At 69.6% G+C, this 97,546-nt stretch carries 99 protein-coding genes and 1 pseudogene; 62 read left to right on the top strand and 38 right to left on the bottom strand.

The window, feature by feature from the left end; genetic code table 11:
* The first annotated feature begins 123 nt into the window (after positions 1 to 123).
* The 3 genes from ABEA43_RS33305 (at position 124) to ABEA43_RS33295 (ending at position 1,041) form a co-directional block, all read left to right on the top strand.
* Entirely contained in the window at positions 124 to 237 is a 114-nt protein-coding gene (locus ABEA43_RS33305; RefSeq protein ID WP_345568088.1) for a DUF4244 domain-containing protein, read from the top strand.
* 63 nt (positions 238 to 300) lie between these two features.
* Complete coding sequence (locus ABEA43_RS33300) at positions 301 to 636, top strand: TadE family type IV pilus minor pilin (RefSeq protein ID WP_345568067.1); 336 nt, start codon at positions 301 to 303, stop codon at positions 634 to 636.
* A 45-nt stretch (positions 637 to 681) separates the two neighbouring features.
* Complete coding sequence (locus ABEA43_RS33295) at positions 682 to 1,041, top strand: Rv3654c family TadE-like protein (protein ID WP_345568086.1); 360 nt, start codon at positions 682 to 684, stop codon at positions 1,039 to 1,041.
* 4 nt (positions 1,042 to 1,045) lie between these two features.
* Here ABEA43_RS33295 and ABEA43_RS33290 read toward each other — a convergent pair whose 3' ends face one another.
* Positions 1,046 to 1,786: a class I SAM-dependent methyltransferase gene (locus ABEA43_RS33290; RefSeq protein ID WP_345568065.1), complete on the bottom strand. Its 741-nt coding sequence runs from the start codon at positions 1,784 to 1,786 to the stop codon at positions 1,046 to 1,048.
* Positions 1,787 to 2,546: 760 nt separating this feature from the next.
* On the opposite strand from ABEA43_RS33290, the gene ABEA43_RS33285 reads away from it, so the two are divergent.
* Entirely contained in the window at positions 2,547 to 4,466 is a 1,920-nt protein-coding gene (locus ABEA43_RS33285) for a hypothetical protein (RefSeq protein ID WP_345568063.1), read from the top strand.
* A 679-nt stretch (positions 4,467 to 5,145) separates the two neighbouring features.
* Here ABEA43_RS33285 and ABEA43_RS33280 read toward each other — a convergent pair.
* The 3 genes from ABEA43_RS33280 to ABEA43_RS33270 all read right to left on the bottom strand — a co-directional run bounded on the left by ABEA43_RS33280 (position 5,146) and on the right by ABEA43_RS33270 (position 9,111).
* Positions 5,146 to 5,487 (bottom strand): VOC family protein, encoded by a 342-nt coding sequence (locus ABEA43_RS33280; RefSeq protein WP_345568061.1) that lies wholly within the window; start codon positions 5,485 to 5,487, stop codon positions 5,146 to 5,148.
* Between the two features lie 247 nt (positions 5,488 to 5,734).
* Entirely contained in the window at positions 5,735 to 6,307 is a 573-nt protein-coding gene (locus tag ABEA43_RS33275) for a DUF6461 domain-containing protein (protein WP_345568059.1), read from the bottom strand.
* Positions 6,308 to 6,573: 266 nt separating this feature from the next.
* Entirely contained in the window at positions 6,574 to 9,111 is a 2,538-nt protein-coding gene (locus ABEA43_RS33270; protein ID WP_425570394.1) for a DEAD/DEAH box helicase, read from the bottom strand.
* A gap of 409 nt (positions 9,112 to 9,520) precedes the next feature.
* Between ABEA43_RS33270 and ABEA43_RS33265 the strand changes: the two genes are divergently transcribed.
* The 4 genes from ABEA43_RS33265 (at position 9,521) to ABEA43_RS33250 (ending at position 14,139) form a co-directional block, all read left to right on the top strand.
* Positions 9,521 to 9,871, top strand: a complete 351-nt coding sequence (locus tag ABEA43_RS33265; RefSeq protein WP_043629845.1) for an STAS domain-containing protein — start codon at positions 9,521 to 9,523, stop codon at positions 9,869 to 9,871.
* A gap of 1 nt (position 9,872) precedes the next feature.
* Positions 9,873 to 10,292: an ATP-binding protein gene (locus ABEA43_RS33260; RefSeq protein ID WP_345568055.1), complete on the top strand. Its 420-nt coding sequence runs from the start codon at positions 9,873 to 9,875 to the stop codon at positions 10,290 to 10,292.
* A 784-nt stretch (positions 10,293 to 11,076) separates the two neighbouring features.
* Positions 11,077 to 13,395, top strand: coding sequence for a sodium-translocating pyrophosphatase (locus tag ABEA43_RS33255; protein WP_345568053.1), 2,319 nt, complete (start codon positions 11,077 to 11,079; stop codon positions 13,393 to 13,395).
* Positions 13,396 to 13,671: 276 nt separating this feature from the next.
* Positions 13,672 to 14,139: a SixA phosphatase family protein gene (locus tag ABEA43_RS33250; protein WP_345568051.1), complete on the top strand. Its 468-nt coding sequence runs from the start codon at positions 13,672 to 13,674 to the stop codon at positions 14,137 to 14,139.
* A gap of 137 nt (positions 14,140 to 14,276) precedes the next feature.
* Here the strand turns inward: ABEA43_RS33250 and serB are convergent, their stop codons facing one another.
* The 4 genes from serB to ABEA43_RS33230 all read right to left on the bottom strand — a co-directional run bounded on the left by serB (position 14,277) and on the right by ABEA43_RS33230 (position 18,113).
* Complete coding sequence (gene serB, locus ABEA43_RS33245) at positions 14,277 to 15,497, bottom strand: phosphoserine phosphatase SerB (RefSeq protein WP_345568049.1); 1,221 nt, start codon at positions 15,495 to 15,497, stop codon at positions 14,277 to 14,279.
* A 165-nt stretch (positions 15,498 to 15,662) separates the two neighbouring features.
* Positions 15,663 to 16,217 carry a hypothetical protein gene (locus ABEA43_RS33240; RefSeq protein ID WP_345568047.1) on the bottom strand — a complete coding sequence of 185 codons (555 nt, stop codon included), beginning with the start codon at positions 16,215 to 16,217 and terminating at the stop codon, positions 15,663 to 15,665.
* A gap of 100 nt (positions 16,218 to 16,317) precedes the next feature.
* Positions 16,318 to 17,328: an S-adenosylmethionine:tRNA ribosyltransferase-isomerase gene (locus ABEA43_RS33235; protein WP_345568045.1), complete on the bottom strand. Its 1,011-nt coding sequence runs from the start codon at positions 17,326 to 17,328 to the stop codon at positions 16,318 to 16,320.
* A gap of 128 nt (positions 17,329 to 17,456) precedes the next feature.
* Positions 17,457 to 18,113 (bottom strand): SDR family oxidoreductase, encoded by a 657-nt coding sequence (locus tag ABEA43_RS33230; RefSeq protein WP_345568044.1) that lies wholly within the window; start codon positions 18,111 to 18,113, stop codon positions 17,457 to 17,459.
* A 94-nt stretch (positions 18,114 to 18,207) separates the two neighbouring features.
* On the opposite strand from ABEA43_RS33230, the gene ABEA43_RS33225 reads away from it, so the two are divergent.
* Both ABEA43_RS33225 and ABEA43_RS33220 read left to right on the top strand, forming a co-directional pair.
* Entirely contained in the window at positions 18,208 to 19,347 is a 1,140-nt protein-coding gene (locus tag ABEA43_RS33225) for a GAF domain-containing sensor histidine kinase (protein WP_345568042.1), read from the top strand.
* A complete protein-coding gene (locus tag ABEA43_RS33220; RefSeq protein ID WP_345568040.1) occupies positions 19,344 to 19,952 on the top strand; it encodes a response regulator in 609 nt (202 codons plus the stop codon). The genes ABEA43_RS33225 and ABEA43_RS33220 overlap by 4 nt, the downstream gene beginning before the upstream one ends.
* A gap of 4 nt (positions 19,953 to 19,956) precedes the next feature.
* Here the strand turns inward: ABEA43_RS33220 and ABEA43_RS33215 are convergent, their stop codons facing one another.
* Positions 19,957 to 20,613, bottom strand: a complete 657-nt coding sequence (locus ABEA43_RS33215) for a hypothetical protein (protein ID WP_345568038.1) — start codon at positions 20,611 to 20,613, stop codon at positions 19,957 to 19,959.
* Between the two features lie 228 nt (positions 20,614 to 20,841).
* Here ABEA43_RS33215 and ABEA43_RS33210 point away from each other — a divergent pair, with 228 nt between their 5' ends.
* Positions 20,842 to 23,580, top strand: a complete 2,739-nt coding sequence (locus ABEA43_RS33210; RefSeq protein WP_345568035.1) for a protein kinase domain-containing protein — start codon at positions 20,842 to 20,844, stop codon at positions 23,578 to 23,580.
* A gap of 40 nt (positions 23,581 to 23,620) precedes the next feature.
* On the opposite strand, the gene ABEA43_RS33205 is transcribed toward ABEA43_RS33210, so the two are convergent.
* A complete protein-coding gene (locus ABEA43_RS33205) occupies positions 23,621 to 24,340 on the bottom strand; it encodes a hypothetical protein (protein WP_345568033.1) in 720 nt (239 codons plus the stop codon).
* Positions 24,341 to 24,408: 68 nt separating this feature from the next.
* Between ABEA43_RS33205 and ABEA43_RS33200 the strand changes: the two genes are divergently transcribed.
* The 4 genes from ABEA43_RS33200 (at position 24,409) to ABEA43_RS33185 (ending at position 27,232) form a co-directional block, all read left to right on the top strand.
* Positions 24,409 to 25,197 carry an ABC transporter ATP-binding protein gene (locus ABEA43_RS33200; protein WP_345568031.1) on the top strand — a complete coding sequence of 263 codons (789 nt, stop codon included), beginning with the start codon at positions 24,409 to 24,411 and terminating at the stop codon, positions 25,195 to 25,197.
* Between the two features lie 97 nt (positions 25,198 to 25,294).
* Positions 25,295 to 26,215 carry an SPFH domain-containing protein gene (locus ABEA43_RS33195; RefSeq protein WP_345568029.1) on the top strand — a complete coding sequence of 307 codons (921 nt, stop codon included), beginning with the start codon at positions 25,295 to 25,297 and terminating at the stop codon, positions 26,213 to 26,215.
* Between the two features lie 9 nt (positions 26,216 to 26,224).
* On the top strand, positions 26,225 to 26,980 hold the full coding sequence (locus ABEA43_RS33190) for a sulfite exporter TauE/SafE family protein (protein WP_345568027.1): 756 nt from the start codon (positions 26,225 to 26,227) through the stop codon (positions 26,978 to 26,980).
* A 30-nt stretch (positions 26,981 to 27,010) separates the two neighbouring features.
* Positions 27,011 to 27,232, top strand: coding sequence for a hypothetical protein (locus ABEA43_RS33185; protein WP_345568025.1), 222 nt, complete (start codon positions 27,011 to 27,013; stop codon positions 27,230 to 27,232).
* On the opposite strand, the gene ABEA43_RS33180 is transcribed toward ABEA43_RS33185, so the two are convergent.
* The 6 genes from ABEA43_RS33180 to ABEA43_RS33155 form a co-directional block, all read right to left on the bottom strand.
* Complete coding sequence (locus ABEA43_RS33180; protein WP_345568022.1) at positions 27,225 to 28,049, bottom strand: NAD(P)H-binding protein; 825 nt, start codon at positions 28,047 to 28,049, stop codon at positions 27,225 to 27,227. The genes ABEA43_RS33185 and ABEA43_RS33180 overlap by 8 nt on opposite strands.
* Before the next feature lie 28 nt (positions 28,050 to 28,077).
* A complete protein-coding gene (locus tag ABEA43_RS33175) occupies positions 28,078 to 28,899 on the bottom strand; it encodes a Rieske (2Fe-2S) protein (protein ID WP_345568020.1) in 822 nt (273 codons plus the stop codon).
* A 120-nt stretch (positions 28,900 to 29,019) separates the two neighbouring features.
* Positions 29,020 to 29,631 carry an HD domain-containing protein gene (locus ABEA43_RS33170; RefSeq protein ID WP_345568018.1) on the bottom strand — a complete coding sequence of 204 codons (612 nt, stop codon included), beginning with the start codon at positions 29,629 to 29,631 and terminating at the stop codon, positions 29,020 to 29,022.
* A gap of 1 nt (position 29,632) precedes the next feature.
* Positions 29,633 to 31,813, bottom strand: coding sequence for a molybdopterin-dependent oxidoreductase (locus ABEA43_RS33165; protein ID WP_345568016.1), 2,181 nt, complete (start codon positions 31,811 to 31,813; stop codon positions 29,633 to 29,635).
* Between the two features lie 131 nt (positions 31,814 to 31,944).
* The gene (locus ABEA43_RS33160; RefSeq protein WP_345568014.1) at positions 31,945 to 32,604 is read right to left on the bottom strand and encodes a hypothetical protein; all 660 of its coding nucleotides are present in this window, start codon (positions 32,602 to 32,604) and stop codon (positions 31,945 to 31,947) included.
* A gap of 1 nt (position 32,605) precedes the next feature.
* Positions 32,606 to 32,737: a hypothetical protein gene (locus tag ABEA43_RS33155; RefSeq protein ID WP_345568012.1), complete on the bottom strand. Its 132-nt coding sequence runs from the start codon at positions 32,735 to 32,737 to the stop codon at positions 32,606 to 32,608.
* Positions 32,738 to 33,515: 778 nt separating this feature from the next.
* Between ABEA43_RS33155 and ABEA43_RS33150 the strand changes: the two genes are divergently transcribed.
* The 3 genes from ABEA43_RS33150 to ABEA43_RS33140 all read left to right on the top strand — a co-directional run bounded on the left by ABEA43_RS33150 (position 33,516) and on the right by ABEA43_RS33140 (position 35,614).
* Positions 33,516 to 34,379, top strand: coding sequence for a helix-turn-helix domain-containing protein (locus ABEA43_RS33150; protein ID WP_345568010.1), 864 nt, complete (start codon positions 33,516 to 33,518; stop codon positions 34,377 to 34,379).
* Between the two features lie 54 nt (positions 34,380 to 34,433).
* Positions 34,434 to 34,658 (top strand): DUF397 domain-containing protein, encoded by a 225-nt coding sequence (locus ABEA43_RS33145; protein WP_345568008.1) that lies wholly within the window; start codon positions 34,434 to 34,436, stop codon positions 34,656 to 34,658.
* 485 nt (positions 34,659 to 35,143) lie between these two features.
* Positions 35,144 to 35,614: a hypothetical protein gene (locus ABEA43_RS33140; RefSeq protein ID WP_345568006.1), complete on the top strand. Its 471-nt coding sequence runs from the start codon at positions 35,144 to 35,146 to the stop codon at positions 35,612 to 35,614.
* 37 nt (positions 35,615 to 35,651) lie between these two features.
* On the opposite strand, the gene ABEA43_RS33135 is transcribed toward ABEA43_RS33140, so the two are convergent.
* Positions 35,652 to 37,073, bottom strand: a complete 1,422-nt coding sequence (locus tag ABEA43_RS33135) for an MFS transporter (RefSeq protein ID WP_345568004.1) — start codon at positions 37,071 to 37,073, stop codon at positions 35,652 to 35,654.
* Between the two features lie 102 nt (positions 37,074 to 37,175).
* Between ABEA43_RS33135 and ABEA43_RS33130 the strand changes: the two genes are divergently transcribed.
* The 4 genes from ABEA43_RS33130 to ABEA43_RS33115 all read left to right on the top strand — a co-directional run bounded on the left by ABEA43_RS33130 (position 37,176) and on the right by ABEA43_RS33115 (position 41,605).
* Positions 37,176 to 38,012, top strand: a complete 837-nt coding sequence (locus tag ABEA43_RS33130) for a helix-turn-helix transcriptional regulator (protein WP_345568003.1) — start codon at positions 37,176 to 37,178, stop codon at positions 38,010 to 38,012.
* A gap of 60 nt (positions 38,013 to 38,072) precedes the next feature.
* Entirely contained in the window at positions 38,073 to 39,146 is a 1,074-nt protein-coding gene (locus ABEA43_RS33125) for a CapA family protein (RefSeq protein ID WP_345568001.1), read from the top strand.
* A 45-nt stretch (positions 39,147 to 39,191) separates the two neighbouring features.
* On the top strand, positions 39,192 to 40,916 hold the full coding sequence (locus ABEA43_RS33120; protein WP_345567999.1) for an SDR family oxidoreductase: 1,725 nt from the start codon (positions 39,192 to 39,194) through the stop codon (positions 40,914 to 40,916).
* A 122-nt stretch (positions 40,917 to 41,038) separates the two neighbouring features.
* Entirely contained in the window at positions 41,039 to 41,605 is a 567-nt protein-coding gene (locus ABEA43_RS33115; protein WP_345567997.1) for a TetR/AcrR family transcriptional regulator, read from the top strand.
* On the opposite strand, the gene ABEA43_RS33110 is transcribed toward ABEA43_RS33115, so the two are convergent.
* The gene (locus ABEA43_RS33110; RefSeq protein ID WP_345567996.1) at positions 41,591 to 41,941 is read right to left on the bottom strand and encodes a hypothetical protein; all 351 of its coding nucleotides are present in this window, start codon (positions 41,939 to 41,941) and stop codon (positions 41,591 to 41,593) included. The genes ABEA43_RS33115 and ABEA43_RS33110 overlap by 15 nt on opposite strands.
* 171 nt (positions 41,942 to 42,112) lie before the next feature.
* Here ABEA43_RS33110 and ABEA43_RS33105 point away from each other — a divergent pair, with 171 nt between their 5' ends.
* Positions 42,113 to 42,643: a tetratricopeptide repeat protein gene (locus ABEA43_RS33105; RefSeq protein WP_345567995.1), complete on the top strand. Its 531-nt coding sequence runs from the start codon at positions 42,113 to 42,115 to the stop codon at positions 42,641 to 42,643.
* Positions 42,644 to 42,807: 164 nt separating this feature from the next.
* On the opposite strand, the gene ABEA43_RS33100 is transcribed toward ABEA43_RS33105, so the two are convergent.
* The 6 genes and pseudogenes from ABEA43_RS33100 to dnaK form a co-directional block, all read right to left on the bottom strand.
* Entirely contained in the window at positions 42,808 to 43,479 is a 672-nt protein-coding gene (locus ABEA43_RS33100) for a hypothetical protein (protein ID WP_345567993.1), read from the bottom strand.
* 216 nt (positions 43,480 to 43,695) lie between these two features.
* Positions 43,696 to 46,266: an ATP-dependent chaperone ClpB gene (clpB, locus tag ABEA43_RS33095; RefSeq protein ID WP_345567991.1), complete on the bottom strand. Its 2,571-nt coding sequence runs from the start codon at positions 46,264 to 46,266 to the stop codon at positions 43,696 to 43,698.
* Positions 46,267 to 46,299: 33 nt separating this feature from the next.
* Positions 46,300 to 46,623, bottom strand: a pseudogene (locus ABEA43_RS33090) (heat shock protein transcriptional repressor HspR); the annotation flags it as partial.
* A gap of 3 nt (positions 46,624 to 46,626) precedes the next feature.
* Positions 46,627 to 47,811 (bottom strand): molecular chaperone DnaJ, encoded by a 1,185-nt coding sequence (dnaJ, locus tag ABEA43_RS33085; protein WP_345567989.1) that lies wholly within the window; start codon positions 47,809 to 47,811, stop codon positions 46,627 to 46,629.
* Between the two features lie 21 nt (positions 47,812 to 47,832).
* Positions 47,833 to 48,426 (bottom strand): nucleotide exchange factor GrpE, encoded by a 594-nt coding sequence (grpE, locus tag ABEA43_RS33080; RefSeq protein WP_345567987.1) that lies wholly within the window; start codon positions 48,424 to 48,426, stop codon positions 47,833 to 47,835.
* Entirely contained in the window at positions 48,426 to 50,297 is a 1,872-nt protein-coding gene (dnaK, locus tag ABEA43_RS33075; RefSeq protein WP_345567985.1) for a molecular chaperone DnaK, read from the bottom strand. Before dnaK ends, grpE begins: the two co-directional genes overlap by 1 nt.
* Positions 50,298 to 50,462: 165 nt before the next feature.
* On the opposite strand from dnaK, the gene ABEA43_RS33070 reads away from it, so the two are divergent.
* Both ABEA43_RS33070 and ABEA43_RS33065 read left to right on the top strand, forming a co-directional pair.
* On the top strand, positions 50,463 to 51,005 hold the full coding sequence (locus ABEA43_RS33070) for an RNA polymerase sigma factor (protein WP_345567983.1): 543 nt from the start codon (positions 50,463 to 50,465) through the stop codon (positions 51,003 to 51,005).
* Complete coding sequence (locus ABEA43_RS33065) at positions 50,998 to 52,125, top strand: CU044_5270 family protein (protein ID WP_345567981.1); 1,128 nt, start codon at positions 50,998 to 51,000, stop codon at positions 52,123 to 52,125. The genes ABEA43_RS33070 and ABEA43_RS33065 overlap by 8 nt, the downstream gene beginning before the upstream one ends.
* Positions 52,126 to 52,314: 189 nt before the next feature.
* On the opposite strand, the gene ABEA43_RS33060 is transcribed toward ABEA43_RS33065, so the two are convergent.
* The gene (locus ABEA43_RS33060) at positions 52,315 to 52,773 is read right to left on the bottom strand and encodes a hypothetical protein (protein WP_345567979.1); all 459 of its coding nucleotides are present in this window, start codon (positions 52,771 to 52,773) and stop codon (positions 52,315 to 52,317) included.
* Positions 52,774 to 52,854: 81 nt separating this feature from the next.
* Between ABEA43_RS33060 and ABEA43_RS33055 the strand changes: the two genes are divergently transcribed.
* The 5 genes from ABEA43_RS33055 (at position 52,855) to ABEA43_RS33035 (ending at position 58,071) form a co-directional block, all read left to right on the top strand.
* The gene (locus tag ABEA43_RS33055) at positions 52,855 to 53,736 is read left to right on the top strand and encodes a proline dehydrogenase family protein (RefSeq protein ID WP_345567977.1); all 882 of its coding nucleotides are present in this window, start codon (positions 52,855 to 52,857) and stop codon (positions 53,734 to 53,736) included.
* 34 nt (positions 53,737 to 53,770) lie between these two features.
* Positions 53,771 to 54,565, top strand: a complete 795-nt coding sequence (gene proC / locus ABEA43_RS33050; RefSeq protein WP_345567975.1) for a pyrroline-5-carboxylate reductase — start codon at positions 53,771 to 53,773, stop codon at positions 54,563 to 54,565.
* Between the two features lie 137 nt (positions 54,566 to 54,702).
* Positions 54,703 to 56,046, top strand: a complete 1,344-nt coding sequence (locus tag ABEA43_RS33045) for an efflux RND transporter periplasmic adaptor subunit (protein ID WP_345567974.1) — start codon at positions 54,703 to 54,705, stop codon at positions 56,044 to 56,046.
* On the top strand, positions 56,043 to 56,792 hold the full coding sequence (locus tag ABEA43_RS33040; protein WP_345567972.1) for an ABC transporter ATP-binding protein: 750 nt from the start codon (positions 56,043 to 56,045) through the stop codon (positions 56,790 to 56,792). Before ABEA43_RS33045 ends, ABEA43_RS33040 begins: the two co-directional genes overlap by 4 nt.
* A 106-nt stretch (positions 56,793 to 56,898) precedes the next feature.
* Positions 56,899 to 58,071: an ABC transporter permease gene (locus tag ABEA43_RS33035; RefSeq protein ID WP_345567970.1), complete on the top strand. Its 1,173-nt coding sequence runs from the start codon at positions 56,899 to 56,901 to the stop codon at positions 58,069 to 58,071.
* Positions 58,072 to 58,132: 61 nt separating this feature from the next.
* Here the strand turns inward: ABEA43_RS33035 and ABEA43_RS33030 are convergent, their stop codons facing one another.
* The 4 genes from ABEA43_RS33030 to ABEA43_RS33015 form a co-directional block, all read right to left on the bottom strand.
* Positions 58,133 to 58,873, bottom strand: a complete 741-nt coding sequence (locus ABEA43_RS33030) for an ABC transporter permease (RefSeq protein WP_345567968.1) — start codon at positions 58,871 to 58,873, stop codon at positions 58,133 to 58,135.
* Complete coding sequence (locus tag ABEA43_RS33025; RefSeq protein WP_345567966.1) at positions 58,870 to 59,760, bottom strand: ABC transporter ATP-binding protein; 891 nt, start codon at positions 59,758 to 59,760, stop codon at positions 58,870 to 58,872. Before ABEA43_RS33025 ends, ABEA43_RS33030 begins: the two co-directional genes overlap by 4 nt.
* An 81-nt stretch (positions 59,761 to 59,841) precedes the next feature.
* Positions 59,842 to 60,510: a response regulator gene (locus tag ABEA43_RS33020; protein ID WP_345567964.1), complete on the bottom strand. Its 669-nt coding sequence runs from the start codon at positions 60,508 to 60,510 to the stop codon at positions 59,842 to 59,844.
* Positions 60,507 to 61,634: a sensor histidine kinase gene (locus tag ABEA43_RS33015; protein ID WP_345567962.1), complete on the bottom strand. Its 1,128-nt coding sequence runs from the start codon at positions 61,632 to 61,634 to the stop codon at positions 60,507 to 60,509. Before ABEA43_RS33015 ends, ABEA43_RS33020 begins: the two co-directional genes overlap by 4 nt.
* 143 nt (positions 61,635 to 61,777) lie before the next feature.
* Here ABEA43_RS33015 and ABEA43_RS33010 point away from each other — a divergent pair, with 143 nt between their 5' ends.
* From ABEA43_RS33010 to ABEA43_RS32970, 9 genes are all read left to right on the top strand, one after another.
* Positions 61,778 to 62,941, top strand: a complete 1,164-nt coding sequence (locus tag ABEA43_RS33010; RefSeq protein WP_345567961.1) for an acetoin utilization protein AcuC — start codon at positions 61,778 to 61,780, stop codon at positions 62,939 to 62,941.
* Positions 62,942 to 62,956: 15 nt separating this feature from the next.
* Positions 62,957 to 63,739: a phosphatase gene (locus tag ABEA43_RS33005; RefSeq protein ID WP_345567959.1), complete on the top strand. Its 783-nt coding sequence runs from the start codon at positions 62,957 to 62,959 to the stop codon at positions 63,737 to 63,739.
* A gap of 312 nt (positions 63,740 to 64,051) precedes the next feature.
* Positions 64,052 to 64,255, top strand: a complete 204-nt coding sequence (locus ABEA43_RS33000) for a helix-turn-helix domain-containing protein (protein WP_026214222.1) — start codon at positions 64,052 to 64,054, stop codon at positions 64,253 to 64,255.
* Positions 64,256 to 64,429: 174 nt separating this feature from the next.
* Positions 64,430 to 64,528 carry a 30S ribosomal protein bS22 gene (locus tag ABEA43_RS32995; RefSeq protein ID WP_018654693.1) on the top strand — a complete coding sequence of 33 codons (99 nt, stop codon included), beginning with the start codon at positions 64,430 to 64,432 and terminating at the stop codon, positions 64,526 to 64,528.
* A gap of 22 nt (positions 64,529 to 64,550) precedes the next feature.
* Positions 64,551 to 65,546: an NAD-dependent epimerase/dehydratase family protein gene (locus tag ABEA43_RS32990; protein WP_345567958.1), complete on the top strand. Its 996-nt coding sequence runs from the start codon at positions 64,551 to 64,553 to the stop codon at positions 65,544 to 65,546.
* Between the two features lie 71 nt (positions 65,547 to 65,617).
* Positions 65,618 to 66,442 (top strand): lysophospholipid acyltransferase family protein, encoded by an 825-nt coding sequence (locus ABEA43_RS32985; protein WP_345568084.1) that lies wholly within the window; start codon positions 65,618 to 65,620, stop codon positions 66,440 to 66,442.
* A gap of 70 nt (positions 66,443 to 66,512) precedes the next feature.
* Positions 66,513 to 67,307: an SDR family NAD(P)-dependent oxidoreductase gene (locus ABEA43_RS32980; RefSeq protein ID WP_345567956.1), complete on the top strand. Its 795-nt coding sequence runs from the start codon at positions 66,513 to 66,515 to the stop codon at positions 67,305 to 67,307.
* A gap of 69 nt (positions 67,308 to 67,376) precedes the next feature.
* Positions 67,377 to 67,955, top strand: a complete 579-nt coding sequence (locus tag ABEA43_RS32975) for an RNA polymerase sigma factor (RefSeq protein ID WP_345567954.1) — start codon at positions 67,377 to 67,379, stop codon at positions 67,953 to 67,955.
* Positions 67,956 to 67,957: 2 nt separating this feature from the next.
* The gene (locus tag ABEA43_RS32970) at positions 67,958 to 68,977 is read left to right on the top strand and encodes an LCP family protein (protein WP_345567952.1); all 1,020 of its coding nucleotides are present in this window, start codon (positions 67,958 to 67,960) and stop codon (positions 68,975 to 68,977) included.
* A gap of 110 nt (positions 68,978 to 69,087) precedes the next feature.
* Here ABEA43_RS32970 and ABEA43_RS32965 read toward each other — a convergent pair whose 3' ends face one another.
* Genes ABEA43_RS32965 through ABEA43_RS32955 form a run of 3 tightly spaced genes read right to left on the bottom strand, consistent with a single transcriptional unit; the run spans position 69,088 to position 71,333 of the window.
* Complete coding sequence (locus tag ABEA43_RS32965; protein WP_345567950.1) at positions 69,088 to 69,960, bottom strand: HAD family hydrolase; 873 nt, start codon at positions 69,958 to 69,960, stop codon at positions 69,088 to 69,090.
* 30 nt (positions 69,961 to 69,990) lie between these two features.
* Complete coding sequence (locus tag ABEA43_RS32960; protein WP_345567948.1) at positions 69,991 to 70,635, bottom strand: DUF5667 domain-containing protein; 645 nt, start codon at positions 70,633 to 70,635, stop codon at positions 69,991 to 69,993.
* 59 nt (positions 70,636 to 70,694) lie between these two features.
* Positions 70,695 to 71,333: a sigma-70 family RNA polymerase sigma factor gene (locus ABEA43_RS32955; protein ID WP_345567947.1), complete on the bottom strand. Its 639-nt coding sequence runs from the start codon at positions 71,331 to 71,333 to the stop codon at positions 70,695 to 70,697.
* Between the two features lie 328 nt (positions 71,334 to 71,661).
* Between ABEA43_RS32955 and ABEA43_RS32950 the strand changes: the two genes are divergently transcribed.
* Entirely contained in the window at positions 71,662 to 73,170 is a 1,509-nt protein-coding gene (locus ABEA43_RS32950) for a putative quinol monooxygenase (RefSeq protein WP_345567945.1), read from the top strand.
* Between the two features lie 5 nt (positions 73,171 to 73,175).
* On the opposite strand, the gene ABEA43_RS32945 is transcribed toward ABEA43_RS32950, so the two are convergent.
* Positions 73,176 to 73,412 carry a glutaredoxin family protein gene (locus ABEA43_RS32945; protein ID WP_345567943.1) on the bottom strand — a complete coding sequence of 79 codons (237 nt, stop codon included), beginning with the start codon at positions 73,410 to 73,412 and terminating at the stop codon, positions 73,176 to 73,178.
* Positions 73,413 to 73,526: 114 nt separating this feature from the next.
* On the opposite strand from ABEA43_RS32945, the gene ABEA43_RS32940 reads away from it, so the two are divergent.
* The 6 genes from ABEA43_RS32940 (at position 73,527) to ABEA43_RS32915 (ending at position 79,690) form a co-directional block, all read left to right on the top strand.
* Positions 73,527 to 74,204, top strand: coding sequence for a redox-sensing transcriptional repressor Rex (locus tag ABEA43_RS32940; RefSeq protein WP_345568082.1), 678 nt, complete (start codon positions 73,527 to 73,529; stop codon positions 74,202 to 74,204).
* Positions 74,201 to 75,457 carry a glutamyl-tRNA reductase gene (locus ABEA43_RS32935; protein ID WP_345567941.1) on the top strand — a complete coding sequence of 419 codons (1,257 nt, stop codon included), beginning with the start codon at positions 74,201 to 74,203 and terminating at the stop codon, positions 75,455 to 75,457. The genes ABEA43_RS32940 and ABEA43_RS32935 overlap by 4 nt, the downstream gene beginning before the upstream one ends.
* Entirely contained in the window at positions 75,454 to 76,368 is a 915-nt protein-coding gene (hemC, locus tag ABEA43_RS32930; RefSeq protein WP_345567939.1) for a hydroxymethylbilane synthase, read from the top strand. Before ABEA43_RS32935 ends, hemC begins: the two co-directional genes overlap by 4 nt.
* Complete coding sequence (locus tag ABEA43_RS32925; RefSeq protein ID WP_345567937.1) at positions 76,365 to 77,918, top strand: bifunctional uroporphyrinogen-III C-methyltransferase/uroporphyrinogen-III synthase; 1,554 nt, start codon at positions 76,365 to 76,367, stop codon at positions 77,916 to 77,918. The genes hemC and ABEA43_RS32925 overlap by 4 nt, the downstream gene beginning before the upstream one ends.
* Positions 77,915 to 78,898, top strand: a complete 984-nt coding sequence (gene hemB / locus ABEA43_RS32920) for a porphobilinogen synthase (RefSeq protein WP_345567935.1) — start codon at positions 77,915 to 77,917, stop codon at positions 78,896 to 78,898. The genes ABEA43_RS32925 and hemB overlap by 4 nt, the downstream gene beginning before the upstream one ends.
* A 162-nt stretch (positions 78,899 to 79,060) precedes the next feature.
* Positions 79,061 to 79,690, top strand: a complete 630-nt coding sequence (locus ABEA43_RS32915) for a bifunctional DNA primase/polymerase (protein ID WP_345567933.1) — start codon at positions 79,061 to 79,063, stop codon at positions 79,688 to 79,690.
* A gap of 36 nt (positions 79,691 to 79,726) precedes the next feature.
* Here the strand turns inward: ABEA43_RS32915 and ABEA43_RS32910 are convergent, their stop codons facing one another.
* The gene (locus tag ABEA43_RS32910; RefSeq protein WP_345567932.1) at positions 79,727 to 79,903 is read right to left on the bottom strand and encodes a hypothetical protein; all 177 of its coding nucleotides are present in this window, start codon (positions 79,901 to 79,903) and stop codon (positions 79,727 to 79,729) included.
* Between the two features lie 115 nt (positions 79,904 to 80,018).
* On the opposite strand from ABEA43_RS32910, the gene hemL reads away from it, so the two are divergent.
* A complete protein-coding gene (gene hemL / locus ABEA43_RS32905; RefSeq protein ID WP_345567930.1) occupies positions 80,019 to 81,311 on the top strand; it encodes a glutamate-1-semialdehyde 2,1-aminomutase in 1,293 nt (430 codons plus the stop codon).
* Here hemL and ABEA43_RS32900 read toward each other — a convergent pair.
* A complete protein-coding gene (locus ABEA43_RS32900; protein ID WP_345567929.1) occupies positions 81,250 to 82,158 on the bottom strand; it encodes an EamA family transporter in 909 nt (302 codons plus the stop codon). The two genes, hemL and ABEA43_RS32900, sit on opposite strands and share 62 nt — an antisense overlap.
* A gap of 184 nt (positions 82,159 to 82,342) precedes the next feature.
* Between ABEA43_RS32900 and ABEA43_RS32895 the strand changes: the two genes are divergently transcribed.
* The 6 genes from ABEA43_RS32895 to ccsB all read left to right on the top strand — a co-directional run bounded on the left by ABEA43_RS32895 (position 82,343) and on the right by ccsB (position 87,998).
* Positions 82,343 to 83,263 (top strand): LysR family transcriptional regulator, encoded by a 921-nt coding sequence (locus tag ABEA43_RS32895; RefSeq protein WP_345567927.1) that lies wholly within the window; start codon positions 82,343 to 82,345, stop codon positions 83,261 to 83,263.
* Between the two features lie 170 nt (positions 83,264 to 83,433).
* Positions 83,434 to 84,072 (top strand): histidine phosphatase family protein, encoded by a 639-nt coding sequence (locus ABEA43_RS32890; protein WP_345567925.1) that lies wholly within the window; start codon positions 83,434 to 83,436, stop codon positions 84,070 to 84,072.
* Between the two features lie 82 nt (positions 84,073 to 84,154).
* Positions 84,155 to 84,718: a TlpA family protein disulfide reductase gene (locus tag ABEA43_RS32885; RefSeq protein WP_345567923.1), complete on the top strand. Its 564-nt coding sequence runs from the start codon at positions 84,155 to 84,157 to the stop codon at positions 84,716 to 84,718.
* Positions 84,711 to 85,433 carry a cytochrome c biogenesis CcdA family protein gene (locus tag ABEA43_RS32880; RefSeq protein ID WP_345567922.1) on the top strand — a complete coding sequence of 241 codons (723 nt, stop codon included), beginning with the start codon at positions 84,711 to 84,713 and terminating at the stop codon, positions 85,431 to 85,433. The genes ABEA43_RS32885 and ABEA43_RS32880 overlap by 8 nt, the downstream gene beginning before the upstream one ends.
* Complete coding sequence (resB, locus tag ABEA43_RS32875) at positions 85,433 to 86,992, top strand: cytochrome c biogenesis protein ResB (RefSeq protein ID WP_345567920.1); 1,560 nt, start codon at positions 85,433 to 85,435, stop codon at positions 86,990 to 86,992. Before ABEA43_RS32880 ends, resB begins: the two co-directional genes overlap by 1 nt.
* Positions 86,982 to 87,998, top strand: a complete 1,017-nt coding sequence (gene ccsB / locus ABEA43_RS32870) for a c-type cytochrome biogenesis protein CcsB (RefSeq protein WP_345567919.1) — start codon at positions 86,982 to 86,984, stop codon at positions 87,996 to 87,998. Before resB ends, ccsB begins: the two co-directional genes overlap by 11 nt.
* Here the strand turns inward: ccsB and ABEA43_RS32865 are convergent.
* The gene (locus tag ABEA43_RS32865) at positions 87,995 to 88,288 is read right to left on the bottom strand and encodes a PLD nuclease N-terminal domain-containing protein (RefSeq protein WP_345567918.1); all 294 of its coding nucleotides are present in this window, start codon (positions 88,286 to 88,288) and stop codon (positions 87,995 to 87,997) included. The genes ccsB and ABEA43_RS32865 overlap by 4 nt on opposite strands.
* A 136-nt stretch (positions 88,289 to 88,424) precedes the next feature.
* Between ABEA43_RS32865 and ABEA43_RS32860 the strand changes: the two genes are divergently transcribed.
* Both ABEA43_RS32860 and ABEA43_RS32855 read left to right on the top strand, forming a co-directional pair.
* Positions 88,425 to 89,552, top strand: coding sequence for a hypothetical protein (locus ABEA43_RS32860; RefSeq protein WP_345567917.1), 1,128 nt, complete (start codon positions 88,425 to 88,427; stop codon positions 89,550 to 89,552).
* A gap of 10 nt (positions 89,553 to 89,562) precedes the next feature.
* Positions 89,563 to 89,805: a hypothetical protein gene (locus ABEA43_RS32855; protein ID WP_345567916.1), complete on the top strand. Its 243-nt coding sequence runs from the start codon at positions 89,563 to 89,565 to the stop codon at positions 89,803 to 89,805.
* Positions 89,806 to 90,072: 267 nt separating this feature from the next.
* On the opposite strand, the gene ABEA43_RS32850 is transcribed toward ABEA43_RS32855, so the two are convergent.
* A complete protein-coding gene (locus tag ABEA43_RS32850) occupies positions 90,073 to 90,294 on the bottom strand; it encodes a BldC family transcriptional regulator (RefSeq protein ID WP_026214226.1) in 222 nt (73 codons plus the stop codon).
* A gap of 256 nt (positions 90,295 to 90,550) precedes the next feature.
* Here ABEA43_RS32850 and ABEA43_RS32845 point away from each other — a divergent pair, with 256 nt between their 5' ends.
* The gene (locus ABEA43_RS32845) at positions 90,551 to 90,769 is read left to right on the top strand and encodes a DUF4229 domain-containing protein (RefSeq protein ID WP_345567915.1); all 219 of its coding nucleotides are present in this window, start codon (positions 90,551 to 90,553) and stop codon (positions 90,767 to 90,769) included.
* Here the strand turns inward: ABEA43_RS32845 and ABEA43_RS32840 are convergent.
* On the bottom strand, positions 90,766 to 91,911 hold the full coding sequence (locus ABEA43_RS32840; protein WP_345567914.1) for a hypothetical protein: 1,146 nt from the start codon (positions 91,909 to 91,911) through the stop codon (positions 90,766 to 90,768). The two genes, ABEA43_RS32845 and ABEA43_RS32840, sit on opposite strands and share 4 nt — an antisense overlap.
* Before the next feature lie 140 nt (positions 91,912 to 92,051).
* Here ABEA43_RS32840 and ABEA43_RS32835 point away from each other — a divergent pair, with 140 nt between their 5' ends.
* The 6 genes from ABEA43_RS32835 (at position 92,052) to ABEA43_RS32810 (ending at position 97,536) form a co-directional block, all read left to right on the top strand.
* On the top strand, positions 92,052 to 92,768 hold the full coding sequence (locus tag ABEA43_RS32835) for a demethylmenaquinone methyltransferase (protein WP_345567913.1): 717 nt from the start codon (positions 92,052 to 92,054) through the stop codon (positions 92,766 to 92,768).
* 492 nt (positions 92,769 to 93,260) lie between these two features.
* On the top strand, positions 93,261 to 94,499 hold the full coding sequence (locus ABEA43_RS32830; RefSeq protein ID WP_345567912.1) for a geranylgeranyl reductase family protein: 1,239 nt from the start codon (positions 93,261 to 93,263) through the stop codon (positions 94,497 to 94,499).
* Between the two features lie 64 nt (positions 94,500 to 94,563).
* Positions 94,564 to 94,959 carry an NADH-quinone oxidoreductase subunit A gene (locus ABEA43_RS32825; protein ID WP_345567911.1) on the top strand — a complete coding sequence of 132 codons (396 nt, stop codon included), beginning with the start codon at positions 94,564 to 94,566 and terminating at the stop codon, positions 94,957 to 94,959.
* 2 nt (positions 94,960 to 94,961) lie between these two features.
* Positions 94,962 to 95,513 (top strand): NuoB/complex I 20 kDa subunit family protein, encoded by a 552-nt coding sequence (locus ABEA43_RS32820; protein WP_345567910.1) that lies wholly within the window; start codon positions 94,962 to 94,964, stop codon positions 95,511 to 95,513.
* Complete coding sequence (locus ABEA43_RS32815; RefSeq protein ID WP_425570392.1) at positions 95,510 to 96,214, top strand: NADH-quinone oxidoreductase subunit C; 705 nt, start codon at positions 95,510 to 95,512, stop codon at positions 96,212 to 96,214. Before ABEA43_RS32820 ends, ABEA43_RS32815 begins: the two co-directional genes overlap by 4 nt.
* Positions 96,211 to 97,536: an NADH-quinone oxidoreductase subunit D gene (locus ABEA43_RS32810; protein WP_345567909.1), complete on the top strand. Its 1,326-nt coding sequence runs from the start codon at positions 96,211 to 96,213 to the stop codon at positions 97,534 to 97,536. The genes ABEA43_RS32815 and ABEA43_RS32810 overlap by 4 nt, the downstream gene beginning before the upstream one ends.
* The last annotated feature ends 10 nt before the right edge of the window (positions 97,537 to 97,546 follow it).

Below are 97,546 nucleotides of genomic sequence, written 5' to 3'. Positions count from 1 at the left end.
ACACGTCCTAGTTCGCTTGACACCCTAGATAACGATCGGCCCCGGCTGCGTTCGGTCAACTTGGCCTACGTGAAAGAAAAGATCATCGTCCTCTGACCTGCTGGAAGGGTCCTCCAACCCTAGATAAGCCACACGGCCTGCGCTTTCGCCGCGCTCCTGTTCAAGGTCGTGAGCAGCCCAGAGGTCCAGGAAATGCTGACCTCTCTGATCAACCGAGCCCTCAAGACAGCCGAATAACGCATGACCCGCCGCCACGCGCGGGCCTCCGGGACCGGTGAAAGGCCGGCATCGCGAGGTTCGGTGACGGCCGAGACCGCCGCGATGCTGCCCGCGCTCGTGGTCGTCCTCGCGGCCGCACTGTGGGCCATCCAGGCCGTAGGTGCTCAGCTGGAATGCGTGGACGCGGCCCGCGCAGCAGTGCGAGCCGCCGCCAGAGGTGAGCCATTGGCCCAGGTGCGCGACCTCGCCCGGTCAGCCACTCGCTCAACTGCACACGTAGAAGTGACCCGCGACCCAGAGACCACAAAAGTGCAGATCACAGTAGAAGTACGACCCGTCTGGGGCCCGTCGTTGCCCGCCGTACGCGTATCCGCCACCGCCACCGCCGACACCGAACCGGGGCAGCAGAGCCCTTGACCCGCCCGACGATCCCCGAAGCACCCGAAACCACGGAGGCGGGCGATCCAGCACACAGAACGTGGCTCGGCCACGCTATGGGGCGTAGCCCTCATGGGCCTGCTGATGGCAGTCGCCACGGCGTTCGCCGTCGTGGGCGCCGCTCGGGTGGCCCGCCACCGCGTCAGCAACGCCGCCGACCTGAGCGCCCTGGCAGCCGCCAGACTTGCGTTGATCGACCCGGATGCCGCCTGCCAGAAAGCATCGGCCATCGCCACGAGCAACGGCGTCCAACTGACCGAATGCAAGATAACCAACGAGATCGCCGACGTCCGGACCGTACTCTCCATCTCGCTGCCGGTAGTGGGCACCCGCACCCTCACAGGAAGATCACGCGCAGGCCCAGCAGCTACGACTCCACCCTGAAGCATCAGCCGCATCTGCCGGCAAGCAGCAAAAACAGCGGAACACGACGACGCCGCGCCAACTCCTCAACCTCCCCATCGAAGCGATCAACCCTGGGCGCACACTCACGCAGCGACGTCAGAACGAATCCGGAGCTCGTCAAAGCAGCCACGTAATCCTCGATAGTGCGGTGAAACCACGTGACGGTGCCACCCAGCCAACTCCGTTCCCGTGCCCCCTGAACGAAATAGTCGTCCACGATCCAGTTTCCGCGCGGTCCTCGAACGCCGGGATCGTAGGACGTCAATACGGGATGGACAACGGTGAAGACGATGCGCCCGCCAGGCGTAAGGCTCGCGCGACAGGCCGCCAGCACCGGCGCGAGGTCCTCGACATGGTGAAACGCGAGACGCGAAACAATCAGATCGAACGACGACGGCGGCGCGGAGAAGTCCTCTATATCGACCAGCTCGACCCGCCCGGACATGCCGTGTAGTGCCCTGTTGCCTGCTTCGACCATCGCCACCGAGCCGTCCAGCCCCAAGTAGCTATGGCATCCAGCGTGCAACAGAACCGGACCGATGGCCGCATCGCCGCACCCGAGATCCAGCACCCGCAGCCCCGTTACGGTCCCCAGCTCGTCCAGCAGGGCCGGCTCCTCCATCACCTGATTGGGGCTCGACGCACCACTGTGCCGATGCCCGAGATACCGCTCGAAGACCTCGGGCGAGTCATAGAAGGATCCACCGCGTCGCTTACCCGTCACGGCCCTGGAGTGTAGATCGGCAGAAGCACTCAACTGCGGCCGTGGACAGCGTCGACCAGCCAGCATCCCGAAAAGCAACCGCCGCCGCACCCAGCCACAAGACATCGCCCAGAAGAACGCAGGCAAACAGAACCGAGCACCCACAACGGCCTACACCAGCGAAACGCCGAAACCCATAAAAGGAACGCCAGCCTGCAAGGACGCACACGAGCGCTCAAAGACCGACCAACGCCAAGTCCTCCACGTGAGCAGAAAGCCTGAACCCCTCAAGGCAGCACAGGGGCAGAAAGAGCCGACACCAGATCAGCATCAGCCCTGATGGGAGCAAGATGCCGACCCAGCCGAGACGTACACGGCCGGCTACACGCCCCCACAAGAAACACGAAGGAGTAGCGGTGGATCAGCCCCTAAAATCCCTCAACCAGCAACAATGCGGCCGAAGAGAACGATGTGGTCGTTGGGGCCTGAGGGGCAATGTCGCAATCCCGTCACGACTTCTTAGACGTGGTGTCCAAGAGTTGGATATTTCCCGTAAGGTTCCGCTTACCCTCAGTTCATGCCGTCTGTGACTGGAAGTCTGGGAGAGCTGGAGCGAAGTCGCTAAGGTGCGGGCTCGGGGACGGTCGGTGACCGTATCGGCCGGGCGGGACTGCACTTCCGGTCGTCGCGTGAGCGCCCACGGCGGTCAGGCGGCGCGAGGCTCTCGACGGAGGGAAGCGTCGTGACGGTAGTCGGCAGAGTGTTGGCCGCAGGGATGATCGTGGCGGGATCCATCGCGCTCGGCAGCGGATTCGCGCAAGCCGCCGTGGTGGTACGGCAGGCCGGCTCCGCCGGGCAGATCACCTCGCCCTCCGACGGCCAGGTGATCTCGGGCTCCTCGGTCACGATCTCCGCGCGTACGGGAGTCATGCAGCTCAGCATGGGCCTGTACGTGGAAGGGCCGTCCACGCCCAGCCAGAAGGTCGCCGGAGGCGGCGCGAACCAGTCGATCTCCGGGACGTTCGACGCCGGCAGCGCTCCGAACGGCACCTTCACCGTGACCCTCAAAGGAGAGATCACTCAGACCAAGTACGCGAGCAGCACGTTCAAGCTGCGGCGGCCGGCCGAGAGCCCGGGCAACGTGAACGCGAGCCTGCAGGGCACCACCAAGGTCCTCGTGACCTGGAGCAAGGGCTCGGAGCCGGACCTGCAGTCGTACGAGGTCTCCAACAGCCAAACCGGCACCGTCGGCAGGCTCTCCGCCGACAGCGCGTGCGCGGGCTCCTCGTGCAAGGCGGCGCTCGCCGTGCCCACGAAGGCAGCGGGGCAGAAGGTGGGCTTCACGGTCCAGGCGTTCAGAAGCGACGGCGACGGCGGATCGATCGGATCAGGCAACTCGGCCGCCGCCTACATCACCTTCCCTGCCCCGCCGGCCGCCCAGCCGAAGAAGACGACCAGCGCTCAGCAGACGCCGAAGAACGACGCCAAGAGCGTCGATTCCCTGCCTACGCTCCCTGCCAAGAAGCAGACCCTGCCTACGAGCAAACCGACGACCCACAAGCCGAAGACCTCCAAACTGCCGCAGATCCCCGACACCGACGCCAAGGGCAACCTCCCGATCCCGACCGCCGACACGTCAACCGGCGATCAGGGCGAAACGGACGGCCTGACTCCAGCCGGCACCAAGGACGAAACGGGATCCACTCCCGTCCAGACCAGCGGGGTGAAGGCGCAGTCGAACGAGTCGCCCATCGGAAACATCGGCCAGTACGGCCTGTACGTCGCCGGCGGACTCCTCCTGCTGCTCCTCGGCGCCCACGCAGGCGCTTGGGCCCGCCGCCGCACGCTCGCCTCCGGCTCGGCCGGTCCCACCCCCACGCCCGTCGCGACCGCTTCCCCCGTCCCTGCCCCACCCGGTGGAACGGCGCCGGCGACCACGCCGGCGAACGAGAGCTCCCCGCAAGGAGCGCCGGCGCCTCGGCGGCCTGCGGTGATCCTCGCCGTCGCCAAGACCCGCGTCCCAAATCAGACCCGCACCCAAGAACCATCGTCCGCCCGACAACAGCCCACTCCCGGCCACCCACCGTCCCTCCAACAGCCGGGCTCCCTCAACCAACCGTCGTCCGCCCACCAGCCGCCACCCGCCACACAGTCGTCCGCCCACCAGCCGCCACCCGCCACACAGTCGGCCGCCCACCAACTGGCGTCCGCCCAGCAGCCGGTGTCCGCCCCTCAGGCGGCCGCTCAGCGATTGGCTGCTCAGCAGGCGTCCGCCCAGCGGTGGTCGTCGGGTCCGCAGCAACCAGCGGATGACCTGCGACCTCCGTCTGCTCAGCCCTCCGACGGCGTTGCTCTGGGAGGGCAGCCGTCCGTGCACGACAAGGGACGTACGGAAGTGCCCAGCGCGCGTCCGCTCTACCTCGATGCGGAGGGCGAGGCACGTGGGCCGGTTCACATATCGCTGCCCAGCTCCGCGGTGACCGACGTCCCCCCGTCGGCTGCCACGCCTGTCATCCCGCCCGCCGTACGGATCGAGGATCGCTGGGACGACTACCTCCCGCCGTCGCCCAGGTCCATGGAAGACAGCGGGTTCTGGGAACGACCGCAGCCCGGCTCCGCCGACTTCTGGGCCGCCGACAACAACGAAGATGGCGGCGAACAGGCTTATGCCGGCCACCGACGCGGAGATGGCGACAGCTAGCCCCGTTTCCGCACGTGCCATTTCGTCGCAGGTCAGCCGCTATAACGGATTCAACGCCCGCCGTAATCGGCGCAGCCCAGCGCTGGTGGCGTGCGGAAAGGGCTAGCACGACAGCCGCCGAACATCTGCCGAGCTGGAAATGCGCACCGGCCAGTCGAAGGCTCGTCGGCGGGATCGGCAGGCATGGGCTTGGTGGCGATGTTCAGCGATTGTGCAGGGGCTCGGCCGCTACGGCGTCGCCCACCGCCCACGCCCGAGCGCCGCGCGTTCCGGTCAGGTCGGTGCCACCCGCCGCCAGGGTCGCGAGGTCACGCGGAGGCTCGGTGTCGGTGTTGTGAGGACGATCAGTGCTTGGTTTCGGTGTGGTCAGATCGACAAGCGGGCGGGAAGGTTCGGCGTTGGCGAATCAGGTTGACCACAGGGCAGCATGCCGTTGCCGCAGAGCAGCGTCCCCGGGCTGCGGGCCGCACGCCGTGGGCCGCACGCCGTGGGGCGCGGGGCAGTACGCCTGGGCTGCGGGCCGCACGCCGTGGGGCAGTACGCCTGGGCTGCGGGCCGCATGCGGTGGGGCGCGGGCAACTGCGGGCTGCGGGCTGCGGGCCGCACGCCGTGGGGCAGCGTGCCGTTGCGTCGTCCCATGTCAGGCACTCATTACCGCTGTCGCGTCAGCCCGGCATCGTCACAAGGGCATGCCGCCGAACCCGATCTCGTTCCCGTCCGGATCGCGGTAGGTGATCTTGCGTACGCCGTTGGAGTAAGTCTCCCGCTGTGCCGGGTCGAGTCCCCGCTCGGCGATCTGCGTCACGATGCTGTCGAGGTCGTCGACGAAGATCGTGTGCATGGCATGGCCGGCGCGCTCGGGCAGCTGTTCGACGTATACGGACCGGTGTTCCGCCAATTCCCACACGGCCTCCGTGTCGCTCACGATGAACGTCGGCGGGGAGCCCAGCAGCCGTTCGTACCACTTCAGTGCCGCCGCGTAGTCGGTGACTGGAATTCCGGCGAACAAGTCGAGGGGCATGCCGCGATTCTATGGAATTCTGCGGAACCTGTGACCCGTTGGGGAACAGGAACCGCTCCGCCGTATACGTCCAACTCGGCTGACGAGTGATGGTCGCTCTGCTGGAAAGTGATATCGCCATGCGGAGCGCATCGGACGGGATTCATGCTCACCGCCATCTTCGGTGACTTGCTGGGAATGGCGGCCGAGCGGGGAAGCTCGGAAGCATGTGATGCCGAGTTACTTGGACTGGGCGAGCTTGCCGACGTCACGACTTGGCCGGATCTGGGACGACGCCCCACCTGAGCGTGGAACCCTTCAGCAGTTGCTCCGTCGCCCTGATCCCGGTCAGGTGCTCGACGAGCAGGAAAGCCGGGCCTCCGTAGAGCCGGGGACGCGATGGGTAGAGCCTGTCGATCTCCGCCATCGTGTCCACGAGCTCGTCAGGTATCTCCGTCAGGAAACCTTCATCGCCGCCCCAGGCAAGTCTGATCTCGCCCTCCTCGCACCAGTAGAAGTAGTCCAGGTCCTTGATGCCGAGTGCGGCTTGGGAGACGAGGCGGGTGCCCTTGGAGAGTTCAGTGATCACGTCTTCGCAGGTGCCGAGCCAGCCAGGGTCGAAAATGAACGTCCAATCGCCGATGGAGGTGACGCCGAGAGGTCCCTCATGGTCCGAGTAGTGATCCGGGTCGTCGGGGAAGGGACCCGGCGTGAAGTCCTCCCATCGACCGCCGAGGCGTGCGACCACCTGTTCAGGTGTGGCACGGAGGTAGATGAAGCTGTAGCACTCCTCGGCGTATTCGCCGCAGAGCCAAGAGATATCGAGGGGCTGCAAAGTCATGTGATCATGCTGCCAGCCGGCACCGACAAGAACAGAACTCGTCGTCAGGGGGTGGCGGGGCTGGGCGCGATGGGGCGTGGAACATCCTGGCCATGATGAATTCAGGATCACCGCGATATGGATCTCGCCGGTAAACAAAGGTTCAACGCCATACCAGATGGAACAGGAGCCTCTTCACGCGTGTGAGATGCCTTGGGTCGTCAGGCGAATATCAGACTCGCGAGTCACGCTGTGACCAGGCGCCCGCCGCCCGGGAGATGAAAGCCTCACTGGGTGCCCAGTAGCGTGTTGAGAAGGCGGATGGCGCCGCGTTTGTGCAAGGGCTCGTTGCCGTTGCCGCATTTCGGGGATTGGATGCAGGACGGGCATCCGCGTTCGCATTCACAGGAGGCGATGGTCTCGCGGGTGGCCGTGAGCCAGTCCGTGGCGCGGGCGTAGCCGCGTTCGGCGAAGCCGGCCCCTCCCTCGTGGCCGTCGTACACGAAGACGGTGAGCAGGCCGGTGTCGGCGTGCAGTTCGGTGGAGACGCCGCCGATGTCCCAGCGGTCGCAAGTGGCGAACAAGGGGAGCAGGCCGATGGCGGCGTGTTCGGCGGCGTGCGCGGCACCGCCCAGGTCGATGTTCGCCTCGGCCAGCGGGGTCACCGCTGAGGCGGGCAACGTCCACCAGACTGCGCGGGTGCGGAGGGTGCGGGGCGGCAGGTCAAGGGGTTCGTCGCCGAGCATCTCGCCCGACTGGAGGCGCCTCTTGAGGTACGAGACGACCTGCCTGGTCACCTCTACCTCGCCGAAGTGGAGCGTCCCTGGGCCGAGGGGTTGGGAGCGTTGGGTGCCGAGGATGGAGATATCCGTTATGTCGCGCGCGAACGTGGAGTAGTCCGGATTGGCGGCGGCGACCAGAGCCACCCCGGCATCCAGGTCGAGCACCTCCACCAGGAAGGTCTCACCCTGATGGAGATAGATCGCGCCTGTGTGGACCGTGGTGTGGGCGGAGGATTCGTCCACGCTGCCGAGCAGGCGGCCGGTGGACGACTCCACCACCTGGATGGGCGCACCTCCGCCGCCGCGGATGTCGGCGAGGTCGGTGGCGCGTTCGCGCCTGGTCCAGAACCACCCTGCCGGACGCTTTCTGAGCAGGCCCTGGGTGACCAGGTCGGCGAGTACGTCCGGGGTGGTGGCGCCGAAGACGGGGAGGTCGTCCTCGGTCAGCGGGATCTCGGCGGCCGCGGCGCAGAGGTGGGGGCCCAGGACGTACGGGTTGTCGGGGTCGAGGACGATCGCCTCCACCGGCTGGCCGAAGAGGGCTTGGGGGTGGTGCACGAGGTAGGTGTCCAGCGGGTCGTCTCTGGCGATCAGCACGGCGAGGGCGTCCTGGCCGTCGCGGCCGGCCCTGCCTGCCTGCTGCCAGAGGGAGGCCCGGGTTCCCGGCCAGCCCGCGATCAGCACGGCGTCGAGGCCGGAGACGTCCACGCCCAGTTCGAGGGCGTTCGTGGTGGCGAGGCCCATCAGTGTGCCTGCGCGCAGGGCCTTCTCCAGGACCCTGCGGTCCTCCGCCAGGTATCCCGCCCGGTAGGCGGCGATCTTGTTCGGAAGATCGGTCCAGTCTGGAGGGTCCGGGATGGCCCAGGTGAGGGAGCTGTCTGCGGCGGGGGTTCGCGCGGTCGCCTCGGATCGGTGGCCCGGGCCGCCCGCCGGTTCTGTGGTGTCCGGTGGCTGGGCGGGGCGATCGGCCTGGTTCGCCGGGTCTGACCTGCGCGTGTGGCTGTCGGCTGGTTCTGCCTGATCGGTTGTGCTGCTGCTCGTCGGGTCCGCGATGTCCTGTTCGCTGGATGTGTCCGTCCGCGGCTCTGTGGGGGTACCGGGGCCGCCTTCGCGGGAGGCCGCTTCGGGCGCGGGTGTGGAGACGGTGTCAGGAAGGCGCGACGTACTGGAGTGGGCGCGGGCCTCTTCGCCGGTCCCGGCCGGGGACGAAGCGCCGGTGGGCTGCTCCGGGAGCGGGGCGTCGGTGGCGAACAGCGACGGGGTGTGCTCGGGCGTACCGGACGGACTTGAGAAGGGGGTGGACAGCGAGAAGGCGACGTCGGCGAGTTTGGCCCGCGCGGAGAGCGCGACCGTTTCGGCTCCGCGCCGCGAACGTACGAAGGCGAGCGTGCGGACGTCGGCCAGAACGAGGTCGGCCAGCAGGTCCGCCGCCTCAGCCGTCGCCGTCCTGCGCACAGGGGCACCTCCTTCGCCCCGCAACTCCGTCAGAGGCGGCTCCCAGAGCGCGATGGTGGTTGACCCCTTGGGCGAGGCGTCCGCGGTCACCTCGTCCATCTCAAGCCCCGTCAGCCTCATGGCGAACACCCCCGGCTCGCTGGCCGTCGCCGACGCGAGCAAGAACGTGGGCCGCGAGCCGTATCGGGCGCAGACCCGGCGCAGGCGGCGCAGGATCTGGGCGACGTGGGAGCCGAAGACGCCGCGGTAGCCGTGGCACTCATCCACGACGACCATGCGCAGCCGGCGGAAGAACGACGACCACTGCGAATGCCGGGGGAGGACGCTGCGGTGGAGCATGTCCGGATTAGTCAGTACGTAGTTGGCGTGTTGGCGCACCCAGGTGCGTTCCTCGAAAGGCGTGTCCCCGTCGAAGCAGGCCGCCCGAACTTGGGTCATGCGCAGCTCACGCAGGCCGCGGAGCTGGTCGGCGGCCAGGGCCTTGGTCGGTGTCAGATACAGGACCGTGCCGCCGTCGAGACAGGAGGCAACCGCGGGGGTGAGGTAGGCCAGCGACTTCCCGGACGCCGTCCCGGTGGAGATGATCACGTTTCGGCCACGGAATGCCAGGTCGGCGGCTTCGTACTGGTGCGGCCAGAGTCCTGTCACCCCACGGTTCGCCAAGCGCGTAACGAAGAGTTCGGGGGCCCATTTGGGCCAACTCGCTTGACCGGCCTGACGTGCTGGAACATGCTCCACATGGGTGACACGCTCGTGACGTGCAGGAACACCGAGCAGGTGGTGGAGGAGTGGACCTGCCTGTTGTGGGGAGGATGCGGAGGAAGTCACTGTTTCCAGTCTTGCATCGATGGGCAAAGTCGCCGGGAATCGTGATTTCGTATAGACACAAGCCAGACGCGTGGTTGAATGCCGCGCGTCGGGGTCGGACAGTCTGGGGCCACATCCCAGATTGCCAGGCCCAAGAGAGTACTTTCGCAGGCGAGGCGCTGGAGGATCTGTGGATCTGAAGTTGGATCACCGCACCGAAGACCGACTCACCATCGTGGAGGTCGAAGGTGAGATCGATGTCTACACGGCGCCGAGATTGCGTGAGCTCCTCATCGACCTGGTGAACAAGGGCAACTTCCACCTTCTCGTCAACATGGAGAAGGTCGACTTCCTCGACTCGACGGGCCTCGGCGTCCTGGTCGGGGGGCTCAAGCGAGTTCGCGCGCACGACGGCTCACTCGAGCTGGTCTGCACCCAGGAGCGTATCCTCAAGATCTTCCGGATCACCGGTCTGACCAAGGTCTTCGGGATCTACGCTTCGGTCGACGAGGCCAAGGAAGCTCACGGCAAAGACAAGTAGCATGGCTACCGTCGAGCTGACGTTCAGCGCCCTCCCCGCGCATGTGCGGACCGCCCGGTTGGTGGCGACGGCGATCGCTCGTCGCACCGGCGTGGAGGAGTCCCTGCTGGACGAAGTCAGGCTCGCTGTAGGTGAAGCTTGTTCTCGGGCAGTCGAGGCGCACCGCGCACACTGTCCGGGCGAGCCCATCCGCATCGAGCTACGTGACGATTCCGGGCGTTTCGAGGTCACGGTCAGCGACCAGGCGCCCAGCGACGAGATCAAACAAGAACAGCCGCTCGATCTGGGCATGCTCTCTGACTCGTTCATGTCGGGCTTCGGGATCGCGGTCATCGAAGGCCTGGCTGACGACGTCGAGGTGTTCCCCACCCCCAAGGGGACGAACATCCGGATGAGCTGGCCGGCCGCCGCCCGCACCTGAACCGCCACCGGTTCCTGCTCGTGGTCGGCGGGGGTGATGGTCGATGGCTCGCGTACGCACTCGCCACGCTGCTGGGCGCCCTCTGGCGCCCAGCACCACCCCCTGCAACCCCCCATCTTGTACGGCCAAGCCAAGTCGGCGCCTCCCGCCGACCATGGCCGGGGACCTCCAGGGAGACGCCCGCTGACCCGCACATGGTCGGCCGCCGTCACGGCGCACGGGCACCATGGCCTCCGTTCACGGTCACAAGGCCCCCAGCGGCACCCTGGGCACCCGAAGTCCCCCGCCTTTCGTTCGGCATGCCCAGACCCGCCAAGGCGCCCTCCACCGCCCCCACAGGCCCACTGAGGAGATGGAGACAGGAGAGAGGGAGGAGTGAAGAGGTCGCTCGCCCATCTCGCATCGCGCAAGCGGCTCAAGTACCCCAGCAGTGACCACGCTCCGCGCACGACCCTTCCGGTCCCGATGTCAGCCCTGGACACTCAGATTTCGGGCCGCCCGTTATAGGGCGCTGTCATGACCGTAAACACGGGGAAATTTCGCTTGTCAGATCCCAAATCGGGTCGCCGTCAGGGGATTACTAGACGCGTGCACAATTAGCGGCCTCGAGAGCCTTCATATCCGCGGAGTGCCTGCGTAGACTCCCGGCACCGGCCAAGGTGATCCGGCGGAACGCGGATTCAACCGGAAGCGGCACCCACAACCCGGATGGTGCCGCAACACACCCGCCGAGGAATGCCGCAGCACCACCCGGGCAGGACGACCGGTCTTGCCGAGGAGAACCATGAGCAGGCACATGCTGGCAGCGGAGCCAGCGTCAAATCTGGCCCTGAGCGCTAACAATCTCACCATCGTGATCGTGGTCGCCGCGGTCGCACTGATCGCCCTAGCCGTCGCCGGCGGCCTGGTGCGTGAAGTGCTGTCCGCCGGCCAGGGCACGGAGCGTATGCAGAACATCGCACGTGCCGTACAAGAAGGAGCGGCCGCGTATCTCACGCGGCAGTTCCGCACGTTGGCGATCTTCGTCGTCATTATCCCTTTCCTCTTGCTCCTGCTACCTGGAGAAGCTGACGTACGCATCGGGCGATCCATCTTCTTCGTCGTCGGGGCGGTCTTTTCCGCGCTGACCGGGTTCATCGGCATGTGGCTGGCCGTGCGCGGGAACGTCCGCGTCGCCGCCGCGGCCAGCGAGTCCGGCGAGAAGAAGGCCATGCGGATCGCGTTCCGCACCGGCGGCGTGGCCGGGATGTTCACCGTGGGCCTCGGCCTGCTCGGCGCGGCCGTGGTCGTGTTCGTCTACCAGGGCGACGCGCCGCACGTGCTCGAAGGCTTCGGGTTCGGGGCGGCGCTGCTGGCGATGTTCATGCGAGTCGGCGGCGGCATCTTCACCAAGGCCGCCGACGTCGGCGCCGACCTGGTGGGCAAGGTCGAGCAGGGCATCCCCGAGGACGACCCGCGCAACGCCGCCACCATCGCCGACAACGTGGGCGACAACGTAGGCGACTGCGCGGGCATGGCGGCCGACCTCTTCGAGTCGTACGCCGTCATGCTGGTCGCCAGCCTCATCCTGGGCAAGGTGGCCTTCGGCGAGCAGGGGCTGATCTTCCCCCTCATCGTCCCCATGATCGGCGTGGTCACGGCGATCATCGGCATCTTCATCACCGGGATGCGCGACCGCGACCGCAGCGGCATGGCGGCCATCAACCGCAGCTTCTTCATCTCGGCCGCCATCTCGGCCGTCCTGGTCGCGGCGGCGGCGTTCTGGTACCTGCCCAGCAGCTTCAGCGGCCTGACCGGCTCCACTGTGCAGTCCACCGCCGACCCGCGGCTCATCGCGATCGGCGCGGTGCTCATCGGTCTGGTGCTGGCCAGTGCCATCCAGCTGCTGACCGGCTACTTCACCGAGACCACCCGGCGTCCCGTGCGCGAGATCGGCGAGAGCTCGGCCACCGGGCCGGCGACCGTCATCCTGGCCGGCATCAGCGTCGGCCTGGAGTCGGCCGTCTACTCCGCCCTGATCATCGGTGCCGCGGTCTACGGCGCGTTCCTGCTCGGGTTCGGGAACGTGGCGCTCGCGCTGTTCGCGGTGGCGCTGGCGGGCACCGGTCTGCTGACCACGGTCGGCGTCATCGTGTCCATGGACACCTTCGGGCCGGTCTCGGACAACGCCCAGGGCATCGCCGAGATGTCGGGCGACGTCGAGGGCGACGGCGCGCGCGTGCTCACCAGCCTCGACGCGGTCGGCAACACCACCAAGGCCATCACCAAGGGCATCGCCATCGCCACGGCCGTGCTGGCGGCGACCGCGCTGTTCGGCGCCTTCCGTACTGCCGTGGAGGGCGAGCTGGCGGTGGCGAGCGCGTCGGTCAAGTCCGCGCTCGGCGCCTTCTCCACCTTCAACCTCGGCATCGATCAGCCGAACGTCCTGGTCGGCCTGATCATCGGTGCCGCGGTCGTGTTCCTCTTCGCGGGGCTCGCGATCATGGCGGTCGGCCGGGCCGCGATGCGCGTGGTCTTCGAGGTACGCGAGCAGTTCCGCAGCAAGCCCGGCATCATGGACGGCACCGAGCTGCCGGACTATGGGCGGGTCGTCGACATCTGCACCCGTGACTCGCTCCGCGAGCTGGCCACGCCCGGTCTGCTCGCGGTCATGACCCCGATCGCGGTCGGCTTCGCACTCGGCTACGCGCCGCTGGGCGCGTTCCTGGCCGGAGCCATCGCCTGCGGCACCCTGATGGCCGTCTTCCTGGCGAACTCCGGCGGTGCCTGGGACAACGCCAAGAAGCTGGTCGAGGACGGGCACCACGGCGGGAAGGGTTCGCCGGCGCACGAGGCGACGATCATCGGCGACACCGTCGGTGACCCGTTCAAGGACACCGCCGGTCCGGCCATCAACCCGCTCATCAAGGTCATGAACCTGGTGGCGCTGCTGGTCGCCCCCGCCGTGGTCCTGTACGCGGGCAGCCCGGTCATCCGCATCGGCATCACCGTGGTGTCGGTGGCCGTGGTGGTCGGCGCCATCGTCGTGTCCAAGCGGCGGTCGGCGACGAGCGAGCCGGCCAGCAACAACAACAACCGTGAGCACGAGCCTGTCGCGTCGTGATCCTGCACTTCGCCGGTGACCCGGTATGACCCGGGAAACACGGCAATAACCGGAGACGCCCGCTCCCCTGCGTAGGGGCGGGCGTCTCTGCGTGTGCAGGGAGTAGAGGGGCGGGCGGTCGTGAGGGCTCGGCCCCGCGATGGGAAACTGGGCACGTGAAAGACGACAAGCAGCCCACGGGCGGGAAGGCCCTGGGCGCCATTCTGCTGGCGATGATCGCCATCCTGGCCGTGATCGTCGGGCTGGCGATCTGGGCGTCGAGGACGGGATGATCTGGTGCGGACCTTGATTGTGCTGCGTCATGCCAAAGCTGCCCAGGTCCCCGGCCTGGCCGACCGGGAGCGGCCGCTGACGGGACGGGGCGAACGGGATGCCAAGCGGGCGGGCGATGAGATCAGGGCGGCGGGGCTCACCCCCGGCGTGGTGCTCTGTTCGCCGGCGCTCAGGACCAAGAGCACGGCCGAGATCGCCTTCCCCGAGGTGGAGATCAGCTATGAGCGCGACATCTACGAGGCCTATCCGGAGGAGCTGCTGGAGCTGGTCCGAAGGTCCGATCCCGGCCAGAGCACCGTGGTGCTGTGCGGGCACAACCCGGGCGTCCATGAGCTGGCCCTGAGCCTGGCCGGCGGCGACTATGTGTTCCGTCCTGGCGCCTTCGCGGTGATCGAGGTGGGCTCCGCCTGGGCCGACCTCGGGCCGGGCGAGGGCCGCCTGGTCACGCGCTGGGACCCCAAAGAGGACTGAGCGACGGGGGCGACCCGGCGAGATGACGGACAGCTGACCGTCAGCGCCGATCCGGAGGGACAGCCCGGCCGCCCTCTCGGCAGGTTCCCCGGTTCACCAGACCGGGGTGCGGAGAGTCGGGGTGCAAGGGCGGGCCTTCACCCCGCGGTCAGTACGCCGTCCTCGGCGTCCGCCGCCTCCACCTCGTCCCGCGAGATCCCCAGCAGGTAAAGGATCGAGTCCAGGTAAGGCGTGTTGACCGCCGTGTCGGCCGCCTGCCGCACCACCGGCTTGGCGTTGAACGCGATCCCCAGCCCGGCCGCCGCGATCATGTCCAGGTCGTTCGCCCCGTCGCCGATGGCCACCGTCTGTGAGATCGGCAGATGGGCCTCTTTGGCGAACCTCTCCAGCGCCCGGGCCTTCCCTGGCCGGTCGACGATCTCGCCCACGACCCGCCCGGTCAGCCGCCCGTCGATGACCTCCAGGACGTTCGCGGCGGAGTAGTCGATCCCCAGCTCCTCCACCAGCCCGTCGGTGATCTGCGTGAACCCCCCGCTGACGATGGCGAAGCGGAAGTCGAGCCGCTTGAGCGTGCGGACCAGCGTACGGGCCCCGGGCGTCAGGACGACCTGCCCGCGTACCGTCTCGAAGACCTCCGCCGGCAGCCCCTCCAGCAGCGCCACGCGCCGCCGCAGCGACTCGGCGAAGTCGAGCTCGCCGCGCATGGCCTGCTCGGTGACCCTGGCGACCTCCTCCAGACAGCCCGCGTGCGCCGCCAGCAGCTCGATGACCTCGCCCTGGATGAGGGTGGAGTCGACGTCCATGACGATCAGCCGCTTGGCCCGCCGGGACAGGCCGGTGCGCTGCACCGCCACGTCCACCTCCTGGGCGGCGGCCTCGGCGGCCAGCTCCACGCGCAGGGCGGTGGGGTCGGCGCCGGATACGGACAGCTCGATGCAGGTGACGGGCCACTGGGCGAGACGTTCGATGCGGTCGATGTTCGCGCCGGCGGCGGCGATGCGCCCGGCGATGCCCGCGATCGCGGCGGGCTGCAGCGTGGCGCCGAGCACGCTGACCGACAGGCGGCCGCGGCGGCGCTGCTCCTTGGCCTGGGACCCGGTGGACAGCTCCACCTCCATGCCCAGGTCCTCGGCCACGCGTTCGACGGCGGTCCACATGGCGCCGAGCGTGGTGCCGGTGCCGGTCGAGGGGCCGCCGGCGTAGGCGACGAGCACGCCGAGTGTGAGGCGGCCTCTGATGACGACCTGCTCGATGTCCGCGACCGTGACCGGGAAGCCGGACAGGACGGAGAAGAGCCGCGAAGTGACGCCCGGACGGTCGGGGCCGGTCAGGGTGACGAGGAGGGTGCGCTGGTCCACATTCAGTCACGGTACTGCGCCCGGTCCGATGCTCGCGAAGCAGGTGGGCATTCGGACACGGGCGCGGCAGGCCGTGAACTCCGGCGGGAAACCCGCTCATCGGCCTGCCTGTCCACGGAAAAGCCTGGTCACAGGCCGTGGGGACAGGCCGTTTCGCGGATTTGCCTAGCGGACGACCTTGGTCTTGACGGTCTTCGCGTAACCATGCTCGGGGATGCCGAGCCGGTCGAGCTCTTCCTTGCTCATGTTCTCCATGCCGGTCTGGACGTCGTAGGAGACCACGCCGAGCGTCGCCTTCTGCGTGCCCTTGGCGTTCTTCTTCAGCTTCGGCTCGAAGGTCATGGTGACCGCTTCATCCTTCTTCAGGATCTTCGGCAGGAAACAGAAGAAGGCACGGCCATCAAGGAAGCACTCGGTGCCGACGACGCTCGTGCTGTAGTGGATCCTCCGCAGATCGACGTCCTTGGGGAACTGGCCGCCGACGAAGTAGGCGTCCGCGGGGTGCGGGCCCTTGTTGACGGCGTGGATGGTGTACTTCAGCTTGCCGCCGGCCTTGGCCGTCTTGGGCGCCTTCACCTGAACCGCAAAGGCGGAGAAGGGGTCGTCCATGACGGCCGCGGTCTTGGCGGTGACAGTGGCGGCGGAGGCGGGAACAGCCGGGAGCAGCAGGGCGCCTGCCAGCAAAGCGAGCGACGCGACCTTAGGAAGGGAGTTGCGCATTCAACGTCTCCGGGGAGGAAGTGGCACGGGGACGCACAAGAACAAGCCCCCGTAAATGTCGGCTGTTCCTATCACGTAAGCAAAATCTATGTAAAGTCCATTACTTCAGAATCAGGTGCGTGTCGCCGAACTCGTGCCACAGATATCCCTCCCGCAGCGCCGCCTCGTACGCCTGAACCAGCGCGTTTTCCCCCGCGATCGCGCTCAGCATCATCAGATGGCTGGAACGCGGCTCGTGCAGCCCCGTGATCAGCCCGGACACGGCCCGGACGCCGCGCTCCGGGGTGACGATGTGCCCGGTCCACCCGGCCGCGGGGACCACGCTCCCGTCCGCGCCCACGGCCGTCTCCAGCGCCCGTACGACGGTCGTGCCCGCCGCGATCACCCGGTCGCCGTTCTGGCCGGCCAGGTTCACCAGCCGCGCGGTGGCCTCGGGCACCTCGTACCGTTCGGCGTAGGGCGGCTCGTCCTTCTCCGGCGAGGCGACCCCGGTGTGCAGGGTGATCGGCGCGATCCCGATCCCGCGCGCCACGAGGGCGGTCACCAGGTCCGCGGTGAACGGCCTGGCCGCGCTCGGCATCTCCGCGCTCCCCGGCACGGTCGCGAACACCGTCTGGTAGTCGTCGATCGGCCAGTCCCGCTCCACGTACGAATACCGGATCGGCGCCCCGTACGCCCGCAGGTACGGCTCCACCTCGCGATCCAGCCGCGCCCGCCACAGCCGCGGCGTCTCGCGCCCGAGCAGGCGCAGCGTGGCGCGCCCCGGCAGCGGCAGCCACTCGCCGGGCTCGCCCCCCGTGTACGGTTCTGACGCCTTCGAGGTACGGCGGCGCAGCTCGACCAGCCACGTGCCATCCTGCCTGGCGGTGGAGAAGTGCACGGCCAGCCGGTCCAGCCGGACGGCCGCCGGGAGGGTCGCGGAGTTGTTCACCACGATCAGGTCGCCGGGGTCGAGCAGGCCCGGCAGGTCGCTGAAGCGGTGGTGCGTGGGAGCCAGGTCGCCGCGCGAGACCATCAGGCGCACCCCGTCCCTGGGCAGCCCTCGGGCCTCGGCCGGCTCGCGAGCCGACAAGCCGGGCGGAAGCACGAAATCCAGCGCGCCCGTCGTCACGGCGCTCACCCCAGACGCCGAGCCAGCGGTCCCGGGCGCCGAGCCAGTGCTTCCGGATGTCGAGCCGGCGGTCCCGGGTGCCGAGCCGGCCACCGCGGATGATGCGCTGCCGGTGGTGGTCGTCGCGGTCATTGCAGGCTCACTCTGCCGCTGGCCGGGCGGGCGTTGACCAGGTCGTGCAGGGTCGCGGCCACCTTGGCCGGGTCGGCGGCGCCCGCGGCCTCCCCGGCCCCCACGGCGTCGGCGAGCATGCGGGTGTTCATCTCGCCCGGATCGACCCGCCAGACGCGCAGCTCGGGCTCCTCGGCCGACAGCACGTTGGAGAGCTGCTCCAGCGCCGCCTTGGTGGCCCCGTACCCGCCCCAGCCCTCGTACGCGCCCGTGGCGGCGTCCGACGTGACGTTCACGACGGCTCCGCGCGCGGCCCGCAGCGCGGGCAGCGTGGCCTGGAGGAGGGCGAGCGGGGCGGTCACGTTCGTCTCCAGCAGCACCCTGAACGCCTCCAGCGGGTAGCCCGCGAGCGGCGGCAGCGGGGTCACGCCGAGGTCGCTGGCGTTGTTGACCAGCAGGTCCAGCTCGGGCGCCGCCCGTGCCAGCCGTTCGACGTGCGCAGGATCGGTCACGTCTCCCGGGATCCCGACGGCGCCCAGCTCGGTCGCGACCCGCTCCAGGTCCGCCGCGCCGCGGGCGGTGAGTACGAGGCTCCAGCCCGCGCCCGCCAGCGACCTCGCCAGAGCGAGGCCGAGACCGCGGGAAGCGCCGGTGATGAGTGCGATGTTCGTCATGGTTCCGACGGTAGGAACGCGGCGTGCCGCTGACATCGGGCCCAGGACCCGCCTCGGCCTGGGCACATCGTCCTAGGACCATAGAGTGGGTCCCGTGGCCCCCGACGCGACCCCGGACGTGAGCCCCGATCGGGACGAGATCCTGCAGGCGGTGAGCTCCGCCGTGCTCGCGGTCACCCGCCACCTGTCGGTCCGCGAGGTGCTGCAGGTCATCGTACGTTCGGCGCAGCGGCTGCTCGACGCCCGCTACGCCGCGCTCGGCGTGCCCGACGACGACGGGTCGTTCGCCGAGTTCGTCGCCGAGGGCCTCACCGACAAGCAGTGGGACGCGATCGGGCCGCTGCCCCGACAGCATGGCATGCTCGGCGCGATGCTCCGCGAGGGGACCCCGGCCAGGCTGCCCGACCTGCGGGAGGACCCGAGGTTCGAGTGGTGGCCGAAGGCCCACCCGGTGATGAAGGACTTCCTCGGCGTCCCGATCCGCGACGGCGAGCAGGTGGTCGGCATCATCTTCCTGGCCAACAAGCGCAAGCAGGGCGGCTTCACGCAGGAGGACCAGGACCTGCTCACGCTGTTCGCCGCGCACGCCGCGATCGCGCTGGCCAACGCCAGGCTCTACGAGAGCGGGCGCGAGCTGGCCATGCTGGAGGAGCGCAACCGGATGGCCCGCGAGCTGCACGACGCGGTCACGCAGAAGCTGTTCTCGCTCAGGCTCACCGCGCAGGCGGCCGCGACCATGCTGGAGACGGCTCCCGCCAAGGCCGCCGTCGAGCTGGAGCGGGTGCAGCGGCTGGCCGGCGAGGCGCTGTCGGAGCTGCGGGCCGTGATCGTCGAGCTGCGCCCGGCCGAGCTCGACCGGCACGGGCTGGCCGAGACGCTGCGCAAGCACGTGCGCCTGCTCGACCGGCTGCACGCCTCCGAGGTCACGTTCGAGTGCGACGAACTGCCGCCGCTCGACCCGCCCGTCGAGGTGGCGGTGCTGAGAGTGGCCCAGGAGGCGCTGCACAACGCGCTGAGGCACTCGAACGCCGCCCGGGTCTCCGTCGGCCTCGCCTACGAGGATGGCAAGCTGACCATGACCGTCCGCGACGACGGCGACGGTTTCGAACAGGCGGAGTCGCGCGGCCTCGGCCTGGTGTCCATGCGTGACAGGGCGGAGTCGGTCGGCGGCGTCATGACCGTCCGCTCGGCGCGCGGCGAAGGGACCACGGTACGCGTGGAGGTGGGCGTTTGATCCGGGTGCTGATCGCCGACGATCATCCGGTGGTGCGGCAGGGCCTGCGTACGTTCCTCGATCTGCAGGACGACATCACGGTCGTCGGCGAGGCGAGCGACGGGGAGCAGGCCGTGGCGCTGGTCGGGGAGCTGACGCCCGACGTGCTGCTGCTGGACCTGAAGATGCCGGTGCTCGATGGGCTCGGCGCGCTGGAGCGGCTGACCGGCTCCGCGACCAGGGTGGTCGTGCTGACCTCCGTCAGCGACCGCTCGGACGTCGGCCCGGCGATGCGGGCGGGCGCGTCGGGGTTCCTCTACAAGGACGTCGACCCCAACGCGCTGGTCCAGGCCGTGCGCGCGGTCCACGGCGGGCAGGTGCTGCTGGCGCCCGAGGCGGCCGAGGCGATGCTGGCCCCGGCCGGCGCCGGGCCGATGCCGCTGACCGAGCGCGAGCGTGAGGTGCTCGCGCTGATCGCGGCCGGCCGGTCCAACAGGGAGATCGCGCGGAGCCTGACCGTCGCGGAGAAGACCGTCAAGACCCACGTCTCCAACGTGCTGATGAAGCTGGGCGTCCAGGACCGCACCCAGGCCGCCCTGTACGCCGTACGTCACGGCCTGGGCTGACCGGTCAGGTGTCCTTCTTCTTGTTGGACTCCTCGTGGCTGGACGGCGGGTTGTACTCCTTGACCACGGGGGGCGGGGTCCAGGTCCGGTTCGTCCGGCGCGGCGGCGGGCTGACGATCCGCGTCTTGGCCGTCTTGAGCCAGTAGTAGCCCTTGATGCCGAGGCGCTTGAGCTCTTCCTCGTCGATGTTCTCCATGCCCTGGTCGACGTCGAACGACATCACGCCGACCCGGGCCTTGGCGACGCCCTTGGTGCCCTTCTTCAGCGTCACCTGGAACTTCAGCCAGTCGGTCTTGCCCTTCTCCAGTCGCAGCGGGCCCCAGCACCAGAACCAGCGGCCCTCCCAGGTGCACTTGGTGCCCTTCGGGCCGCCCCAGCGCAGCTTGGGCACGACGCCCTTGGGCACCTCGCCGCCCATCCAGTAATAGTCGGCGTAATGGGGGCCCAGGTTCTTCGCCTGGACGCTGTACGTGATCTTGCCGCTGCGCTTGGTGCGGCTGCTGTGTTTGACCGAGATCTTGAAACTCGAATACGGCGCAATCTTGATCGAGGCGGTCCGCGCGACCGGGCCGGTGGCGGTGACGGCGCCGGCCTGGGTCGGTGCGACCAGGGGCGCGGCGGCGAGACCACCGGCTAACAACAGGCTGAGGCTTCTACGCATGGTGACGGCTCCCCGTACGGTGCTGGAAATCCCCGATCATCTCCACGATTATTGCGGAGGGCAAATTTTTCGCAAAGAGCGATGATCTTTCGTGACCTGGGATGGCTTGCGGTTGATTGTGCGGGTCTACCACGCTTGTGATCGGGGGTCTAGCACAAGGGGGAGGACCAGGTGCCGGAAACGCACCCCTTACAACCGGGTGACCCTCAGTCGCTGGGGATATACCGGTTGCTCGGACGTCTGGGCAAAGGGGCGCAGGGGGTTGTTTACAAAGGGGAATCGCCCGATGGGCGTTTTGTCGCCATCAAACTGCTGAACACCCGCCTGGACAAGCCCGGCCTCGACTCCGAACGATTCATGCGCGAGGTGGCCGCCGCGCGGCGGGTCGCCCAGTTCTGCACCGCCCAGGTTCTCGGCGCGAACATGGACGGCGAGCAGCTCTACATCGTCAGCGAGCTGGTGGACGGGGTCTCGCTGCAGCTCGTGGTGCAGCGGGAGGGGCCGCGCGCGGGCGGGGCGCTCTACCGCCTGGCCGTCGGCACGGTCACCGCCCTGACCGCCATCCACCGCGCCGGGATCGTCCACAGGGACTTCAAGCCGAGCAACGTGCTGCTCGGGACCGACGGGCCGCGCGTGATCGACTTCGGCATCGCCAGGGCGCTGGACTCGGCGATGACGATCAGCAGCGGGGTCGTGGGGACGCCCGCGTACATGTCTCCGGAGCAGATCTCGGCCGAGCGCGTGGGTCCGGCCAGCGACATGTTCAGCTGGGCGCTCACCATGGTGTACGCCGCCACGGGCCGGCCCGCCTTCGGCCAGGACAGCCTGCCGGCGGTCATCTACCGGGTGATGAACGAGGAGCCGGACGTGTCGGCCATCCCCGACCCGCTGCGGCCGATCGTGCAGTCGTGCCTGAGCAAGCGGGCCGAGGACCGGCCTACGGCGGCGGATGCGCTGTTCGCCCTGCTGGAGCACCAGGGGGAGGCGCCGGCGCTGGACGACGAAGGCGCTCTCAGCACCGGCTCCCAGCTCGCCGCCGAAGACAGCCCCCCACCACTTCCCGGTCCGCACGGCTCGGGAACGCCCTCGGATCCGCACGGCTCCGGATCGCCGTCCGGGCCGCCCGGCTCTGGGACGCCCTCGGGTCCGCACGGCTCGGGAACGCCCTCCGGTCCGCAGGGGTTCCAGACGCCGTCCGGGCCGCCCGGCTCCGGTGGCTCGGGCTGGGCGAATCCCGACGGCCGTCCGGCGTCCACGAGTTCGGGCTGGGCCAGCCCGTCCGGCGACCCGTACGTACCGCCGCCGGCGCCCGCCGTCCCGCCGCCCACGGCCAGGCCGGGAACCTCGCCGTACGTGCCGCCGCAGCCGCCCGCCGCCCCCTACGTGCCCCGGCAGCCCCACCCCCAGACCCCGCCACCCCAGCACCAGCACCCCCAGACCTCCGCGCCTCAGCCCTCACGCCCCCAAGCCCCGCCACCCCGGCAGGCGCCGCCGTCGCAGCACCCCCAGTCGCGGCCGCCGCAGGGACCGGCGGGACAGCAGCCGCCGCCGTACCCCTTGAGCCCGGCCCCCTACCCGCCCCCGCAAGGGCGGCAGAGGCGCACCCCGGCACCACCCGAGCAGGGCGGCCACAGCGGCAACGACGCCTTCTTCAAGCACACGCCGACCGAGGAACGCCCCGCCGAGGTCAAGGCCAGGCGCAGGCGCGCGGCCATGGTGGCGGGCACGCTCGTGGTGGCCCTGACCCTGGCCGGCGGCGTGCTGTACGCGGGCCCGACGATGTTCGGCACGACGCCGCAGACCGACGGGACCCTCACCCAGGCGACCACGTCGACCACCGCGACGAGCCCGCCCACGGGCACACAGACCGGCTCCCCGACGGGCCCGCCCACGGGCTCCCCGACGGACGCGCAGACCGGCTCCACGACCGCGGCCCCCACGCCCACCACCATCACCGGCACCCCGGCCCCCACACCCACCCAGGACCAGCCCCTGCAACAGACCGTCCCAGCCCTGGGCAAACAGGACGGCAAGTCGCTCAAGGGCCACACGAAGGGCGTGCAGACGCTCTCCGCCGTCCCCATGGGCGACAAGACCTGGCTGGTCACCGGTGGCCAGGACGGCCGCCTGCGCCTCTGGGACCTCGCCAAGCACAAGTCCCTGGCCACGCTGAAGGGCCACAGCGAGGAGGTCTACGCCGTCGCCTGCATGATGGTCGGCAAGACCCCGATGGCCGTCTCCGGCGGCTACGACGGCAGCGTGCGCCTGTGGAACCTCAAGACCCGCAAGGGCAAGGTGCTCGGCTGGCACGGCGACGCCGTCTACTCGGTCGCGCTCACCAAGGTGAAAGGCAAGTACGTCGCGGTCACCGGCGACGCCAAGGGCTGGCTGCGATTCTGGGACCTGAAGAAGCGCAAGGCCACGGGCAGGAGCATCAGGGCCCACCGCAAGCCGGTGAACTGGCTCACAGCCACCCACCTCGGCGACCGCGCGATCGCCATCTCGGCCGGCGAGGACGAGACCCTGCGGATGTGGGACCTGGCCAAGCGCAAGGCGTACGGCAAGACGTACAAGGGGCATTCGAGGGGCGTCTACTCGGTGGCGGTGGCCAAGGTGGGCGGCAAGCAGGTCGTGGCCTCAGGCGGCAAAGACGGAAAAATCCGGATCTGGGATCCGAAGAACGGCAAGACCCTCGGCACCATGTCCGGCCACAAGAAGATCATCTACTCGCTGTCCTTCGGCTCCGTGAACGGCCGCCCGGTGCTGCTGTCCGGCAGCACCGACGGCACGATCAGGCTCTGGGACCCGGAGACCCGCAAGGCGCTCGGCAAACCGGTCAAAGCCCACAAGAGCGGCGTGTACGCGGTCGGCATCGTCCCCCTGGACGACGGCACGGCCATCGTCTCGGCGGGCAAGGACAAACTCGTCAGGCTCTGGAAGACGAAGGACACAGCCATCGGCTCCTGAGAGGACCGAGAAGACCGAGAAGACGGCACCGAGGGCGCGGCTATTGGCTCCTGAGGGGCTCGAAGATCGCGTGGTGGGCGGCCACGAGCGCCCGCCGCACCGCGCGGTCGAGCTCGCGCAGCGCCACCGCCCGCGTCGCGACCTGCCCCGACGTGAGCCCGCGCTCGTCGGCCAGCCGCACCACGCCGGCCAGCCGCGCGGCCAGCGTGGAGACGCGGTGCGCCCGTGCGGGATAGCCGGGCGCCAGCTCGCCCCCATGCTGCCCGAGCCGGTCAGGACGCTCCTGCGCGGGCCCGTCCACGGAGGTCAGCGCCTCGGTGGCCGATCGGATGGCGGACGACAGCTCCCGCTCCGCCTCGGCCAGCGAGGGCAGGTCATGGCGTACGGGACCGGAGTCGTGCACGTCCAGGCGTACACCGACATAGGAGGACCCGCGCAGGTCAGGCTCGGGCACCAGCCCGAGGTTGCGGTCCTGGAGCACGACGATGGCGGCCTGGCCGACGTCCACCGCGGCCGAGTTGAACACGGCGGGCCCCGACAGCCCCAGCGGGTCGCCGGGCGCGGGCAGGGCGAGGCGCAGCTCGCGCAGCCCCTCGGAGCGCAGGTTTGCCAGGTATTTACGCAGCGGAAGGTCGCCCGCGACGGTGGGTCCCGCGGCGGCTTCCACGTGGTCAGCCGCCTCGTCGAGGCCGACGTGACCGGTCAGCCACGCGTTCCCCCAGGCGACCAGCAGGGGACAGACAGGTGATTCAGGGCGCACCGATCCACGATAAGCGCTCGCCCTGCAATAGGTTTGTCCAGAGGGTGACTCCTAAGGAGGGATCGGGGATGGGTGGTCAGGTGCTGCGGCTCCAGGACGTCGCCGTCAGGCGCGACGGAGCGGCCCTGTTGCGCGGCATCGACTGGACGGTCAACGAGGACGAGCGGTGGGTCGTCATCGGTCCCAACGGTGCAGGCAAAACCACGTTGCTGCAGGTCGCGGCCACGTTGCTCTATCCGAGTGAGGGCGTGGTCGAGGTTCTCGGGGAGCGGCTGGGGCAGGCGGACGTGTTCGACCTGCGGCCGCGGATCGGGCTGGCGAGCGCCGCGCTGGCCGAGCGGATCCCGCCCGAGGAAAAGGTCATCGACCTCGTGCTCACCGCCTCCTACGCGATCATGGGCCGCTGGACCGAGGAGTACGACTCCAACGACGTGACCAGGGCCGTCGAGCTGATCGACATGATGGGCGCGGCCCACCTGATCAGGCGGCGTTTCGGCACGCTGTCCGAGGGCGAGCGCAAGCGGGTGCAGATCGCTCGCGCGCTCATGCCCGACCCCGAGATGCTCCTGCTCGACGAGCCCGCGGCGGGCCTCGACCTGGGCGGGCGCGAAGACCTGGTGCGCCGGCTGTCGGCGCTGGCGGGCGACTTCCGTTCGCCGACGCTGGTGCTGGTGACGCATCACGTGGAGGAGGTGCCGAGCGGCTTCACGCACGGGGTGCTGCTGCGGCACGGCTCCGTGGTGTCCCAGGGGCCGCTGGAGCACGTGATGACGTCCGAAAACCTGTCCCACACGTTCGGGGTCCCGCTGACACTGGAGAGGAGCGCCGAGGGCCGCTGGTACGCCCGCGCTCACTAGATCACCATTTATGCGGATAAAAGCCGCTCAGCCCCTGAAAGAGCGGCCAAACCAATAGCATCTACGAAGTCGGTTCCCTCGGCTTCGGAGCGTCGTCATGACCACCCAACAGCTCATCGTCGCCCTAGTCGTGGTCGCGGCGGTGGGTTTCGGGCTGGCACGGACGATCCGCATCATTCCGCAGGCCACGGCCGCCATCATCGAGCGCCTGGGCCGCTACCACCGGACGCTCACCCCCGGGCTGAACCTCGTGGTGCCCTTCATCGACCGCATCAAGGACATGATCGACCTGCGGGAGCAGGTGGTGTCGTTCCCGCCGCAGCCGGTGATCACCTCCGACAACCTGGTCGTGTCCATCGACACCGTCATCTACTTCCAGGTCACCAACCCGAAGGCGGCCACGTACGAGATCGCGAACTTCCTGATCGGCGTCGAGCAGCTCACGGTCACCACGCTGCGCAACGTGGTCGGCGGCATGGATCTCGAACACACGCTGACCTCCCGCGAGGACATCAACACGGCGCTGCGCGGCGTGCTCGACGAGGCGACGGGCAAGTGGGGGATCCGCGTCAACAGGGTCGAGCTCAAGGCCATCGACCCGCCCGCCTCCATCCAGGACTCGATGGAGAAGCAGATGCGCGCCGACCGCGACAAGCGCGCCGCGGTGCTGACCGCCGAGGGGCAGCGGCAGGCGGCGATCCTGGCGGCGGAGGGCGAGCAGCAGGCGTCGGTGCTGCGGGCACGCGGCGAGGCGGAGGCGGCCGTGCTGCGCGCCCAGGCGGAGGCCGAGGCCCAGGCCATGCGCGCCAAGGGGCAGGCGGACGCGATCGGCATGGTCTTCAGGGCCATCCACGACGGCAAGCCGGACCAGCATCTGCTCGCCTACCAGTACCTGCAGACCCTGCCCGAGATCGCCAAGGGCGATGCCAATAAGATCTGGATCATCCCATCGGAGATGGGCAAGGTCCTGGAAAACCTGGGCGGCCTCTTCACACCCCCCAAGAGCCCGGACGCCTGAGGAGGCTTCTTGACGGGGTGGGAACTGGCCGCGATCTGCGCGGCCGGGGTGGTGGCCGGCGGCATCAACGCGGTCGTCGGGTCGGGCTCGCTGATCACGTTCCCCACGCTGGTGGCGCTCGGCGTCGATCCCGTCACCGCGAACGTCTCCAACACCGTCGGCCTCGTCCCCGGCTCCTTCACCGCCGCGTACGGCTACCGAACCGAGCTCACGGGACAGCGCGAGCGCCTGCTGCGCCTGGGCCTGGCCTCGGGCATCGGAGCGGTGATCGGCGGGATCCTGCTGCTGTTCCTGGACCCTGACGTCTTCGAGGTCGTCGTGGTCGCGCTGATCCTGGTGGCCTGCGTGCTGGTCCTGGTGCAGCCCAGGCTCAACGCCTGGCTGGCCGCGCGGCGCGAGCACGCGCACCCGCACGGAGGCGCGGCGCTGTGGCTGGGCGTGCTGGCCGCGGGCGTCTACGGCGGCTACTTCGGCGCGGCCCAGGGCGTGCTGCTGATCGGCCTGCTCGGCAGCTTCCTCGACGACCACCTCCAGCGGGTGAACGCCGCCAAGAACGTCCTCGCGCTGATCGTCAACGGGGTGGCCGCCGCGTTGTTCATCGTGGTCGCGGACGTGGACTGGCAGGTCGTCGCCGGGGTGGCCTCGGGGGCGGTGGCGGGCGGGTTCGCCGGCGCGCGGCTGGGGCGGCGCATCCCTGCTCCGGTGCTGCGCGGGGTCATCGTCTGCGTGGGAATTGCGGCGATTATCGTACTGGTGTACGGATAAGTTATTGGTCTTCTGGGTATAAATCCGTACATGAAGGGTGATCGGGTCGAGATCGTCATCGACGCGGGAGGATCGCCGCGTACCTACGAGATCAGGGCCACCCGCGCCGGTCGGCGGGTCGAGGTGGCCACCAGGCGGGGGCTCGTGGAGGTGAGCGAGGTCACCCGGAGCGGATCGCCGGTCCGCACGGCCAGGTTCATGTCCAGCCGCATCCTCGCCCTCGTCGAGCACCCCGCCGACGAGGTCAGCTGAAGTCGGCGGCGTGATCCTCCGCCCACTGGCGGAAGGTCAGCGCCGGCCGGCCGAGCAGCTGCTCCACCGTGCCGGTCACCGGCTCGGGCTCGGTCACGAAACGCCCCCACGTCTCCAGCGCGCTCTCCACGAATCCCGGATCGCCCCAGGCGGCCAGCAGCCGCTCACGCGCCTCGTCCAGCGGCTGCTCCTCCCACCGCACCTCGCGCCCGACCGCCTCGCCGATCTGGCGTACCTGCTCGGCCTGGGTGAGCTGCTCGGGCCCGGTGAGGGGGTAGGCGGCCCCGTTGTGCCCCGCGGAGGTCAGCACGTGCACGGCCACCGCCGCGATGTCCTTCTCGTGGATCAGCGACCTGGCGGCCTGCCCGTACGGCCAGCGCACCACGCCCTGCCTGACCTGATCCGCCCAGCCCAGCGTGTTGGCCGCGAACCCGCCGGGCCGCAGGAACGTCCAGCCGAGCCCGGAGCGCCGGATCAGCCGCTCGATCTCCCCGTAGTGCATCGACGGCTCCCCGCCGCCGGGCACGCTCGCGGACAGGTACACCACGCGCCGCGCGCGCTCGGCGATCGCCGCGACCACCTTGTCCGCCACGCCCGTCGAGAAGCTCGGCCAGAGCAGGAAGACGCTTTCGACATCCTCCAGCGCGGGCTCAAGCGTCTCGGGCGCGTTCAGGTCGCCGCGTGCGGTCTCCACGGTCAGGCCCGCCTTACCGGGATCCCTGACGAATGCCCTTACCTCCAGCCCAGCCTCCGCGAGCTGGGACGTCACATGCCTGCCGACATTGCCGGTCGCGCCGGTCACCAGAATCTTGCCCATGACCCGACGGTAGAACCTCAACCAAAGCTCAGGTCAACCCAGGCCGCACCTGGATCGTGCCGTCACGCCGGATCCGCGTCTCGAACATGGGCGCGGGCGCGGTGGCCGGGCCGTGCTTCACCGAGCCGTCGGTCAGCCTGAACGTGCTGCTGTGCCACGGGCACACCACGCACGCCTCCCCGTCCTCCATCACGAGCCTGCCCTGGTGCAACGGACCCGCCAGATGGGGGCAGCGGTCGGCCAGCACGGTCACGGCGTCGCCCTGGCGCAGCACGAAGAGCTGGATGTAGCCGAGCCGCCTGGCGACCGGGCGGCCGTCGGGCAGGTCCCTGAGCGGGCACAGGTCGTGCCAGCCCAGCGGCACCAGGTGGGTGACCTGCGGGGCGTGGTTCGCGCCCGCGGCCTGCCGGTAGGCCAGGTGGCCGCCGAGATAGGCGCCGAGGCCGCCCACGCCGAGCCCGGCGAACGACAGCATCCGCCCGGCCCGCTCCTTGCCGCGCAGGCGGGTCGCCAGAGAGGCGGAGAACAGGCCGAGTGCGGCCAGGTTCGACAGCATGTGGACGAAGCCCACGCGCTGCTGTTCACGGTGGAGCGAGGACCAGTCGGTCAGCCCGGACGCGGCCGTCGGTATCGCGTTCGCGATGCCCGTGGCCAGCAGCAGGCGGGAGGCGCGCGGATCGGCTTTCGCCAGGTCGAGCACGGCCGCCGACAGCCAGCAGCCGAGGCTGACCGTGGCCAGCGGCGGGTGCAGAGGTTTGCCGGTGGGCACGCCGTGCAGCAGATCGCGTAGCCAGCCCTGGCGGATGCGCCGGCGTACGGCCTTGGCCAGCACTCTGACCGGTTTGTCCATTGCCTTCGACTTCTCGAGCCGATCGGCGATGGCAACCGGCCCGGCGAAACCCCGCAACTGCCGACGTCTCGCGCGTACTGTCTCTTTCACGACAAGTCCCCTACCCCCGCCATGAGGGGATCACTCGGACAGGTGTCCCCTGGCAACGGAGAGTTCGACCAGCTCGCGGGCGTACGCGCCCAGCGAGGGCGACCCCTCCTCGATGATCTGTACCTTCTCCCTGACTTGTGCGGCCTTGACCTTGAACAGCGGCCACGTGCCTCCCTCGGTGTGGTGGTTGGCCAAAATCGGGGCGAACCGGTCTAGTGCCTTGGCGAATCTCGCCTCCGGCGTCTTCCTGGTCTCGAACTCGTCCCACAGCTCCCGCAGCTCCGCCCCCTGCTCGCCCGGCAGCAGGCCGAAGATGCGGTCCGCGGCGGCGGCCAGCGCGTCCACGTCGGGGGAGACGGCCGCCGCGTCGTAGATGAAGGTGTCGCCGGCGTCGATCTCGACCAGGTCGTGCACCAGCAACATGGCCACCACCCGCTGGAGATCGGTCCCCGGTGGGGCGTGCTCGCCCAGGACCATCGCCAGCGTGCCCACGTACCAGGAGTGCTCTGCGGTGTTCTCCCGCCGCGAACCGTCGATGAGATGGTTGCGGCGGATGATCCGCTTCAACTTGTCGATTTCGATGGCGAAGGCGATCTGGGTGTTCAGGCGGTCCTCTTCTGGCGCGATAGTCACGCGCGACACCCTAATGTGCGGTGATCACCCCGGTTGGTGAAATCGTGACCGGAACTCCGTTGAACACTGCGTTACCACTTGGTACGTCGATGGTGGATTCGTCGGTAAGGGCGTTGACACTGACCCCCGCGTGCTCGGCCGCCACGCTCTGTGCGCTGCCCGCGTGCCCCCAGCCGTGCGGCAGGCTGACCACGCCCGGCATGATCGTGTCGGTGGGTTCGAGCGGCACCGTGAGCCGGCCCTTCGCCGAGGTGACGACGGCCTCGCCGCCGAGCCCGAGCCTGGCCACGTCTGCGGGGTGGATCTGCAGTGTGCAGGTGTTGCTGCCGCCGACCAGCGTGCCCACGTTGTGCAGCCAGCTGTTGTTGGAGCGCAGGTGCCGCCGCCCGATCAGGACGATCTCCGGCGGCGCCTCCTCCATCTTGCCGCGCAGCCGCTCCACGTCCTCGATGAGCTGCGGCGGAGCCAGCTCGATGACGCCCGACGCGGTCTTGAGCACCTCGGGCAGCCTGGGCTCCAGCGCGCCCAGGTCCAGCCCGTGCGGGTGGTCGAGCAGCTTGCGCAGCGACAGGTCGCCCTTGCCGGCCCACTCGCCGTAGGGGCCGAGCCTGAGCATGAGGTCGAGCCGGCGTTCTGCGCCCGTCTCGCCCTCCAGCAGGTCGCGCAGCTCCGCCACGTCCCGCCCCTCGATGCCGGAGCCGGGCGTCTCCGCGGCCTTACGCAGCATCTCGTCGATCACGAACGCGTCCAGGTCCCCTTCCAGCCCCGAAGCGATCATGGCCAGCCTGGCGAGGATCTGGGCCTCCGAGGGCTGCCCGTCGAGCGGCAGCAGCGGCGGCGAGTAGCGTGCGTAGTTCCGCACGGCGAACCCGAGCAGCAGGAAGTCGTAGTGCCCCGACTGCAGCACCCGCGGCGGCGGCAGGATGACGTTCGCGTGCTTGGTGGTCTCGTTCAGGTACGGGTCCACGCACACCATGAAGTCGAGCCGCTCGAAGGCCGCGTCGAGCCGGTCCCCGTGGGGCGCCGAGAGCACGGGGTTGCCCGCCACCGTGAGCAGGAATTTGATCTGCCCCTCGCCCGGCGTCTCGATCTCGTCGGCCAGCGTGGCCACCGGCAGCTCGCCGCCCGCCTCCGGCAGCCCCCTGACCCGGCTCCGCCACCGTCCCATCGCGTAAGCCCGCCGTCGCGCTCCGAACTCGGTGGCGGGTTTGGGGAACATGGCGCCGCCCGGCCTGTCCAGGTTGCCCGTCAGCACGTTCAGTACCTCCACCAGCCACTGGGCCAGCGTGCCGAACTCGGCCGTGCAGGTGCCGATCCTGGCGTACACGGCCGCCGTCGGCGCCCCCGCCAGCTCCCTGGCCAGCCGTACGATCACCTCGGCGGGCACGCCGGTACGCAGGGAGACCGCCTCAGGCGGGAAGTGCTTGGCCGCCTCGCGCACCTCGGCCAGCCCGTTGACCGGATGAGACGGCCGGGCCAGATCCTCGGCGAACAACGTGTGGACGATGCCGAACAGCAGGTACGCGTCCGTCCCCGGGCGGACGAAGACGTGCTCGTCGGCCAGCGCCGCCGTCCGCGTACGCCGGGGATCGACCACGACGAGCCGGCCGCCGCGTCCGCGCAGGGCCTTGAGCCTGCCGGGGAAGTCGGGCGCGGTGCACAGCGACCCGTTGGACTCCAGCGGGTTCGCGCCCAGCATCAGCAGATAGTCGGTCCTGTCCAGGTCGGGGACCGGGATGGCGAGGGGATGGCCGAACATCAGGCCGCTAGCGACGTGCTTGGGCATCTGGTCCGCGGTGCTGGCGGAGAAGACGTTGCGGGTGCCGAGCGCCTTGATCAGCGGGGCGCCGTACAGGGCGCCGGCCATGCTGTGCGCGTTCGGGTTGCCGAGATAGACGGCGGTCGACCGGCGGTCGGCGACCTGGGCGAGCCCGGCCCGCACCGCGGCGAACGCCTCGTCCCAGCCGACCTCGCGCCACAGGTCGCCCTCCCTGATCAGCGGCTTGCGCAGGCGGTCGGGGTCCTCGTCGAGCCGGCCGAGACTGGCGCCCTTCGGGCAGATGAACCCCTTGCTGAACGGATCGTCCTTGTCCCCGCGCACGCTGGTCACGTGCCCGCCCTCGTCGAGGGTGAGCGTCAGGCCGCAGACGGCCTCGCAGAGGGGACAGGTCCGGTGGACGGTCGACGTCATCACGACTCCTGAGTTCGCCAGATGAACTCATCTTGTCTCGTACCGCGCGCATGGGGAAGCCCCGGAGCCCCCGCGGTCTCCGGGGCTTGCACCCCCGGGGAATTTCCCGGATTCCCCAGGCTTGGGAGGTGCTAGCGGTTCGCCAGCGCGCCCGCGGGCAGCACCACGTCCGTACGCAGATCAGGCGGCTCCTCAAGGTCCGGTCTCAGCGAGATCCACGCTCGCCGGCCGTAGAGGCGCTCCAGCCCGGGGGCGGCCGCTCCGGGCGTCTCGTCGCGCCGGACGATCTCGACGATCACGAGCTGGGCCCGCTTGACGTGCCGGAAGACGTTCGCGCTCCTGGCCCAGCAGGCCGCCGCGATCTCCTCGCTGTACGCCTCGAACTCCTCGGCGCAGATCCCGGCCCTCGTCAGGATCAGCGCCTTCTCGCCGGTCGCCGTCGGCGTGATCCACAGCACCAGCGGGATCCGCCCGGACCTGGTGTGCATCGTGGTCTCCAGGCAGACCCGCTGCAGCCGGTGCCTGGAGACCACGCACCAGAAGCGGGCGGCGATCCAGTTGCGTCCGATCCTGGTGGCAGCCGGCACCGAGATCGCGCTCGTCAGGAGGATGAAGGGCGCCCAGCGGCCCTCTTGGGTGGCGCCCAGCAATGTCAGCGTGAACAGCGCCAGCCCGGCGATCAGCAGCAATTCCGTACGGATCCGCCAGAGCCTGACCAGCGGCCCGCCGCGACCGGCGGCGGGGAGGTCCTCGTAGGCGGGGTAAATCTGGTTCCGCGGGTTCCTCGGCATGTCAGGACACCTCCTCCGTCACCCGGTGGGGCAGGCTGAGCTGGTCGAAACGCGGGTCGCGATAGCGGCGGGCCCCGAACCCCGTCCGCGCCACGGTCCAGCCGATGCGGTGGGCGAATTCGTCGGGCTCCATGCAGATTTCGCGATCGGCCAAGGCGATGAGTTCCCGGATCCGGGACTTGATTCGGCTGAGTCCCTTGGTACCTTGTGAGTACATAGAAGACCCCTTTCGCGGCATTTTCAGAGGTGGCTTCTTGGCCGGTCCGACGGCTGGTGACAGGTCTCGCCGCAGGGTGGCAGCCCATTTGCGGCGAACGGGTGATCAGCCTCGGCCCGGCTTTTTTCGTGCTCGAAAGAGCGGATGTTCGGTGCGTTCTTCAGGAGATTGAGTAATCCTTCCGGCAAGCGGCCTCCCTGGGGTCGATATGCGTTTCCGGGACGGCGACGTTGCCGGCTGTGCGGCCCTTATGCGGATCGCGCGGATCGGCATGGGGGCACGCGAACGTGGTCGGAAGGCCCGGTGTGTACGGCCGTGTCGTCATGTCCGGCCTCCTCATCACTCGAGATCCCTCCTGGGTCGATCGTCTCTCCAGGGCTTCGTCGCTGCAATACTTTCAGCAAGGGAAGATTTAACTTTCTTCGCAGCTTGCTGGTTGGCTTGCTCTGCAACTTGCACGACAACTGTCAGGGCTTCACGAGGGACCGAGGCCGAGCCGCGAAAAGCTGGCCCACATGCTGCGCCTTCGCGGAGCTTGTCTTGCTCCTACGCTCTCTCCGTGAAAGCCTTCTGGCAAGGCCGAGCGGCACTACACATGCAACTTGCAGTGTAAGATTGGGCGAACGGCCCAGAATGTCGGGCCCCAAACGATCCCTTCCGGCTACACCTTCATTCCCGACAAGGAGAGTGGACGGTGCCATCGCAGCAGGGCAGTCCGACCGTGCGCAGGCTCCGGCTGGGCCAGGAGTTGCGTCTTCTCCGCGAGCGGCAGAAGCTCACCGGCGCCAAGGCGGCCAAGGAGCTCGGGTGGTCCCCGAGCAAGGTCAGCCGGATCGAGGCGGCCAAGACGATGCCGGCCGCTGACGACATCAAGGCCATGGCGAAGCTCTACCGCGTCGACGGAGACAAAGTTGACGAACTCTTCGGCCTTCTGCGGGATGCGGAGCAGCGAGGGTGGTGGGAGGATTACGAGGACGCTCTGCCTGAGGAGTACACAAGATTTCTCGGGCTGGAGGCGGAGGCGATCTCTCAACGATCATGGGAACCCCAGGTCGTGCCCGGTCTCCTGCAAACCGAGGACTATGCACGGGAAGTGATCCTGGCCTCTCGCGGCATCGCTCGCATCACGCACAGCGGTGTTCGGAGCCGGGTCGAAGCCCGTCTGGACAGGCAGAAGCGCGTCCTTTACCGCACCGAGCCCTGCCGGCTCACGGTGGTGCTGGACGAATCGGCGCTGACCCGGCGCTTCGGCGAGCCCTCGGTGATGCGCGAGCAGATGGAGCATCTCCTGGAGCTTTCCCTGCTTCCGCACGTCGGCGTGCACGTCCTCACCCTGGACTCACTTCATCCGGTTAACACCGGTGCGTTTATTCACCTCCAGTTTGCGGCTTTTGACGATGTTGTGTACCTGGAACAGTTGTACACTGCTCACTTCGTCGAAGACCTCGAACGTGTGGCCGGATACGAGACCGCTTTCGACCACATTCGGTCGGAGGCGCTCGATGAGGATGAATCACGTGTGCTCATCCAACGCAAGGCCATGCTGTGGAGGCGTTAGCGACACCCACCTCAACAAGGGGCAACGGAGCCCCTTCAGCTATTTGGGGAGAAAATGCACAACCACCCTATGACGGCGGCTTGGCGGAAGAGCACCTTCTGCAATGGCGCAGACACCTGCGTCGAGGTCGCTCCACTGGCGGACGGCAACGTCGCGCTGCGTGACAGCAAGGAGCATGACGGTCCCGTCCTCGTGTTCACTCCAGAGGAGTGGGCCGCTTTCGCGTCCGGCGTCCGCGAGGGTGAATTCGATCTTGCGACCTTGACGACGAGCGGGTAAGAAAACGGCCCGGCGAAGTTGATGACGCAACGTCGCAGGGCCGCTCCCCACGAGGCCCGGCAAGGCCTCGGCAGCACTCCTGCTCGCCGCACAGGCGAGCGTAGAAGACGCACACATCATGGCACAGCGACCCCCCTGATGATCAACCTCCGACCCCATCTTTCGTAGGCCTGGAGCATCCACCCGGTCCCCACCCCAGGACCGTCGAGGCGGCGACCCCCCGCATGGACGCTGCCCGATCGCGGTGTCGATGCTCCCGTGTCATATCCGGGGCCTGTCACGCTCTGCCGCTCCACGCCGTCGACCGGCGTGCGGACGCGGCGCGAGAAACGACGGCGGCCACCGGCAAGGGCGAGCAGGCTGACCTTTCTGCGTGTTCACCATCTCTTGCGGGTGGCGGAAAACATTTCACCCAGCCATTCCTGGGTGCCCCCATGCCGCATATTCGACTTCTTTGACATCTGGTTCATCACCAGGAGACCGTAATGCCGTTTCTACCACGCCGGTATCACCGTCTGTACGCCCCGCTCAATCGCGAAGCGCAATTCTCCGCGATGTGCGACGTGATGGAGCTGCTCGAGTCCGCCAGGAAAGAACTGACGATCGAGTGCCGCGACGGCGCCAAATTCGACGCCGTGGACCTGCACGGCGCCTTCAACGACGGCCGGGCGCGCAGCGTGAAGCTGAGCGTGCGGACCACGCACTACCGCATCTGCGTCAAGGCGGGTTTCACACCCCTGACCATCGAGGTCACGGCGTTCGGCCGGCGGCCGCGAAAGCTGCTGCGGGCGATCGCCAAGGAGATCAGGCCCTACGCGTTACCGGACGACGAAGGGCGGTGGCCGATGCGCCTGTGGTCGTGGTTCCGCGCCGACGTGTTGCACGGGATCGTGGCCGGGCTCGTCGTCGCCGGGCTGCTCACCGCGTTCGGCTGGCTGGTCGGTCGGCTCATATGAGTGCGGCGCGTCCCTCTCTGGGACGCGCCGCACCGGGTCACGCTCGGGCCGGTACGCGGCCTCGTACGAGGAAGAGGGAGCTCAGCCCGGCGAGGACGGCCAGGCCGGCCATCGCGATGGCGGCCCACAGGGAGGCGGAGGGTCCGGCCACCGGGCCGTGGTTCTGGCTCAGCGTGATGAACAGGGTGCCGACCGTCGAGACGCCGATGACCTGGCCGAGCTGCATCACGGTGAGCAGCGCGCCGCTCGCGTCCGCCGCGAAGGCGCCGTCCACCTGCTCGGTCGCCATGTTCGTCACCGCGACCTGCACACCGAGGCCGGCGCCGACCAGGGCGCTCATGATCGCGTACGGGAGACCGCCGCCGGCGGCGAGCCCCAGCCCGAGGTAGGCGGGCGCGGCCACCACGTAGCCGACGGGCACCAGCGGGCGCTGCAGCCCGATCGGCAGGCGCGGCCAGGCGAGCCCGACCAGGCCGAAGGCCAGCGCGCACGGCACCAGCATCATGCCCGAGCCCAGCGGCGTCAGGTGCAGGTCACCCTGGAGGTGCAGGGCCGAGGTGAACAGGAACGCGCCCCAGGTCGCCGGGCCGAACAGCAGAATCGCCAGCCCCGGCCGCATGCCGGGCGCGCGCAGCACCCGCGCGTCCACGAGGGGACGCCCGCCCCGAGCCGTCACCCACCGCTCGATCTGGACGAACGCCCCGAACATCAGCACGCTCAGCCCCATCGAGATCCAGCCCCACAGCGGCCACCCGAGGTCGCGGCCGAGCACCATCGGCACCACGAGCAGCAGCACGGCCGCCGACAGGCTCACCAGGCCCCACGGGTCGAGCCCCGTCTTGCCGCCGCCCGCGTCGGCGGGAAGCACCCGGAGCCCGGCCGCCATCAGCAGCGCCCCGACCGGGACCAGCACCAGGAAGACCAGCCTCCAGCCCGCGCCGAACCCCAGCAGGATCCCGCCGAGCGCCTGGCCGACCACGATGCCCCCGCTGATCACCAAGGACCAGAGGCCGATCGCCCTGCCTCTGGCCGCCCCCTGGTAGTTGCGCTGGATCAAGGTGAGCACCTGCGGCATCATCAGCGCCGCCCCGGCGCCCTGCAGCAAGCGGAAAGCGATCAGCCAGCCGGTGGAGGGAGCCAGGCCGGCGCCGAGCGTGGTGACGGTGAAGACCGCCAGCCCGCCGAGAAACGCGTTGCGATAGCCGAAGAGATCGCCGATCCTGGCTCCCGTGATCAACAGGACGGCGTAGACGATGGTGTATCCGGCGACGATCATCTGCAGCCCGGCGCCTGAGGAGTGCAGGTCGGACTCGATGGTCGGGGTGGCCACGTTGACGATGTTGACGTTCAGGATGGCCAGGAACTGCCCCACGAGGATGATCGCCAGGAGCAGACCGCTGGCCTTGGTCTTCTGCGGCTTTGTGTGCGCAGGAGAGGTAAAGGCGGCAGTTTGCGTCATGCCGACCAGTCTGCAGCGGATCCAGTACCAGTAACGAGAGTCCCTTTATACTGGTACTGGCGGTAACTGGATAAATGCCGCTATGTCCACCATTGTGGAGAGATGACCGTGGCAGAAGCAAGGCGAGCCGACCTGTCGGCCTTCCTGCGCACCCGCCGCGAGCGGATCACCCCGGAGATGGTCGAGCTCGCGCCAGGCCCGCGCAGGCGCACCCCCGGCCTGCGGCGCGAGGAGGTCGCGCAGCTCGCCGGCGTCGGCGTGACCTGGTACACGTGGCTGGAGCAGGGCCGCCCGATCAACGCCAGCACCCAGGTGCTCGACGCGATCGCGCGCACGCTCCGGCTCGACAGCGCCGAGCGGCAGCACCTCTACCGGCTGGCCGGACAGGTGCAGGTCCCGCTGGACGTGGACACCGGCCAGGTGACGCCCGAGATGCGGGGGATACTCGACCGGCTCGGTGAGATGCCCGCCTGCGTCGCCAACAGCCGCTGCGACGTCCTGGCCTGGAATTCCGCCTACGCGCTGCTGTTCCCCGAGCTGGTCGACGCGCCCGAGGGGGAGCGGAACTCCCTCTGGTACACCTCCCTCAACCTGCACCCCACCTCGCTCCTGCTGGATCGCGACCAGGAGCTGGCCAGAGCCGTGGCCGTCTTCAGGGGCGCCTACAGCCGGCACGCGGACGACCCGTGCTGGCAGGACTTCGTCCGCAGGCTGAGCTCGGTGAGCGCCGAGTTCGCGCAGCTCTGGGCCAGGCAGGACGTGGCCGAGCCGGGGCCGAGGACGAAGTCGTACCGGAACGTGGAGATGGGGGTGCTGCGCTTCAGCAGCACCAATCTTCTGGCCGCGCCCGAGATCCGGCTGATCGTCTACACACCGGCGGATGACCGGACGTGGAGCGCTATGTCCAAGTTGCTGAGCAACGGGGAGGCTGCGCGGTAATACGCACTGCATGTCATGCTCGATCCTTGAACGTAAGGATTCGAGCGGAAGTGGCAGCAGATGAGACTCCCCCTTGCCCTCCCGGCGCTGGCTGTCGTCGCCTCGCTGGCGGCCTGCTCGCCGGCACCTGAGCGGGAGCCGCAGAGCAAGCAGGTGGACCAGCAGGCGTCCGGCGCCCCGACGAAGAAGCCGGCGGCTGAGCGGCGGCCGTACACGATCTCCTTCGGCGGGGACGTGCACTTCGAGGGGATGCTGCGGAACCGGCTCGCGAATCCGCGCACGGCCCTCGGGCCCATCGCGAGCGTGCTGCGCGCGTCGGACTTATCGATGATCAACCTGGAGACGGCCATCACGACGGCGGGGACGCCGGCTCCGGGTAAGCAGTTCACGTTCAGGGCGCCGCCGACCGCGTTCACCGCGCTCAAGGGGGCCGGGGTCGACGTGGTGTCGATGGCGAACAACCACGGCATGGACTACATGGACAGTGGCCTGGCGGACTCGCTGGCGGCGATCAAGCGCAGCAAGTTCCCCGTGGTCGGGATCGGGAAGAACGCGGCGGAGGCGTACAAGCCGTTCAGGAAGACGGTGAACGGCAACCGGGTGGCGATCATCGGGGCCACGCAGGTGCTCGACGCGGAGTTCATCCAGGCGTGGACGGCCACGGCGGACAAGGGCGGCCTGGCCTCGGCCAAGGACGAGCCCGCGCTGCTGAAGGCGGTACGGCAGGCGCGCAAGAACTCCGACACCGTGATCGTGCACCTGCACTGGGGCACCGAGATGCAGAAGTGCCCGAACCCGGCGCAGCTCTCCCTCGCCCCCAAGCTGGTCAAGGCGGGGGCCGACGTGGTGATCGGCGGGCACGCGCACATCCTGCTCGGGGCCGGATACCTCGATGACGCCTACGTCAGCTACGGCATGGGCAACTTCGTCTTCTACAACTCCACCCCCGGGACGACCGGCAGGACCGGGGTGCTGACGCTGACGATCAACGGGCGGAAGGTGCTGAAGGACCGCTGGACCCCGGCCACCATCCAGGGCGGCGTGCCGATCCCGATGACCGGCGCGGCCAAGACCCAGGCGGTGACCGACTGGAAGGCGCTGCGCTCCTGCGCGGGTCTGGCCGCACAGCCCTGAGCGATCTATCCTTTGTTGGATTACGCGTCCAACAGGGGGTCCGCGATGCGCTGGGTGGAGTCCGGTGACGTACGGCTGGCGGTCTTCGAGGAGGGCGACCCCGCCCGTCCGACGGTCCTGCTGCTGCACGGCTACCCGGACACGCACCGGGTGTGGGACGAGGTCGCCGCGCTGCTGCGCGACCGCTTCCACGTGGTGCGCTACGACGTGCGGGGGGCCGGCCGGTCGAGCGCCCCGCGCGACCGTCGCGCCTACGGCTTCGACCGGCTGATCGGCGACCTGTCCGCCGTGCTCGACTCCGTCGGCAAGCCCCGCGTCCACCTCGTCGGGCACGACTGGGGGTCGCTGCAGGGCTGGGAGGCCGTGGCGCGACCGGAGACGCGGGACCGTGTGGCCTCCTTCACCAGCTTCGGCGGCCCGGGGCTGCGGCAGCTCGCGCACTTCGCCCGGCACGGCAGGCGCCGCGACGTCGCCGCGCAGCTCGCCAAGGCCTGGTACATCGGCGCCTTCCTGATCCCGGTGCTGCCCGAGCTGGCCTGGGGCGCGATCATGCCCAGGGCCGTCGGCCGCACCCTGCGGCGCGGCGACGGCGTCCGGCCCAGACCGGGGCATCCGGCCGAGACGCTGGTCGAGGACGGGCGCAACGGGCTGTGGCTCTACCGGCGGAACATGCGCGGGGCGCTCAGGGGAGACGGTCGCGATCCGCGCGTGGACGTGCCCGTGCAGGTCATCGAGTCCAGCCGCGACGCGTTCGTGTCGGGCGCGGTGCTGGCCGCGGCCGGGCAGTGGACGCCCAGGCTGTGGCATCGGAAGGTCGCGGCAGGGCACTGGATCCATCGGAGCCGTCCCGAGGTCGTCGCCGGGATGGTGGGGGAGTTCGCCGCGCACGTGGACGGAGCCGCCCCCGCCAGAGCACTGCGGCGGGCGCGGGCGGGAGAGGGAGGCAAGATGTTCGCCGATCGGCTGGTGGTGGTCACGGGAGCGGGGTCGGGGATCGGGCTGGCGACGGCCCGGGCGTTCGCGGCGCACGGGGCGGAGGTGGTGTGCGCGGACATCGACGCCGACGCCGCCGCGCGGGCCGCCGGCGCCATCGCGAAGGACCTTGGTGGTACGGCGCATGCGGTACAGGTCGATGTCGCGAATATCGATCAGATGGAGGATTTTTCGCAAAAAATCATCTCTGATTATGGCGTGCCGGACATTGTGGTTAATAACGCTGGGATCGCCGTCGCGGGGTCCTTTTTCGATCACACGGTTGACGACTGGCGGCGGATCATCGACGTCAATCTGTGGGGCGTCATCCACGGTTGCCGCCTGTTCGGCGCCGCCATGATCGAGCGCGGCGAGGGCGGCCACATCGTCAACATCGCCTCGCTGGCGGCGTTCGCGCCCTCGCGGCTGCTGCCCGCGTACTCGACCTCGAAGGCCGCGGTGAAGATGCTCAGCGACTGCCTGAGGGCCGAGCTGGCCGGTCACGGCATCGGGGTCAGCGCCGTCTGCCCGGGCTTCATCTCCACGCCGATCGCGAGCAACACCGCGTACGTGGGCGCCGACCTGCGGGACCAGGCCGTCCGCGGGCTGGCGCGGCGCGGATATCCGCCGGAGCGGGTGGCCGCGCACATTCTCCGGGCGGTGCACAGAAATCAGGCCGTCGTTCCGGTCAACCTGGAGGGCAGAATCGGATATGCCCTGTCCAGGATTTCGCCGCGTGTGATGCGTGGACTGGCCCGATTGAGTGGATCCCGGGGAAATTCACAAATTGCCAGGTAACGATCGCTCGTACAGGAGAAGATGAATACGTGTCTTCGCCGCAAATGGATGATGATTGCTCACAGCCCAAAGCCCTCAGGCGGCAGCCCGCACAGCGCCGCAGCGCACGGCGCGTCGAGCGGATGCTCGACGCCTGTGCCGCCCTGCTCGACGAGATCGGGTACGAGTCGCTGTCCACCACCCGCATAGCCGAGCGGGCAGGCGTCGCGATCGGCTCGGTCTACCAGTTCTTCCCCGACAAACGCGCCATCACGCAGGAGCTCACGCGGCGCAACGTCGAGGAGTTCGTGCGCCGGGTCGATCGCCGGTTCCTGGAGCAGGACTACCGCGGCTGGTGGGAGGCGGTCGACGCGATCATCGACGAGTACGTCGACATGCACAGGACCGTCGCCGGCTTCAAGAGCCTGCACTTCGGCGACGCGGTGGACCTCAACCTGCTCGACTCCGACTCCGACAACAACGCGGTGATCGCGGGCCGGCTGCGCGGGCTGCTGCTGAAGGAGTTCGGGCTGGCCGACAGCCCGGAGCTGGACGTGGCCGTGCTGGTGGCCGTCGAGGCGGGTGACTCCGTGCTCAAGCTGGCCTTCCGCCACGACCCGCACGGCTCTCCAGAGATCATCGAGGCGGCCAAGCATCTGATCAGGGGCTTCCTGTCCCGTCAGCTCAAATCCTGGTCACCGCACGCGTAGCGGCTCGCTCCCGCCGACTTCGCCGACCTCCGCCAGCAGGCCGGACAGCCAGGCCGGCACGTGCCGCACCCAGACCTTCCCGCGGTGCTCGCCCAGCGCGGTGGCGGGCACCTGCTGGAAGCGCGGCGTGGCGGGGGTGCGCAGACAGGGCGCGGGGTACGAGACCGCGCGGGCGTCCCTGGCCTCGCGGACATGCAGCCTCACTTCGAGCGCGCGGAGGTTGCGTTCTGCGGATTCGATGGCCTCCAAGCGGGCCGACAAATAGCCGGCCACTCCGGGAACGAGGGCCGACAACACGACGGCACAGGCCAGGGTGAAGGTCATCTGCTTGGACATGCCCATCACAGCCCCTTCGCTCGCGTGACGCAAAGCGAGCTGTATATGCCCGATGAGCTGCGTAGACACGCTCTGCGTAACCAGCCTTTGACAGGACGTTGCCGAATTTGTAAGTGAGCGGCGATGTGCATTGACCGGGCAAAAGCCCGGGTAGCTCGGTAGTCTCGCGGTGTGGCGTATGTGACCCGTGAGCACCTTGATCGTCTGCTTGAGCAGGCCCTACTGGCCGACGACCACAGTTCCCTGGCCGGTCGGCTATACGACGTCGCCCTCGGCTATTCGTCGGGCGACGTCTCCAGGGCATCCATCCTGGTTCTCGCCGCCGAGGAGTGGCGAGCGGCGGGCCAGCCCGCGCGCGCCATGGAGTGTTTCCAGCGCGCGGTCGAGGACGGTGGCGAGGCGGGTTTCGACGCGCGTGCCGGCATCGCCGACACGCTCTTCGAGCTCGACAGACCCGATGAGGCTAGGGAGGTCATCGAGACTATCCGCGCTGAGGGCGGCATCTCAACGGCGACAGCACACACGATCGCCGAGACACTGGTCGCCTACGGCGATCTCCAAGGGGGGCTCGAGTGGGCCACCCAGGCGGCACTGGGCTCCGACGAGAGCGATCCTGATCATGGTGCGGCACTTCGCACCCGTTATCGCATCAGGGTCGACCTCGGGCTGCCGGAGGACGAGCTCGACGAGCTCGTCTCCTGAGGGCACGGTCGCCGGACGGCGGATCCGTCCGCTGACGGCACGGTCGTAACGCGAAGGGGCCGCGGTCGGCGGCCGCGGCCCCTTCGGTTATGGGGAGCCGGGCGCGGCAGGCACGTTCCGCGCCCGGGTGAGGTGGCCTGGGCCGACCAAGGCCAGGTCGCCGCTCAGCGCAGGCCGAGGCCGTGGGCCAGGCCGGTGAAGCCCTCCACCACGGGCTGCCCGCCGGGCAGCATCGAGGTGCCCTCGACGCTCTCCACCGCCTTCGGCAGCAGCACGCCGATGACGTCGGCCCCGACCTCGTACACCGGCTTCTCGAGGTCCAGCGGCGACTGGATGCCGGTGCCGGCGACGCGGTTGTGGTACGGAGACTGGCCGAGCGACATCTCGCTGGGCACCTTCGACTGCAGCGGCTGCTGCGGCAGCGCCGGCAGGGCGGGCAGCGCCGGGATGCCGGCCATGGTCGACAGGTCCTTCATCCCGATCGGGCCGGGCACGGCGGGGAAAAGCGCCGGAGCGCCGGAGGCCAGCGAGGGCATGCCCCAGGTGGCCGCGACCCCGCCGAGGTCGGCGGTGCCCAGCGCGGACTTCCCGGTCGCCAGACCGGTCAGGCCGAGCTGCCTGGCCAGGTCCCCGGCGGCCATGGCCAGTTTGTTGCTCTCCGTGGTGACCATCCTGCTGCTGGCCTTGCCGCCGTCGTTGATGCGGACACGGCTCTGCTTGCCGCAGTGCGCCGCGATCGAGCTGCTCGACAGCAGGGCGTGCTCGGTGTCCGGGCAGGAGTCCGCCGGCGAGGGGCCTGCGGTCAGCCAGCTGACGCCGGCGGTCAGAGCAGCCACCGTAAGGATGCTTCGGATCTTCCGAGATGGCACTTCGCGTCCCCCTGAACGATTTCGGTGATCTGACGAACGCCGAAGGTAGTCAGGCCAGGCGCCCGGGGAGTGCGGCTTGTCCGAAGAGTGGGGCGAACCTTACCGAGCGGGCGGCCGGATGACCGTGCCATGACACGCCGAAGCCCGGAGATCGGCTGGATCTCCGGGCTTCTCGCTGAGTGCTCAGCCCCGCTGGACGAGCAGTTCGTCGTCGCCGAGCTCCACGCGGACCTTGTCGCCGTCCACGACGTCGCCCGACAGCACGGCCTTGGCCAGCTTGTCGCCGATGGCGGACTGGACCAGGCGGCGCAGGGGACGGGCGCCGTACATGGGGTCGAAGCCCGTCATCGCCAGCCACTCGCGGGCCGCGGGCGTGACCTCCAGCGTCAGCCTGCGGTCGGCCAGGCGCCGGCCCAGGCGGTCGACCTGCAGGTCCACGATGCGCGTCAGCTCCTCGGAGCCGAGCGCGTCGAAGAGGATCACGTCGTCGAGCCGGTTGAGGAACTCCGGCTTGAACGCGTTGCGCACCGCGCCCATGACCGCCTCGCGCTTGGCGCCGTTCTCCAGCTTGGGATCGACGAGGAACTGCGAGCCGATGTTGGAGGTCAGGATCAGGATCGTGTTGCGGAAGTCGACCGTGCGGCCCTGGCCGTCGGTCAGCCGCCCGTCGTCGAGCACCTGCAGCAGGATGTCGAACACCTCGGGATGGGCCTTCTCGACCTCGTCGAGCAGCACCACGGTGTACGGGCGCCGCCTGACGGCCTCGGTGAGCTGGCCGCCCTCCTCGTAGCCGATGTAGCCGGGAGGCGCGCCGACGAGCCTGGCCACGCTGTGCTTCTCGGAGTATTCGCTCATGTCGATGCGGGTCATCGCCCGCTCGTCGTCGAACAGGAACTCCGCCAGCGCCTTGGCCAGCTCCGTCTTGCCCACACCCGTCGGGCCGAGGAAGACGAACGAGCCCGTGGGCCGGTCCGGGTCGGCGATGCCGGCGCGGCTGCGGCGTACGGCGTCGGAGACGGCCTGTACGGCCCGCTGCTGGCCGATCAGCCGCCGGCCCAGCTCATCCTCCATCCGCAGCAGCTTGGCCGTCTCCGCCTCCAGGAGGCGCCCTGCGGGGATGCCGGTCCACGACGAGATCACCTCGGCGATGTCGTCGGCCCCGACCTCCTCCTTGACCATGGCGTTGTCCGGCGGCGCGGCGTCGGAGGCGGCCTTCAGCGCCTGCTCCAGGCGGGGCACCTCGGCGTACATGAGCCTGGAGGCGGCCTCGAAGTCGCCGTCGCGCTGGGCCCGCTCGGCGGCGCCCCTGGCCTCGTCGAGCTGCTTCTTCAGCTCGCCGACCTTGTTGAGCCCGGCCTTCTCGTGCTCCCAGCGGCCGACGAGGGCGTTGAGCTCCTCCTGGCGGTCGGCCAGCTCCTGGCGGAGGCGTTCGAGGCGCTGGACGGAGGCCTCGTCGGTCTCCTTCGACAGGGCCAGCTCCTCCATCTTCATCCGGTCGACGTTGCGCTGGAGCTGGTCGATCTCCACGGGACGGGAGTCGATCTCCATGCGCAGCCGCGAGGCGGCCTCGTCGACCAGGTCGATGGCCTTGTCGGGGAGGAAGCGGTTGGTGATGTAGCGGTCGGACAGCGCCGCGGCGGCCACCAGCGCGCCGTCGGCGATCTGCACCTGGTGGTGGGCCTCGTAGCGGCCCTTCAGCCCGCGCAGGATCGCGATCGTGTCCTCGACCGTGGGCTCGCCCACGTAGACCTGCTGGAAGCGCCGCTCCAGCGCCGGGTCCTTCTCGATGCGCTCGCGGTATTCGTCGAGCGTGGTCGCGCCGATCATGCGCAGCTCACCGCGGGCCAGCATCGGCTTGAGCATGTTGCCCGCGTCCATCGCGCCTTCGGCGGCCCCCGCGCCGACGACGGTGTGCAGCTCGTCGATGAACGTCACGATCTGCCCGTTGCTCTCCTTGATCTCGGAGAGCACGGCCTTGAGGCGTTCCTCGAACTCGCCCCGGTATTTCGCCCCGGCCACCATCGCGCCCAGGTCGAGCGAGATCAGCCGCTTGTTGCGCAGCGACTCCGGCACGTCGCCGGCCACGATGCGCTGGGCCAGGCCCTCGACGACGGCGGTCTTGCCGACGCCGGGCTCGCCGATCAGCACCGGGTTGTTCTTGGTGCGGCGGCTGAGCACCTGGACGACGCGGCGGATCTCGGAGTCGCGGCCGATGACCGGGTCGAGCTTGCCGCCGCGGGCGTGCTCGGTCAGGTCGACGCCGTACTTCTCCAGCGCCTGGTAGGTGTCCTCAGGAGTCTCGCTGGTGACGCGGGCGTGGCCGCGTACTTTCTCGAACGCGTCGAGCAGCGCCTGCGGCGCCGCGCCCTGTGTCTTGAGCAGCTCGGCCATCGGCCCCCCGTCGGCGGCCAGGCCGACCAGCAGGTGCTCGGTGGAGACGTAGAGGTCTTCGAGCCGGTTGGCGTGCTGGGCGGCGGTGTTCATCACCGTCAGGAGCTGGCGCGAGCTCGACGGCGCCCCCACCGTCGAGCCCTGCGCCTTCGGCAGCGCCGCGAGCTGCTCCTCCGCCCGCGCCCGGAGCGTGCGCCAGTCGGCGCCGACGGCTTCGAGCAGCGGTACGGCGGTGCCGCCCGTCTGAGAGAGCAGTGTGGTCAGCAGGTGGGCCGGGGAGATCTCCGGGTTGCCGTCGGCGGCGGCACGCCGCATGGCACCCGAGAGCGCTTCCTGGCTCTTCTGGGTGAGCTTGTAGTCCATGATCTTCTAGGCCCCCGGTGGCAGCTCGTAGCGGATCAGCGCGCGCACCATCCGCATCTCGGCGCGCAGACGGTGGACCTCCTCGCGCAGCCGCAGAGCTTCGTTCTCGAGCTCGAGAATCCGCTTGATCCCCGCGAGGTTGATGCCCTCCTCCTGGGAGAGCCGCTGCACCTCGCGGAGCTGGATGATGTCGCGTGTCGAGTAAAGGCGGCCGCGCCCGGCCGTGCGCCCAGGACTCACCAGGCCGAGCCGGTCGTACTGCCGCAGCGTCTGCGGATGGAGCCCCGACAGCTGCGCGGCCACCGAGATCACATAGACGGGCGTGTCGTCTGACAGGTCGAAATAGTTGGCGTCCATCGGCTACTCGCTTCTGGCTCGCTGAATGAGATCAGCGCGCGGGTCCTCACCCGCGATCGCGGTGTTGAACTCCGTGAGAAGCTCGCGAGACTTGTCGTCGAGCGTCTTGGGCACGACCACCTCGACCGTTGCGAGCAGGTCGCCCTTGGTGCCGTCTTTGCGGGCGACGCCTCTGCCGCGCACGCGGAACGTGCGCCCGTTGGGCGTGCCCGCGGGAATACGCAGCGTGACCGGCAGACCCTTGAGGATGGGCACCTTGATCTCCGCGCCCAGCGCGGCCTCCGTGAACGTCACCGGCACAGTGATCGTCAGGTTGTCACCCGACCTGCCGAACACGGCGTGCGCCTTGACGTGCGTCTGGATGTAGAGGTCGCCCGCCGGGCCGCCGTTCTCACCCGGCGCGCCCTTGGCCTTGAGCTTGACCCGCTGGCCGTCGGCCACCCCCGCGGGAATCCTGGCCTGGATGGTGCGGGTGCTCTTGGCCCGGCCGCTGCCCTCGCACACGGGGCAGGGGTCGTCCACGATCAGCCCGCGGCCCTTGCAGTCGCGGCAGGGCTCGGAGAAGGCGAAGTTGCCCAGGTTGCGGCTGGCCGCGCCGGTGCCCTCACAGGTGGGGCAGACCCTCGGGGTCGTGCCCGCCTTGGCGCCGGTGCCCGTGCACGCCTTGCAGGCGGCCGAGCTGGTCAGCCTGAGCGACACCGTCGTGCCCTCGACCGCTTCCGTGAACGTCAGCGTGACCTCGGACTCGATGTCCTGGCCACGCCTCGGCCTGGTCGCACTGGTCGTACGGGCGGAGCCGGCACCGCCCCCGCGGTTGAACAGCCCCCCGAACAGGTCGCCGAGCCGCTCTCCCGCGCCGCTGGGCTGGCCCTGCTGGCCGGTGCCGCCGAACAGGTCGCCGAAGTCGAACGGGAAACCGCCACCGCCCGGCCGCTGGCCGCCCACCCCGGACCCGAACAGCGTGCGCGCCTCGTCGTACTCCTTGCGGCGCTTGCCGTCGGACAGGACGTCGTAGGCCTCGGAGACCTCCTTGAACTTGGTCTCCTTGGCCGAGTCGCCCTGGTTGGTGTCCGGGTGGTACTGCCTGGCCAGCTGCCGGTACGCCTTCTTGATCTCGTCGGCGGTGGCGGTCTTGGGCACACCAAGGACGGCGTAGTAGTCCTTTTCCAGGTAGTCCTTGGTGCTCATCTGCGGCCCTTCGTCTTCGTGTTAGTTGTCGTCGTCGTCATTGGACGCGGGAGGAGCGTCCTCGGGCTCGGCAACGGCCACCCGCGCCGGGCGCAGCACCCGGTCACCCATCCGGTATCCAGGCTGCAGCACCTCGATCGCGGTCGGCTCGGTCACCTCGGGCGAGTAGCTGTGCATCAGAGCCTCGTGCACCATCGGGTCGAACGGGTCGCCCTTCTGGCCGTAGGCGCTGAGGCCCAGCTTCGTGACCGCCGCTTCCAGTGACTCTGCCACCTTCGCGAAGCCACCGGTCAGCTCGCCGTGGTCGCGGGCCCTGCCGATGTCGTCGAGCACGGGCAGCAGCTCGGCCAGCACTCCCGCGACCGCCTGCTCGCGGACCGCGGCCCGGTCGCGCTCGACCCTGCGGCGGTAGTTGGTGTACTCCGCCTGGAGACGCTGCAGGTCGGCCGTCCGCTCGGCGAGCTGGGCCGCCAGCTCGCCGTCCTGGGCCTGCGGCGCCGCGTCGGGCGCCTCCTGCGGGAAGCCCTGGGCCTCGCGCACCTGCCCCGTCTCAGGGTCGATCTTGCGGTTGTCGCGGATCACTGGCTCCTCATGCCCGTTTTCACGCGGCGGCATCACTTGTCCTTCTTCGGCTGGTCTTCGTCGACGATCTCGGCCTCGACCACGTCGTCGTCGGCCTTCTGGTCCTGGTCGTCGGCGGCGTCCTGCGGAGCGGCGCCCTCGCCGCCCTGCTGGGCCTGGCTCTGCGCGTAGATCGCCGAGCCCATCTTCTGGCTGACGGTGGCCAGCTTCTCCGCCGAGGTGCGGATGACGTCGGTGTCGGTTCCCTCAAGAGCCTTCTTCAGCTCGGTCAGGGAGTCGTTGACCTCGGTCTTGATGTCGCCGGGGACCTTGTCGTCGTTCTCGCGGAGGAACTTCTCCGTCTGGTAGGCGAGCCCGTCCGCGTTGTTGCGGACCTCGGCCTCCTCGCGGCGCTTCTTGTCCTCCTCGGCGTACGACTCGGCCTCGCGCATCATCCGCTCGATGTCGTCCTTCGGCAGCGCGGAGCCGCCGGTGATGGTCATCGTCTGCTCCTTGCCCGTGCCCAGGTCCTTGGCGGAGACGTTGACGATGCCGTTGGCGTCGATGTCGAAGGTGACCTCGATCTGCGGGATGCCGCGCGGCGCCGGCGCGATGCCGGTCAGCTCGAACGTGGCCAGCTTCTTGTTGTAAGAAGCGATCTCGCGCTCGCCCTGGTAGACCTGGATCTGCACCGACGGCTGGTTGTCCTCGGCCGTGGTGAAGACCTCGGAGCGCTTGGTCGGGATCGTCGTGTTGCGCTCGATGATCTTGGTGAAGATGCCGCCCTTGGTCTCGATGCCCAGCGACAGCGGGGTCACGTCGAGCAGCAGGACGTCCTTGACCTCACCCTTGAGCACGCCGGCCTGGAGAGCGGCGCCGATGGCGACGACCTCGTCGGGGTTGACGCCCTTGTTGGGCTCCTTGCCGCCGGTCAGCTCCTTGACGAGCTCGGAGACGGCGGGCATGCGGGTCGAGCCGCCGACGAGCACCACGTGGGCGATGTCGGCGACCTTGATGCCGGCGTCCTTGATGACCTGGTGGAACGGGCCCTTGGTCCGGTCGAGCAGGTCGGCGGTCAGCCGCTGGAACTCCGAGCGCGTCAGCTTCTCGTCGAGGTGCAGCGGGCCCTCGGACGACGCCGTGATGTAGGGCAGGTTGATGTTGGTCTCGGACTGGCTGGACAGCTCGATCTTGGCCTTCTCGGCCGCCTCGCGCAGTCGCTGCAGGGCCATCTTGTCCTTGGCCAGGTCGACGCCGTGCGCGTTCTGGAAGCGCTTGACGAGCTCGTCCATGACGCGCTGGTCCCAGTCGTCGCCACCGAGGTGGTTGTCGCCGGAGGTGGCCTTGACCTCGACGAAGCCGTGGCCGTCCTCCTGGCCGACGTCGAGCAGCGACACGTCGAAGGTGCCGCCACCGAGGTCGAAGACCAGGATGGTCTGGTCCTGCTCCTTGTCGAGCCCGTAGGCGAGGGCCGCCGCGGTCGGCTCGTTGATGATGCGGAGCACGTTGAGGCCCGCGACGGTGCCGGCCTCCTTGGTGGCCTGGCGCTGGGCGTCGTTGAAGTAGGCGGGAACGGTGACCACCGCGTCGGTGATCTTCTCGCCCAGGTACGCCTCGGCGTCCTGCTTCAGCTTCTGCAGCACGAAGGCGCTGATCTGCTGCGGCGAGAACTTCTTGCCGTCGATCTCCTGGGACCAGTTGGTGCCCATTTCCCGCTTCACCGAGCGGATCGTCCGGTCCACGTTGGTGACGGCCTGTCGCTTGGCGACCTCGCCGACCAGGACCTCGCCGTTCTTCGCGAACGCGACCACGGACGGCGTGGTCCGTGAGCCCTGCGCGTTGGCGATGACTGTGGGCTCACCGCCCTCGAGGATCGAGACGACGGAGTTGGTCGTCCCAAGGTCGATACCTACCGCACGTGCCATGAGTACGTCCTTGTAGTCAAAGTTGAGTCGGTCGGACTCAAGCTACGGATGTGTGTCGTCTTTGTCAAACGACTTGAGCCTACCCGACTCAACCTCGATGAGCGTGAAAGCATTCCCGCCGATCGGGCAACAACGGGCGTGACAGTCCACAACCTTCGTAACGGGATGAAACGATTGCGGGTTCCTCCTGACCTCTTCGACGCGCACTTCGCCGAGATCCACCGGTACATCGCGCGGCGGCTGTCCGAGGACGTGGCCGACGATCTGGCGGCGGAGGTCTTCGTGGTGGCTCTCGACGGCGGCTACGACCCGGCGATCGGCGCGGTGCGTCCCTGGCTGTACGGGATCGCCACGAACCTCGTCGCGCGGCACCGCCGTACCGAGATCAGGCGGTGGCGGGCGATCAGCCGGACGGCCGGGCGGGACCGGGGGAGCCACGACGATCCCGCGGACCACGAGGACCAGGTGCTCGACCGGGTGACCGCCGCGCGCTTCACCGGCCCGCTGGCGGGGGCGTTGGCCGGGCTGAAGCAGCGCGACCGGGACGTCGTCCTGCTGGTCGCGCTCGGCGGGCTCAGCCATGCCGAGGTGGGCGAGGCCCTGCGCATCCCGCCCGGCACCGTCGCGTCCCGGCTGAACCGGGCGCGCAAGCAGTTGCGCAAGGCGCTCGGCCCGATCAACCCGTTCAAGGAGGACCTCGATGGATGAGCTGGACCTGCTCGCTCGCGCGCTCCCGGACGCGCGGCCGCCGTCCCCCGAGGTGGTGGCCCGCGCCCGCGCCCGCGTGGCCACCGGCCCGCATGCCGGCGTCCGGGCGCGGCCCGCGTGGCGGCGCTTCAGGGCGATGTGGGCGCCGCTGGCCACGGCCGCCGTCGTGGCGCTGGTCGCGGTCCTCGTGTCGAACCTGGCCGCCCCCGCGCCCGCCCCGGTGCTCCAGCAGCGCAATCAGGAGCTGCTCGACCTGGCCGACCGGGTCGGAAGACTGCCCGCCGAGGGCGGCGCCTACTGGCGGCAGGTGACGGTCAGCGGGCGCTACATGAAGAGCGGCGGCTACACCCTGCTGGCGACCGGCCGGCGAGAGGTCTGGCTGCCGCGCGACCCGGCCCGCACGGTGCTCACGGTGTCCTGGCCGCGCTCCATCGCCCGCCCCGCCACGGCCGCGGACATGCGCGCCTGGCAGGCCGCCGGATCCCCGGCCAAGGTCGAGAACGAATGCCCGCCCGCGAAGCGCTGCGGCTCCGTGCCGGTCACCACCGAACTCGGAAGCTGCCGGTACGACCTGACCGCCGAACCCTCCGGCAGCTACCCCGACAGATCGGTCGCCTCGTTCACCATGGCCGACCTGGCCGCACTCCCCACGGACGAGGCCGCGCTCAGGGAGAAGCTCCGCGGCTACCACAAGGTCTGGTACGACCGCGGCTTCACGCAGACGTTCGAGCAGTTCCTGCCCGTGGCGGCGAACCTCCTGTCGATGCCGCTCACCCCCGCCCAGCGGGCCGCGCTGCTCCGGCTGCTCGCCGGGTCGCCGGCCACCGAGGTCGTGGGCCCGGTGATCGACCCGCTGGGCAGGAAGGGCCTGTCCGTGAACCTCGGCCTGGTGGACGGCACGCTCTCGTCCGGCGGTAAGCCGGGCACGGACCTGCCTGTCTACTACCGGCTGATCCTCGACCCGGCCACCGGCGCGACGCTGGCCCGCGTGTCCTACGCGGCCCGTGCGGGACTGGGGAGGACCGCGCACGAAGCCGTCACCTTCCAGGCCCGCGCCGCGGGATCCGGCTGGACCTCGGAGCCGCCCGCCGCCCCCAGGGGGTGCAAGGCGTCGCGATGACGCACGCGGACCCCGGCACGGTGGGCGCGTACCGGGGTCCGCTGGGGAGATGGCTCAGCTCACGGGTGATGGCAGGCGGGATCGAGCCCTCTCACCAGACCCCGAGGATGCGCGGCGCCCCCACGCGCCTGATCGATGTATCGCAACAAATCGATCGATTGTCATCAGGGGTGTCCGATGTTGGACAGGTCACGGTTTCGCGCCGTCCACGATCTTCCGCTTGCCGAGGGCCTTCTTGAGCTTGACCGTCGTGGTCTTCTCGACGGCGATCATGATGCAGGAGACGTTCGCGGCCTTGGGGCCGGTGCCCTCGTACAGGGTGATGGTGACCCGCTTGGCGCTCTCCTTCACCTTGACCCTGTCCAGGACCGTGCAGGGCGCGACGCCCGACCACCAGGTGAGCTTGACCTTCTTGTTCTTGGAGACCGGCTTCGCCTTGGTCCAGCGGATCTTGTGGACGTTGATGGCGTCGCCCGTCGGCTTGACCGCCTCAGGACCCTTCGTGGGCGCCGTGGTGGGTGTGGTGGTGACGGGGCTCGACACGACCGGTGGCTTCTCCGGGGCGGAGGAGGCGGCCCGCTCGGCGGGCGGGGCGGCGCCGCAACTCGTCGCGAGCACCAGACATCCGGCCAGGAAAGTCGCTGTCATTGTCCGCATACCCATAGGACGAACCAGGCGGGTCCCTGGTTCAGCGCTATGCCGATGAGGTGGGCGGTTAGTGTGGTCAGCGTGCTCCGTCAGGCCCTGCTCGCCATCTCCAAGAGCCGCCGCGCCGAGCGGCTCGTCACCGGCTCACCGCTGACCGCGGACGTGGTCAGGCGCTACGTCGCCGACGACATCGGCGCCGTCATCGACCGGCTGACCCGTAACGGCCTGCTCGTCACCGCCGACCATCTCGGTGAGGAGGTGACCGACAGAGCCCAGGCCCAGCGCGCGGTCGGCGAATATCTGTCGCTCCTCGACCGGCTGCCCGCCGGCGCGGACGTGTCGGTCAAGCTCACCGCGCTCGGCCTGCGGCTGTCGGAGCAGCTCGCGCTCGACCACGCCGCCGTCATCTGCCAGGCCGCCGAGGCCAAGGACGTCACGGTGACGCTCGACGCGGAGGAGCACGACACGATCCCCGGGCTGCACGCCGTGCACGCCACGCTGCGCAAGGAGCATCCCGACGTGGGGGTGGTGGTGCAGGCGTACCTGCCGGAGGCGCTGGAGCGCTGCGAGAAGCTCGGCGGCGCCCGCGTACGCCTGTGCAAGGGGGCCTACACCGCCCCCGGCGCCTACACCGCGCCCGCCGACATCGACCTGTCCTTCGTACGGTGCCTCAAGGCCCTCATGGCGGGCACCGGCTACCCCATGGTCGCCACGCACGACCCCAGGCTGGTGCGGATCGCCTCGACGCTGGCCGTCCTCGACGGGCGCGACACGACCGGCTTCGAATACCAGATGCTGTACGGCGTGCGCCCCGCCGAGCAGGCCCGCCTGGCCGGGCTGGGCGCGAAGATGCGCGTCTACGTCCCCTACGGCGCCGACTGGTACCCCTACCTCATGCGCCGCCTGGCCGAACGCCCCCGCAACCTGGCCTTCTTCCTCAGGTCCCTGGTGTCGCGAGGCTAGCCGATAGGCTTCGAGGACCTACCGAGGAGCCGAAATGATCGCGATTCTGGGCACCGGCAAGATGGGCGAGGCCCTGCTGTCGGGGCTGCTGCGGGCCGGGTTCAAGCCTGGCGACATCATGGCGACCACGCGCAGGCCCGAGCGGGCGCAGGCGCTGCGCGACACCTACGGCGTGCGCACGGTCCCCAACTCGGAGGCGGCCAAGAGCGCCGACACGCTGATCCTGGCCGTCAAGCCGCAAGACATGGCCACGCTGCTGGCGGAGATCGCCCCCTACGTGCCCGCCGACCGCCTGGTGATCAGCGCCGCGGCCGGCATCACGACGTCGTTCGTGGAGCAGCGGCTCGGGGTGGACGTGCCGGTGGTCAGGGTGATGTCCAACACGCCGATCAGGTTCGACGAGGCGATGAGCGTGATCTCGGCGGGCGCGCACGCGGGTGAAGACCATCTGAAGCTCACCGAGGGCCTGCTCAAGCCCGTCGGCAAGGTGCTGCGCATCCCCGAGTCCCAGCAGGACGCCGCCACGGCGCTGTCCGGCAGCGGCCCCGCCTACTTCTTCTACCTGGTCGAGGCCATGGTCGACGCGGGCATCCTGCTCGGCATGCCGCGGGCCGCCGCGCTCGACATGGTCACCCAGTCGATCGTCGGGGCCGCGGTGATGCTGCGCGACTCCGGCGAGCACCCGGTGATCCTGCGCGAGGCGGTCACCTCGCCGGGCGGCACCACGATCGCGGCCATCGCGGAGCTGGAGCGGCACAGCGTGCGCGCCGCGTTCCTGGCCGCCATCGAGGCCGCCCGCGACCGCGGCAGGCAGCTCGCCTCCGGCTGAGACCCCACGAAGGCGTCACGGAGGCGCCGCTGAGGGCCGTGGGAGCCCTGAGGCTCGTGAGCCCGCGCTGAGGATCGCCCGGATGATTTGAGCGGTCGCTTGGGAGGGCGGGCTGCCCTGCTCCTACGATGGGTCGGGTGACGATCCGTCGCGGGATTCCCCCGCTGCTCGTCCTTTTAGCACTGACCGGCTGCACGACCGACGAGCCGCCCAGCGTCCAGGTGGGCGACGTCATCCGTGCGCCGGTCACCGAGGTCGTCGAGGCCCCCGCCACGATCGGCGCGCGCGCCTCCGCGACCCTGCGCTCGCCCGCCCAGGGCACGATCGCCAAGCTGTACGTCCGCGAGGGCGACCACGTGCGCAAGGGCCGCCTGCTCGCCAAGATCCGCTCACCCCAGGCCCAGGACCAGCTCGAACAGGCCCGCCAAGCCTCCAAGACGGCCAAGCCCGCGAGCTTCGCCACGAACGTGGCGCTGCCGTCGTTCGACACCAGGGCGTTCGATCGCAAGGTCGCCGTCCACTTCGCCAGGGCCCGCAAAGAGGCGAAGAAGGTCAAGGACGTCCAGACGCGCAGGCAGCTCCTGAACGCCATCGATCTGGCCCAGGCCCAGCACCGGGCGCAGACCCAGGCCCTGGCCTCGATCACCGCCCGGCTCAACCGCTCGATCAGCGGGATCCTGTCCGGCGTGACCAGCGGCCTGTCCACCTCCATGGCCTCGTTGCAGGCCGCCTCGAAGTCCCAGGCCAAGATCGCGGTCAAGGCGGCGAAGAGCACGGTCGACTCGCTGACGATCAAGGCTCCGTTCAGCGGCGTCGTCACGCTGGGCCGGGCCTCGGGCGGCGGCGCGTCCGGCGGCGTCGGGAGCCTGCTCAGCCAGCTCCCCGGCGGCGGGCAGCTTCCGTCCGTGCCCTCCGCGGGCTCGTCCTCCGGCAGCCCTGTGGCGACCGGGGTGCCCGTCTCGGCGGGCGACCCCATCCTCACCGTCACCGACGTCTCCGAGCTCACCCTCGACGCCGACGTGGACGAGACGGACGTGCTGCTGGTCGAGAAGGGCGCCAAGGCGGCGGTCGAGCTGGACGCGGTGCCCGGCGCGACCTACACCGCCGCCGTCACCGGCATCGGCGTCACGCCGATGGCGGGCACGACCGGCGGCGTCAGCTACCCGGTGCGGCTCACGCTCGGCCCCGGCGCGTTCGACGACGGCTCCAAGGCGCCCACGCCCAAGCCGGGCATGAGCGCGGTCACGCGGCTGACCGTGCGCGAGTCGCCGTCCGCCGTCTCCGCCCCGGCCTCGGCGATCGTCTCCAGCGGGCGCGAGAGCGTGGTCTGGGCGATCAGGAACGGCGTGACCGAGCGGCGCGTGGTCAAGCTCGGCGCCCAGGGGGACGCCGTGGTGGAGGTGCTGAGCGGGCTGTCCGTGGGGGAGCGCATCGTGGTCAAGGGCGCGGACTCCGTACGGCAAGGGCAGCGTCTCCCATGAGCGCGCCCGCGAACCGTCGGGACAGCGAGCCGCCCGCGCGGCGGGAGGACGGGACGGCGACGCCCGCCATCGAAGCGGTGGACCTCGTCCGGCGCTACGAGCTCGACGGCGTGGCCGTGGAGGCGCTGCGGGGCGTGACGCTGCGGATCGACAGGGGCGAGTTCGCGGCCGTCATCGGGCCGTCGGGGTCGGGCAAGTCCACGCTCATGCACCTGCTCGGCTGCCTCGACCGGCCCACCTCCGGAGTGCTCAGGATCAACGGGGTCGAGCTGGCCGGGCTGACCGACACCGAGCTGGCCGAGCTGCGGAACCGGACCATCGGCTTCGTCTTCCAGTCCTTCCACCTGCTGGGCAGGACCTCGGCGCTGGACAACGTGGCGCTGCCGCTGGTCTACCGGGGCGTCGGCAAGGCCGAGCGGCGCGACCGGGCCTGCGCGGCGCTGGAGTCCGTGGGGCTCGGGCACCGGCTGGACCACCGGCCCTCGCAGATGTCCGGCGGCGAGCAGCAGCGCGTGGCCATCGCCAGGGCGCTGGTCGGCGAGCCCAAGGTGCTGCTGGCCGACGAGCCCACGGGGAACCTCGACACCGGCAACGGCACCGAGGTCATGGCCCTGCTCGACCGGCTCAACGGCGCGGGCGGCGTGGCCGTGGTGCTGGTCACGCACGAGCCGGAGATCGCGGCCCACGCCAGAAGGCAGATCCACGTACGCGACGGCCTGATCGAACGCGACACGGCCGCCCCATGAGCACGCGAGGGAGTGCCGTCGTCTGGAGGAGCGGCGGGAGCGAAGCGACCAGAGCGGGGGAAGACGGCGGCGTAGGGCGACCGAGCCCGCCGAACGGAGTGAGGCCATGAACGCAGTCATGGCGCTGGAGGCGTTGCGCGTCAACCGGTTGCGCAGCGCGCTGACCATGCTCGGCGTCATCATCGGCGTGCTGGCCGTGGTGATCCTGGTGGCCATCGGCACCGGTGCGAAGGACGAGATCGAGGCGCAGATCTCCGGCCTCGGCACGAACATCATCCTGGTCGTCCCCGGCCGCATCAGCCTGGGCGCGGCCCCGACGCAGAGCAAGCTGGGCATGGCCGACGTGGCGTACGTCCGTCGCGTGGTGGGCGACCCGTCGAAGGTGACCGTCTCGCTGCAGTCGGGCGAGACCGTACGCGTCGGCCGGGTCGAGGCGTTCGTCACGGTGATCGGCACCGACCAGAACCTGGTCAACATCTTCGAACGGCCCGTGGAGAAGGGCCGTCCGCTGAGCGAGACCGACGTGGACACCAGGCGCAGGGTGGCCGTCCTGGGCTCGGAGGTGGCCGACCGGCTCTTCGGCGACCTCGACCCGATCGGGCGGCAGGTGACGGTGTCCGGCGCGAGGTTCCGGGTGGTGGGCGTGTACGCGACGGTCGGCCAGACGTTCGGGCTGTCCCGCGACCAGGAGATCCACATCCCGGTGACGACGGCGCAGCGCCTGTTCGGGATCGAGCGGATCAACGGGCTCGCGGTCGGCGCGTCGGGACCCGACGAGATCGACCCGCTGTCGGACAAGGTCACGGCGGCGCTGCGGGCGCGGTATCCGGGCGAGCAGTTCTCGGCGGTCACGCAGACGGCGCTGCTCGGCACCATCGGCAGTGTGCTGGGCATGCTCACCGGCGTGCTCGCCGCCATCGCGGGGATCTCGCTGCTGGTCGGCGGCGTGGGCGTGTCGAACATCATGCTGGTCAGCGTGCGCGAGCGCACCCGCGAGATCGGGCTGCGCAAGGCGCTCGGGGCCAGGCAGCGCGACATCCTGGCGCAGTTCCTGACCGAGGCGGTGCTGCTGACGACGATCGGCGGGCTCGTCGGGATCGTGCTCGGGGTCGGCGGCGCGCTGACCATCGAGGCGCTGACCGAGGTGCCCGCGTCGATCACCTGGTGGTCGATCGCGCTGGCCTTCGGGGTGTCGGCTGCGGTCGGGGTGTTCTTCGGCGTGGCGCCGGCGCGGCGGGCGGGCCGGCTGGACCCGGTCCTCGCCCTCCGCGCCGAATGAGACCGAATGAGACCAAATGAGCACGAAACCGCGCCCTGTGGGGGCGCGGCTCCGGCGCGGCTCAGGCGTCGCGGCGCTTCAGCAGCACCGCTCCCGCGAGCACGGCGACGGCCACCCAGGCGAGGTAGACGGCGAACCCGCTCCACGGGCCCAGGGAGCCGCTGCTCTGGCCGGACACGATCAGCAGGCCGGCGTTCGTGGTGAAGTACTCGGCCACGGTCCTGCCCCACGCGCCGGGCAGCTGGTTCACCAGCGCGGGCAGCACCAGGATCAGGGCGATGGCCGACACGATCGCGCCCGGCGTGTGCCTGACCAGCGTGCCCAGCCCCAGCCCGAACAGCCCGCACGCGGTCAGGTAGAGACCGGAGCCGAGCGCGGACCCCGCCACGTCGGCCGGTGCGACGGACGCCGGCTGGATGATCGCCAGGCCGACGCCGATCGCGCCGGCCGACGCGACCGTGCAGACGACCAGGGAGATCGCGAGGAACACCACGATCTTGCCGGTGAGCAGGCGGATGCGTCTGGGCACGGCCATGAGCGAGGTGCGGATGCCCCCGGTGCGATATTCGCTGGAGATCACCAGGACGCCCAGGGTGGCCATGGACACCGAGGCGATCATCGTGCCGGTCAGGCTCATCCCGATCGCCTGCAGGCCCTCGATCGGCCCCTCGGCCGAGCCCTTGGCCGCCGAGCCGATGAGGGCGGCGAAGCCGAGCATCAGCGCGGCGGTGACGGCCAGGGTCCAGACCGTCGAGCGGACAGAGCGGATCTTGGTCCATTCGGACCGGAAAATGTCGATCATGAGGTGAACTCCAGGCTGTCCTTGGTCAGCTCCATGTAGGCCGCTTCGAGCGAGGGCTGCACGAACGTCAGCTCCTCCAGCGGGATCCCGGCCCGCGCGGTGAGCGTGCCGATCTCGAGCGTGTTCATGGCGGTCACGCGCAGGTGGTCGGCGTGCGCCTCGCCCACCTTGATCAGCTCGGCCACGTCGGCCAGCCGGGGCGAGCGCACGCGTACGTACCCCTGCGAGCTGCGCCCGATGAACTCGGTCACGCTCGTGTCGGCGATGAGCCGCCCCCTGCCGATCACGATCAGGTGGTCGGCGGTCTGCGCCATCTCGCTCATCAGGTGGCTGGAGACGAACACCGTCCGTCCCTCGGCGGCCAGCTTGCGCATGAGCGTGCGGATCCACAGGATGCCGTCCGGGTCCAGCCCGTTGACGGGCTCGTCGAACAGCAGGATCTCCGGGTCGCCGAGCAGCGCGGCGGCGATGCCCAGCCGCTGCGACATGCCCAGCGAGAACCCGCCGACCCGCCGCCCGGCCACCTCGCTCAGCCCCACCATCTCCAGCGCCTCGCCCACCCGGCCGGCCGGGATGCCGTTGCTCTGGGCGATGGCCAGCAGGTGGTTGCGGGCGCTGCGCCCGCCGTGCACGGCCTTGGCGTCCAGCAGCGCGCCCACCTTGCGCAGCGGGTGCCGCAACTCCTCGTACGCCCGCCCGTCCACGAGCACCGACCCGCCGGACGGCCGGTCGAGCCCGAGGATCATCCGCATGGTCGTGGATTTGCCCGCGCCATTGGGCCCGAGGAATCCGGTCACCTGACCGGGCTCGACGTCGAACGACAGATCCGACACCGCGACGGTGCCGCCGTATCGCTTGCTCAGGTTCGTTGCTCGAATCGCGGTCATGCCGTCAAGCGTGCCGTCGCGAAGGGGCGATTTCTTCCTGCCAGGGAACCGTTCCGCGCGAAGGGATCTAGGAGCGTGGTCCTACTCTTCAGGTTGGATCAGGCCGGGCCGGATCAGCGCGGCCTCGTAGGCGACGATCACGGCCTGCGCCCGGTCCCTGACGCCGAGCTTGGCGAACAGGCTGGTCACGTGGTTCTTGACGGTCGAGGGGGAGACGGCCAGGTCGGCGGAGATCTCGGTGTTGGAGCGGCCGCGGGCGATCAGCACGAGGATCTCCCGCTCGCGCTCGGTCAGCCCGGCCAGCTCGGCGGGCGCCGTTCTCGGGTGCGACGCGCGCACGAACGTGCCGATCAGCCGGGTCAGCAGGCGTGGCGCGACGGCCGACTCGCCGCGGTGCACCACGCGTACGCCCTCGATCAGCTCCTCGGGGGAGACGTCCTTGGGCAGGAAGCCGTCGGCGCCGGCCCGCAGCGCCGCGACCACGTTCTCGTCCAGGTCGAACGTGCTCAGCGCGAGCACCCGCACCTCCGGCAGCTCGGCGGTGATCAGCTCGGTCGCGCGCACCCCGTCGAGCCCCGGCATGTGCAGGTCCATCAGCACCACGTCGGGCCGCAGCCGCCTGCTCAGGTCCACCGCCTCGGCGCCGTCGCCCGCCTCGCCGACCACACCGAGGTCGGGCTGCGCGTTCAGCATCAGCTTGAAGCCCTTGCGGACCAGCTCGTGGTCGTCGGCCAGCAGGACCCGGATCATGGCTGCTCCAAGGGAAGACGGGCGTGCACGCGGAAGCCTCCTTCTGGACGGGGGCCGGTGGACAGGAGGCCGCCGCACAGCGCCACCCGCTCGGCCATCCCGCCGAGCCCGAACCCCGGCGTGGCCCCGGCCTTCGCCAGGCCGTCGTCGACCACCTCGACCTCCACGGCGGTGGGCTCGTAAGCCAGCAGGATGCTGGCCCTGGCGCTGACCGCGTGCTTGCGGGTGTTGGTCAGCGCCTCCTGCACGATCCGGTAGACGGCGTGGTCCACGGCCGCGGGCAGCGCGACGGGCTCGCCGGTCACGGTCAGGCTGGCGGGCAGCCCCGCGCTCTCGGTCTCGCGGATGAGCGCGGGCAGCCGTTCCGCGCCCACGCCCGTCGCGGCGTCGGGCCCCTCGTTGCCGTCGGCCCTCAGCACGTCGAGCAGGCGGCGCATCTCCGACATGGCCTGGCGGGCGGTCTGCTCGGCGCTCTCCAGCGCGTCGCGGCCGGCCGCCAGCTCCGGCGGGAGCGTCGCCCGCGCGCCGCCGACCAGGGCGTTGATCACGGTGATGTGGTGGGCGACCACGTCGTGCAGCTCCCTGGCGATGCGCCGGCGCTCGGCGCGGACCGCGGCGTCGGCGATCTCGCGCCGGCCCCGCTCGTTCAGCTCGGCCCTGAGCCGGACGAGCTGACCCAGGCCCACGGGCACGCCGACGGAGAACAACGCCGCCACCCAGCCGCCCGCCCCCGGCTTGGTCACCTCCAGCACGGTCCCGTAAGCGGCGAAGCCGGCCAGGGCGGCGATCACGGTACGCCGGCCGGTGGTGTAGCGGCCGACGCTGTACAGGGCGATGGCCGCGGGCACGTTGATGCTCTCCGTGGTCCCGGCCGCCAGGCCGGCGGTGTCGATCGCCGCGACCATCCCCATCGTCAGGATCGGCCGGGCGCGCCTGATGAGCAGGCACGCCATGCCCGCCAGGTACGCTCCCGCGCCCAGGGCCGTGAGCGTCTCACCCATGACGATCATGGCGATCAGGCCGATGACCGCGGGGACGCTGAGCACGATCACCAGGGTCGTGTCGAAGACCCTGGGCCGCTGGAAGTATTGGATGATCTTGATAGAACCTCGTGCCGGACGCACGTTTAGAACACTAAGCCACGAAATATCGGGATAGCTCGATGCCGGATGGCACGAGGTTTCCGCGCTTCGGCGCCGGGCTACAACGAGGAGTTCGCGCTGCGGTAACGTCGGCGCAAGGTGAGGCAGCGCGCGGAGGGGTTGGCATGAGCCGGTCGGCACGGGTGATCTGGGACGACGCTCTCACCTCCTACGATTTCGGCCCGAGCCATCCGCTGGCTCCCGTCCGCGTCGAGCTGACCATGGCGCTCGCCCGCGATCTCGGCGTTCTCGACAAGGTCGAGATGGCCGGCTGCGAGCCCGCCACCGACGCCGAGCTGTCCCTGGTCCACGAGCGCGACTACATCGAGGCCGTCAAGCGGGTCTCCGCCGACGGCCGCCCCGACCTCCGGGCCGGGCTCGGCACCACCGACAACCCCGCGTTCAAGGGCGTGCACGAGGCTTCCGCGCTCATCTCCGGCGCGTCGCTGGCCGCCGCCCGCGCGGTCTGGGAGGGCGACGCGGAGCACGCGATCAACGTCGCGGGCGGGCTGCACCACGCGATGCCGGCCACGGCCAGCGGCTTCTGCGTCTACAACGATCCCGCGCTGGCGATCGCCTGGCTGCTGGCCCAGGGGGTGGGCCGGATCGCGTACGTGGACGTCGACGTGCACCACGGCGACGGCGTGCAGACCGTGTTCTACGACGACCCGCGCGTCCTGACGATCAGCCTGCACGAGAGCCCGCGCACGCTGTTCCCCGGCACCGGCTTCCCCGAGGAGACCGGTGTGGACGGGACGGCCGTCAACGTGGCGCTGCCGGCCGGTTGCGGCGACTCCGGCTGGCTGCGGGCCTTCCACTCGGTCGTGCCGCCGCTGCTGCGCGAGTTCGGGCCGGAGATCCTGGTGACCCAGCACGGCTGCGACAGCCACGCGCTCGACCCCCTCGCCAACCTGATGCTCAGCGTCGACGGCCAGCGTGCCGCCTACGCGGCCCTGCACCGGCTCGCACACGAGACGGCGGGCGGGCGCTGGATAGCGACAGGGGGCGGCGGCTACGAGCTGGTCCAGGTGGTGCCCAGGGCCTGGACGCACCTCATCGCCGAGCTGGCCGGCCACCCGATCGATCCGGCCACGCCGACGGGCGAGGGGTGGCGCAGATTCGTCAGGGAACGCACGGGTGAGACGCCCCCGCTCACCATGACGGACGGCCGCGTTCCGGAATTTCGTGACTTGTCAGGTGGTTATGACCCAGCGGACCCCATTGACCGTGCGGTCATGGCGACCCGGCACGCGGTGTTCCCCCTGCACGGCCTCGACCCCATGCCATAGCGAGGAAAGAAGCTTGTGCTGAGCCGCGACCAACTCCGCGAGCACCTTGTCCGCAGCCGCATCGCCGGCGACGTCGCGACCTCGCGCGAGAACAACCTCGACCACTTCAGCTCGCTGGCCAACGGCGACGGCTACTACCGGCTGGGGCTGAGCTTCGACCAGCCCTGGTCCTACCGCGACATCCTGGCGCTGATGGCCAAGTCCGCCGGCGTGGTCGCCGATCCCGGGCATCGCTGGGGCCAGGACACCATCGACCCCGAGCTGACGATCGACGCGCTCGACGCCATGGCCGGGCGCATCGCCGCCGTGCTGGCCCGGCCGAACCCGCGCATCCTGTTCGCGACCGGGCATCCGACCGGCCTGCTCGCCGTGCACCTCCCGCTGGCCAGGCTCTGCGCCGAGCGGGGCGCCCGGTTGCTGACGCCCGGGGAGGGCTGGACGTACACGGGGTCGAGTTTCGGTCGTCCGCGCCGAATCCGCTATCTCCAGGACATAGCGATGCTCGACGACAGGGGCGGGTTCGTGCACACCCACGACGCGGCGCCGATGCGGCACATGCTCGGCGAGCTCGGCGGAGACCTGCCGGACCTGGTGATCGCCGACCACGGCTGGGCGGGAGCGGCGGGAGAGGCCGGTGCGCAGACTGTGGCGTTCGCCGACTGCAACGACCCCGGGCTCTTCGTCGGCGAGGCGGAAGGCAAAATCGGCGTGGTCGTGCCGCTCGATGACAACGTGCTACCGCGCTATTACGCTCCGTTGACCGAGAGACTCGTCACACTCGTCACTCGAGCCCTTTGAGTTCGATTCGGTCATCCGCATACCGTCTTTTCGCGCCTGCATTCCAAGAGGCTCGCTGTCCCTTTGCCAACTTTTGACGGGGCTCCGGCGACTCTTATGTGTGGCAACTTGGACAGTTCCAACGTCCAAGTGAGGTGCTCGGCCCGGCTGCTGGCCAGCGATTTCGCTGGTTCCGCTGACAGGCGACTCCGGCGACTGAGAAAATAGGGGGTTTGCGCACCCGGAGTCCCGACTTACGCTGACGGCAGTACACGTGCGTGAGCAATGGCACCAGTGGGGATAACCCGGAAACACGTGCGGAAGAGGCGTCCGATGGGTGCAGGCGAAAGACCTCTCAGTGAGGTGAAGTTCCTGACCGTGGCGGAAGTGGCGACGGTCATGAGGGTGTCCAAGATGACCGTGTACCGGCTCGTCCACTCTGGCGAGTTGCCGGCCATTCGTGTCGGCCGCTCGTTCAGGGTGCCTGAGCAGGCGGTACATGACTATCTGCGGGAGGCCTACATCGAGGCAGGTTGAAGTAGCGACATGAGAGCCAATGTCGTGAATTCTGTCGCGGGAGAGGCCCGGTCGCCGCAGACGCGACCGGGCACTCGCCCCCCGGTGGGGCGATCTACCGTGGATCGCCGGTAGTCTGTGTCCCGGTGTGCGCTCGCACTCCGATCAGACGTGCTATCAGTACCTGGGGGTCCCGTGGGCTCTGTCATCAAGAAGCGCCGCAAGCGGATGGCTAAGAAGAAGCACCGCAAGCTGCTCAAGAAGACGCGCATCCAGCGGCGTAACAAGAAGTAACCAACGCAGCTGTGAGGCGCTGATGACCCACACCGTGCTTGTCACCGGGGTCTCGCGCCACATAGGCGCCCGGGTGGCGAGCGTTCTGGCGGCGGACCCGGACATCAGCCGCGTTATCGGAGTGGACACTGTGCCGCCGCCCTCGCTGACGCGAGAAGGCGGCAGCTCACTCGGCCGTACGGAGTTCGTCCGGGTGGATCTGCGCAGCCCCGACATCGCTCAGGTGATCGCGGCCGCGGACATCGACACCGTTGTGCACATGAGCCTGGTCAGCGCTCCGACGAGGAGCGGTGGCAGGGCAGCCATGAAGGAGCACAACGTCATAGGCACCATGCAGCTGCTCGGTGCCTGTCAGCGGTCGGCGACCGTGCGACGCGTGGTGGTGCGCTCCACCGCCGCCGTCTACGGCTCGTCGCCGCGGGATCCAGCGGTGTTCACCGAGGATCTGGAGCCGCACCACAGCCCCAGCCACGGTTATGCCAGGGATGCGGTCGAGGTCGAGGGCTACGTGCGGGGTTTCGCGCGCCGCCGTCCTGACGTGACGGTGTCGTTGCTGCGCTTCGCCAACTTCATGGGTCCAGGCGTCGACTCGCCGCTGACGCGTTACTTCACCCAGCCGGTGTTGCCGACGGTGTTCGGCTTCGACCCCCGGCTGCAGTTCGTCCATGAGGACGACGCGGTCGAGGTGCTGCGCCGGCTGACGGGCGAGGATCACCCCGGCACGTTCAACGTGGCCGGGGCAGGCGTGCTGCTGCTGTCGCAGTGCGTCAGACGGGCGGGGCGGCTCTCACTGCCGCTGCTCTCGCCCGCCTTCAAGGTGCTCGGCAACGCCGCGCGCCGTGTCGGGCTGGTCGAATACTCGCCCGAGCAGGTCAGGCTGATGTGCCACGGCCGCGCGATCGACACCGGCAGGCTGGAGGCGTCGCTCGGCTGGAAGCCCAAGTTCACGACCGCGGCCGCCTTCGACGATTTCCTGCGTTCGCGCAGGCTGCGACCGCTCGGAGGTGTGCTCGGTTGAGCGTTCCCGGCGAGGATGACGCCCGCGTGATCCCGATCAGCGCGGCGCCGTCGTTCCCCGAGCCCGATCCCATGGCCAAGCTGCTGGCGTTCGTCCGGCGGCGGATCACCGGCGACTACGAGGTCGACGAGTTCGGCTACGACGCCGAGCTGACGGACAAGGTGCTCCTGGAGCTGATCAGGCCCCTCTACAACCACTGGTTCAGGGTCGAGACCCTGGAGCTGAAGAACATCCCGGAGGAGGGCGGCGCGCTGGTCGTCGCCAACCACTCGGGAACCCTGCCGGTCGACGCGCTGATGCTGCAGGTGGCGCTGCACGACGATGTCGGACGGCCGCTGCGGCTGCTCGGCGCCGACCTGGTCTACCAGCTTCCGCTGCTCAGCCATCTGTCCCGCAAGACGGGCCACACCCTGGCCTGCCGCGAGGACGCCGACCGGCTGCTGCGCAAGGGCGAGCTGGTCGGGGTGTTCCCCGAGGGCTTCAAGGGCGTCGGCAAGCCCTTCTCCGAGCGGTACAAACTGCAGCGCTTCGGCCGCGGCGGCTTCGTGGCCTCGGCCATCCGCGCCGGGGTGCCGATCGTGCCCACCGCGATCGTGGGCGCGGAGGAGATCTATCCCAAGATCGGCGATCTGAAGTTCCTGGCCAGGCTGCTCGGGCTGCCCTATCTGCCGATCACCCCGTTCTTCCCGCTGCTGGGGCCGCTCGGCCTGGTGCCGTTGCCGTCCAAGTGGATGATCGAGTTCGGTGAGCCCATCAGGACCGACGAGTACGATCCGTCGGCCGCCGACGACCCGATGCTGGTCTTCAACCTCACCGACCACGTGCGCGAGGTCATCCAGCAGCTGCTCAACCAGCTGCGGCTGCGCAGAGGGCACGCGTTCCCGCCACTTCTCTGACGGCTGCAACCGCCGCGGTCCGCCCGGTGTTCTCCATGGTGATTCGCCTGAAACACCGAAGGGAAGACCCATGGATCTGCAGCTTTCCGGCCGCGTGGCCATTGTCACCGGCGCCTCCAAGGGCATCGGTCTGGCCGTCGCCCAGACCCTGGCCGAGGAGGGCGCCCACGTCGTGGCGGTCTCGCGCACCCGTACGGACGAGCTGCCCGACAAGGTGGTGCACGTGGCCGCCGACCTGATGGACCCGCAGGCGCCCGCGCACGCCGTGGCGCGGGCCGTCGAGGAGTTCGGCGGGGTGGACGTCCTGGTCAACAACGCCGGCGGCCCGCCGCCCGGCGTGACGCTGCCGCGGTTCGGCTTCATGACGCCGGACGACGCGGACTGGCAGGCCATGTTCGAGTTCAACCTGTTCGCGGTCGTCCGGATGATCCGCGCGACCGTGCCCCTCATGGTCGAGCGGGGCGGCGGGTCGATCGTCAACATCTCCTCCACCTCCGCCCGGCAGCCCGCCGCCATGAACGTCGACTACGGCGCCGCGAAGCTGGCCCTGAACCACGTCGGCAAGGCCGTCTCCGAGGAGTTCGGCGCGCAGGGCGTACGCGTGAACACGATCTCGCCAGGACCCGTGCTCACCGACTGGTGGACCAAGGACGGCGGCGCGGCCGACGTCATCGGCGGGGTGGCGGGAGCGGCGAAGCAGGACGTCATCGACCAGGTCGCCCCTGGCATGATGAACCTGGTCACCGGCCGCCTCGTGCGCCCGCAGGAGATCGCCGACGCGGTGGCGCTGCTGGCCTCCCCGCGTTCGGGCAGCACGACCGGCGCCGACTTCGTCATCGACGGGGGTTTCCTCAAGGCGGTGTAGCCCTGTCGTGAACCCCTTGGGCGGGTTGTGGCGAGACATCCGTGACCGATCTCCCACAGAAGGGCGGAGATGATCACTCAACCCGCCACCAGGGGTGCGGACTCGGAGCTGGTGAGCGCCTCGTGGACAGAACCCGAGGCGTTCGCCGAGCTGTTCGACCGTTACTCCGCCATGCTCTACAGGTACGTCTCCAAACGGCTGGGCCCCGAGCCCGCCGAAGACCTCGTCGGTGAGACGTTCCTGGTCGCCTTCTCCCGCAGGAGGAGCTACGACCTGTCCTACCCGGACGCCAGGCCGTGGCTCTTCGGCATCCTCACCAAGCTCGTCTCCAGGCACCACCGCAGGGAGGCGGCCCGCTACCGGGCCCTTCTCCGCGCCCCTGTGGACTCCCACGTGGAGTCCCCCGCCGATCGGGTGGCCGCCGGGGTGAGCGCCCAGGCCGTACGCGCCGAGCTGGCCGGCGCGCTCGCCGCGCTGCCCGCCAAGGACCGTGACGTGCTGCTGCTCATCGCCTGGGGCGATCTGACGTACGAGGAGGTCGGGCGGGCGCTCGGCATCCCGATCGGAACCGTGCGCTCCCGCCTCAACAGGGGCAGGCGGAAAGTGCGGGCCGCGCTCGGCGGCACCAACCCCATGGAGGAGGAGTGACGATGGACGACCTGAAGCTGCTCCGAGACCTCGGAGCGGAGCTGGAGCACGAGCCGCCCGCGACGCTCGTCCGGCAGCGGGACCGCATGCTGCTCGGCCACTCCCGCCGGCCGCGCATGGGCCGGTGGTCCGGGTGGTGGACGGCCGGGCTCGTGGCCGTCGCCACGGCCGTCGCCGTCGCCGTGCCCACCGTGCTGATCAGCAACCGAGACCCGGCCGCCCCGCCCGCCGGGGGCCAGGCCGTGGACATGAGCGGCACCAGGAACGTGCTGGTGATCGGCTCGGACACCCGGGAGGGAGCCGACAACGCCCAGTACGGCCCCTACTCGGCCAGGATCGACGCGGGCGCGCGGTCCGACACCATCATGATCGTGCACGTGCCCGCCGACCGGGGGAAGGCCACCGCGGTCAGCGTTCCGCGTGACTCGATGGTGAAGATGCCGGCCTGCGCCGCCTCTCCTGGCCGGACGAACATGATCAACGCGGCGTACAACGACGGTGGCGCCGCCTGTCTCAAGACCGCGCTGGAGAAGCTGACGGGGCTGCGCATCCAGCACACGGTCGAAGTGGACTTCTCCGGGTTCAAGGGCATGATCGACGCGCTCGGGGGCGTGGAGGTCACGCTGCCGGAGGCGGTGGACGACAAGAAGGCCAAGCTGAAGCTGCCCGCCGGCAAGAGCCATCTGACCGGCGAGCAGGCGCTCGGGTACGTCCGCCTGCGCTACATCGGCGACGGCTCCGACCTCAGCAGGATCAAGCGGCAGCAGAAGCTCGTGCTGGCGATGCTGAAGAAGGCCAAGGTGCTGATCGCCGACCCGGCCAAGCTCGAGTCCTTCCTCGGCGCGATGCACAAGTCGGTGAAGACGGATCTGACCCTGGAGTCGATGTACGAGCTGGCCACGGGACTGTCGCAGACCAAGATGAGCTTCGTGGCGGTGCCGAACGAGCCCGCGCCGCAGGATCCCAACAGGCTCGTGTGGAAGGAGCCGGCGGCGGGCCGGTTGTTCGAGTCCCTGAAGTAGGCCCTGGAAGCCGGGCGCCTGCCGGGGGCAGGCGCCCGGCCGGGCGTGCCTGCGGGGGCTTACGGCTGTGCCTGAGGGGGGTCGGGCGTAGCGATCGGTGGCGGCGCGGGTCAGGTGTGGCGGCGGTAGTGGCGGCGCAGCGCGATCCCCGCGGCCACGCCGCCCGCCACGGCTCCCAGGCCCGCCGCGATCGGCAGAGCGGTCAGCGTGGCCTTACGCCCGGTGCGGAAGTCCTTGATCGGCCATTCGTGTTTCCTGGCGTGCTCGCGCAGCTCGCTGTCCGGGTTGATGGCCACCGCGTGCCCGACCAGCGACAGCATCGGCAGGTCGTTGGCCGAGTCGCTGTAGGCCGTGCACCGGGTCAGGTCGAGCCCTTCCCTGCGGGCCAGCGCCCGGACCGCCTCCGCCTTGGCGGGGCCGTGGAGCAGGTCGCCGACCAGCCGGCCGGTGTAGACGCCGTTGCTGGTCTCGGCGACGGTGCCGAGCGCGCCGGTCAGGCCGAGCCGCTGTGCGATGACCCTGGCCAGCTCGATGGGCGTGGCGGTGATCAGCCAGACCCGCTGACCGGCGGCCAGGTGGCTCTGCGCCAGCGCCCTGGTGCCGCCCCAGATGCGATCGGCCATGACCTCGTCGTAGATCTCCTCGCCGAGGCGTACGACGTCGTCGACCTTGGCCCCCGCGACGAACGCGAGCGCGGTCTCCCTGGCCACGGCGATGTGCTCGGGGTTCTCGTTGCCGCGCAGCCGGAACACCGCCTGCCCGACGGCGAACTTGAACAGGTCGGACGTCGTGAACATCCCGCGCGTGGCCAGCCCCCTGGCGAAGTGGTAGATCGAGGCGCCTCGCATCATCGTGTTGTCGACGTCGAAGAACGCCGCGGCCTGCAGGTCGGGCTCTACCGGTGCGACAGGCGCGACCGTGACCGCCGCCTGCGCCGCGGCCTCGCCGGCGACCTCTGGCTCCGTTTCCTGTCGTCGTCGCATTAGCCGCCACATGGGGTTCAGCTTACTTACCTACTCCGGTGCGACCAGACCTTCGATGTAGTCGAGGTAGCCCGCGGCCTGAGCAAGTTGATCAGCCTCCAGGTCCTGGAGCATGGGCTCCACGGCCTTCTTCTGGTCCCGCGCGAAAGTCCTGATCTTCGGTGAGCGCGGCTCGGCCCGCTCCAGCCTGCTGATGCCGGATCGGGTGGACTCCTCCATGTCCTTCAGCGTCTTGCTGACCAGCGGGCCGTCCTCGGAGGAGCCCAGCAGGCTGGCGACCTCCCGCGCGCGCGTCTTGGCCGAGCCCAGCTCGCGCTCGCCGCGTTCGGCGTCGCCGGGGCTCAGGCGGACGAGCGTGCTCTCCGCGGCGCGCTTGAGCGGGTAGAGCGAGTCGCCCGGCACCGCCTGGTACGTGGCGAAGGCCGAGACCATCATCCCCGCCGCCAGCCCGAACGTGGCGAGCTGCGACAGCAGCGGCCGCCTGCGCGGGCTCCGGCGGTGCCTGCTGGGCGCGGGCGCCGGCGCCTCCTCGGGCTCCTCGGTGAGGGTGGCGGAAAGGAGCTCGGCGCGCAGCCGGTCGCGGAAGGCGGTCTCGGGACCGCCTCCGAGCGACAGGCGGCGCAGCTCGGTGAGGTGCTCGAGTACGCGCTCCCGCTCCTTGCGCGCGTTACCCATGCCTGCTCCCAGAGCATTCCGTTCGTGACACATGCCTAACGAGGGGCGGATGGTGGAGGTTACGCCAAGTCGTGCTTGAGCGCCCTGGCCAGCGCGCGAACGGCCCGGAACTGCAGCGCTTTGATCGCTCCACTCTTCTTCCCCATGATCAGCGCGGTTTCCGCGAGCGAGAGGCCGTGCAGGAAGCGCAGGACGACACATTCCTGTTGTTCGGGATTGAGATCTCGTACGGCGCGTAGCACCCGGTCGTTGATGATGGCCGTGACCACGGCGTTCTCCGGAATGTGGGAGCCGTCGAGCGGGACGTCGATCACCTCGCCCGTCGGGATCTCCAGCCGGTAGCGCCCCGACTTGAAGTGGTCGGTCACCAGATTTCGCGCGATCGTCACGAGCCAAGCGCCGAAATCCCGGCCCTGCCAGGTGAAGTCGCCGATCCTGCGCAGCGCCCGCAGGAAGGTCTCGCTGGTGAGGTCCTCGGCGAGCTGATGGGAGCCCACCCGGAAATAGATGTAGCGGTAGACCAGGTCCACGTAACGGTCATAGAGCGTGCCAAAGGATTCCGAGCACCCGTTCTTGGCATGCAGCACCAGCGTGCGAACGTCGTCGGGGACGTCTTCGAGCACGGCAAGCTCGCCCGTCCGGGCAGGTCCAGCGATCGCTGGAGCAAGAAGCCCGGCGAACGGTGACGAGTCAGGCATCCGGTATCCCTAGGGGTAAGGGGTGCGGCGTGCTCGAACACTCTAGAAATCAACCGGAAATTCCACAATCCACAGCTTGCAGGCATGACTAGGCGTAATCGGCGGATACCGTATAGGCGCACACCCCGCCACCTGCGGTGCACCGCTGGACGCGCAACCGCGGACCGACTCGTTCTCCTCTTCGGCTACCGGCTGGGAGGCATCGTCCGGCAGCATTGGAGTCACCATGGAGATCCTCGTTGCTGTCATAGCTCTTGCCGGTGCGCTCTTGGCCGCTCTCGCGGCTGGTGCCCTGATTCGACGACTTCGCGAGGAGCCTGAGGGCTGGTTGATCGCCTGGACCGTTGCAGCCGTGGGGCTGTGCCTGTCGCTGGGCGTGATCGGCGCCGGCTACCTCATGGGGTTCGGGACCGTCACGTTCAAGGCCTACCAGGTGACGGGGGCGATGCTGGCGCCGCTCTGGCTGGCCGTCGGCCTGGTCCAGCTCCTGGCGGAGAAGGCGCCGCCGAGGTTCCTGGCCTGGTTGTTCGGCATCGCGCTGACCATCGTGGCCGGCACCATCATGATCTTCGATCCGCTCAAGTCCACCGAGATGGGCAAGGTGCTGCCCGCCGGCTCGGCCTACTGGCAGATCTTCCCGTCGTACCTGCTGATCGGCGTGCACGCCGCCGCCGCCCTGGTCATGCTCGCGATGGTCGTGGTCGCCGGGCTGAAGTGGCGCAACGGCGACGAATACGACACCGACAACCTGCACGCCGCCATCGTCATCGCCCCGTCGGGGCTCGCGCTCCTGGGCGCGATGCGGTTCGCGGTGCCGCCGTTGTTCACCACCGCGCTGCTCGCCGTGGCGGGGGCGGCGATCTGGTACACCGTGCTGCGGCCGCTGGCGCCGTACGAGGACGATGACGAGGACGACTTCGGTCCGGACCACGAGGAGCGCCCCGGACGCCGCGACGATCGCTCTCAGCGCCGCGACGAGCGTGCGCAGCACCGCGAGGAGCGTCCCATGTACCGGGACGAGAGGACCCAGCCCGGTCCGCTGTCGGGTCCACAGCCCAGTCTGCAGCCGGGTCCGCAGCCCGGTCCACAGCCTCATCCACAGCTTCATCCACAGGCTCATCCACAGGGCCTGCCGGGACATCGGGGCATGCCCGAGCCGGTGCCGGCCGCGGACCTCTCGCCGGGAGCGCCGCGCAGGGCGTCGGGGCTGGGTGACCTGGTGGCCGAATATCGCGCGGGCGACCAGGAGGTCGACTACGCCGCCCGGATGGCGCCGCCGCCCGACGCGGGACCCGCGACCGGCTACATCATGAACGGCGCCCCGCCCCAGCGGCCCGACTTCCCGCAGCGGCCCGACTTCCAGCGCCCGCGTGGTGACTTCCCGGGCGCCGAGCAGCGCCCCGACTACGCCATGCCGGCGACCGGGGCCGTCTATCCGGGCGCCGAGCTGTTCTCGCCCGGCCAGCCACAGCAACAGCCACAGCAGCAGCCGGCCACCAGCAAGGTCTCACCCACCGTCTACGGCATGCTGACCGTCTTCACGATCATGGACGGTGCGGGCGACGCGTTCGACCGGCTGGCCGAGGCGACCGTCGAGGCCGTGCGCCGCGGCGAGCCCGACACGCTCGTGTACGCCTGCCACGCGGTCAAGTCGGCCCCCCTGCAGCGCATCGTCTACGAGCTCTACCGCGACGAGGTCGCCTACCGCGACCACCAGCGCCAGCCGCACGTCGAGCGGTTCGTCAACGAGCGGCAGACGATGGTGCTCGCGACCAACGTCATCGAGCTCACCGTCAACGCCGCGAAGGTGGTGCCGCTGCCTACGGCGATGTTCTGAGCGTCCTAGCCGCTCAGCGCGGCCCGCAGGCGGCTCTCGTCGACCCGCCAGAAATCGTGCTGCACGCCGTCGATCAGCGTGACCGGGATCATCTCCCAGTATTTCTCCTTGAGCTCCTCCGAGGAGTCGATGCTGACCTCCTCCCACGGCACGCCGAGCTCGCCCGCGACCTTGGCGATGACCTCACGCGCGTCCTCACACAAGTGACAGCCGGGCTTGCCGAGCAAGGTGATGCGATGCATACGGCCACCGTACCCCCGCGACTTTGTGCATCGGTTCACAAAGGGATTAACCTGAAAGACGGTTCGATTCCGTCACGCGGCCCCCAAGCCGCCTTTTCCCTGGAGCACCGGCACGTGAAGAGCCCGTCCCAGCCCCGTGACCGCGGCATACCCGATGCGACGGTCGCCAGGCTTCCGTTGTACCTGCGGGCGCTGAACGGGATGGCCGAGCGGGGTATCGCGACCGTCAGCTCGGAGGATCTGGCCGTGGCCGCCGGGGTCAACTCCGCCAAGCTGCGCAAGGATCTTTCACACCTCGGCTCGTACGGCACTCGCGGCGTAGGCTATGACGTTGAATACCTCGTCTACCAGATCTCCCGCGAGCTCGGTCTGACGCAAGACTGGGCGGTGGCGATCGTCGGAGTCGGTAACCTCGGACGCGCGCTGGCCAACTACGGCGGTTTCGTCTCCAGAGGCTTCCGGGTCGCGGCGCTCTTCGACGCCGACCCCGAAGTCGTGGGCGACACCATAGCGGGGTTGAATGTTGAGCACATCGACGAACTGGAAGCCGTGATCCAACGGCGTGGAGTCTCGATCGTGGTTCTGGCGACACCGGCGGCAGCGGCGCAGGAAGTCTGCGATCGCGTGATAGCCGTGGGCGTGACCAGCATCCTGAACTTCGCCCCTGTCGTACTTTCCGTGCCGGATGGCGTCGATGTCCGTAAAGTCGACCTATCAATCGAACTGCAGATTCTCGCGTTCCACGAGCAACGCAAGGCTGGGGGGCCACTCATGGCGGTGGACAGTCAATGAGTGTTCTGGCTGTCGGACTCAGCCACCGGACCGCTCCGGTGGCTCTGCTGGAGCGCGTCTCGGTGACGGGCGAAGAGCTCGTCAAGCTGCTGCACGACGTGCAGCAGGACGACTGCGTCGCGGAGGCCATGGTGGTCTCGACCTGCAACAGGGTCGAGGTCTACGTCACGGTCGACCGCTTCCACGCCGCCGTCACCGCGATCAGCCGCCTGCTGGGCGTCCACTCGGGCATCCCCGCGGAAGAGCTGACGCCGCACCTCTACGTGCACTACGAGGAGCGTGCGGTCGAGCACCTGTTCTCGCTGGTGTGCGGCCTCGACTCCATGGTGGTCGGCGAGGGCCAGATCCTCGGGCAGGTCCGCCAGGCGCTCAAGCTGGCGCAGCGCCAGGGCACCGTCGGCGCGACACTCAACGAGCTGGTCCAGCAGGCGCTGCGGGTCGGCAAGCGGGCGCACCACGACACCGGCATCGACAAGGCGGGCGCCTCGCTCGTCACGGCCGGCCTCGCGCTGGCGGGTGACCTGACCGGGCGGCGGGCCCTGGTGGTGGGCGCGGGCTCCATGAGCTCGCTGGCCGCCGTCACGCTGGCCCGCGCGGGCGTCACCGACATCGTCGTGGCCAACCGCACCTACGAGCGCGGCGCCCGGCTGGCCGAGTCCGTCGGCGGCCGGGCGGTGGAGTTCGCCGCCGTGGCCGAGGAGCTGAACGCCGCCGACATCGTCATCACCTGCACAGGTGCGGGCAGGCACATCGTCACGCCGGGTATGCTGACGCGCGGCGCGTTCCTGCTCGACCTGGCGCTGCCGCACGACATCGACCCCGCCGTACGCTCGGTGCCTGGGGTGAGGCTGGTCGACCTGGAGACGATCCAGGAGTCCGGCATCGGCTCGCACGAGGGCGACGCGGTCCGGTCCGTGCGCGCGCTGGTCACCGAGGAGCTGCGCGCCTATCTCGACGCCGAACGCGCCGCCAAGGTCACCCCGACCGTGGTGGCGCTGCGCAGCAAGGCGGCGAGCGTGGTCGAGTCGGAGCTGGGCCGCCTGATGATGCGGATGCCCGATCTCGACGAGCGGGCGAGGGACGAGGTGGCCATGACCGTGCAGCGGGTCGTTGACAAACTGCTTCACGAGCCCACTGTGCGTGTCAAGCAGCTCGCCACCTGCCCAGGAGGCGATCATTATGCGGAAGCGCTGCGTGAGCTGTTCGATCTGGATCCGAAGGTGCCCGAGGCCGTGAGGGAGGTGGAGCTGTGACGTCCGGGACTCTGCGGCTGGGGACCCGCCGCAGCCTGATGGCGACCACGCAGTCGGGCATGGTGGCCGACGCCTACACCCAGCGCAGCGGACGGGCGATCGAGCTGGTCGGCGTCACGACGTTCGGTGACGTGACCAAGGCGCAGCTCGCACAGCTCGGCGGCACGGGCGTGTTCGTCAGCGCACTGCGCGACAAGCTCATGGACGACGAGGTCGACTTCGCCGTCCACTCGCTGAAGGACCTGCCGACCGCGCAGGACCCGCGCTTCGTCCTGGCCGCGATCCCCGCCAGGCACGACCACCGCGACGCGCTGGTCGGCTCGCACAAGTTCGCCGACCTGGCGCCGGGCGCCAGGGTCGGCACCGGATCGCCGCGCAGGGTCGCCATGCTCAGCGCGTTGCGTCCCGACCTCGAATACGTCCCGATCCGCGGCAACGCCGACACGCGCATCGGGAAAGTCACCTCGGGCGAGCTCGACGCGGTCGTGCTCGCCTCGGCCGGCCTGACCAGGATCGGCCGCAGCGCCGACATCGCGCAGATCTTCGAGGTCGAGGAGCTGCTGCCCGCGCCAGGCCAGGGCGCGCTGGCCGTGGAGTGCCGCGCCGACCGCGCCGACCTGATCGATTTTCTCGGCCTGCTCGACGACCCCCGCACCCGTTCCGCGGTGAACGCCGAGCGTGCCGTGCTGTCCGCCCTGGAGGCGGGGTGCTCCGCTCCGGTGGGTGCTTTCGCGGCCGATGACGGGCACACTCTGAACCTGACCGCTGTGGTCGTCGCGCTCGACGGCCGCGAGGCGGTACGCAAGTCCGCCGCCGGCTCTCCTTCGGAGGCAGTGAACCTGGGCCGCCTCCTAGCGGCCGAGATGATCGCCGAAGGGGCCGACAGATTGATGGGGGAGCATTCCCATTGAGCTCCGATAGTCCGACCTCCGGTTTCGTCGCGTTCGTGGGCGCGGGTCCCGGTGATCCCAACCTGCTCACGCTCCGCGCCGCCGAGCTGCTCGGCAAGGCCGACGCGGTGCTGCTCGACGAGGAAACGTACGGCCCGCTGCTGCACCACTGCCGCGAAGGCGTCGAGATCGTGAACGACGGCTTCGCCGGCGCCGTCAAGTGCGCCAAGCGGGGGCAGCTCGTGGTGCGCCTGTGCGAGGGCGATCCCATGCTGTTCTCCTCGATCACCGAGGAGGTCGCGGCCTGCGCCGCGGCGGAGGTGGACTTCGAGATCGTGCCCGGCGTGCCGCCCGCGACCGCCGTGCTCACCTACGCGGGCATCCCGCCGGCGACGGCGGTGCCCGAGTTCCGGATCGTCGACGCCGCGCAGGAGCAGGACTGGTCCTCACACGCCGCCTGTCCCGGCACGCTGGTCGTCTACAACGGGATCGGCGACGCCGTGGCGATCGGCAAGGCGCTCATCGCCGGCGGCAAGCCCGACACCACGCCCGTCGCGGTCAGCAGCGGCGGCACCACCACCGAGCAGTACACCGTGGTGTCCACGCTCGGCCGGCTCCAGGCCGACCTGAAGCACGCCGGGTTCACCGAGCCCGCGCTGATCGTCGTGGGCGCGGCCGTGGGGCTGCGCGACAAGCTGTCGTGGTTCGAGACCAAGCCGCTGTTCGGGTGGCGGGTGCTGGTGCCGCGCACCAAGGAGCAGTCCCGCAGCCTGTCCGACCAGCTCGTCGCGTACGGCGCGGTGCCCGAGGAGGTGCCGACCATCTCGGTCGAGCCGCCGCGCACGCCGCAGCAGATGGACCGGGCGATCAAGGGCCTGGTCACCGGGCGCTACGAGTGGGTGGCCTTCACCAGCGCGAACGCGGTCAAGGCCGTACGCGAGAAGTTCGAGGAGTACGGCCTGGACGCCCGCGCCTTCGCCGGGCTCAAGGTCGCCGCGGTCGGCGACGCGACCGCGCGGGCCCTGGTCGAGTTCGGGGTCAAGCCGGACCTGCTGCCCTCGGGCGAGCAGTCCTCCGAGGGCCTCGTGGCCGAGTGGCCGCCTTACGACTCGATGCTCGACCCGATCAACCGGGTGCTGCTGCCCCGGGCCGACATCTCCACCGACACGCTGGTGGCCGGGCTCACCGAGCTGGGCTGGGAGTGCGACGACGTGACGGCCTACCGCACCGTGCGGGCCGCGCCGCCACCCGCGCCCACCCGCGAGGCGATCAAGGGCGGCGGCTTCGACGCCGTGCTCTTCACCTCCTCCTCCACCGTGCGCAATCTCGTGGGCATCGCCGGCAAGCCGCACAACGTCACCGTGATCGCGGTCATCGGGCCGCAGACGGCCAAGACGGCCGAGGAGTTCGGCCTCCGGGTCGACGTCATGGCCGACAAGCCATCCGCATCCGCCTTGGCCGCCGCGGTGGCCGAGTACGGTGCCAAGCAGCGCCAGGCGGCCCTGGCCGCGGGCGACACCCCGCGCAGGCCCTCACAGAACCGCCGGGGCGCCAGGAGGAGAGGCAAATGAGCGCGCAATATCCCGTCGCCCGCCCCCGGCGGCTGCGGCGCGGTCCCGCCCTGCGGCGGATGGTCTCGGGCACCAGGCTGCACGCCGCGGACCTGATCCTGCCGATGTTCGTGAAGGAAGGCCTCGCCGAGCCGCAGCCGGTGGCCTCCATGCCGGGCGTCGTCCAGCACACCCGCGACTCGCTGCGCAAGGCCGCCCACGAGGCCGCGGAGGCGGGCGTGGGCGGGCTGATGCTGTTCGGCATCCCCGCGGTCAAGGACGCGCGGGGCTCGGCGGGCGACGACCCCCACGGGATCCTTCAGGTCGCGCTGCGCGACGTGAGCGCCGAGGTCGGCGACTCCATCGTGCTGATGGCCGACACCTGCCTCGACGAGTTCACCGACAACGGGCACTGCGGGATCCTGACGCCGTCCGGTGACGTGGACAACGACGCCACGCTGGAGCGCTACGCCTCGATCGCGGTGGCCCAGGCCGAGGCCGGGTCGCAGATGGTGGCGCCGAGCGGGATGATGGACGGCCAGGTGGGGGCGATCCGCGCGGCCCTCGACGGGGCCGGCCATGCGAACATCCCGATCCTGGCCTACTCCGCCAAATTCGCCTCGGCCTTCTTCGGCCCGTTCCGCGAGGCCGCCGAGTGCGCGCCGCAGTTCGGCGACCGCAGCACCCACCAGCAGGACCCCGCGGGGCCGCTGGAGGAGGCGCTGCGCGAGGTCCGGCTGGACCTGGCCGAGGGCGCCGACGCGGTCATGGTCAAGCCCGCGCTGGCCTATCTCGACATCATCGCCCGCTTCCGCGCCGAGGTGGACGTGCCGGTGGCCGCCTACCAGGTGAGCGGCGAGTACGCGATGGTCGAGGCCGCCGCGGCCAACGGCTGGGTGGACCGGGAGCGCATGATCGACGAGTCGCTGATCGCGATCAAGCGCGCGGGGGCGGACCTGATCCTGACGTACTGGGCCACGGAAGTGGCGCGACGGCTCTAACCAAGGGGTTTCCCGTCGGCTCCTGAGGCCTGTGCGTTAGAGTGCGATAACAAGTGCTGGTGTGTCCCGCGTGTGCGTAGGTGCGATGAGCCGCTGATGGCGGCCCACCGTACGGCCGGGAGCCGGGATCGCCTCAGGCACTTGGACTCGACGGGAGAAACCATGGTGGGGGTACCACTGGTTCGGCGTACCAGAAAGCGGTCACGGCCGACACGAATCGGCTCTGTGCTCGAATACGCCGGCCTGGGGTGGCCCGTCGTGCCCGGTGCCTGCCCGCTGCTCCAGGGGTCGCGCGCGTGCTCCTGTGACCGGGTCGGCTGTCCCGACCCCGGCGCCCATCCGCTCTCGCCCGCCTGGCGCACGCAGGCCACGACGGACGCGGCCCTGCTCACGCGCTGGTGGCAGGCCGATCCCGAGGCCAACGTGATCCTGCCCACCGGACGCGTGTTCGACGTCTTCGACGTACCGCTCGCCGCGGGGCTGACCGCACTCACCCGGATCGACGCCGCGCAAGCGCACTCAGGCCCGGTCGCCGCCAACGGCGACCGGGTCTTGTTCTACGTGGCCACGCGCGGCAACCCGGAGGACGAGGACGAGTGGTGGACGTGCCAGCTCGACTGCGATCCCGGGACCATCGACGACACGCCGGGGCTGCGGTGGCACTGCCGCGACAGCTACGTGCTCGCGCCGCCCTCCGTCCTTCCGACGGGGCAGTCCGTCTCCTGGCTCCGCCCGCCCGACGGCCGGCCGCTGCCCGACCCGCTGCGCATCCTGGAGTGGCTCGCCGACTGAGTCAGGAGCGGCGGATGACTCCGGCTGACCGGGATGTCAGTCGCCGGTCCGCTTGCGGACCGACCTCGCCGCCCGATGCGCCGCAGAGGCTTCGCCGAACTCCCCGCGCTGGGCTCGCTCGGCGAGCTTCTCCGGAGCCTGGATCCGTTTGATGCGCGCAACGTGCTCGCGACGTGCGAGATCGACGGTCTCCTTCTTCGTCGTTGTGCCCATGCCGATCTCAATGACCTCCTATGGCGGTGACCACTGAGGATGGCATACACAGCCACCACAACCCGGCTCGTGCCCGATCCGAGGGGTGGTCGGTGGCCCGGCTAACCTGGGTCGGGTGAGCCGTACACAGAACTCCGAGGACCTGTTCGCCCGCGCCCGCCAGGTCGTGCCCGGAGGCGTCAACTCTCCGGTGCGCGCGTTCGGCGCGGTCGGCGGCACGCCGCGCTTCATGGTCTCCGGCCAGGGCCCCTACATCACCGACGCCGACGGCAACCGCTACGTCGATCTGGTCTGCTCCTGGGGGCCGATGATCCTCGGGCACCGCCACCCCGCCGTCGTCGAGGCCGTCTCCGGCGCGGCGGCCAACGGGTTCTCCTTCGGCACGGCCACCCCCGGCGAGGTCGAGCTGGCCGAGGAGATCGTCTCCAGAGTGCCGCCGGTCGAGAAGGTGCGCCTGGTCAGCTCCGGCACCGAGGCCACGATGAGCGCGGTGCGCCTGGCGCGCGGCTTCACCGGGCGGTCCAAGGTGATCAAGTTCGCCGGGTGCTATCACGGGCACGTCGACGCGCTGCTGGCATCGGCGGGGTCGGGGGTCGTGACGTTCGGGCTGCCCGACACGCCGGGCGTGACGGGGGCGTCGGCCGCGGACACGATCGTGCTGCCGTACAACAACGTCGAGGCCGTCGAAGAGGCCTTCGCCGCCGCCGACGTCGCGTGCGTCATCACCGAGGCGTGCCCGGCGAACATGGGCGTCGTCCCGCCCCTCGACGGCTTCAACGCGCGCCTGCGCGAGCTGTGCACGGCCAACGGCGCGCTGCTCATCGTCGACGAGGTGCTGACCGGCTTCCGCGTCTCCCCGTCCGGCTGGTACGGCCTGGACCCGGTCGAGGCGGACCTGATGACGTTCGGCAAGGTCATGGGCGGCGGGCTGCCCGCGGCGGCCTTCGGCGGCCGGGCCGACGTCATGGGCTGCCTCGCCCCCGAAGGCCCGGTCTACCAGGCGGGCACCCTGTCGGGTAACCCGCTGGCGTGCGCGGCCGGCCTGGCCACGCTGCGCGCCCTGGACGACGACGCCTACGCGCGGGTGGACGCCGCCTCGCTGGCGGTGGGCCGGGGCGCCTCCGAGGCGCTCACCGCGGCAGGGGTGCCGCATCGGCTGCAGCGGGCGGGCAACCTGTTCTCGATCTTCTTCACGGACGCCGAGGTGACGAACTTCGCCGAGGCCAAGGGCCAGAACACGGCCGTGTTCACCGCGTTCTTCCACGCGATGCTCGACCAGGGCGTCTACCTGCCGCCGTCGGCGTACGAGGCGTGGTTCCTGTCGGCCGCGCACGACGACGAGGCGCTCAGCCGCGTCGCTGAAGCGCTGCCGGCAGCCGCGAAAGCGGCCGCCGCCGTCCTGGGGTGAGCGGGTCGCGGCGGGGCTTGGAGCCGGCGTACAACACGCCGCAGACGATGAGCGCCGCCGCGAGCACCTCCGGCAAGGAGAGCGACTCGCCGGCCACGAGCGCGGCCGACGACATGCCGAAGACCGGTACGAGCAGCGTGTACGGCGCCACGGTCGAGGCGTCGTACCGGCGCAGCAGCCAGCCCCAGACGCCGAAGCCGCCCAGCGTGGAGACGAAGGCCACGTAGACCAGCGACAGCCAGCCCTCCGGCGGCGCGCTCAGCACCGGCATCCCCTCCAGCAGGAAGGACATGAGCAGGAGCGGGGGCGCGGAGAAGGCGCTCACCCACACCATGAAGCGCAGTGAGTCGGGCGGCGCGGCCCGGCGCTGGACCACGTTGCCCAGCCCCCAGGCGGCCGCCGCCGCCACGCAGAGTGCGAAGGCGCCGAGCGGTCCCGACACCCCGAAGTCGAGCGCGACCAGAGTGAGGCCGCAGAAGGCGACGGCCAGACCGAGGACGCGACGGGCGGTGAGCCGCTCCTTGAGCAGCGTCACCGCGAACAACACGGTGAACAACGCCTGCGTCTGCAGGACGAGAGAGGTCAGCCCGGCCGGCATCCCGGCTCGCATGCCCACGAGCAACAGGCCGAACTGGCCGACGCCGATGGTGGCCGCCACCCCCGCGACCCAGCGCCACTGGACTCCCGGCCGCCCGGCGAAGAGCAGGGCGGGGAACGCGGCCATGGTGAACCGGGCTCCCGCGTACAGCAGCGGCGGGAAGTGCCGCAGTCCGACCTGCATGACCACGAAGTTGAAGCCCCAGACGGCCGCGAGGCCGACGGCGAGGGCGAGGTGGCGGGGGTTCACTCAGCGAGCGGGCTTCTGGTAGCGAATGCGCTGGTCGCGAGCCTGCTCGGCGAGCGACTTGAGGTACGACGTCGAGCTCTGCTGCTGCTTCTTGTCCTTGATGATTCTCATGCATCTATTTTCATCTGCTACACATTGGAGCACAAGCGAGACTTTCTACGCTAAACCATTTAGGCTGGCTTACATGTTGGACTTGAACCGGCTGAAGGCCCTTCACGCAGTTCACGTCTACGGGTCGGTCGGAGCGGCGGCGGACGCGCTCATGGTCACCCCGTCGGCCGTGTCCCAGCAGATCGCCAAGCTGGAGCGGGAGACCGGGGCCAGGCTCGTGGAGCGCAACGGCCGCGGCGTACGCCTGACGGACGCCGCAGGGCTGCTCGCCGAGCACGCCGAGCGGATCCTCGCCCTGGTCGAGACCGCGGAAGCGGACTTCGAGGCGCTGCGGGGAGAGGTCGTCGGCCGGCTGAACGTCGCCTCCTTCGCCACCGCCACCAGAGGCCTCATGCCCGGCGCCCTCGTGACGCTCAGGAAGCGCCATCCCGACCTGTGGATCCAGCTCATGGAGCGCGAGCCGGAGCGGGTGCTGCGCGACGTGGCCAGGGGCGAGCTGGACCTCGGCGTGATCCAGGACTGGCTCAACCGGCCCATGGCCATGCCGGAAGGGCTGTCCAGGGCCACGCTGCTCGACGACATCGCCGACGTGGCGGTGCCCGCGGGGCATCCGCTCGCCGGCCGCAAGGAGCTGGAGCTGGCCGAGCTGAACGGCGACCGGTGGATCAGCTCGTCGCCCGGCACCGTCTGCCACGACTGGCTGGTGTTCACGCTGCGCAACGCCTCGCTGGAGCCGGTGATCGCCTGCATGGCCGACGAGTACCCGACCCAGCTCGCCCTCGTGGCCGCGGGCCTGGGCTGCGCGATCGTGCCCAGGCTGGGACGGGACTGCGTGCCGGAGGGCGTGCGGCTCGTACCGCTGCTGCCGCGGCAGTCCCGCCGCATCTACGCGGTGTGGCGGACGGACGCCGCCCGCCGTCCCGCGATCAGGGCCCTGGTCGAGGCGCTGACGGAGACGAGCAGGACGCAGGAAAACTCCTGGGCGGTCTCCTGAAGGCCCGCATCGGCTCAGTGCGATGGCGACGATGCCGCCGAGGATCACCCCGGCGGCCGGCAGCCGGCGCGGCAGGCCGCCGGCATCGGCCCCTTTACCCGCGCCCGAATTGCCCACAGTCGCGGGCTACGGCCGGATGGCGCGTCCGAGCGGATAAGCTGAAGCACACCATGGCTGAAACCACCGTCGTCCACCTTTTGCGCCACGGTGAGGTGCACAACCCCCAGGGCATCCTGTACGGCAGGCTGCCCGGCTACCACCTGTCCGAGACGGGTCAGCTCATGGCCGAGACGGTCGCCAAGGCTGTCGGCGGCCGTGACATCGCCGCCCTGTACAGCTCGCCGCTCGAACGCGCCCTGGAGACCTCCGCCCCGCTCGCCGAGAAGCTCGGGCTCGACATCGTCCAGGACGACCGCCTGATCGAGGCGGGCAACCTGCTCGAAGGGCGCAGGCTCGGCCAGGGCCTGGCCGTCTTCCGCAACCCGCGCAACTACCGCTATTTCTGGAACCCGATGCGCCCGTCCTGGGGCGAGCCGTACCCGGTCATCGTCAAGCGCATGCGCTCGATCATCGACGAGGCCAGGGCCGCGGTGCGGGGGCACGAGACCGTGCTGGTCAGCCACCAGCTCCCGATCTGGGCGATCAGGAGTGCCGCCGAGGGCCGCAGGCTCTGGCACGACCCCAGGCGCAGGCAGTGCGCGCTGGCCAGTCTCACCACGCTCACGTTCGACGGCGACCGCCTGATCAGCATCGGCTACAGCGAGCCCGCCGGGTCGCTGCAGACCGGTCCGTCCATCCCCGGGGCCTGATCGCTCCCCAGTGTCAGGGGCGTACGACCCCGGCGGTAGAGTTGCAAGCTCTACCGGTTGTAGTACAAGGAGATCTTCCTCCGTGCGCGCGAAGTCCATCTCCCTCGTTCTCCTGGCTGTGCTGGTCGCGGGCTGCGCGGGCAATCAGAGTGGTCAACCCCAGGCGGGTGACACCCGGTTCGTCGCGGGCGACGGGAAGATGCAGGTGTTCGGCGTGGGCGAGCGCAAGGCCGCCCCGGCGATCGAGGGGCCGACCCTCGACGGCGCCACCGCCTCGCTCGCCGCGCACAAGGGCAAGGTCGTGGTGCTCAACTTCTGGGCGTCGTGGTGCGGCCCGTGCCGGGCCGAGGCGCCGGTGCTCAAGGAGGTCGCGGCCAAGACCAAGGGCAGCGTGGAGTTCCTCGGCGTCGACTTCAAGGACCGGCAGGCCGACGCGCTGGCGTTCGAGCGCACGGAGCAGACCGGCTACCCGCACCTCTTCGACCAGCCGGGCAAGGTGGCGCTGGCCTTCCAGGGCACCGTGCCGCCCGCGGCCATCCCGTCCACGCTGATCATCGACAAGCAGGGCAGGATCGCGGCCAGGGCGCTCGGCGCGGTCAAGTACACCGACCTGATGAACGCCGTGACCAAGGTCCGCGATGAATGACGTCGTCGCCTCGGGTTCGTTGCTCCTGGCGATACCGATCGCGGTGTTCGCCGGGCTGGTGTCGTTCCTGTCGCCGTGCGTGCTGCCGCTGGTGCCCGGCTACCTGTCGTACGTGACCGGCATGAGCGCCGATCCCAAACGTGGGCGGCTGGTGCTCGGGACCGCGCTGTTCGTGGCCGGGTTCGGGCTGGTGTTCGTGCTCAGCGGGGCGCTGTTCGGCGGGCTCGGCTCGATCATGCTGGTCAACGCCGACCTCATCACGCGCGTGCTCGGCGTGGTGACGATCCTGCTCGGGCTGGCGTTCCTGGGCGTCGTCCCCGGGCTGATGCGCGACGTGCGCATCCACCGGCTGCCCGCCGCGGGGCTGGCGGGCGCGCCGCTGCTCGGCGTGGTGTTCGGGCTGGGCTGGACGCCCTGCATCGGGCCGACCCTGGCCGTCGTGCTGGCGCTGGGGCTCAACGAGGGCAGCGCGGGGCGCGGGGCTCTCCTGGCCGTCGCGTACGCCCTGGGCCTCGGGCTGCCCTTCGTGGGCGCGGCGCTCGCGTACAGCAAGGCGTTGCGCACGTTCCGGGCCATCCGCCGGCATTCGCGCCTGATCACGAGGATCGGCGGCGGCATGATGGTGGCCGTCGGGGTGCTGCTCGTGTCGGGGCTCTGGGGAGAGATGATCGCGGCCATGCAGGGTCTGATCGGCGCCTTCGAGCCGGTGATCTGATGAGTGTCACGGAGCTGCCGCAGGACCAGGCCCCCAAGCACGTCAAGCTCGGGCTGACCGGCTGGGCGCGGTGGGGCTGGCGGACGCTGACCTCGATGAAGACGGCGCTGATCCTGCTCTTCCTGCTCGCGCTCGGCTCGGTGCCCGGCTCGCTGGTGCCGCAGCGCGGCGTCGACCCCGACAAGGTCGCGAAGATCTACGAGCAGAGCCCGGTGCTGGCCGAGTGGTACGACCGGCTGCAGCTCTTCGAGGTGTTCACCTCGTCCTGGTTCGCGGCCGTCTACCTGCTGCTGTTCGCCTCGCTGGTCGGCTGCATCATCCCCCGCACCGCGACCTACGTGCGCGAGCTGCGCCGCAAGCCGCCCGCCGCGCCGAAGAACCTGTCCAGGCTGCCCCACTCCGCCACGCTCGACGGCGGCCTGTCCGCCGAGGAGGCCGCGCGGCGGCTGCGCAAGCTGCGCTTCCGCGTCGTGACCGGCGACGGCTGGGTGTCGGCGGAGAAGGGCTTCCTGCGCGAGACCGGCAACCTGTTCTTCCACATCGCGCTGCTCGGCATCCTGCTTGCGATCGGCGCCGGCTCGCTGTTCGGCTACCGGGGCAACGTCCTGGTCGTCGAGGGCGACGGGTTCGCCAACACCGTGGCCGCCTACGACCGGTTCATCCCGGGCAGCCAGGTCTCCGCCGAGTCGCTGGAGCCGTTCTCGTTCCAGCTCGCCGACCTCAAGGTCGCCTACCAGGTCACGGGCGACAAGAAGGGGCAGGTGCTCGACTACACCGCCCGTCTCAAGGTCAACGACTCGCCCGGGTCGCCCGCCCGCGACTACGACCTCAAGGTCAACGACCCGCTCGAGATCGACGGCACCCAGACCTACCTCATCGGCAACGGCTACGCCCCCGTCTTCAAGATCACCGACGGCAAGGGACAGGTCGCCTTCGAGGGGCCCGTGCCGTGCCTGATCGAGCAGAAGACCACGATGACCTCGGGCTGCGTGGTCAAGGCGCCCGACGCGCAGCCGGCGCAGCTCGGGTTCCTGCTGCAGTTCCTGCCGACCAGCGTCCCGCTGACCGACGGCAGCTACGTCTCCGCCTTCCCCGGCGAGCTCAACCCCGAGGTGCAGATCCTCGGGGCCTTCTCCGGCGACCTGGGCGTGCGCTCGGGCAAGCCGCAGTCGGTCTACGTGCTGGCCGAGGACGAGGTGCTCAAGAAGCTCCACCCGCTGCTCATGGCGTCCAAGGCGCCGAAGCCGCTGGCCGTGGGGCAGTCGGTGGACCTGCCGGAAGGCGCGGGCAAGATCGAGTTCACCGGCGTCAAGGAGTGGATCACGCTGCAGACGGCCTACGACCCGGGCCGCCTGCCCGCCCTCGTGGCCGCGGCCACCGCCGTCGTCGCGATCGCGCTCTCGCTCATGATCCGGCGTCGCCGGATCTTCGTCCGGATCAAGGAGGGGGCGGCCGAGGTGGGCGGGCTGACCCGTACAGAGGGCTCCGCGGCGGGCTTCGCCGAGGAGTTCGCCGACATTGTGAAGGTTCTATCCGCAGGAGCAAAGGATGTCCGCTGAGCAACTCGCCGAGCTGAGCGACCTTTTCGTCGTCGCCGCCGTCCTGCTCTACGTCTTCGCCATGGTGGCGTTCGCTTTCGAGCTGGCCTTCGGCCGGGCTCGGCCCAACAAGGCCGAGGCCGATCGGGTGCCGGTCACCGTCGGGGCCCCAGAGGCAGACGCGGCCGCGGGGATGGCCGCGTGGGAGGCCGCGAAGGCGGACGCCGCGGGTGAGGTCCACTTCGCCGTGAAGGCCGACTCGGGCGCCTACGGCGCGATGCCGGTCCGCTCGGGCAGGTCCTCCGGGGCGGCCAAGGCCGGGCTGGTGGCGCTCGGGCTGGCCTGGCTGGGCTGGGCCGCCAACCTCGCCGCCATCGCCACGCGCGGCCTGTCCGCGGACCGGTGGCCGTGGGGCAACATGTACGAGTTCGTGGTCGCGATCTGCTTCGCCGCCGTGACCGCGTTCCTCGGCACCCAGCTCCGCCACAACGTGCGGTTCCTGGGCGCCTTCGTCATGGTGACGGCCGCGCTCGGTCTCGGGTTCGCGGTCAAGGTCTTCTACACGGCCGCGGGGCCCGTCGTACCGGCCCTGAACTCGTACTGGATCGCCATCCACGTCACCGCCGCCATCCTGGCCACCGGGCTGCTGACGCTGGCGGGCGTGTCAGGCATCCTCTACCTGCTGCGCGGCGACGGGATGTCGCGCCTGCCCGCCCGCGCCGACCTGGAGCGGGTGGCGCACAGGGCGATCGTGCTTGCCTTCCCGCTGTGGACGTTCGCGGTCATCGCGGGCGCGCTCTGGGCGGACCGGGCCTGGGGCCGCTATTGGGGCTGGGACCCGAAGGAGGTCTGGTCGTTCATCACGTGGGTGGCCTACGCCGCCTACCTGCACGCCAGGGTGACGGCCGGATGGCGGGGCAAGGCCGCGACGATCGTGCAACTCGTGGCGTTCGGCTGCCTCCTGTTCAACCTCATCGGCGTCAACCTCTTCATCCAGGGCCTGCACGGCTACGCGGACGTGAACTAGCTCATATCGTCGCCGCGCATGCGCCGGTCGAGGTCGCGAAGGAAGTCGGCGTCGTCGTCCGGCCCCTTCGGCACGCCCGGACCCGGGGAAACGGGCCACGCCGCGCGCGGGGCCCGCGGGCGGCCACGCGCCATCCACACCAGACCGCCGAGCAACGGAATCAGCACCACGATCAGCATCCACAGTGCTTTTGGTACGTTCCTAACCTCGTCTTCGGGCGTGGTGACCACGTCGAACAGTGAGAAAAGCCAGAAGGCCAGCAGCGCCAGGCCGATCAGAACACCTGCCATGCCCGAACTGTAAGCCATCCGCGACGTGATCGTGCTTCCTGATGTCCCATTTCGGGTGACTAGGGGAAGATCGGCGTCGTACGGTGGTACCCGATGCGGCGGTGTCCACGGGGCTCCACAGGCGTTGAGAGGTGTGATGGCCTTTTCTCACGACAAGGGCCGGCATAGGCGTGGTCGCTGGTGGCGGCGCGGGTCGTACCTCTTCTCGCGGCGCGGCGAGGCGCCTCCTGACGCGGACCGGTCCTTCTGGTCCATCGCCCGCGAGAAGCCTCAGGAGACCCGCGGGCTGGGCCGGGGCCGCGAAGGTGCCGAGAGCCGCCGCGGGCCTGGCACGGGCGAGCTCCGCGGCGAACGGTCCCTCTGGAGAGGACGCCCGGCCCCCGAGCGGTCCGGTGCCGGACGGCCCGAGCCCGAGCGGATGGCCTGGCCGGGCGGCGATGAGCAGCCGCTGTTCGCGCACCGCGAGAGCCGCCATCCTGAGCACGGGGAGCGGCGGGCGCAGGACGGCGGTCGCGAGGTCACGTGGGACGGTCTCGAGATGCGCGGCCGCCCCGAGCGGCTGTCCGCCGCCGTGGTCGAGAGCCCCCGCTACACCTGGCACGACTTCGAGATCGACGACAAGCCGCCCAGAGCCCAGCCGAACCTGCCCGACGTGCCCTCCAGGGGCGACGGCCTGCGCCACTGCGGCAAGCTGGAGCCGATCCTGCACCGCCAGTGGGACGCCTGGCAGGGCCCGCCGCCGATAGAGGTCGTACGCGCCGTGGAGAGCCTGGCCAGGCTGCCCGACCGCCTGAAGGAGAAGCTCGCGGCGGGCCTCGAAGGCATCTACGTCGGCAGTGGCGGCGTCCCCGACCTCGACGACATGGGCTACTTACGCGGCGCCCCGCTGCCGTCGGGCCGCGCCACGTGGGACATCTGCGCGGGAGCGTACGGCGACCGCAAGATCGTCGTCGGTGACCGCCCCTCACCCACGCCCGACGTGATGATGCACGAGGTGGGCCACGCGATCGACGACGTCGACTCGGCCTACGGGGACTGGGTCTCGGACTCGCCCGAGTTCGCGCGGCTGCACGAGACGGCGATGCCGCTGCTGGCCTCGTCCTTCCACCGCCAGTCCGGCGGGCTGGGCCGCAAGGAGTTCTTCGCCGACGCCTTCGCCGCCATCGCCTCCCGCCAGCGGCCGGCCCTCGTGGACATGCTCGGGGGCGACACGCGGATGGCGCTCGACGTCATGCTGTTCTTCAACCGGCGCTACGGAATCTAGGTGATCCACGATGTACGTCATCCGGCTCGCGGACGGGACCCTGCGCGTGCCGCAGAGCCTGACCAGCGAAGACGGGCGTCTGATCGGCAACGCGTACGTGGAGCTGCAGCCTGGTGACCCGGACTACGAGCAGTGGCTGCCGGAGTCGCTGACCGAGGAGGAGGACGCGGAGCGCCGCAGGCGCTGGGAAGAGGAGAACGACGAGCTGGAGCGTGAGTTCCTGGCCTTCAAGGCGGAGCAGGGGGAGGCCTGACCCCATCGCTCGCACCGGCGCTCGGCCGGGCGGCGGCTGATCGCATCGGAGGACAGGCGGGGGATGCCTGGCCGCGTCGATCGGACTGGCGCCAGCCACGGTCGGCGGATGGCGCCGTCCTGTGCTCACCGTACGGAAGTGTGGCCGGTAAGCACGCGAACAGTGGGTTCCGCCAGCGGTGATCCTGGCGGTAGATACAGACTCTGCATCCTGCGATGGACCGTTGTAAAACGACCCACCGCGCAGGATCACCGACTAGACGGAACGTCAGACGCGCGGGGACTCACCTGCTGGCCTGTCGGCCGTAAGAACGTCCTCGCCTCGGAGAAGGGCGTGCACTTCCGATTCGCGGAAGCGCCGGTGCCCTCCGGGGGTGCGGATACTGCTGATGCGGCCTGCCGCAGCCCAGCGTGTAACCGTCTTTGGGTCTACCCGGAAGAGGGCGGCAACCTCTCCTGGGGTCAGCAGACGCTCGCTGCTACTCTCCACCAATCTCTCCCCCTCGCATCCCGCTTCCTGCCAGCGGGCGGACAGGTAACCAGTGTGTCGAGCGAAGCCTGATTTATCCGTGGTTTTCGACAAAGATCACGGGTTGTTATCAGCTGACTGCCCGATTGTTATATGATAGAGCCTCTTTGGGGCTCTCGTGGGTGTTTCTTTACGAAACTCCCTGACTGGGAACAGTAGCAGTGCTCGCGACCGATGCGAAGAGCGACCGCTGCGCAGGTCCGAGTAACCTCGACCTGTGCGTCCCGTTCTCGTTTACACCGCGTCGCGGATCGGCCTGTTCGTCGTGACCCTCGGTGTCCTGTACCTGCTCTGGCCCGTAAACCTGCTGGTGCTGATCGTGGTTTCTTTCTTGATCAGCGGGATAGCCAGCTATGTCCTGCTGTCCAAGCAGCGCGATGCCATGAGCGCACGTATCAGCGACAGGATCGACCGGCCGAAGCCGCAGGACGACTAGGGCAGAGGGAACATGCCAATCCGGGCATGGTACTCCCGTCCGAGTCTCGTTGTGTCGCTACCGACAAGTAGTCCGCCGGGGTGCGCGAAAAACGCCTTCACCCCGATCCCGCGCTCTCGCGTGGGATTCCAAGTCAGGGCCTTTCCGGTGCCGGGATGAATGGCGCCGATGCCCGGGCGTGACACGGCTCCCGGGCCTGCGGAGTCGCGGCCCTGCGGATTGTCGAGCCAGCGCAGGTGGCCGCCGACATAGACCGCCGCCCCCGTCACCGAGACCGCGTAGAGCGAGTCGCCGCCGGTGCTGTTGACCCAGGTGGGCCTGATGGCCGAGCCCTTGGCGTAGGTCTCGAACCTGGCGGCCGTGTCGCACATCCCGCCCCTGGGGCCCCCGGTGGTGACGACCGCGAAGTAGCGGCCGTCGGGCGAGAAGTCCAGGCCGCGTACGTACGAGGGGAAGTTGCTCATGCACCTGCGCGCGTACGCCTCCGTGCGCCAGGGGGCGACCCGCGCGACCCGGCCGCCGACGTTGATCAGCCCGAGCTGGGGCCGGGAGTGGCCGCCGAGCGTGGTGAACGTGCCGTCCACCGCGAGCCGGTCGCGGGAGAGCGCGAGCGCGTAGACCTTGACCCTGGCTGTCAGCGGGTCTCCCGGGGCGATCGCGAAGTCCCGGTCGGGCGCGCCCGTGGCCGCGTCGAGCCTGGTCAGCGCGGTGCCCGGGCTGATGAAGTCGCCGCCGACGTAGAGCCGCGTCCCCTGCCTGGCCAGCGCGGTCACCATGCCGCCGCCGATGCGCGGCTCGAAGCCGGGCACCAATGAGCCGTCGGCCAGGCTGAGCCTGGCCAGCGCTCTGGAGCGCAGGTTGTTGACGCCGGGGAACTCGCCGCCGACGTAGACGGTGCCGCGGTCGCCGGCGGCCAGGCCGTAGACCGGTCCGGCCACGCCGGGCCGGAAGCCCGGCAGCACGCGGCCGGTCACGACGTCGTACGCGAACAGGTTGTCGCGCCGGTAGACGGTGCTCCGGCCGGCGTCGGCCACTTCGGTGAACGAGCCGCCGACGACGACGGTGCGGCCGACGAGGGTGATGGCGTTGACGATGCCGTCGAGGACATGAGGGGTGCTGTCGACCGGGTCGGCCGAAACCACGCGGGAATGCGCGGAAGCAGGGGCCGAAGCGATGATCGCCGCAAGGGCGACACGGGCAAGCATTCGCCAATTTCTAGCAGACGTTAAGTAGTCTCGCGGCTACTTTCCGTTGATTGTCCTGATAGCCATAGGCTGGGGGCATGACGCGCGCTCAATTGGACAAACAGCCGGGCGAGGTCGCCGCGATGTTCGATCGCACCGCCCGGCGCTACGACGTGGTCAACGATGTGATCTCCCTCGGGCAGGTCAGGCTCTGGCGCAAGGCGGTGGCCGCCGCCGTCGACGCGGGTCCTGGGGAGATCGTCCTTGACCTGGGGGCGGGCACCGGCACGTCCACCGACGCCTTCACCTCGCTGGGCGCGCGGGCGATCGCCTCCGACTTCTCGCTCGGCATGCTGCGCACCGGCGTGCGACGGCACGGCGGCAACGCGCTGACCGGCGAGGGCGTGCCGTTCATCGCGGGTGACGCGTTGCGGCTGCCGTTCGCCGACGACGCTTTCGACGCGGTGACGATCTCGGTGGCGCTGCGCAATGTGCACGACACCGCGCAGGCGCTGCGGGAGATGCTGCGGGTGACCAGGCCGGGCGGGCGTCTGGTGATCCTGGAGTTCTCGCATGTGACGTTCGGCGCGTTCGACATGATCTACCGCGAATATCTGATGCGGCTGCTGCCGAAGGTGGCGAAGGTGTTCGGCTCCAACGACGACTCCTACGAATACCTGGCCGAGTCGATCAGGGACTGGCCCGACCAGCCGACGCTGGCGCGGATCATCCAGGAATCGGGCTGGGAACGTGTCGCCTGGCGCAATCTCACGATGGGGATCGTCGCCATGCACCGGGCATTCAAGCCCGCCTGAGGCTGATGGCGGGCGGATCGGGCTCCGATGTACGCAGTGCAATTTCACTATTCACCCGCGAAGGCCCTCGCGGGCGCGTCCGCTCGATTTCCCGGATTTTCGGCTGTCATTTCCGGTCGAGTTCTCGAGGTAATAATCCCCGGCCCGGCGAAGAGATCGGGCGCTGCGGGACGGGCGTTCCAGGGCGCGCAGGAGCCCTCGCGGGAGCGGCTGCTAGCGTGACGATCATGACGTCGAGGCCCCAGGCGACACGCCCTCCACTTGGATCACAGAACAGCACCCCGACTGCCACTATGTACAGGAAAAGCAGTAGACTGCGGGCCGACAAGTTTGTGAAGGGGTTCACAAAGGAACGAAGGCGCCACACCCCGAGGCCTTCGAGCGTGTAGGACAGGACAGTCCAGTGACCGTGCCAAGAGCCACAGCGCAAGCGCAGGAGCTCGCCACGAGACAGCGACGCGGAAGCCGCCGATCGGCGAAGCGGGCGCGACCATGATCGAAAATGACGCCGACGTCATCGTCGTCGGCGCCGGTCCCGCCGGTTCGACGACCGCTTTTCACCTCGCGCAGGCCGGCCTCGACGTGCTGCTCCTGGAGAAGACCAGGTTCCCCCGCGAGAAGGTCTGCGGCGACGGCCTGACCCCCAGGGCGGTCAAGCAGCTCCAGAACATGGCCGTGGACATCGACGCGCCCGGCTGGGTCAGGAACAAGGGCCTGCGCGTCGTCGGCGGCGGCCTGCGTTTCGAGCTCGACTGGCCGCAGCTGGAGCGCTTCCCCGACTTCGGGCTCGTGCGCACCCGCCAGGACTTCGACCAGATCGTCGCCGCCACCGCCGTCAAGAACGGCGCCCGCCTCATGGAGGGCGTGACCGTCACCGGGCCCGTCCTCGACGACCGCAGCGGCCACATCGTCGGCGTGACGACCAAGGACGGCCGCGAATACCGCGCCCGCGTCGTGGTGGCGGCCGACGGCAACAGCACCCGGCTGGCCCTGGGCATGGGCCTGCACAAGCGGGAAGACCGCCCGATGGGCGTGGCCGTGCGGACCTACTTCGAGAGTCCCCGCCACGACGACGACTACCTGGAGACATGGCTGGAGCTGTGGGACGGCGACACGCTGCTGCCCGGCTACGGCTGGGTCTTCGGCGTCGGCGACGGCACCTCCAACGTCGGGCTCGGGCTGCTCAACACCAGCGACCAGTTCAAGAACATCGACTACCGCGACCTGCTGCGCCGCTGGTGCCGGTCGATGCCGGCCGACTGGGGCTTCACCGAGGAGAACATGACGGCGCCCATCCGCGGCGCCGCGCTCCCGATGGCCTTCAACAGGCAGCCGCACTACACACGCGGCCTGGTGCTCGTGGGGGACTCCGGCGGGTCGATCAACCCGTTCAACGGCGAGGGCATCGCCTACGCCATGGAGACCGGCGAGATCGCCGCCGAGATCATCGCGAAGGCCCTGAAGGACACCACTCCCGCCCAGCGCGAGCGGATCCTGCGGACCTACCCCAGTGTCCTGAAAGACGCCTACGGCGGTTACTTCACGCTCGGCAGGTTGTTCGTCGAGGCAATTGGGAAGCCGGGTGTGATGAGCTTCGGGACAAGGCACGGGTTGCCTCACCCGAGGCTGATGCGCTTTGCGCTCAAACTCCTTGGTAATCTCACCGACCGGCGAGGCGATGCGTCGGACATGATCATTAACGCACTCTCAAAGGTCGCCCCACCAGCATGAATCCCAGAATCCACAGATCAAGCTGCGCGCCCGCGCGCGCGGCGACTCCAGAGGAGGCGTAGCGATGGACCTTTACGTGCCCATCCTGGTGCTCGCCGTTCTCGCGGGGGGCTTCGCGGTCTTCTCGGTCGCCATCGCCCCCTTCACCGGTCCCAAGCGCTGGAACCGCGCCAAGCTTGACGCCTACGAATGCGGCATCGAGCCGACGCCCCAGCCGATCGGTGGCGGACGGTTCCCGCTCAAATACATGATCACCGCGATGCTCTTCATCGTGTTCGACATCGAGATCATCTTCCTTTACCCGTGGGCGGTCTCCTTCGCACCGGAGACGAACGACGCCGGGCAGGTGCTGTCCTCCGGCCTCGGGCTGTTCGCGCTCGTAGAGATGCTGCTGTTCATCGCCACCGTGCTCGTCGCCTACGCGTACGTGTGGCGCCGCAAGGGTCTGGACTGGGACTGAAAATGGGAATTGAAGAGAAACTCCCCAGCGGGTTCATCCTCAGCACGGTCGAGGCGGCCGCAGGATGGGCACGCAAGAACTCCGTGTGGCCGGCCACGTTCGGCCTCGCGTGTTGCGCCATCGAGCTGATGGCCACCGGTGGCCCCCACTACGACCTGGCGCGCTTCGGTATGGAGCGCGCTTCGGCGTCTCCCCGCCAGGCCGACCTCATGATCGTCGCCGGGCGCGTCTCGCAGAAGATGGCTCCCGTCCTGCGCCAGATCTACGACCAGATGGCCGAGCCCAAGTGGGTCATCTCCATGGGCGTGTGCGCCTCCAGCGGCGGCATGTTCAACAACTACGCGATCGTGCAGGGCGTCGACCACATCGTGCCGGTGGACGTCTACCTGCCCGGCTGCCCGCCGCGGCCCGAGATGCTCATCGACGCGATCGTGAAGCTGCACGACAAGATCCAGAACATGAAGTTCGGCGCGCACCGGGCCAAGCAGATCGAGGACCTCGAGCTGCAGGCGCTGCGCACGCTGCCGCTGATCGACCAGGGGGCCGCGAAGTGACCTCGCCCGACAACCTCCCAGGGAGCCCGGACAGCGGGGAGACCCCCGAGGTCGCGGTCCCGGCGGTGCCGGAGCCGCCCGTCGCCAGGCGCGGCATGTTCGGCGCGCAGGACACGGGCGACACCTCCGGCTACGGCGGCCTCGTCGTACGCCGGGCGCCCCAGCTCTCGACGCCCCGCCCGTTCGGCGGCTACTTCGACGAGCTCGTCGACACCCTCGCGCTCGACGACGCGATCGACCGCGTGGTCGTGGACCGCGGCGAGCTCACGCTGCACGTCAAGCGCGAGCGCCTGGTCGAGGTGTGCCAGAAGCTGCGCGACGACCCGGCGCTGCGCTTCGAGCTCTCGCTCGGCGTGTCGGGCGTCCACTACCCGCACCTGGCGGGCGAGGAGCTGCACGCGGTCATCCACCTGTGCTCGATCACCCACAACCGGCGCGTCCGCGTCGAGGCGAGCGCACCTGACGCCGACCCGCACATTCCATCCACCGTCGGCGTTTACCCTGGTCACGACTGGCATGAGCGCGAGACGTACGACTTCTTCGGCATCATCTTCGACGGCCATCCCGCGCTCACCCGGATCATGATGCCGGACGACTGGGACGGCCACCCCCAGCGCAAGGACTACCCGCTCGGCGGCATCCCGGTCGAATACCGGGGCGCGACCATCCCTGCGCCCGACGAGAGGAGGTCCTACTCATGAGCACCGCTTATGAGGAGGCGACCGAGGGCAAGGTCTACTCGGTCACCGGCGCCGACTGGGACGACGTCGTCACCGGCGTGCGTGACTCCGAAGAGGAGCGCCTGGTCGTCAACATGGGCCCGCAGCACCCGTCCACCCACGGCGTGCTCCGCCTGGTCCTGACCCTCGACGGTGAGACGGTCACCGAGGCGCGCGGCGTCATCGGCTACCTGCACACCGGCATCGAGAAGAACATGGAATACCGGACGTGGACCCAGGGGACCACGTTCGTGACCCGCATGGACTACCTCTCGCCGATCTTCAACGAGACCGCCTACTGCATGGGCGTGGAGAAGCTGCTCGGCATCGAGGACCGCGTGCCCGACAGGGCGCAGGCCATCCGCGTGATGATGATGGAGCTCAACCGCATCGCCTCGCACCTGGTCGCGATGGGCACGTTCGGCATGGAGCTGGGCGCGACCACGCCGTTCCTCTTCGGGTACCGCGATCGTGAAATGATCATGGACCTGTTCGAGTACATCACCGGCCTGCGCATGAACCACGCCTACATCAGGCCGGGCGGCGTGAGCGTCGACCTGCCCGCGGGCGCGGTCGACAAGGTCGGCGAGTTCCTCAAGGAGATGCCCAAGCGCATCAAGGACATCCGCAAGCTCCTCGACGAGAACCCCGTCTACGTGCGCCGCACCAGGGACGTGGCCTACCTCGACCTGACCGGCTGCATGGCGCTGGGCATCACCGGCCCGATCCTGCGCGCCGCCGGCCTGCCATGGGACCTGCGCAAGTCGCAGCCCTACTGCGGCTACGAGACCTACGAGTTCGACGTCGCCACCGAGCGTGGCTGTGACGTCTACTCGCGCTATCTCGTGCGCATGAGGGAGATGGAGGAGTCCCTCAAGATCATCGAGCAGGCTCTGGACCGCATCGCCGGTCCGCTCAAGGGCGACCCGGTGATGATCGAGGACAAGAAGATCGGCTGGCCCGCGCAGCTCGCGCTCGGCCCCGACGGGTTCGGCAACTCGCCCGACCACATCGCCCACATCATGGGCAGCTCCATGGAGGCCCTCATCCACCACTTCAAGCTGGTGACCGAGGGCTTCAGGGTGCCGGCCGGGCAGGCGTACGCCAGCATCGAGTCGCCCAAGGGCGAGCTCGGCGCGCACGTGGTCAGCGACGGCGGCACCCGCCCCTACCGCGTGCACTTCCGCGAGCCGTCCTTCTGCAACCTGCAGGGCTTCCCCGCGATGGCGGAGGGCGGCCAGATCGCCGACGTCATCGCCGCGGTGGCTTCTATCGACCCCGTCATGGGAGGTGTGGACAGGTGAACGAGCGCAG

This window comes from Nonomuraea rosea, assembly GCF_039539705.1.
Lineage (GTDB): Bacteria > Actinomycetota > Actinomycetes > Streptosporangiales > Streptosporangiaceae > Nonomuraea > Nonomuraea rosea.
The sequence above is the reverse complement of the archived record's forward strand: the minus strand, read 5'-3'. Positions and strand labels throughout refer to the sequence as shown.

Excerpts from the sequence above, each read along its gene's own strand:
- ABEA43_RS33280 (WP_345568061.1), bottom strand. The coding sequence starts at position 5,487 with ATGCCCCTCGACTTGTTCGCCGGAATTCCAGTCACCGACTACGCGGCG.
- ABEA43_RS33275 (WP_345568059.1), bottom strand. The coding sequence starts at position 6,307 with ATGACTTTGCAGCCCCTCGATATCTCTTGGCTCTGCGGCGAATACGCC.
- ABEA43_RS33260 (WP_345568055.1), top strand. The coding sequence starts at position 9,873 with ATGGCTACCGTCGAGCTGACGTTCAGCGCCCTCCCCGCGCATGTGCGG.
- ABEA43_RS33255 (WP_345568053.1), top strand. The coding sequence starts at position 11,077 with ATGAGCAGGCACATGCTGGCAGCGGAGCCAGCGTCAAATCTGGCCCTG.
- ABEA43_RS33240 (WP_345568047.1), bottom strand. The coding sequence starts at position 16,217 with ATGCGCAACTCCCTTCCTAAGGTCGCGTCGCTCGCTTTGCTGGCAGGC.
- ABEA43_RS33230 (WP_345568044.1), bottom strand. The coding sequence starts at position 18,113 with ATGACGAACATCGCACTCATCACCGGCGCTTCCCGCGGTCTCGGCCTC.
- ABEA43_RS33215 (WP_345568038.1), bottom strand. The coding sequence starts at position 20,613 with ATGCGTAGAAGCCTCAGCCTGTTGTTAGCCGGTGGTCTCGCCGCCGCG.
- ABEA43_RS33200 (WP_345568031.1), top strand. The coding sequence starts at position 24,409 with ATGGGTGGTCAGGTGCTGCGGCTCCAGGACGTCGCCGTCAGGCGCGAC.
- ABEA43_RS33195 (WP_345568029.1), top strand. The coding sequence starts at position 25,295 with ATGACCACCCAACAGCTCATCGTCGCCCTAGTCGTGGTCGCGGCGGTG.
- ABEA43_RS33185 (WP_345568025.1), top strand. The coding sequence starts at position 27,011 with ATGAAGGGTGATCGGGTCGAGATCGTCATCGACGCGGGAGGATCGCCG.
- ABEA43_RS33180 (WP_345568022.1), bottom strand. The coding sequence starts at position 28,049 with ATGGGCAAGATTCTGGTGACCGGCGCGACCGGCAATGTCGGCAGGCAT.
- ABEA43_RS33175 (WP_345568020.1), bottom strand. The coding sequence starts at position 28,899 with ATGGACAAACCGGTCAGAGTGCTGGCCAAGGCCGTACGCCGGCGCATC.
- ABEA43_RS33165 (WP_345568016.1), bottom strand. The coding sequence starts at position 31,813 with ATGACGTCGACCGTCCACCGGACCTGTCCCCTCTGCGAGGCCGTCTGC.
- ABEA43_RS33160 (WP_345568014.1), bottom strand. The coding sequence starts at position 32,604 with ATGCCGAGGAACCCGCGGAACCAGATTTACCCCGCCTACGAGGACCTC.
- ABEA43_RS33155 (WP_345568012.1), bottom strand. The coding sequence starts at position 32,737 with ATGGAGCCCGACGAATTCGCCCACCGCATCGGCTGGACCGTGGCGCGG.
- ABEA43_RS33145 (WP_345568008.1), top strand. The coding sequence starts at position 34,434 with ATGCACAACCACCCTATGACGGCGGCTTGGCGGAAGAGCACCTTCTGC.
- ABEA43_RS33140 (WP_345568006.1), top strand. The coding sequence starts at position 35,144 with ATGCCGTTTCTACCACGCCGGTATCACCGTCTGTACGCCCCGCTCAAT.
- ABEA43_RS33135 (WP_345568004.1), bottom strand. The coding sequence starts at position 37,073 with ATGACGCAAACTGCCGCCTTTACCTCTCCTGCGCACACAAAGCCGCAG.
- ABEA43_RS33130 (WP_345568003.1), top strand. The coding sequence starts at position 37,176 with ATGACCGTGGCAGAAGCAAGGCGAGCCGACCTGTCGGCCTTCCTGCGC.
- ABEA43_RS33125 (WP_345568001.1), top strand. The coding sequence starts at position 38,073 with ATGAGACTCCCCCTTGCCCTCCCGGCGCTGGCTGTCGTCGCCTCGCTG.
- ABEA43_RS33120 (WP_345567999.1), top strand. The coding sequence starts at position 39,192 with ATGCGCTGGGTGGAGTCCGGTGACGTACGGCTGGCGGTCTTCGAGGAG.
- ABEA43_RS33115 (WP_345567997.1), top strand. The coding sequence starts at position 41,039 with ATGCTCGACGCCTGTGCCGCCCTGCTCGACGAGATCGGGTACGAGTCG.
- ABEA43_RS33110 (WP_345567996.1), bottom strand. The coding sequence starts at position 41,941 with ATGTCCAAGCAGATGACCTTCACCCTGGCCTGTGCCGTCGTGTTGTCG.
- clpB (WP_345567991.1), bottom strand. The coding sequence starts at position 46,266 with ATGGACTACAAGCTCACCCAGAAGAGCCAGGAAGCGCTCTCGGGTGCC.
- dnaJ (WP_345567989.1), bottom strand. The coding sequence starts at position 47,811 with ATGAGCACCAAGGACTACCTGGAAAAGGACTACTACGCCGTCCTTGGT.
- grpE (WP_345567987.1), bottom strand. The coding sequence starts at position 48,426 with ATGCCGCCGCGTGAAAACGGGCATGAGGAGCCAGTGATCCGCGACAAC.
- dnaK (WP_345567985.1), bottom strand. The coding sequence starts at position 50,297 with ATGGCACGTGCGGTAGGTATCGACCTTGGGACGACCAACTCCGTCGTC.
- ABEA43_RS33070 (WP_345567983.1), top strand. The coding sequence starts at position 50,463 with ATGAAACGATTGCGGGTTCCTCCTGACCTCTTCGACGCGCACTTCGCC.
- ABEA43_RS33065 (WP_345567981.1), top strand. The coding sequence starts at position 50,998 with ATGGATGAGCTGGACCTGCTCGCTCGCGCGCTCCCGGACGCGCGGCCG.
- ABEA43_RS33060 (WP_345567979.1), bottom strand. The coding sequence starts at position 52,773 with ATGACAGCGACTTTCCTGGCCGGATGTCTGGTGCTCGCGACGAGTTGC.
- proC (WP_345567975.1), top strand. The coding sequence starts at position 53,771 with ATGATCGCGATTCTGGGCACCGGCAAGATGGGCGAGGCCCTGCTGTCG.
- ABEA43_RS33040 (WP_345567972.1), top strand. The coding sequence starts at position 56,043 with ATGAGCGCGCCCGCGAACCGTCGGGACAGCGAGCCGCCCGCGCGGCGG.
- ABEA43_RS33035 (WP_345567970.1), top strand. The coding sequence starts at position 56,899 with ATGAACGCAGTCATGGCGCTGGAGGCGTTGCGCGTCAACCGGTTGCGC.
- ABEA43_RS33030 (WP_345567968.1), bottom strand. The coding sequence starts at position 58,873 with ATGATCGACATTTTCCGGTCCGAATGGACCAAGATCCGCTCTGTCCGC.
- ABEA43_RS33025 (WP_345567966.1), bottom strand. The coding sequence starts at position 59,760 with ATGACCGCGATTCGAGCAACGAACCTGAGCAAGCGATACGGCGGCACC.
- ABEA43_RS33020 (WP_345567964.1), bottom strand. The coding sequence starts at position 60,510 with ATGATCCGGGTCCTGCTGGCCGACGACCACGAGCTGGTCCGCAAGGGC.
- ABEA43_RS33010 (WP_345567961.1), top strand. The coding sequence starts at position 61,778 with ATGAGCCGGTCGGCACGGGTGATCTGGGACGACGCTCTCACCTCCTAC.
- ABEA43_RS33000 (WP_026214222.1), top strand. The coding sequence starts at position 64,052 with ATGGGTGCAGGCGAAAGACCTCTCAGTGAGGTGAAGTTCCTGACCGTG.
- ABEA43_RS32990 (WP_345567958.1), top strand. The coding sequence starts at position 64,551 with ATGACCCACACCGTGCTTGTCACCGGGGTCTCGCGCCACATAGGCGCC.
- ABEA43_RS32985 (WP_345568084.1), top strand. The coding sequence starts at position 65,618 with ATGGCCAAGCTGCTGGCGTTCGTCCGGCGGCGGATCACCGGCGACTAC.
- ABEA43_RS32980 (WP_345567956.1), top strand. The coding sequence starts at position 66,513 with ATGGATCTGCAGCTTTCCGGCCGCGTGGCCATTGTCACCGGCGCCTCC.
- ABEA43_RS32975 (WP_345567954.1), top strand. The coding sequence starts at position 67,377 with ATGATCACTCAACCCGCCACCAGGGGTGCGGACTCGGAGCTGGTGAGC.
- ABEA43_RS32970 (WP_345567952.1), top strand. The coding sequence starts at position 67,958 with ATGGACGACCTGAAGCTGCTCCGAGACCTCGGAGCGGAGCTGGAGCAC.
- ABEA43_RS32965 (WP_345567950.1), bottom strand. The coding sequence starts at position 69,960 with ATGCGACGACGACAGGAAACGGAGCCAGAGGTCGCCGGCGAGGCCGCG.
- ABEA43_RS32960 (WP_345567948.1), bottom strand. The coding sequence starts at position 70,635 with ATGGGTAACGCGCGCAAGGAGCGGGAGCGCGTACTCGAGCACCTCACC.
- ABEA43_RS32955 (WP_345567947.1), bottom strand. The coding sequence starts at position 71,333 with ATGCCTGACTCGTCACCGTTCGCCGGGCTTCTTGCTCCAGCGATCGCT.
- ABEA43_RS32945 (WP_345567943.1), bottom strand. The coding sequence starts at position 73,412 with ATGCATCGCATCACCTTGCTCGGCAAGCCCGGCTGTCACTTGTGTGAG.
- ABEA43_RS32935 (WP_345567941.1), top strand. The coding sequence starts at position 74,201 with ATGAGTGTTCTGGCTGTCGGACTCAGCCACCGGACCGCTCCGGTGGCT.
- hemB (WP_345567935.1), top strand. The coding sequence starts at position 77,915 with ATGAGCGCGCAATATCCCGTCGCCCGCCCCCGGCGGCTGCGGCGCGGT.
- ABEA43_RS32915 (WP_345567933.1), top strand. The coding sequence starts at position 79,061 with ATGGTGGGGGTACCACTGGTTCGGCGTACCAGAAAGCGGTCACGGCCG.
- ABEA43_RS32910 (WP_345567932.1), bottom strand. The coding sequence starts at position 79,903 with ATGGGCACAACGACGAAGAAGGAGACCGTCGATCTCGCACGTCGCGAG.
- ABEA43_RS32895 (WP_345567927.1), top strand. The coding sequence starts at position 82,343 with ATGTTGGACTTGAACCGGCTGAAGGCCCTTCACGCAGTTCACGTCTAC.
- ABEA43_RS32890 (WP_345567925.1), top strand. The coding sequence starts at position 83,434 with ATGGCTGAAACCACCGTCGTCCACCTTTTGCGCCACGGTGAGGTGCAC.
- ABEA43_RS32880 (WP_345567922.1), top strand. The coding sequence starts at position 84,711 with ATGAATGACGTCGTCGCCTCGGGTTCGTTGCTCCTGGCGATACCGATC.
- resB (WP_345567920.1), top strand. The coding sequence starts at position 85,433 with ATGAGTGTCACGGAGCTGCCGCAGGACCAGGCCCCCAAGCACGTCAAG.
- ccsB (WP_345567919.1), top strand. The coding sequence starts at position 86,982 with ATGTCCGCTGAGCAACTCGCCGAGCTGAGCGACCTTTTCGTCGTCGCC.
- ABEA43_RS32865 (WP_345567918.1), bottom strand. The coding sequence starts at position 88,288 with ATGGCAGGTGTTCTGATCGGCCTGGCGCTGCTGGCCTTCTGGCTTTTC.
- ABEA43_RS32860 (WP_345567917.1), top strand. The coding sequence starts at position 88,425 with ATGGCCTTTTCTCACGACAAGGGCCGGCATAGGCGTGGTCGCTGGTGG.
- ABEA43_RS32855 (WP_345567916.1), top strand. The coding sequence starts at position 89,563 with ATGTACGTCATCCGGCTCGCGGACGGGACCCTGCGCGTGCCGCAGAGC.
- ABEA43_RS32835 (WP_345567913.1), top strand. The coding sequence starts at position 92,052 with ATGACGCGCGCTCAATTGGACAAACAGCCGGGCGAGGTCGCCGCGATG.
- ABEA43_RS32830 (WP_345567912.1), top strand. The coding sequence starts at position 93,261 with ATGATCGAAAATGACGCCGACGTCATCGTCGTCGGCGCCGGTCCCGCC.
- ABEA43_RS32825 (WP_345567911.1), top strand. The coding sequence starts at position 94,564 with ATGGACCTTTACGTGCCCATCCTGGTGCTCGCCGTTCTCGCGGGGGGC.
- ABEA43_RS32820 (WP_345567910.1), top strand. The coding sequence starts at position 94,962 with ATGGGAATTGAAGAGAAACTCCCCAGCGGGTTCATCCTCAGCACGGTC.
- ABEA43_RS32810 (WP_345567909.1), top strand. The coding sequence starts at position 96,211 with ATGAGCACCGCTTATGAGGAGGCGACCGAGGGCAAGGTCTACTCGGTC.